The 115,343-nt window shown below is 42.0% G+C and carries 116 protein-coding genes (1 of these 116 running past the window's edge); 42 read left to right on the forward strand and 74 right to left on the reverse strand.

The features are described 5' to 3' along the window. Nucleotides 1-283 precede the first annotated feature (283 nt). The 18 genes from rplQ to PULV_RS00620 all read right to left on the reverse strand — a co-directional run bounded on the left by rplQ (nt 284) and on the right by PULV_RS00620 (nt 11,034). Nucleotides 284-685: a 50S ribosomal protein L17 gene (gene rplQ, locus PULV_RS00535; protein ID WP_086745976.1), complete on the reverse strand. Its 402-nt coding sequence runs from the start codon at nt 683-685 to the stop codon at nt 284-286. Nucleotides 686-725: 40 nt separating this feature from the next. Next, nucleotides 726-1,712 carry a DNA-directed RNA polymerase subunit alpha gene (locus tag PULV_RS00540; RefSeq protein ID WP_086745975.1) on the reverse strand — a complete coding sequence of 329 codons (987 nt, stop codon included), beginning with the start codon at nt 1,710-1,712 and terminating at the stop codon, nt 726-728. A 23-nt stretch (nt 1,713-1,735) separates the two neighbouring features. Next, nucleotides 1,736-2,356, reverse strand: a complete 621-nt coding sequence (gene rpsD / locus PULV_RS00545; RefSeq protein ID WP_086745974.1) for a 30S ribosomal protein S4 — start codon at nt 2,354-2,356, stop codon at nt 1,736-1,738. 23 nt (nt 2,357-2,379) lie between these two features. Then, nucleotides 2,380-2,766 carry a 30S ribosomal protein S11 gene (gene rpsK, locus PULV_RS00550; RefSeq protein WP_009839382.1) on the reverse strand — a complete coding sequence of 129 codons (387 nt, stop codon included), beginning with the start codon at nt 2,764-2,766 and terminating at the stop codon, nt 2,380-2,382. Nucleotides 2,767-2,777: 11 nt separating this feature from the next. Further along, complete coding sequence (gene rpsM, locus PULV_RS00555) at nt 2,778-3,134, reverse strand: 30S ribosomal protein S13 (RefSeq protein ID WP_086745973.1); 357 nt, start codon at nt 3,132-3,134, stop codon at nt 2,778-2,780. 129 nt (nt 3,135-3,263) lie between these two features. Then, complete coding sequence (gene rpmJ, locus PULV_RS00560) at nt 3,264-3,377, reverse strand: 50S ribosomal protein L36 (RefSeq protein ID WP_002959476.1); 114 nt, start codon at nt 3,375-3,377, stop codon at nt 3,264-3,266. A 22-nt stretch (nt 3,378-3,399) separates the two neighbouring features. Beyond that, nucleotides 3,400-4,728 carry a preprotein translocase subunit SecY gene (gene secY, locus PULV_RS00565; protein WP_086745972.1) on the reverse strand — a complete coding sequence of 443 codons (1,329 nt, stop codon included), beginning with the start codon at nt 4,726-4,728 and terminating at the stop codon, nt 3,400-3,402. A 13-nt stretch (nt 4,729-4,741) separates the two neighbouring features. After that, nucleotides 4,742-5,176, reverse strand: a complete 435-nt coding sequence (gene rplO / locus PULV_RS00570; RefSeq protein ID WP_086745971.1) for a 50S ribosomal protein L15 — start codon at nt 5,174-5,176, stop codon at nt 4,742-4,744. 3 nt (nt 5,177-5,179) lie between these two features. Then, a complete protein-coding gene (rpmD, locus tag PULV_RS00575; RefSeq protein WP_086745970.1) occupies nt 5,180-5,362 on the reverse strand; it encodes a 50S ribosomal protein L30 in 183 nt (60 codons plus the stop codon). A gap of 3 nt (nt 5,363-5,365) precedes the next feature. Next, nucleotides 5,366-5,872 (reverse strand): 30S ribosomal protein S5, encoded by a 507-nt coding sequence (gene rpsE / locus PULV_RS00580; RefSeq protein WP_086745969.1) that lies wholly within the window; start codon nt 5,870-5,872, stop codon nt 5,366-5,368. Between the two features lie 9 nt (nt 5,873-5,881). Further along, on the reverse strand, nt 5,882-6,232 hold the full coding sequence (rplR, locus tag PULV_RS00585; RefSeq protein ID WP_086745968.1) for a 50S ribosomal protein L18: 351 nt from the start codon (nt 6,230-6,232) through the stop codon (nt 5,882-5,884). A gap of 9 nt (nt 6,233-6,241) precedes the next feature. Then, nucleotides 6,242-6,775 (reverse strand): 50S ribosomal protein L6, encoded by a 534-nt coding sequence (gene rplF / locus PULV_RS00590; protein WP_086745967.1) that lies wholly within the window; start codon nt 6,773-6,775, stop codon nt 6,242-6,244. Nucleotides 6,776-6,787: 12 nt separating this feature from the next. Next, nucleotides 6,788-7,180 carry a 30S ribosomal protein S8 gene (gene rpsH, locus PULV_RS00595; RefSeq protein ID WP_086745966.1) on the reverse strand — a complete coding sequence of 131 codons (393 nt, stop codon included), beginning with the start codon at nt 7,178-7,180 and terminating at the stop codon, nt 6,788-6,790. 21 nt (nt 7,181-7,201) lie between these two features. Continuing rightward, nucleotides 7,202-7,507, reverse strand: a complete 306-nt coding sequence (gene rpsN, locus PULV_RS00600; protein ID WP_086745965.1) for a 30S ribosomal protein S14 — start codon at nt 7,505-7,507, stop codon at nt 7,202-7,204. 10 nt (nt 7,508-7,517) lie between these two features. Further along, nucleotides 7,518-8,057, reverse strand: coding sequence for a 50S ribosomal protein L5 (gene rplE, locus PULV_RS00605; RefSeq protein ID WP_086745964.1), 540 nt, complete (start codon nt 8,055-8,057; stop codon nt 7,518-7,520). Nucleotides 8,058-8,075: 18 nt separating this feature from the next. Next, a complete protein-coding gene (gene rplX, locus PULV_RS00610) occupies nt 8,076-8,390 on the reverse strand; it encodes a 50S ribosomal protein L24 (protein WP_086745963.1) in 315 nt (104 codons plus the stop codon). Nucleotides 8,391-8,400: 10 nt separating this feature from the next. Continuing rightward, nucleotides 8,401-8,769: a 50S ribosomal protein L14 gene (gene rplN / locus PULV_RS00615; RefSeq protein WP_086745962.1), complete on the reverse strand. Its 369-nt coding sequence runs from the start codon at nt 8,767-8,769 to the stop codon at nt 8,401-8,403. Between the two features lie 330 nt (nt 8,770-9,099). Further along, the gene (locus PULV_RS00620) at nt 9,100-11,034 is read right to left on the reverse strand and encodes an AsmA family protein (protein ID WP_193330603.1); all 1,935 of its coding nucleotides are present in this window, start codon (nt 11,032-11,034) and stop codon (nt 9,100-9,102) included. A 252-nt stretch (nt 11,035-11,286) separates the two neighbouring features. On the opposite strand from PULV_RS00620, the gene PULV_RS00625 reads away from it, so the two are divergent. Both PULV_RS00625 and PULV_RS00630 read left to right on the forward strand, forming a co-directional pair. Further along, on the forward strand, nt 11,287-12,459 hold the full coding sequence (locus PULV_RS00625; RefSeq protein WP_193330604.1) for a hypothetical protein: 1,173 nt from the start codon (nt 11,287-11,289) through the stop codon (nt 12,457-12,459). Between the two features lie 218 nt (nt 12,460-12,677). Further along, nucleotides 12,678-13,352: a TorF family putative porin gene (locus tag PULV_RS00630; RefSeq protein WP_086745959.1), complete on the forward strand. Its 675-nt coding sequence runs from the start codon at nt 12,678-12,680 to the stop codon at nt 13,350-13,352. A gap of 105 nt (nt 13,353-13,457) precedes the next feature. Here the strand turns inward: PULV_RS00630 and PULV_RS00635 are convergent, their stop codons facing one another. Both PULV_RS00635 and purT read right to left on the reverse strand, forming a co-directional pair. Next, entirely contained in the window at nt 13,458-14,357 is a 900-nt protein-coding gene (locus tag PULV_RS00635) for an aldo/keto reductase (protein WP_193330605.1), read from the reverse strand. After that, entirely contained in the window at nt 14,354-15,535 is a 1,182-nt protein-coding gene (purT, locus tag PULV_RS00640) for a formate-dependent phosphoribosylglycinamide formyltransferase (RefSeq protein WP_086745957.1), read from the reverse strand. The genes PULV_RS00635 and purT overlap by 4 nt, the downstream gene beginning before the upstream one ends. 132 nt (nt 15,536-15,667) lie before the next feature. Here purT and PULV_RS00645 point away from each other — a divergent pair, with 132 nt between their 5' ends. Genes PULV_RS00645 through PULV_RS00660 form a run of 4 tightly spaced genes read left to right on the forward strand, consistent with a single transcriptional unit; the run spans nt 15,668 to nt 19,524 of the window. Next, a complete protein-coding gene (locus PULV_RS00645; RefSeq protein WP_086745956.1) occupies nt 15,668-16,378 on the forward strand; it encodes a YIP1 family protein in 711 nt (236 codons plus the stop codon). Nucleotides 16,379-16,404: 26 nt separating this feature from the next. Further along, a complete protein-coding gene (locus PULV_RS00650) occupies nt 16,405-17,586 on the forward strand; it encodes an efflux RND transporter periplasmic adaptor subunit (RefSeq protein ID WP_086745955.1) in 1,182 nt (393 codons plus the stop codon). Then, nucleotides 17,586-18,293, forward strand: a complete 708-nt coding sequence (locus tag PULV_RS00655; protein WP_193330606.1) for an ABC transporter ATP-binding protein — start codon at nt 17,586-17,588, stop codon at nt 18,291-18,293. Before PULV_RS00650 ends, PULV_RS00655 begins: the two co-directional genes overlap by 1 nt. Continuing rightward, nucleotides 18,286-19,524 (forward strand): ABC transporter permease, encoded by a 1,239-nt coding sequence (locus PULV_RS00660; protein ID WP_193330607.1) that lies wholly within the window; start codon nt 18,286-18,288, stop codon nt 19,522-19,524. The genes PULV_RS00655 and PULV_RS00660 overlap by 8 nt, the downstream gene beginning before the upstream one ends. Nucleotides 19,525-19,851: 327 nt before the next feature. Here PULV_RS00660 and PULV_RS00665 read toward each other — a convergent pair whose 3' ends face one another. The 6 genes from PULV_RS00665 to PULV_RS00690 all read right to left on the reverse strand — a co-directional run bounded on the left by PULV_RS00665 (nt 19,852) and on the right by PULV_RS00690 (nt 26,628). After that, nucleotides 19,852-20,178, reverse strand: a complete 327-nt coding sequence (locus PULV_RS00665; RefSeq protein ID WP_086745952.1) for a Bor/Iss family lipoprotein — start codon at nt 20,176-20,178, stop codon at nt 19,852-19,854. Continuing rightward, the gene (locus PULV_RS00670) at nt 20,168-20,494 is read right to left on the reverse strand and encodes a Bor family protein (RefSeq protein ID WP_193330608.1); all 327 of its coding nucleotides are present in this window, start codon (nt 20,492-20,494) and stop codon (nt 20,168-20,170) included. Before PULV_RS00670 ends, PULV_RS00665 begins: the two co-directional genes overlap by 11 nt. A gap of 189 nt (nt 20,495-20,683) precedes the next feature. Further along, nucleotides 20,684-21,349: a fumarylacetoacetate hydrolase family protein gene (locus PULV_RS00675; RefSeq protein ID WP_086745950.1), complete on the reverse strand. Its 666-nt coding sequence runs from the start codon at nt 21,347-21,349 to the stop codon at nt 20,684-20,686. A gap of 132 nt (nt 21,350-21,481) precedes the next feature. Beyond that, complete coding sequence (locus PULV_RS00680; protein ID WP_086745949.1) at nt 21,482-25,063, reverse strand: ABC transporter permease/M1 family aminopeptidase; 3,582 nt, start codon at nt 25,061-25,063, stop codon at nt 21,482-21,484. A gap of 11 nt (nt 25,064-25,074) precedes the next feature. Continuing rightward, nucleotides 25,075-25,950 carry an ABC transporter ATP-binding protein gene (locus tag PULV_RS00685; RefSeq protein WP_086745948.1) on the reverse strand — a complete coding sequence of 292 codons (876 nt, stop codon included), beginning with the start codon at nt 25,948-25,950 and terminating at the stop codon, nt 25,075-25,077. Nucleotides 25,951-26,205: 255 nt separating this feature from the next. Next, nucleotides 26,206-26,628 carry a hypothetical protein gene (locus PULV_RS00690; protein WP_193330609.1) on the reverse strand — a complete coding sequence of 141 codons (423 nt, stop codon included), beginning with the start codon at nt 26,626-26,628 and terminating at the stop codon, nt 26,206-26,208. Between the two features lie 189 nt (nt 26,629-26,817). On the opposite strand from PULV_RS00690, the gene PULV_RS00695 reads away from it, so the two are divergent. Next, the gene (locus PULV_RS00695) at nt 26,818-27,495 is read left to right on the forward strand and encodes a nitroreductase family protein (protein WP_193330610.1); all 678 of its coding nucleotides are present in this window, start codon (nt 26,818-26,820) and stop codon (nt 27,493-27,495) included. A gap of 63 nt (nt 27,496-27,558) precedes the next feature. Here the strand turns inward: PULV_RS00695 and PULV_RS00700 are convergent, their stop codons facing one another. From PULV_RS00700 to PULV_RS00710, 3 genes are read right to left on the reverse strand one after another with little or no spacing between them, the layout of a single operon-like run. Then, nucleotides 27,559-28,614, reverse strand: a complete 1,056-nt coding sequence (locus PULV_RS00700) for an efflux RND transporter periplasmic adaptor subunit (RefSeq protein WP_193330611.1) — start codon at nt 28,612-28,614, stop codon at nt 27,559-27,561. A 4-nt stretch (nt 28,615-28,618) separates the two neighbouring features. Next, nucleotides 28,619-31,939, reverse strand: a complete 3,321-nt coding sequence (locus PULV_RS00705; protein WP_193330612.1) for an efflux RND transporter permease subunit — start codon at nt 31,937-31,939, stop codon at nt 28,619-28,621. A 2-nt stretch (nt 31,940-31,941) separates the two neighbouring features. Further along, nucleotides 31,942-32,247, reverse strand: a complete 306-nt coding sequence (locus PULV_RS00710; protein ID WP_086745943.1) for an ArsR/SmtB family transcription factor — start codon at nt 32,245-32,247, stop codon at nt 31,942-31,944. Nucleotides 32,248-32,379: 132 nt separating this feature from the next. Between PULV_RS00710 and PULV_RS00715 the strand changes: the two genes are divergently transcribed. Together PULV_RS00715 and PULV_RS00720 are read left to right on the forward strand one after the other, a co-directional pair. Then, the gene (locus tag PULV_RS00715; protein WP_086745942.1) at nt 32,380-32,568 is read left to right on the forward strand and encodes a YgaP family membrane protein; all 189 of its coding nucleotides are present in this window, start codon (nt 32,380-32,382) and stop codon (nt 32,566-32,568) included. Between the two features lie 5 nt (nt 32,569-32,573). Next, nucleotides 32,574-32,924, forward strand: coding sequence for a rhodanese-like domain-containing protein (locus PULV_RS00720; RefSeq protein WP_086745941.1), 351 nt, complete (start codon nt 32,574-32,576; stop codon nt 32,922-32,924). A 49-nt stretch (nt 32,925-32,973) separates the two neighbouring features. Here the strand turns inward: PULV_RS00720 and PULV_RS00725 are convergent, their stop codons facing one another. Together PULV_RS00725 and PULV_RS00730 are read right to left on the reverse strand one after the other, a co-directional pair. After that, nucleotides 32,974-33,603, reverse strand: coding sequence for an OmpA family protein (locus PULV_RS00725; RefSeq protein WP_193330613.1), 630 nt, complete (start codon nt 33,601-33,603; stop codon nt 32,974-32,976). Nucleotides 33,604-33,865: 262 nt separating this feature from the next. Continuing rightward, nucleotides 33,866-34,666: a substrate-binding periplasmic protein gene (locus PULV_RS00730; RefSeq protein ID WP_086745939.1), complete on the reverse strand. Its 801-nt coding sequence runs from the start codon at nt 34,664-34,666 to the stop codon at nt 33,866-33,868. A gap of 229 nt (nt 34,667-34,895) precedes the next feature. On the opposite strand from PULV_RS00730, the gene chrA reads away from it, so the two are divergent. From chrA to PULV_RS00745, 3 genes are read left to right on the forward strand one after another with little or no spacing between them, the layout of a single operon-like run. After that, nucleotides 34,896-36,032, forward strand: a complete 1,137-nt coding sequence (gene chrA / locus PULV_RS00735) for a chromate efflux transporter (RefSeq protein ID WP_193330614.1) — start codon at nt 34,896-34,898, stop codon at nt 36,030-36,032. Between the two features lie 31 nt (nt 36,033-36,063). After that, entirely contained in the window at nt 36,064-37,257 is a 1,194-nt protein-coding gene (locus PULV_RS00740) for a sensor histidine kinase (protein ID WP_193330615.1), read from the forward strand. Then, complete coding sequence (locus PULV_RS00745) at nt 37,250-38,173, forward strand: histidine kinase (protein WP_086745936.1); 924 nt, start codon at nt 37,250-37,252, stop codon at nt 38,171-38,173. Before PULV_RS00740 ends, PULV_RS00745 begins: the two co-directional genes overlap by 8 nt. 321 nt (nt 38,174-38,494) lie before the next feature. Here the strand turns inward: PULV_RS00745 and PULV_RS00750 are convergent, their stop codons facing one another. From PULV_RS00750 to speA, 4 genes are all read right to left on the reverse strand, one after another. Beyond that, nucleotides 38,495-39,688 (reverse strand): mechanosensitive ion channel family protein, encoded by a 1,194-nt coding sequence (locus tag PULV_RS00750; RefSeq protein WP_227009325.1) that lies wholly within the window; start codon nt 39,686-39,688, stop codon nt 38,495-38,497. A 9-nt stretch (nt 39,689-39,697) separates the two neighbouring features. Beyond that, nucleotides 39,698-40,615, reverse strand: a complete 918-nt coding sequence (locus tag PULV_RS00755) for an acetyltransferase (protein ID WP_193330616.1) — start codon at nt 40,613-40,615, stop codon at nt 39,698-39,700. After that, on the reverse strand, nt 40,615-41,508 hold the full coding sequence (locus PULV_RS00760; RefSeq protein WP_193330617.1) for an acyltransferase: 894 nt from the start codon (nt 41,506-41,508) through the stop codon (nt 40,615-40,617). Before PULV_RS00760 ends, PULV_RS00755 begins: the two co-directional genes overlap by 1 nt. A 213-nt stretch (nt 41,509-41,721) precedes the next feature. Next, the gene (gene speA, locus PULV_RS00765; protein WP_086745932.1) at nt 41,722-43,602 is read right to left on the reverse strand and encodes a biosynthetic arginine decarboxylase; all 1,881 of its coding nucleotides are present in this window, start codon (nt 43,600-43,602) and stop codon (nt 41,722-41,724) included. A gap of 219 nt (nt 43,603-43,821) precedes the next feature. Between speA and speE the strand changes: the two genes are divergently transcribed. Then, nucleotides 43,822-44,682, forward strand: a complete 861-nt coding sequence (gene speE, locus PULV_RS00770; protein ID WP_193330618.1) for a polyamine aminopropyltransferase — start codon at nt 43,822-43,824, stop codon at nt 44,680-44,682. A 45-nt stretch (nt 44,683-44,727) separates the two neighbouring features. On the opposite strand, the gene PULV_RS00775 is transcribed toward speE, so the two are convergent. The 7 genes from PULV_RS00775 to ylqF all read right to left on the reverse strand — a co-directional run bounded on the left by PULV_RS00775 (nt 44,728) and on the right by ylqF (nt 54,556). Then, nucleotides 44,728-45,951, reverse strand: a complete 1,224-nt coding sequence (locus PULV_RS00775; RefSeq protein ID WP_193330619.1) for a hypothetical protein — start codon at nt 45,949-45,951, stop codon at nt 44,728-44,730. A gap of 1 nt (nt 45,952) precedes the next feature. After that, complete coding sequence (locus PULV_RS00780; RefSeq protein ID WP_193330620.1) at nt 45,953-48,313, reverse strand: EAL domain-containing protein; 2,361 nt, start codon at nt 48,311-48,313, stop codon at nt 45,953-45,955. After that, nucleotides 48,306-48,959 carry a methylamine utilization protein gene (locus PULV_RS00785; protein ID WP_086745928.1) on the reverse strand — a complete coding sequence of 218 codons (654 nt, stop codon included), beginning with the start codon at nt 48,957-48,959 and terminating at the stop codon, nt 48,306-48,308. Before PULV_RS00785 ends, PULV_RS00780 begins: the two co-directional genes overlap by 8 nt. Nucleotides 48,960-49,193: 234 nt before the next feature. Then, nucleotides 49,194-50,921 (reverse strand): hypothetical protein, encoded by a 1,728-nt coding sequence (locus PULV_RS00790; protein ID WP_193330621.1) that lies wholly within the window; start codon nt 50,919-50,921, stop codon nt 49,194-49,196. A gap of 1,504 nt (nt 50,922-52,425) precedes the next feature. Next, entirely contained in the window at nt 52,426-53,163 is a 738-nt protein-coding gene (locus PULV_RS00795; protein WP_086745926.1) for an oxygen-binding di-iron domain-containing protein, read from the reverse strand. Nucleotides 53,164-53,173: 10 nt separating this feature from the next. Then, nucleotides 53,174-53,557 (reverse strand): DUF4124 domain-containing protein, encoded by a 384-nt coding sequence (locus PULV_RS00800; protein WP_193330622.1) that lies wholly within the window; start codon nt 53,555-53,557, stop codon nt 53,174-53,176. A 54-nt stretch (nt 53,558-53,611) separates the two neighbouring features. Next, nucleotides 53,612-54,556 (reverse strand): ribosome biogenesis GTPase YlqF, encoded by a 945-nt coding sequence (gene ylqF, locus PULV_RS00805; RefSeq protein ID WP_086745924.1) that lies wholly within the window; start codon nt 54,554-54,556, stop codon nt 53,612-53,614. Nucleotides 54,557-54,661: 105 nt separating this feature from the next. On the opposite strand from ylqF, the gene PULV_RS00810 reads away from it, so the two are divergent. Next, entirely contained in the window at nt 54,662-55,198 is a 537-nt protein-coding gene (locus PULV_RS00810; RefSeq protein ID WP_193330623.1) for a YaeQ family protein, read from the forward strand. Between the two features lie 63 nt (nt 55,199-55,261). Here PULV_RS00810 and PULV_RS00815 read toward each other — a convergent pair whose 3' ends face one another. Then, on the reverse strand, nt 55,262-56,452 hold the full coding sequence (locus PULV_RS00815; RefSeq protein ID WP_193330624.1) for a PepSY-associated TM helix domain-containing protein: 1,191 nt from the start codon (nt 56,450-56,452) through the stop codon (nt 55,262-55,264). Between the two features lie 219 nt (nt 56,453-56,671). Between PULV_RS00815 and PULV_RS00820 the strand changes: the two genes are divergently transcribed. From PULV_RS00820 to PULV_RS00830, 3 genes are all read left to right on the forward strand, one after another. Next, entirely contained in the window at nt 56,672-57,712 is a 1,041-nt protein-coding gene (locus PULV_RS00820) for a choice-of-anchor H family protein (protein ID WP_193330625.1), read from the forward strand. Between the two features lie 51 nt (nt 57,713-57,763). After that, complete coding sequence (locus PULV_RS00825; RefSeq protein WP_193330626.1) at nt 57,764-58,369, forward strand: DUF7379 domain-containing protein; 606 nt, start codon at nt 57,764-57,766, stop codon at nt 58,367-58,369. A gap of 113 nt (nt 58,370-58,482) precedes the next feature. After that, entirely contained in the window at nt 58,483-58,956 is a 474-nt protein-coding gene (locus tag PULV_RS00830) for a Dps family protein (protein WP_086745919.1), read from the forward strand. A gap of 117 nt (nt 58,957-59,073) precedes the next feature. On the opposite strand, the gene PULV_RS00835 is transcribed toward PULV_RS00830, so the two are convergent. From PULV_RS00835 to PULV_RS00845, 3 genes are all read right to left on the reverse strand, one after another. Beyond that, nucleotides 59,074-59,289, reverse strand: a complete 216-nt coding sequence (locus PULV_RS00835; RefSeq protein ID WP_193330627.1) for a hypothetical protein — start codon at nt 59,287-59,289, stop codon at nt 59,074-59,076. Nucleotides 59,290-59,491: 202 nt separating this feature from the next. Continuing rightward, complete coding sequence (locus PULV_RS00840; RefSeq protein ID WP_193330628.1) at nt 59,492-60,679, reverse strand: ABC transporter permease; 1,188 nt, start codon at nt 60,677-60,679, stop codon at nt 59,492-59,494. Further along, nucleotides 60,666-61,604, reverse strand: a complete 939-nt coding sequence (locus tag PULV_RS00845) for an ABC transporter ATP-binding protein (RefSeq protein ID WP_086745916.1) — start codon at nt 61,602-61,604, stop codon at nt 60,666-60,668. Before PULV_RS00845 ends, PULV_RS00840 begins: the two co-directional genes overlap by 14 nt. Nucleotides 61,605-61,752: 148 nt before the next feature. On the opposite strand from PULV_RS00845, the gene PULV_RS00850 reads away from it, so the two are divergent. After that, complete coding sequence (locus PULV_RS00850) at nt 61,753-63,189, forward strand: sigma-54 interaction domain-containing protein (protein ID WP_086745915.1); 1,437 nt, start codon at nt 61,753-61,755, stop codon at nt 63,187-63,189. A 131-nt stretch (nt 63,190-63,320) separates the two neighbouring features. Beyond that, nucleotides 63,321-64,814 (forward strand): sensor domain-containing diguanylate cyclase, encoded by a 1,494-nt coding sequence (locus PULV_RS00855; RefSeq protein WP_193330629.1) that lies wholly within the window; start codon nt 63,321-63,323, stop codon nt 64,812-64,814. 32 nt (nt 64,815-64,846) lie between these two features. On the opposite strand, the gene PULV_RS00860 is transcribed toward PULV_RS00855, so the two are convergent. Further along, nucleotides 64,847-65,434 carry a DNA-3-methyladenine glycosylase I gene (locus PULV_RS00860; RefSeq protein ID WP_405127477.1) on the reverse strand — a complete coding sequence of 196 codons (588 nt, stop codon included), beginning with the start codon at nt 65,432-65,434 and terminating at the stop codon, nt 64,847-64,849. Between the two features lie 384 nt (nt 65,435-65,818). Here PULV_RS00860 and ccoG point away from each other — a divergent pair, with 384 nt between their 5' ends. The 5 genes from ccoG (at nt 65,819) to PULV_RS00885 (ending at nt 72,318) form a co-directional block, all read left to right on the forward strand. After that, nucleotides 65,819-67,201: a cytochrome c oxidase accessory protein CcoG gene (gene ccoG / locus PULV_RS00865; RefSeq protein ID WP_193330630.1), complete on the forward strand. Its 1,383-nt coding sequence runs from the start codon at nt 65,819-65,821 to the stop codon at nt 67,199-67,201. 477 nt (nt 67,202-67,678) lie between these two features. Continuing rightward, nucleotides 67,679-69,175 carry a glycerol kinase GlpK gene (gene glpK, locus PULV_RS00870; RefSeq protein ID WP_193330631.1) on the forward strand — a complete coding sequence of 499 codons (1,497 nt, stop codon included), beginning with the start codon at nt 67,679-67,681 and terminating at the stop codon, nt 69,173-69,175. A 48-nt stretch (nt 69,176-69,223) separates the two neighbouring features. Next, nucleotides 69,224-70,237, forward strand: a complete 1,014-nt coding sequence (locus PULV_RS00875) for a DUF389 domain-containing protein (protein ID WP_193330632.1) — start codon at nt 69,224-69,226, stop codon at nt 70,235-70,237. A 231-nt stretch (nt 70,238-70,468) separates the two neighbouring features. Beyond that, nucleotides 70,469-71,767 (forward strand): hypothetical protein, encoded by a 1,299-nt coding sequence (locus tag PULV_RS00880; RefSeq protein ID WP_193330633.1) that lies wholly within the window; start codon nt 70,469-70,471, stop codon nt 71,765-71,767. Between the two features lie 170 nt (nt 71,768-71,937). Further along, nucleotides 71,938-72,318, forward strand: coding sequence for a hypothetical protein (locus PULV_RS00885; protein WP_193330634.1), 381 nt, complete (start codon nt 71,938-71,940; stop codon nt 72,316-72,318). A 6-nt stretch (nt 72,319-72,324) separates the two neighbouring features. On the opposite strand, the gene PULV_RS00890 is transcribed toward PULV_RS00885, so the two are convergent. From PULV_RS00890 to PULV_RS00900, 3 genes are all read right to left on the reverse strand, one after another. After that, a complete protein-coding gene (locus PULV_RS00890) occupies nt 72,325-73,050 on the reverse strand; it encodes a hypothetical protein (RefSeq protein ID WP_193330635.1) in 726 nt (241 codons plus the stop codon). A gap of 95 nt (nt 73,051-73,145) precedes the next feature. Beyond that, the gene (locus PULV_RS00895) at nt 73,146-74,966 is read right to left on the reverse strand and encodes an alkaline phosphatase (protein WP_193330636.1); all 1,821 of its coding nucleotides are present in this window, start codon (nt 74,964-74,966) and stop codon (nt 73,146-73,148) included. Between the two features lie 11 nt (nt 74,967-74,977). Then, entirely contained in the window at nt 74,978-76,564 is a 1,587-nt protein-coding gene (locus PULV_RS00900; protein WP_193330637.1) for an alkaline phosphatase, read from the reverse strand. A gap of 196 nt (nt 76,565-76,760) precedes the next feature. Here PULV_RS00900 and PULV_RS00905 point away from each other — a divergent pair, with 196 nt between their 5' ends. Then, nucleotides 76,761-77,621 (forward strand): PA4780 family RIO1-like protein kinase, encoded by an 861-nt coding sequence (locus PULV_RS00905; RefSeq protein WP_193330638.1) that lies wholly within the window; start codon nt 76,761-76,763, stop codon nt 77,619-77,621. Nucleotides 77,622-77,678: 57 nt separating this feature from the next. Here the strand turns inward: PULV_RS00905 and PULV_RS00910 are convergent, their stop codons facing one another. Both PULV_RS00910 and PULV_RS00915 read right to left on the reverse strand, forming a co-directional pair. Then, entirely contained in the window at nt 77,679-78,254 is a 576-nt protein-coding gene (locus PULV_RS00910) for a CBS domain-containing protein (RefSeq protein ID WP_193330639.1), read from the reverse strand. Nucleotides 78,255-78,290: 36 nt separating this feature from the next. After that, nucleotides 78,291-78,608, reverse strand: a complete 318-nt coding sequence (locus PULV_RS00915; RefSeq protein ID WP_193330640.1) for a hypothetical protein — start codon at nt 78,606-78,608, stop codon at nt 78,291-78,293. Between the two features lie 188 nt (nt 78,609-78,796). On the opposite strand from PULV_RS00915, the gene PULV_RS00920 reads away from it, so the two are divergent. Continuing rightward, complete coding sequence (locus PULV_RS00920) at nt 78,797-79,585, forward strand: substrate-binding periplasmic protein (RefSeq protein ID WP_193330641.1); 789 nt, start codon at nt 78,797-78,799, stop codon at nt 79,583-79,585. 54 nt (nt 79,586-79,639) lie between these two features. Here the strand turns inward: PULV_RS00920 and PULV_RS00925 are convergent, their stop codons facing one another. From PULV_RS00925 to PULV_RS00970, 10 genes are all read right to left on the reverse strand, one after another. Continuing rightward, nucleotides 79,640-79,885 carry a DUF6289 family protein gene (locus tag PULV_RS00925; protein ID WP_086745901.1) on the reverse strand — a complete coding sequence of 82 codons (246 nt, stop codon included), beginning with the start codon at nt 79,883-79,885 and terminating at the stop codon, nt 79,640-79,642. 133 nt (nt 79,886-80,018) lie between these two features. Beyond that, nucleotides 80,019-81,254, reverse strand: a complete 1,236-nt coding sequence (locus tag PULV_RS00930) for an ABC transporter permease (protein WP_086745900.1) — start codon at nt 81,252-81,254, stop codon at nt 80,019-80,021. Between the two features lie 4 nt (nt 81,255-81,258). Then, the gene (locus tag PULV_RS00935) at nt 81,259-82,449 is read right to left on the reverse strand and encodes an efflux RND transporter periplasmic adaptor subunit (RefSeq protein ID WP_193330642.1); all 1,191 of its coding nucleotides are present in this window, start codon (nt 82,447-82,449) and stop codon (nt 81,259-81,261) included. Then, nucleotides 82,446-83,459, reverse strand: coding sequence for an HlyD family secretion protein (locus PULV_RS00940; RefSeq protein ID WP_193330643.1), 1,014 nt, complete (start codon nt 83,457-83,459; stop codon nt 82,446-82,448). The genes PULV_RS00935 and PULV_RS00940 overlap by 4 nt, the downstream gene beginning before the upstream one ends. Next, the gene (locus PULV_RS00945) at nt 83,452-84,405 is read right to left on the reverse strand and encodes an HlyD family secretion protein (protein WP_086745897.1); all 954 of its coding nucleotides are present in this window, start codon (nt 84,403-84,405) and stop codon (nt 83,452-83,454) included. The genes PULV_RS00940 and PULV_RS00945 overlap by 8 nt, the downstream gene beginning before the upstream one ends. Beyond that, on the reverse strand, nt 84,393-85,073 hold the full coding sequence (locus PULV_RS00950) for an ABC transporter ATP-binding protein (RefSeq protein WP_086745896.1): 681 nt from the start codon (nt 85,071-85,073) through the stop codon (nt 84,393-84,395). Before PULV_RS00950 ends, PULV_RS00945 begins: the two co-directional genes overlap by 13 nt. 289 nt (nt 85,074-85,362) lie before the next feature. Next, the gene (locus tag PULV_RS00955; RefSeq protein ID WP_086745895.1) at nt 85,363-85,713 is read right to left on the reverse strand and encodes a hypothetical protein; all 351 of its coding nucleotides are present in this window, start codon (nt 85,711-85,713) and stop codon (nt 85,363-85,365) included. Nucleotides 85,714-85,725: 12 nt separating this feature from the next. Further along, nucleotides 85,726-86,526, reverse strand: coding sequence for a heme ABC transporter ATP-binding protein (locus tag PULV_RS00960; protein WP_086745894.1), 801 nt, complete (start codon nt 86,524-86,526; stop codon nt 85,726-85,728). Between the two features lies 1 nt (nt 86,527). Next, nucleotides 86,528-87,583, reverse strand: coding sequence for a FecCD family ABC transporter permease (locus PULV_RS00965; RefSeq protein ID WP_193330644.1), 1,056 nt, complete (start codon nt 87,581-87,583; stop codon nt 86,528-86,530). Nucleotides 87,584-87,585: 2 nt separating this feature from the next. Beyond that, nucleotides 87,586-88,479, reverse strand: coding sequence for a heme/hemin ABC transporter substrate-binding protein (locus PULV_RS00970; protein WP_086745892.1), 894 nt, complete (start codon nt 88,477-88,479; stop codon nt 87,586-87,588). Between the two features lie 187 nt (nt 88,480-88,666). On the opposite strand from PULV_RS00970, the gene PULV_RS00975 reads away from it, so the two are divergent. Together PULV_RS00975 and PULV_RS00980 are read left to right on the forward strand one after the other, a co-directional pair. Further along, nucleotides 88,667-90,754 carry a TonB-dependent receptor domain-containing protein gene (locus PULV_RS00975; protein ID WP_193330645.1) on the forward strand — a complete coding sequence of 696 codons (2,088 nt, stop codon included), beginning with the start codon at nt 88,667-88,669 and terminating at the stop codon, nt 90,752-90,754. Between the two features lie 9 nt (nt 90,755-90,763). Next, a complete protein-coding gene (locus PULV_RS00980; protein ID WP_193330646.1) occupies nt 90,764-91,834 on the forward strand; it encodes a hemin-degrading factor in 1,071 nt (356 codons plus the stop codon). 140 nt (nt 91,835-91,974) lie between these two features. Here the strand turns inward: PULV_RS00980 and PULV_RS00985 are convergent, their stop codons facing one another. Beyond that, nucleotides 91,975-92,895, reverse strand: coding sequence for a collagenase (locus tag PULV_RS00985; protein ID WP_193330647.1), 921 nt, complete (start codon nt 92,893-92,895; stop codon nt 91,975-91,977). Between the two features lie 134 nt (nt 92,896-93,029). On the opposite strand from PULV_RS00985, the gene PULV_RS00990 reads away from it, so the two are divergent. Together PULV_RS00990 and PULV_RS00995 are read left to right on the forward strand one after the other, a co-directional pair. Continuing rightward, complete coding sequence (locus tag PULV_RS00990; protein WP_086745889.1) at nt 93,030-93,869, forward strand: SDR family NAD(P)-dependent oxidoreductase; 840 nt, start codon at nt 93,030-93,032, stop codon at nt 93,867-93,869. Between the two features lie 49 nt (nt 93,870-93,918). Further along, on the forward strand, nt 93,919-95,385 hold the full coding sequence (locus PULV_RS00995; protein WP_086745888.1) for a cobyric acid synthase: 1,467 nt from the start codon (nt 93,919-93,921) through the stop codon (nt 95,383-95,385). 131 nt (nt 95,386-95,516) lie between these two features. On the opposite strand, the gene PULV_RS01000 is transcribed toward PULV_RS00995, so the two are convergent. The 5 genes from PULV_RS01000 to PULV_RS01020 all read right to left on the reverse strand — a co-directional run bounded on the left by PULV_RS01000 (nt 95,517) and on the right by PULV_RS01020 (nt 96,974). Then, nucleotides 95,517-95,660 carry a hypothetical protein gene (locus PULV_RS01000; RefSeq protein WP_176365262.1) on the reverse strand — a complete coding sequence of 48 codons (144 nt, stop codon included), beginning with the start codon at nt 95,658-95,660 and terminating at the stop codon, nt 95,517-95,519. A 34-nt stretch (nt 95,661-95,694) separates the two neighbouring features. Further along, nucleotides 95,695-95,838, reverse strand: a complete 144-nt coding sequence (locus tag PULV_RS01005) for a hypothetical protein (RefSeq protein WP_176365261.1) — start codon at nt 95,836-95,838, stop codon at nt 95,695-95,697. 200 nt (nt 95,839-96,038) lie between these two features. Beyond that, a complete protein-coding gene (locus PULV_RS01010) occupies nt 96,039-96,488 on the reverse strand; it encodes an SRPBCC family protein (protein WP_086745887.1) in 450 nt (149 codons plus the stop codon). 164 nt (nt 96,489-96,652) lie between these two features. Continuing rightward, nucleotides 96,653-96,796 carry a hypothetical protein gene (locus PULV_RS01015; protein WP_176365260.1) on the reverse strand — a complete coding sequence of 48 codons (144 nt, stop codon included), beginning with the start codon at nt 96,794-96,796 and terminating at the stop codon, nt 96,653-96,655. 34 nt (nt 96,797-96,830) lie between these two features. Continuing rightward, complete coding sequence (locus PULV_RS01020; RefSeq protein WP_176365259.1) at nt 96,831-96,974, reverse strand: hypothetical protein; 144 nt, start codon at nt 96,972-96,974, stop codon at nt 96,831-96,833. Nucleotides 96,975-97,275: 301 nt separating this feature from the next. Here PULV_RS01020 and PULV_RS01025 point away from each other — a divergent pair, with 301 nt between their 5' ends. After that, nucleotides 97,276-97,986, forward strand: coding sequence for a type 2 periplasmic-binding domain-containing protein (locus tag PULV_RS01025; protein WP_086745886.1), 711 nt, complete (start codon nt 97,276-97,278; stop codon nt 97,984-97,986). Here PULV_RS01025 and PULV_RS01030 read toward each other — a convergent pair. Beyond that, the gene (locus PULV_RS01030) at nt 97,983-98,504 is read right to left on the reverse strand and encodes a GNAT family N-acetyltransferase (RefSeq protein ID WP_086745885.1); all 522 of its coding nucleotides are present in this window, start codon (nt 98,502-98,504) and stop codon (nt 97,983-97,985) included. The genes PULV_RS01025 and PULV_RS01030 overlap by 4 nt on opposite strands. A gap of 112 nt (nt 98,505-98,616) precedes the next feature. Here PULV_RS01030 and PULV_RS01035 point away from each other — a divergent pair, with 112 nt between their 5' ends. The 9 genes from PULV_RS01035 to PULV_RS21860 all read left to right on the forward strand — a co-directional run bounded on the left by PULV_RS01035 (nt 98,617) and on the right by PULV_RS21860 (nt 107,392). Beyond that, the gene (locus PULV_RS01035; protein WP_086745884.1) at nt 98,617-99,009 is read left to right on the forward strand and encodes a VOC family protein; all 393 of its coding nucleotides are present in this window, start codon (nt 98,617-98,619) and stop codon (nt 99,007-99,009) included. A gap of 237 nt (nt 99,010-99,246) precedes the next feature. Then, complete coding sequence (gene cysG, locus PULV_RS01040) at nt 99,247-100,668, forward strand: siroheme synthase CysG (RefSeq protein WP_193330663.1); 1,422 nt, start codon at nt 99,247-99,249, stop codon at nt 100,666-100,668. A gap of 32 nt (nt 100,669-100,700) precedes the next feature. Continuing rightward, on the forward strand, nt 100,701-101,600 hold the full coding sequence (cysD, locus tag PULV_RS01045) for a sulfate adenylyltransferase subunit CysD (RefSeq protein ID WP_193330648.1): 900 nt from the start codon (nt 100,701-100,703) through the stop codon (nt 101,598-101,600). Beyond that, on the forward strand, nt 101,600-103,024 hold the full coding sequence (gene cysN / locus PULV_RS01050; protein WP_193330649.1) for a sulfate adenylyltransferase subunit CysN: 1,425 nt from the start codon (nt 101,600-101,602) through the stop codon (nt 103,022-103,024). Before cysD ends, cysN begins: the two co-directional genes overlap by 1 nt. Nucleotides 103,025-103,061: 37 nt before the next feature. After that, entirely contained in the window at nt 103,062-104,789 is a 1,728-nt protein-coding gene (locus PULV_RS01055) for an SLC13 family permease (RefSeq protein ID WP_193330650.1), read from the forward strand. Nucleotides 104,790-104,798: 9 nt separating this feature from the next. Further along, entirely contained in the window at nt 104,799-105,395 is a 597-nt protein-coding gene (gene cysC, locus PULV_RS01060) for an adenylyl-sulfate kinase (protein WP_193330651.1), read from the forward strand. A 5-nt stretch (nt 105,396-105,400) separates the two neighbouring features. Next, nucleotides 105,401-106,171, forward strand: coding sequence for a 3'(2'),5'-bisphosphate nucleotidase CysQ (gene cysQ, locus PULV_RS01065; protein ID WP_193330652.1), 771 nt, complete (start codon nt 105,401-105,403; stop codon nt 106,169-106,171). A gap of 317 nt (nt 106,172-106,488) precedes the next feature. Then, nucleotides 106,489-106,845, forward strand: coding sequence for a ribosome hibernation-promoting factor, HPF/YfiA family (gene hpf / locus PULV_RS01070; RefSeq protein WP_193330653.1), 357 nt, complete (start codon nt 106,489-106,491; stop codon nt 106,843-106,845). Nucleotides 106,846-107,218: 373 nt separating this feature from the next. Beyond that, nucleotides 107,219-107,392 (forward strand): hypothetical protein, encoded by a 174-nt coding sequence (locus tag PULV_RS21860; protein ID WP_227009326.1) that lies wholly within the window; start codon nt 107,219-107,221, stop codon nt 107,390-107,392. A 24-nt stretch (nt 107,393-107,416) separates the two neighbouring features. On the opposite strand, the gene PULV_RS01080 is transcribed toward PULV_RS21860, so the two are convergent. Then, a complete protein-coding gene (locus tag PULV_RS01080; RefSeq protein ID WP_193330654.1) occupies nt 107,417-107,650 on the reverse strand; it encodes a hypothetical protein in 234 nt (77 codons plus the stop codon). A 218-nt stretch (nt 107,651-107,868) separates the two neighbouring features. Here PULV_RS01080 and PULV_RS01085 point away from each other — a divergent pair, with 218 nt between their 5' ends. Next, nucleotides 107,869-109,707: a GGDEF domain-containing phosphodiesterase gene (locus PULV_RS01085; RefSeq protein WP_193330655.1), complete on the forward strand. Its 1,839-nt coding sequence runs from the start codon at nt 107,869-107,871 to the stop codon at nt 109,705-109,707. Here PULV_RS01085 and PULV_RS01090 read toward each other — a convergent pair. From PULV_RS01090 to PULV_RS01105, 4 genes are all read right to left on the reverse strand, one after another. Continuing rightward, nucleotides 109,693-110,814, reverse strand: a complete 1,122-nt coding sequence (locus tag PULV_RS01090; RefSeq protein WP_193330656.1) for an ABC transporter substrate-binding protein — start codon at nt 110,812-110,814, stop codon at nt 109,693-109,695. The two genes, PULV_RS01085 and PULV_RS01090, sit on opposite strands and share 15 nt — an antisense overlap. Before the next feature lie 114 nt (nt 110,815-110,928). Beyond that, nucleotides 110,929-112,113 carry an NO-inducible flavohemoprotein gene (hmpA, locus tag PULV_RS01095; protein WP_193330657.1) on the reverse strand — a complete coding sequence of 395 codons (1,185 nt, stop codon included), beginning with the start codon at nt 112,111-112,113 and terminating at the stop codon, nt 110,929-110,931. A 20-nt stretch (nt 112,114-112,133) separates the two neighbouring features. Then, on the reverse strand, nt 112,134-113,360 hold the full coding sequence (locus tag PULV_RS01100) for an NnrS family protein (RefSeq protein WP_193330658.1): 1,227 nt from the start codon (nt 113,358-113,360) through the stop codon (nt 112,134-112,136). Between the two features lies 1 nt (nt 113,361). Continuing rightward, nucleotides 113,362-113,631, reverse strand: a complete 270-nt coding sequence (locus tag PULV_RS01105; RefSeq protein WP_086745872.1) for a hypothetical protein — start codon at nt 113,629-113,631, stop codon at nt 113,362-113,364. A 213-nt stretch (nt 113,632-113,844) separates the two neighbouring features. Here PULV_RS01105 and norR point away from each other — a divergent pair, with 213 nt between their 5' ends. Next, a protein-coding gene (gene norR, locus PULV_RS01110) for a nitric oxide reductase transcriptional regulator NorR (RefSeq protein WP_193330659.1) crosses the window boundary here: on the forward strand, nt 113,845-115,343 show its 5' portion. 82 nt of this gene lie beyond the right edge of the window; 1,499 of the gene's 1,581 nt are visible here — the first part of the coding sequence; it begins with the start codon at nt 113,845-113,847; its stop codon lies off the right edge, out of view.

The raw sequence follows: 115,343 nt of genomic DNA on the forward strand, positions 1-115,343 counted from the left end.
ATTCGACCTTCGCCTCGCTAAGCGTTGCTGTCTGCCGTCTCAGTGGGGTCGCATTATAGGGAGATCCTTTTTTTGATCAAGCATTAATTTAAAAAAGTCATATAAAAAAGATTATTCGTTTATATTTCATCCAAAACGGTTACTGATCAAACTAACAGAGATAAATACGGGCTCGTTTCTTATATTCCGATAAACAGATAAACAGATAAACAGATAAACAGATTATAAAACTTTAGACATAAAAAAGCCGAGCTATTGCTCGGCTTTTTTTGTCATATCAGACTTACTCTGCAGACTGTGCGTCTTCTTGAACTTCTTCAGTCGTAGAAACACGACCTACTAGTTCAACATAAGCCATTGGAGCATTGTCACCAGCACGGAAGCCACACTTCAAAATACGAGTGTAACCACCAGGACGACCTTCAAAGCGAGGGCCTAGCTCGTTAAACAATTTACCAACAACTTCGTTATCACGCGTGCGAGCAAACGCTAAACGGCGATTTGCAACGCTATCAGTCTTAGCCAGTGTGATTAAAGGCTCAATTACACGACGCAACTCTTTAGCTTTTGGTAAAGTTGTTTTGATGATTTCGTGCTTCACCAAAGAACCTGCCATATTGCTAAACATCGCTTTACGATGGCTGCTATTGCGATTTAATTGACGACCACTCTTACGATGGCGCATTACCCTATCCTTCTAACTAAACTTAATTCAGTGAGTTATATTATTCAGCAAGGCTTGCTGGCGGCCAATTCTCAAGGCGCATGCCTAGAGATAGACCACGAGAAGCTAGCACGTCTTTAATTTCTGTTAGAGACTTCTTACCTAAATTAGGTGTTTTAAGAAGCTCAACTTCAGTGCGCTGAACTAAATCACCGATATATTGAATTTGCTCGGCTTTCAAACAGTTCGCTGAACGTACAGTTAATTCAAGATCATCGACAGGACGAAGTAGAATCGGATCGAATTCTGGCTTCTCTTCTTTCGCTTCTGGCTCTGAAACATCACGTAAATCTACGAATGCATCTAGCTGTTCAGCTAAGATTGTTGAGGCACGACGGATCGCTTCTTCAGGATCCAGTGTACCGTTAGTTTCCATGTCGATAATTAACTTATCTAAATCTGTACGTTGTTCAACACGAGCTGACTCAACCGAGTACGCAATACGCTCAACCGGGCTGAATGATGCATCAAGCAACAAACGGCCTATTGGGCGCTCATCGTCATCAGAGGATAAACGGTTAGATGCAGGAACATAACCACGACCACGTTCAACACGTATACGCATGCTGATATTGCTGCTATCTGTCGTTAAGTGACAAATAACGTGATCTGGATTACAGATCGTAACATCACCATCATGCTGAATGTCTGCCGCAGTTACAGGGCCTACGCCTGATTTTGTCAGGGTAAGGAAAACTTCATCTTTACCTTCTAGAGTAACCGCTAAACTTTTAAGGTTTAACAATATTTCAATGATGTCTTCTTGTACGCCTTCTTTCGCGCTGTACTCGTGCAATACGCCATCGATTTCGACTTCTGTCACTGCGCATCCTGGCATAGATGAAAGTAATATACGGCGTAAAGCGTTACCAAGAGTGTGACCAAAGCCACGCTCTAACGGCTCTAAAACAACTTTAGAGCGTGTTGGTGAGACTGCGTCGATTTCGACTAATCTTGGCTTTAGGAATTCGGTTACAGAACCCTGCATTTTATCCTCTCTTAACTCTTACTTTACTTAGAGTAAAGTTCGACGATTAGCTGTTCGTTAATATCTGCAGACAGATCAGAACGCTCTGGTAAACGTTTGAAAACGCCTTCCATTTTGCTACCGTCTACTTCAACCCAAGTTGGTTTTTCACGTTGTTCTGCTAACTCAAGAGCAGCAACAATACGTGCTTGCTTCTTAGCTTTCTCACGAATAACAACTACATCATCTGCAGTGATTCTGTAAGAAGGAATGTTAACAACAATACCGTTAACCATAACCGACTTGTGGCTTACAAGTTGACGTGCTTCAGCACGAGTACTTGCAAAACCCATACGGTATACAACATTATCTAGACGTTGTTCTAGAAGTTGTAAAAGGTTTTCGCCAGTGTTGCCTTTAATACGAGCAGCATCTTTATAGTAGTTGCGGAATTGCTTTTCTAATACACCGTAGATACGACGTACTTTTTGCTTTTCACGTAACTGCAAACCGTAATCAGATAAACGACCTTTACGGGCGCCATGCTGACCAGGTGCTGTCTCTAGTTTACATTTAGAGTCAATCGCTCTAACGCCGCTTTTAAGGAACAGGTCAGTACCTTCACGACGACTTAGCTTGAGCTTAGGGCCCAAATATCTAGCCATGTTCTTTCTCCACTAACCTATTGTTATACGCGACGTTTCTTCGGTGGACGACAACCATTATGAGGAATTGGCGTCACGTCAGTGATGTTTGTAATACGGTAACCTACAGCATTAAGAGCACGTACAGCAGACTCACGGCCTGGACCTGGACCCTTAATGAAAACTTCTAGGTTTTTCAAACCGTACTCTTGAGCAGCAGTACCTGCACGCTCAGCAGCAACCTGTGCAGCGAATGGAGTAGATTTACGTGAACCACGGAAACCTGAACCACCTGCAGTTGCCCAAGATAAAGCATTACCTTGGCGATCTGTAATCGTTACAATAGTGTTGTTGAAAGATGCATGGACATGAGCCATACCATCAGCAACTTGCTTTTTAACCTTCTTACGACGAATTGGTGCTTTTGCCATTGTCTTTACCCTTATCGCTTAATAGGCTTACGAGGACCCTTACGAGTACGCGCGTTAGTCTTAGTTCTTTGACCACGAAGTGGTAAAGAGCGACGATGACGAAGACCACGATAGCAACCAAGGTCCATAAGACGTTTGATATTTAATGTGATTTCACGACGAAGATCACCTTCAACGGTGTACTTGCCTACTTCTTCACGAAGTACATCAAGTAATTCTTCGTTTAATTCGCCGATTTTAGTTGTTTCAGCGATTCCTGTCGCAGCTAAGATAGCCTTAGAGCGAGTTTTACCAACACCATAAATAGCAGTTAATGCGATAACAGCATGTTTATGATCAGGGACGTTAATGCCAGCAATACGGGCCACTAACACATCTCCTATATTAGAATTTGATTATATTCTGTTGAAAAGCCCGTTAGGATACTCAACCAATAATCAAACTTCAACCAAGAACACAGGCTGAGCATTTTTATACTCAGCCTGTACGACTATTACTTAGCCTTGCCTTTGCTTGTGCTTAGGCTCACTGCAAATTACACGTACAACACCGGCACGTTTAATAACTTTACAGTTACGGCAAATTTTCTTAACGGAAGCACGAACTTTCATAACTCAACTCCGTAGACTGACCTTATCGACCGTAGCCTTTAAGGTTAGCTTTTTTCAGCACAGAATCATACTGATGTGACATCAGATGGGTCTGTACTTGTGCCATAAAGTCCATAATCACAACAACGATAATCAAAATTGATGTACCGCCGAAATAGAATGGCGTTTGCCATGCCATTGTCATGAACTCGGGCACCAGACAGATAAAGGTAATGTACAAAGCACCTGCCAATGTCAGGCGTGTCATCACTTTATCAATGTATTTCGATGTCTGCTCACCTGGACGAATACCTGGTATAAATGCACCAGACTTTTTCAGGTTATCTGCTGTTTCACGTGGATTAAATACCAACGCTGTATAGAAAAAGCAGAAGAAGATAATTGCTGCAGCCAATACCATCGCATATAGCGGCTGTCCTGGAGACAGAGCTAAAGAGATAGTTTGTAATGCATCAGCAACAGGACCTTCGCCCTGACCAAACCAGCTGGCAATTGTACCAGGGAACAGAATAATACTACTAGCAAAGATTGGTGGAATAACACCCGCCATATTTACTTTCAGTGGTAAATGCGTACTTTGTGCAGCAAACACCTGACGGCCTTGCTGACGTTTAGCGTAGTTCACAACAATACGTCGTTGACCACGTTCAAAGAACACCACTAAGTAAGTTACAGCAAATACAATAACAGCAATTACTAACAGCATTAAAACATTCAAATCACCTTGGCGCGCCATTTCGGCTGTCGAACCAATAGCAGACGGCAGGTTAGCAACAATACCAACAAATATTAGAACTGAGATACCGTTACCGATACCACGCTCAGTTATTTGTTCGCCCAACCACATCAAGAACATTGTACCAGTTACCAAGCTCACCACAGCGGTGAAATAAAATCCAAAACCTGGATTAACAACCAGACCTTGCATCATATTAGGTAAACCGGTTGCAATACCGATTGATTGTACAGTTGCTAGCACAAGCGTAGCATAACGAGTGTATTGACTGATCTTCTTACGACCTTGTTCACCTTCTTTCTTAAGCTCTATCATCGCAGGATGGATGTGCGTCAATAGCTGCATAATAATCGAAGCTGAGATGTAAGGCATGATACCTAATGCCAATACCGATGCTCGCTCAAGCGCACCACCGCTGAACATGTTAAACATTTCAACTATGGTGCCCTTTTGTTGCTCGAAGAATTCGGCTAGTACAGCGGCGTCAATACCAGGGATTGGCACAAAAGAACCTAAACGGTAAATGATTATAGCTCCGAGTACGAACAGTAAGCGACGCTTCAATTCCGCTAGACCACTTTGGGCACTTTGCATATCTAGACCTGGTTTAGCCATGGTACTTTCCTTATTATTCTTCTACCTTGCCTCCGGCAGCTTCAATTGCTTCGCGAGCGCCCTTGGTCACTTTAAGACCCTTGACAGTCACAGCGCGTGAAACTTCGCCAGATTTAACTACTTTAACGAACAGAACGTTCTTCTTAACCAGACCAGCTGCTTGTAGTGTACTAAGCTCTACCACATCGCCTTCAACTTTAGCGATTTCATAAAGGTTTACTTCAGCAGATACTAATGATTTGCGTGATGTGAAACCGAATTTTGGTAGACGACGTTGGATTGGCATTTGACCGCCTTCAAAACCAACGCGTACAGTACCGCCAGAACGAGATTTTTGACCTTTGTGACCACGGCCACCAGTCTTACCAAGACCAGAACCGATACCACGACCTAGGCGTTTTTTCTCTGTTTTTGCACCAGCAGCAGGTGAAAGTGTATTCAGACGCATGAATTACCCCTCAACCTTAACCATGTAATAAACCTGGTTGATCATACCGCGCACACATGGAGTATCTTCTAACTCAACAGTGTGGTTGATACGACGTAAACCAAGACCACGTAATGTAGCTTTATGCTTCGGTAAACGACCGATAGAGCTCTTTACTTGTGTTACTTTAACAGTTTGCTTAGCCATGGTTTACCCCTTGATCTGTTCTACGCTAAGACCACGCTTAGCTGCAACGCGTGCTGGAGAACTCATGTTCTCAAGCGCAGAAATAGTTGCGCGTACAACGTTGATCGGGTTAGTTGAACCGTAGCACTTTGATAATACGTTATGTACACCAGTAACTTCTAACACTGCGCGCATTGCACCACCAGCGATGATACCAGTACCTTCAGAGGCTGGTTTCATGAATACTAATGAACCTGCATGACGACCCTTTACAGGGTGTTGCAGTGTATTACCATTAAGGTCTACATTAATCATGTTACGGCGCGCTTTTTCCATTGCTTTTTGAATCGCAGCTGGAACTTCGCGTGCTTTACCGTAACCAAAACCTACTTTACCTGCGCCATCGCCAACAACCGTTAGTGCTGTGAAGCTAAAGATACGACCACCTTTAACAACTTTAGACACACGGTTTACAGCAACTAGCTTCTCAGCTAAATCAGGCTGTTGTTGCTTTGCTTCTACGTTAGCCATCGTCTACTCCTAGAATTGCAAACCGGCTTCACGCGCTGCATCTGCAAGCGCCTTCACACGGCCGTGATATTTAAAGCCACTACGATCAAAAGAAATCTTTTCGATACCTTTGTCAGCTGCACGTTGAGCAACAGTTTTACCCACAGCTTGCGCTGCTTCGATGTTACCTGTGCCTTTAACTGTTTCGCTAATAGCTTTTTCAACTGTAGAAGCAGCAGCCAGTACAGTACCCTCAGCAGTAACTACTTGAGCGTAAATGTGACGTGGCGTGCGGTGGATAACAAGACGCGTTACGCCTTGTTCAATATAATTTCTACGCGTACGTTTAGCACGACGTAGACGAGCAGTTCTTTTATCCATCGTCTTACCTTACTTCTTCTTGGCTTCTTTACGACGCACATTTTCATCAGCATAACGAACACCTTTACCTTTATAAGGCTCAGGTTTACGGTATGCGCGAATGTTAGCAGCTACTTGACCTACAAGCTGCTTATCTGCGCCTTTAACAAGAACTTCAGTTTGGCTAGGAGTTTCGATAGTGATCCCTTCAGGAACTTCGAAATTCACTGGGTGTGAGAAACCAAGAGTTAAGTCTAATACTTTACCTTTGGCTGCAGCACGATAACCAACACCAACTAACTGAAGTTTACGTTCGTAACCTGCATCAACACCAACTAACATGTTGTTGATTAGAGCGCGAGCAGTACCTGCTTGAGCCCATGCATTTACTACACCTTCACGAGGAAGAGTAGTGATTACGTTTTCGTTTACTACAACTTCAACTGCAGCATTGATTGTACGGCTTAACTCACCGTTTTTGCCTTTAACTTTGATGTCCTGGCCGTTTAGTGTAACTTCTACACCGGCAGGAACATTGATTGGTGCCTTAGCAACACGAGACATAGTTCCCTCCGATTAAGCTACAAAGCCGATGATTTCACCACCAACGCCAGCACCACGTGCAGCACGGTCAGTCATCAAGCCTTTAGAAGTTGAAACGATAGCAATGCCTAAACCGCCCATTACTGTTGGTAAATCACCACGTTTCTTATAAATACGTAGACCTGGACGGCTAACGCGTTGAATTGTTTCGATAACAGCTTTGCCTTCGAAATATTTTAATTCAACAGCTAGTTCAGGTTTAGCGTCGCCACTCACTGAAAAATCAGCGATGTAACCTTCGTCTTTAAGCACTTTTGCAACAGCAACTTTTAACTTTGAAGAAGGCATAGATACTGAAACCTTTTTCGCTGTTTGGCCGTTACGAACACGTGTAAACATATCCGCGATTGGATCTTGCAAGCTCATTGTCTTACTCCCGAGATTCTATTACCAGCTAGCCTTTTTAAGGCCAGGAATTTCACCGCGCATGGCTGCTTCGCGAGTTTTGATACGGCTTAAGCCGAACTTACGAAGGTAACCGTGTGGGCGGCCCGTAATGTTACAACGATTACGTTGACGTGCAGGGCTAGAATCACGCGGAAGGCTTTGTAGCTTTAATACCGCGTCCCAACGCTCTTCATCAGAAGTTTCAACACCGCTGATGATAGCTTTAAGAGCTGCGCGCTTTTCAGCGAACTTTACAACTAATTTAGCGCGTTTTTCTTCGCGCGCTTTCATTGAATTCTTTGCCATAACCCTACCCTTATTTCTTAAATGGGAAGTTAAACGCAGTTAGCAACGCGCGGCCTTCCTCATCATTCTTAGCAGAAGTAGTGATTGTGATATCCATACCGCGTACACGGTCGATTTTATCATAATCGATTTCTGGGAAGATAATTTGCTCACGTACGCCCATGCTGTAGTTACCACGTCCGTCAAAAGACTTAGCACTTACACCACGGAAATCGCGAATACGAGGCATGGCGATTGTTACCAAACGCTCAAGGAATTCCCACATACGCTCGCCACGTAGGGTTACTTTACAACCGATCGGATAGCCTTCACGAACTTTAAAACCAGCAACTGATTTACGAGCTTTAGTGATCAATGCTTTCTGACCAGAGATTGCTTCTAGATCTGCAACAGCATTTTCTAGAATCTTTTTATCTGCAAGGGCTTCGCCCACACCCATATTCAGGGTGATTTTCTCTATTCGAGGGACTTGCATGACAGAGCTGAAACCGAACTCTTTTTGAAGTTCAGCTACTACTTTGTCGTTATATACTTCATGCAGTTTCGCCATCGTCTACTCCAATAACTATTAGATAGTTTTACCAGTAGATTTGAAGATACGTAATTTCTTACCGTCTTCAATCTTGAAACCAACACGATCCGCTTTACCAGTTTCCTGGTTGAAGATCGCAACGTTTGATACGTCGATAGACGCTTCTTTCTCAACAATACCACCAGCTTGGTTCAATTGTGGAACCGGACGCTGATGCTTTTTGATAAGATTGATGCCTTCGACAAATACTCTGCTAGATTCAGTTACAACTGAAAGCACTTTACCTTGCTTTCCTTTGTCTTTACCTGCAAGTATGACTACTTCGTCACCACGACGGATTTTTGCTGCCATGATAGACTCCTTATAGTACTTCTGGGGCTAGTGAAACGATTTTCATGAACTTCTCTGTACGAAGTTCGCGAGTCACAGGACCGAAGATACGAGTACCTATAGGCTGTAGATTTGCGTTTAACATTACAGCTGCATTACCATCGAAACGGATCAAAGAACCGTCAGGACGACGAACGCCTTTACGTGTACGCACTACTACTGCGTTTAGTACATCACCTTTCTTCACTTTAGCGCGAGGAATTGCTTCTTTAACAGAAACTTTGATGATGTCGCCAATTGCAGCATAACGACGGTGCGAACCACCTAAGACTTTAATACACTGCACTTTGCGAGCGCCGCTGTTACAAGCAACGTCCAGCTGAGTTTGCATTTGGATCATCTAAATGTGCTCCTGTGTAGTTTAGGAAACGCCTTAACTTACTAAGAAATCAAGACATATTGTTCAATTTCCCCTCAATTTTATCACTGGGACATCTCAAGGGCGGGCAATTGTACCAGCAAACATTGGACAGTGGTAGGTTAAATTTTAATTAAATGGTGTATTTATGAATCAAAAATTAATCTACCTAGATCTTCTCTTTATCGGTCAAGTGTTTATTAAATGAACAGTCGTAAATCTTTTTACGATGTTACCTATATTGGGATAGTTATTTTCTTTTCAAGTATAAAAAAGCGCCTACTAAAGCGCCTGTTTATTGTGTTAGTACTGTTAACCAAACAATCCTTTTAGTTTATCTTTGATTTTATCTTTTGCTTTATTTTTAACTTCATCCTCAGCGGCTTTTCCCATATCTAGGTTAATCGACACATCATGGAATGGACCTTTAATTTTAACTGGAATCTTAAAACCTGTACTGGTGTCTTTTGTTCCTTGCCCCTCAATAGAATCAACAATCCCTGTCACTAGACGATACGAAAGTTGTGTCTTTGGTAAATCAACCGTTCCTGAGCCTGTAATACGAATAAGCGGGCTTGCTAAGTACAAATCTGTATTGTTACCTACACCATTGTTAAATTTCATGCTGCCAGTTAAAGCTGTAAAATCTGTTTGCTGCGACTTATCAAACCCAGCATTTAATCCATCTTTTACTGCGCTCAAATCACCTTTAAGCATTTCTTTAGCTTTACGAACGAGTGCCGCAATATTGGCGCCTTTTACAGCCCCATCATTAAAGCTAAATGATGCATCACCCGCCAATTGACTCATAAACGCTTTTTGACTCTTGCCTTGTGTCGTAAGTTGCCAGTTTAACTCCCCTTTCCCCATTAACTTATCAAAACCAGCCGCGTCACTCAGTAAAGGTTCTGCATCAATGCCTATGAGTTTAAAGTCTGTAGTGATTTTATACGGTGCTTGGTTTGCATTAACGATTACGCTACCTACACCTTTACCTGAATAAGCATTAAATTCAGTCATCGCTAATTTAGCGATGCCTTTATTAAGCTGCACCGAAAAGTCATTTTCACCTAAGGTAATCTTATTAGCGATTAATCCTGTTGATTTGACTTTAATGTCAGCATTTATCGCGTTTAACCCTGACAAATCCAGTTCTGTATCATCCCAAATTATAGGTTGAGCAACTTCAGATTGTTTTTCATTGTTATCTTCATGAGCCTGCTCGACTGGCAAGTACGGATTTAAATCGAGCATACCTAAATCCATATTGGCACTAATTGAAGGCACAGCTGTTGTAACAATCGATGCGCTCCCCTTCATTGCTAATTCATCAAGCGCCATTTTAAAACTCGACAAAGTCAGCGTTTGTTCATAGCCATGTATTTGAGCGTCTAATTCAAATTGATTCAAAGCATTCTCTTTTGCTTCAAGTGCAATATTTTGCCAACTCAAAATGTTTTTAACTGAGTTACCTTTGACATACATACTGCCTTTAAACTCTTTTCCCGCTTTTAAGATTTCACCACTAAAATTGGCACTTAATAAAGATGAGTTCATTTCACTTTTTACCGAAAAGTCATTACCTCTAATGACTTTCGCTGGCGTAGTTAATTGAGTATCAAGTTCGAAAGCTTCATTCAAGTAAGTGACTTGACCTTTAATTGTCAGGTCTTTAAAAAGAGATGGCAGTTCTATACTTACATTAACGGCGGTTAATTCGGTTTTGGTACCAGCTTGATGGTCAACATACTCTATTTCCCCATCGTATATCGCTACCTCACCGAGCATAATGTCAAAGCCTTCTGGAATATCAGCTGATTGTGGCGCTTCAGCTTTACTTGGTGTAGGGGTGGATGTTGGTTGGACTAATTGCCAATTAACCTGACCATCGCTCATTTTTTCCAATAAAATACGTGGCTGTTGAATCACAAATTTTTCTAGTTCTACATCACCTGATAGCACTGAGAGGTAAGGAATATGAATGGCCAACTGCTTCATAGACACCATATCGGACTCGTTGCTTGCTTTTAGATTTGCGAGGCGAACATCGTTGAGCTCTAATTTTAACGAAGGAAAGACAGACAGAGATTTTTCGCCTTTAATAGTAAGCGTACGCCCCGTTGTTTGTTCTACAGATGTTGAAACCTTTTCGAAAATATAATCGACAGGAAGTAAAAAAGGGATCGCGATAATTAACAACACCAGCGCAACCACGACTCCCGCGAAAATTTTTAGTAACGTTTTCATTTCATTCCCTTTTTACAATTTCACACAGCGTATCAATATTTTTTCTCAATTAAAGCTGCGCATTAGCCTATTAATTTTATTGATTATTTATATAAATAACCATTCCATAGTGTAACAAATATTAAGAATTTAAATTTGAAATAAATTTGACTATTTTATGTGTCAAGATTGAATCAAAAATAGAACTAGGTATGATGCACGACCCACTTTCAGTGGGCTTCCTATTAATTTTAGTCGAGTTGAATTTACTTAATGAAAAAACTGCTTATCTCTCCATCACAAATGAACCTATCTGACGCTGATAACTCGTTGTATCAAAATATCCTTAAATTAGTACCAGATATCAGCTTGAACTTGATGGCAGTGAAAGTAGAAAACCACCCCAAGGATTTCGCCGGTTGGTGTGAAGAATTACTCGATGTATGTCAAAACAGAATTAATTTCGCCCTTTTAGAAGATAAGCAGTTACCTATCGTAAAAAAAATGGCGCAGCAATTACAGCAAGCATTGACGATACAACAACTAAAAATGTTACGAATTGCACCTTGGCCTGTATTGGCGACATTCATTAATAACAAAGCCGAGCAATTGGGCTTAAACGAACAGCTTGCCTTAATACACTACGTAAGCTCAATCAAAGCACAACCTCTCGAAAAAATGATTGAAGAAGATAAGCTTGCCTATGCTGGTAAACACACCGCGAATCACGATCCATCGGTGTATCAATTTGATGTTGAGTGGTTCTGCTCAACTAAAGCAGCCAAAGCTTTTCATTTAGCCCTAACTGAATGCCCTCATAAACTTGATAGCGCTCTTAGCCACATTCCACTTGAAGGCGATATTAGTTATGAGCAATACGCGGCATTTATTAGCGAATATTTAGCTGCATTTGTTGATTTAGATGATGATAAAGCAACACTTGCGCCAGCAACACGCTTACTAGCCATGCGTCGCCCGGATTTTTTCATCACACTTAGTCAGGCAAAACTTGAGCTATTAAGCCAAGCATTGGGAGTGGTTAAACTAAACAATCGCGACTTTCAACGCTATTGGGATGATGTATTAATGACTGTGCACACTATGCCTTGGTTCCAAAGCAGCCTCCCTGAATCAGAACAAGAACAGACACTTTGGCACATCAAAGCTTTACTGCCGAGTCTATTTTTCTACAGTGACCTACAACAAGCTGAAAACTCGAATTATCTAAAGTTACTCAATAAGCCAAAAAGAGCCTCTGCTACAGGTAACTTAAATAAAGGGCAAAAACGCGGTAAGGATTCGGCTGAAATTTTAGTTGACCGCGCTTTAACTGCAGAGGACATTCCTGAGCATATTAAAAACATGCGTGATTCGATTGTTGCAGAAGTCGTTAAAGGACGTAGCGTTAATGAAACAATCGCATTAATGCGAACGATCTTCGGCTAACCTAAGTGATAACAATACGTTGCACGTTTATCATGCAACAAATCTAAAAAACGCACCTAGATGGTGCGTTTTTTATTACAGGCAACTTCAGAATTAATTGCAACCTCATGATTTTTATAGCTTAAAAGTCAACTTGCCAACAAAAATGCTATTGGCTTACCTCTTGCTACGTCAAAGATGAATAAATTTTGCGCTACTTAAAAAATAAAGGAAAAACTATGCAAATCAAACATCTCACAACAGCCATTGCATTATCTTGCCTCTCACTGACGACTACAGCAAGTTATGCCGAAGTCACTGCAAATATCGCAGCAAGCTCGAACTACTTTTGGCGTGGCATAACCCAAACAGCAGATCAAGCCGCCGTATCAGGTGGGATTGATTACAGCAACGAAAGCGGTTTTTATGCTGGCACCTGGGTGTCTAACATCGACTTTGGCACGCAGACTAGTGCAAGCTATGAAATGGACTTTTATGCTGGTTTTAGCCAGTCTATGGGCGACTTTAGCTATGACGTCGGTTATGTTTACTACGCCTATCCCGATGCCGCTAGCTCAATTGATTTTGGTGAGTTATATGGTGCAGTTGCTTGGCAATGGCTAGAAGGAAAAGTGAGTTATCTGACTCATGCACAAAATGACGCCAGTGCTGAAGAAGATATGCTTTACGTAGAGCTTAATGCCGCTTTTGAGATACTCAACGGTACTGAACTTGCTTTTCACTTAGGTCAGTCAAGCGGTGATACAGTACAAGAGTGGTATGGTGAAGACCGTTATATAGATTATGGCGTCACGTTAGCAAAGGATGGCTTTAGCTTAGGTCTATTACAAACAGACTTAGACGATGACGACTTTAAGGTTTTTGTCGGTTATAGCATCGACTTCACACTCTAATTTAAAAGGCGTGTGAATCAAAATTCACACGCCCAATCTCTGACTGAGACCTGCCGACTTAGCGGTTATGTGCATCCAACCTCGTATCACATCAATGATTTTACATTAAGGAACACTGTGGCCTGTTGACGCTTGCCAAATACGATACCACTGCTCTCTCGTTAACGATAATTGCCGAGAGTCAACAGCCGACGCAACTCGATCAATGTTACCTGTTCCTAAGACTACGGCTGGGCGACTAGGGTGTGTTAACAACCATGTATATACAACTTGATCTATTCCTTGCACGCCTAATTCATCTGCGATTTGAGTAAGCGTCGCACGCAAACGAATAGCCTTTTCGGTTTGCTCGTTAAACAAACGCCCACCAGCTAGAGGCGACCAACACATAGGTTTAATGTTTAAACGCTGGCATTGATCGAGCGAACCATCATCAAGTGCTTTCATTTCATAAGGTGAAAACTCAATTTGATTGGCAATTAAAGGAAAATCTAAGCGCGACTGTAATAGCTCAACCTGCGAAGGGGTAAAGTTAGAAACCCCAAATTGCAGCACATCACCATTTTTAGCTAGTTGCTGAAACGCTTCAGCCATTTCATCTGCACACATCAGATAATCAGGGCGGTGGATCAATAACACATCAAGACGATCTGTTTGAAAATGACGTAATGACTGCTGTGCACAATTAATAATATGCGACGCTGATGAATCATAATGATTCACTTGTCCCTTTCTTAATTCGAACTGGCTGGCAGGTCGAATACCACATTTAGTGATAATTTTGATTTTATCGCGCACACTCGGCTCAAGTTTTAAGGCCTCACCTAATTGCGCCTCACATTGATGACCACCATAAATATCAGCATGATCGGTCCAAGTCACACCTAATTCGATACTTTTATGTAAAAACGACAAACATTGCTGCGGTGTTAATTGCCAAGCTAGCAAGCGCCAAAAGCCCAAGACTAAATCATCCATCAGGTTTAAATCAGTGGCACTTTTCATAACGAGACCTCTACCGAACTAGAGACAAATTTTGCTGTTTCAATCGCAGTATTCACATTATCTGCACGTGCTAAGCCAACCCCCATGCGACGAGTACCTTGCACATCAGGTTTGCCAAATAAACGTAAGTCTGTATTTGGTAAGCTTAGTGCTTGACCTAAATTACCAAAGCGCACAGTTGAGGACTCGCCAGTGACCAATATGACACTTGACGCTGAAGGCCCATGAAAATGAATGTTAGGGATCGGCAACCCCAAAATAGCACGAGCATGCAAAGCAAACTCACTCAAATCTTGTGAAATCAGCGTCACCATTCCGGTATCGTGCGGCCGTGGCGATACTTCACTGAAATAAACATCATCACCTTTAATAAATAGCTCCACCCCAAACAATCCAAAACCACCGAGCGCTTGGGTCACTTTCATCGCAATATCTTGTGATTTTTGCAGTGCGGTTTCGCTCATCGCTTGAGGCTGCCAGCTTTGTTGATAATCACCATTCACTTGGACATGCCCAATTGGTTGACAAAAGCTGGTGCCATCGCGATGACGAACCGTTAAAAGGGTAATTTCATAATCAAAATCTACAAACCCCTCGACAATGACTCTCCCTTTACCAGCACGCCCACCTTCTTGGGCATACTGCCAAGCTGAGCTGACATCATTCACCGTTTTAACCACGCTTTGTCCTTTACCTGAAGAACTCATAATAGGTTTAACCACACAAGGAAAGCCAATGTGAGTAATAGCAGCAGCAAAATCAGCTTCATTGTCGACAAATTGATACTTGGAGGTAGGGATCGATAACGTTTCTGCAGCTAAGCGACGGATCCCTTCTCGGTTCATGGTCAATTGTGTCGCTTTGGCGCTAGGCACCACAGTAAACCCTTCAGCCTCAAGCGCAACAAGAGTATCTGTGGCTATCGCTTCAATTTCAGGAACAATTAAATCAGGTTTTTCACGCTCAATGATTGCACGCAGTGCGTCACCATCAAGCATAGACAAAACATGACTGCGGTCTGCTACCTGCATAGCAGGTGAATTTGCATAACGATCCAGTACTATCACTTCGCACCCAAGACGTTTGAGCTCAATGACCACTTCCTTGCCTAACTCACCTCCTCCACATAATAAAACACGCTTGGCTGTCTCTGAAAAAGGGGTGCCTAAAAATGTCATGTTATTTCCTATTGTTAGCAAATTTAAAAAAGGTAACCGTTCGCAACGGTATTTTACCGTTTATCATTTTTTTTTACAGTAAATGTAATCAGATGTTAATTTACCGCTACAAAAAAAAACAAGGGAAACATTATGCAATCTACAAATCAATTTTCTGCTGGCCTCGATATCTTCATAGCTCCGAGCAAAGCTTTTGCGGGCTTAAAAGAAGGTAAAGGCTGGTTCTTATTACCATTAGTGTTTGTTTGTGGCTTAATTGCGGCTTCAATGTACGCTTACTACAGCAATGTAGATACTAATTTTCTAATTGAGCAACAAGTCGCTCAAGCTGGCGCTGATTTAACAACTGGCGAACAAAAAATGATGCGAAACCAAATGGCAAGCACTGTAGACAGTCAATATCTGTTTGCCATGATTGGCGGTGTGATTGGTTTACTTATTATGAATGCAATTATCGCCGGTTATTATACCTTTGTAGCTAAGCAAGATATGACAACAGACTACAAATATGGTGATTGGTATAGCTTCAGTCTTTGGACATTAATGCCAGCAGGTATTTCTGCAATCGGCCTAATCGCCTTGGTTGCAACCGCGCAAACCGATCAACTACCACTGACAATGATGAGTTACGCTTCACTTAATCAACTGGTATTTGGTTTAGAAGCTGGACAACCTTTTGCAACATTACTTGAAAGCTTAAATATCTTCTCTTTTTGGAGCATTGCCCTCGCTGCAATTGGTTTGAAAACATGGACTAACTTCAGCATGAATAAAGCCATTGTTTTTGCAGCACTACCAACTGTCGTTATTTATGTAATTTGGGCCATTATAGCTGCACTTTAAGTGCAGCTTTTTTAAAAGAGTTTGTTATGAAAAAAGCCATTATTATCACCCTCGCCGTTGCTGGATTTATCGCTTTAATTGTCTCAAAACAAATTACAGGCAATAAAGAAGCAGTCGTGGTCGAAGTGCAATCCCCAAAAGTAGGTCAAATAGCAGACTCTATTCTTGCTTCGGGTAATTTAGTCTTTAACACCCAAGTGCAATTACGTTCTGAAGTCACTGGCCGAGTCGCTAAAGTGTTTGTCGAAGAAGGTCAAAGCGTACAAGAAAACGATATTTTAATGCAACTCGATACCCAAGCGTTCGAATCTGAAGTCGAACGTATTCAAGCGATTGTTCGCGCCAGTGAAATTGAAATAAAGCACGCAAAAACCCGCCTGATTAACTTTGAACGCCAGCTAAAACGTCAAAAAGAACTCTATGATGTGGGTTTGGCGCAACAAGAAACTTTTGAAAACATCCAAAGTGCCCGTGATTTGGCCAAAATTGATATCGAAGCCCGTTACGAGTCACTCAACCAAGCCAAAGCGTCACTGTCTATTGCAGAAGATCGCCTAAGTAAAAGTGTATTTCGTGCACCTATGAGTGGATTATTGGCTTCGGTCAATATTAAAGAAGGCGAAACCGTGATAGCGGGCACAACAAACATTATCGGTTCTGACTTAATGCTTGTTGCTGATCCAAGTGCCATTTTGGCAGAGCTTCGTGTAGATGAAACGGATATTGCTAGCATTAAAATAGGTCAGATTGCTGATATTTATGCCGCTGCATATCCAAACAAACCATTCAAAGGTAAAGTCATTAACATTGGTACCTCAGCCAAAAACCAAGCTGGTTCACAAGGATTATCATTTCGAGTCAAAGTATTACTCGACCCAACTGAGCGCCAACTTTATGCAGGTATGAGCTGTCGAGCAGAAATCGCATCTAGCATTGGTGAAAACATCCTAAAACTCCCTATTGAAGCGATTCAATCAGACGATGATGAAAAGTTTGTCTGGATTGTTAACAAAGACAATACCGTGAGTAAAAAAGTTGTCGAGTTAGGTATTTCATCTGATATTGAGCAGGCAATTAGTAGCGGAGTATCAGAACAAGATACAGTCGTGTTAGGCCCAGCTCGCCCTGTGAGCAAACTCAAAGAAGGCGATGTGATTACACGCAAGTCGGCCAACGATGACAAAGATGAAAATAAGGATGCCGCATAATGGCTGCGGTAATCAAACTACATAATATTGAAAAACACTACACCATGGGTGAGCAAGTCTTCAAAGCACTCGATGGCATCAATATCGAAATTGCAGAGAACGACTATGTAGCGATTATTGGCCCTTCAGGTTCAGGCAAATCAACCTTAATGAACTTAATTGGTTGCTTAGATATTCCGACCAATGGCGAGTACTTTTTGAAAGATAAGCTAGTCAAAAGCATGACCGAAACTGAGCTTGCACATCAACGCAATGAAAGTGTTGGTTTTATTTTTCAAAGTTTTAATTTACTGCCTCGAGCATCGGCTTTAGAAAATGTGATGCAACCACTCGTTTATCGCTTTATTCCAGCCAAAGAGCGTAAAGAAAAAGCCCTTGAAGCGCTCAAACGAGTTGGTTTGGCGGATAAAGTGAATCATTTATCGAGTCAGCTGTCTGGAGGACAACGCCAACGTGTAGCGATTGCACGTGCCTTGGTGACCAAACCACATATTTTGTTGGGTGATGAACCTACAGGAAATTTAGACAGCAAAACCACCAAAGAAATTATGGCCTTGTTTGATGAATTGCACCAAGAAGGTCACACCATTATTTTAGTCACCCATGAGCAAGAAATTGCCGACCATTGCCAACGAGTGATTCGCTTGGTCGATGGGCAAGTTGTTGCAGATACGCGCAATAACCATGAGGAGAAACTCAATGTTTAAATCTCTGATTGCAATTATGGAAGGCACAAAAGCTGCGCTTATGGCCATTAAGGCCAATGCCATGCGCAGTGCACTCACCTGTTTAGGCATTATTATCGGTGTGGCCGCCGTTATAACTGTGGTCGCTGTTATGCAAGGCTTTACCAAGCAAATTAACGATCAACTTGCTGATATGGCACCTGATGTCACCTCAATTAAGCCCTATACCAGTGTTGAACAAGAAATGGTCGGTGTGAAAAGTAAGCTCACCTACGATGATTTTCTGGTACTGAAAAGTAAAATAAAAGAAGCCGAGACCATGACAGCACTCATGTTTACATGGCGCTTTTCGGGAGGAGCTCAATATGGCAATAAAACCCATAACACCCGAGTAATGGGTACTGAACAAGATTATCAAAAAGCCTATCGTACTTACCCAGATAAAGGTCGTTTTATTCGCGCTGAAGATGATGAAAAGCGTCGCCGCGTCGCGTTTATCGGAGCATCAGTGATCGATAAACTGAACTTGCCTAAAAACCCTGTTGGTGAATATATTAAACTCGGTGGTGAATGGTTTCGCATCATTGGTGTGTCAGAAACCCAAGGGAGCTTTTTAGGATTCGACCAAGACGATTACATCAATATTCCTATTAGCACTATGAGTGCTCTTGAAGGTGCCAACAGCGCCAGTAATGTGCAAATCATGTTTCGCTTACAGCCCGAAGCAAATGAAGAACAAGTAATGGCACAAATAACCCGTATTTTACGCCAGCGCCATAAAATTAAAGACGGCCAAGAGAACGATTTTGAATTTGAAACCGCTGAAAAAGCGCGGGCGAATGTCGACAAGTTTACCGGAAGCGCCACAGCAATCACCGCTGGGATTGTTGGGATCAGCTTGATAGTAGGTGGAATTGGCGTCATGAACATTATGCTTGTTTCAGTGACCGAGCGTACTCGTGTTATTGGTACATTAAAAGCATTAGGTGCGACACCTGGTTTTATCATGCTGCAATTTTTAGTTGAGGCGGTGGTATTGTCATTGTTTGGTGGGTTAATCGGACTCGCACTGGGTTATGGCATGGCGGCAACCATTTCGGCCATATTACCTGGTATGCCAGATGCCTACATACCCGGCTGGGCAATCATGTTGTCATTTGGCTTTACTTCTATGATCGGAATTGTGTTTGGTTTAGCACCAGCGATTAAAGCTGCTCGCCTCAACCCAATCGACGCCCTGAGATACGAGTAAAAGACACAATTAAAGAAAAGGCAGCCTCGGGGCTGCTGATCTTTCGTGATGATTTTTGCAGCGAATTGTTGGGTATTTATACAAGGCAGTGCTTTTGTGGTGTAGCGAGCTACACGAAAAAGCGATAACGCAGTAGAAATACCCAACAAACGCTGCCCGAAGGGTTCGGCTAAAAGCGTATTTCTCTTTGTTGAGCAGTATTTGCTTAGAATGCTAGGCTACACACTACTCGCCGCGATAAATACGCTTTTATCTCGAACAAAATTTAATCATGAAAGATCAACAGCCCCTGACAATAGGCAGCCTTTTTTGTCACTTACAAAAACGTTATTCCACCGCTAAAGGTACGATTGTATCAGCACATTTAGTTTTAACTGTTTTAGGATACCAAATAGGTGCGATAACGTTCGCGGCACTGCCTGCTAAACCGTTAATAAAAGACAGTTGAGTTTCAACACTTTGCCACTGCCCACCATCACAGTTATCCTTTAAATTGACCGGCTCTGAACCTTCATATAATGCAAGTGCGAAGTTGTGATGCCATTGCTCTTTGGCTGCTTGATTGCTTTGTGCTGTGCCATTATCAAAGTGAATACTGGTGCAGCCAGTTGCTACACTCAAACACGCAGCTAACAAAACCGTTTTAGTTTGCATTGTTTGCCTCCATTACTACTGAGCTTTGACTGTCACACCATACTTTCACTGTGTGAGGCGAATAAATACCAAGAGTGATTAAGCTTAAAGCACCATCACCAAAAGTGGCTTGCGATTGCATTTGTAACACTTTACCAGCTCCACAAACCGATTTCACATCGACACGCTGCTCACCGACTAATCCCCACAAGAAAAAAGGACGACTCTCTTGATGGGTTGGTTTTTCTGTTATTTTAGCGATACGCTCAGGCTGTATCGTCACCGACGAACATCCAGCTAACGCCACAAACAAACTTGCTGTCATCAGCTTTTTCATCTTACTTACCCCACGAATGTTGATTGCTCGCAGTGTAATCGTTTCGTACCGATGCAACAGTAAGAAAGTGTTAGTGAATTGTAGTGTGTTGAATAAAAACAAAAATTTAACATGTATATACAAGAAAACATTGATCTTTTATGATGTAGCTGGCTAAACCAAAAGGCAATAGCGTAGCAAAGCACCCTTCTATATTAAATCGATCTCGCAAGTAGCCAGAAGCTGCCCTTGCAACAAGACCTGAAGTCGATCTCCTGACATTAACTGCCCGACGCCTTTCGGAGTTCCCGTTAACACGATATCACCTGGATGTAAGGTAAAATATTGGCTAATTTCCTTCAGCAAGAGTGGGATTGAAAAGACCATCAACGATGAACTTGCTTGTTGGCGAATGGCATCATTGATACTGAGCGAAAACATAAGCTCGTTGAAATGTGTTGTTGGAGCAACGGGAACAAATGGGCTGATAATACAGCTGTTATCATACGCCTTTGCTTTTTCCCATGGGTGGCCACTTTCCTTTAAGCGTGATTGCAACTCGCGTAGGGTTAAATCAAGCCCAACACCCACACCTGCAATCTGTTGATGTAGATTTATCTCTGTCTCTGATGTGATAGTCTGCCCGATTAATAACGCCAACTCAGCCTCGTAGTGATGCGCACCTAAACGATTTGGCAACTTAACGTTATTCTCCATCGACACTAAACTACTATTTGGCTTAATAAATAAGAGTGGTTCTGTAGGTATTTCATTATTAAGTTCTTGAGCATGCTCGACATAATTTCGCCCGACACACACCACCTTACCCGCTTTAAACGCTATATTTTGACCATTATCCCAATGTAAATTCATCATACTAACTCTCATTTGAAAACCAGAACATCAGTTTACAATACACTCCTTATCACGCTTAATTTAATTGCATGATAACCAGCATTTTTACAACGCATAAAAAAGCCGCTGATCATTCAGCGGCATTTTTCTCGCTTAAAGCTTTTTAATGTTATCGCCGCTATCACGATCAACCAGTTTGATAAACGGATCGACACCTGCGTAAAGTGGCTTTTCTTTCACCTTTAATTCAATAACATTAGTACCCGATTGGATTGCGTGCTTTTTCAAATACAAAACTGGATTATCAGCTGTTAAATCATCAGGATCGGCGCTAAACAAACCAATATCAATGCTATCACTGAATGGCACTTCTGTTTCCTGACCTTGTCCATCAGCACGCTGCAACTTAGCCTCAACAGTCATTGCGACATTATAATACCCATTTTCATCCGCTTGCTCAGCGATCACAACTTCTGTTGTTTTAAGATCGTATAACGTGATGTGTTCAAATAGATTGCTGACAAACTGCTGTTCTTGTTCATTCGTATCTTGATTGATGTAACGAACTAAGTCGACCGTCGTTGGGTATGGCGCACTCTGATATTTATATTCTTGTAGAAACCCTTGAAGTGCTTTATTTAAGCGGGCTTCACCTAAGCGATCTTTGAGTGACATCATCACCACTGAGCCTTTACGGTAATGGATATATTGCTGATTTTCGCTACGCATCAATGGCATTTCTTCCAAAAACTCCACTGTGCGGCCACGTAAATAACGATCCAGCTCATATTTTAAGAATTTACGAATTTTATCTTCGCCATATTTCTTTTCCATCACCATCAATGCACTGTACTGAGACAAGCTTTCTGAAATAATCGCACTGCCTTGGACATTAGCGGCTCCGACTTGATGTCCCCACCATTGGTGAGCAACTTCATGTGCGGTGACGTAATAAACCGGGTCAATATTTTCAGGGTCGCGTAAATCGGTGATAAAGCCAATTTTTTCTGAGTAAGGCACTGTATTAGCAAAGCTTTGTGCAAACGTTTGATAACCTGGAAACTCAATAATACGCATCTGTTTATGCTGGTAAGGGCCAAAGTTCAATGTAAAGTAGTCAATCGAATCACGTACAGACTCAATCATACGATCAATATTCATATGGTGGTCTTTGTGATAATACACTTCAATATCGATCCCCTGATATTGTTCATGTTTGCGTTCTAATTTTGCTGACATCACAGAGTAGAAGTTCACCATTGGCGCATCCATTTTATAATGGAAAGTCCGGCGACCCTCTTTAACCGTCTCTGACTGCAAATAGCCCGGCGCTATGGCAAATTGATCTTCAGCTGTAGTAACCGTCGCTTCAAACTCAATGAACCCCACTCCTTTACCAAAGAAGCTTTCATTATAATACGCTGTGTCTTCGAGTTTATTAGCACGCTGTAGAGGCTCTAGATCATGTTGACGACGCTTGTGGCGATCAGTCAGCTGATAACTATTTACGTAACCAAAATTAGGAAAAATCTCATAGTTATTTAGAAATGTGCCATTTTCGACTAATTTAACGTCCTCTCCTGCATCGGCAAATCCGTTATTTTCACGTTTGGAAATTAGCAAACCTTGGCGTTGCTCACCGGGTAATAACGGCTGTTCAAACTCAAACCATGCTAAGTTAAATTGCTCATCATGCTCAACGAGTTTACCGCCGTCAATTTGTACATCCCATTGCATTGTATTACTACTCGGGCGGGACACCAAAAAGCGCTCTATAACTTGCTCTGAGGTATTTTTAACGACGATTTTTGCCTCTGCAGATAACTTACGCTGATACGGATAGATATCAACATTTACATTAGTGGCAATAATTGTTGGGATCTGTGCATCTTTGTATTGCACATATTTTTTCTCATAATCGGCTTGCAGTTGCTCACGATCATCTTGCACCATAAACTCATTCAGTACCCGCGTGTTGTAATGAATGTAACTTCCCGAAGCAATAAATACAGCGACACTTGCAGCAACTGCTAACTTACCCGGTAAAGCTAATTGGTACCCTAGCTGACTAAAGCGTACTTTCAATGGTTGTGATGGACCTCGATGCCATAGCGCATAACCAAGTACGCCTAAAATCACCGTAAACGCTCCCCAGTACAATAAATACCAAGAATGAGCCGTTAAATAAGTACCAAAGCCATTAATATCAGAATATAAGACTGTCGGTGCCTGACCAAAATGGAACATATTATGACTAAAACCAAAATTACTCAGCACAATTGTGCTAATGATGTATAAGACAAATAACATCATGCCGACGTATTTATTTGGGCTGATAATCTGTAAGAAAAACGCCAATACAGCTGTCATAAATAATGGGAGTAAATAGACATAACCTAAACGTGCCACATATTGGCTGAGTTCGATATTGCTATATCCTTGAATAAATTGGTTACTGACCGTTACCAGCATGCCAAATACATATAACAGCACCATCACCAAGCAAATTGCCACTAATTTTGATAACCAAAATGTGATATTTTTTACTGGCATAGAATCAATAATATCGCCCATCCCAGAGCTGCGTTCACGCCAAACTATTTCAGCACTGTAGTACGCCAGCACTATCAGCATCAACATGCCTGTTGAGCCAGCAATATGTTCTACCATCATTTGTGTTAATGGCCAGTTTGGCGTACCAAACATGCCTGTCGGGTCAACTAAAGGGGCAACTAATAAAAAGACTGTTAGCGCACCAAGAATCAGAAATGGCGCACTAAATACAACTTGTCTCACTTCAAAACGAGTGCGGTGTAACAACTGGCTGAAAGTATTTTCGCCTTGACTACGATGCTTTAGATTATTACCAAGCAAGTGGGTAAAATCTGTTTGCACAGTTTTCACTTTTTTGGCTTTTTTCTGTTTTGGTAAGCGCTCTAAGTTTCTAAACCCACCAAATAACGCCATAATCACCACGCCTACGACAATCCAAAGCAAGCGGTTTTCAAGTAAAACACCTGACATTTCAATCACCGTATTGTTTTTATCAAACATGGTCCAATAACGGGTGATCTCCCCTAAGGTATTAAATGCAAATGGATCTGCAAGCGCTGCGATAGCACGATATTCTGGCTCTGATAAAAACTGCCCTGATATCGTATACAGAATGAATAAACCGACAGCGGAAAGATACACAGCCATCATTGAACGAAAGCGAATCGCTACCGCATAAAAAAAGCACGATAAAACAAACAATGTCGGTAATGATAAGTAAAAGAAAGCCGTCAGGTAATAGCTTAAATGTGTCTCACCTAAGCGCTCTACATCAACCCAGCCTGTGACACCGCCAATTAAGGTGCCCATTAAAATTCCTAAAGGCACAAAACTAAATACGGTCAATACCACAGCAAATGAGCCTAAAAAGCGACCAAGTTGATAGGTGGTTGGATTAATTGGCTTGCTATAAAGCAGCTCTGACATTTTAGAGGTATCGTTGCGAGTTGCAGTGCTGGCCACAAAGTTGACCACCAAAAACATCGCAAACAATCCCATAATGACTAAGGTTTGTGCGATTGAAAAAGGGCCGTTATAGAGAACGTTTCCGCCGCCACCTATTTGTACATTCTCACTGACCGTAGCAAAAAAAGTCAGAAAGAAAAAAATCAAACTAGTGACATAAAATGAAGGCTGACGCACAAAGTAACGCCATTCAAACATAAACATTTTAGTTAACATAATCCGCTCCCTTAAGCCGCACTACGGTGCTTATGAAGCGTTGAAAAATAGACGTCTTCTAAGTTGGCGGGTGCTTTTTCAAAGCCCGATGGCGCATCTTCGGCCATTACATGGATAATCGTTTTACCTGCAAATAAACGCTTTGAAATCACCGGCATCGCTGCTTCAATTTCTTGCACTTCTTGCTGAGACACCGTTTTGCGCCAAATCTGACCTTGTAACTTATCAGTCAATAAAATCGGGTTCCCTTCCAGAATAATTTGTCCCGAAGCTAAAACCGCCATATTAGGACAAAGCTCAGACACATCCTCAACAATATGTGTAGATAGAATAATGACTTTTTCTTCGCCCAAGCTTACCAGCAAATTATGAAAACGATTGCGCTCTTCAGGGTCGAGTCCTGCGGTTGGTTCATCAACAATTAATAAATCAGGATCTCCTAATAGAGCTTGAGCAATCCCAAAACGCTGGCGCATTCCTCCAGAAAAACCACTCACTGCATTTTTTCGATGCTGATATAAATTGGTATGGGCTAGCAACCCTTCTACGGCTTCTTTTCTCTGGGCTGCATTATGAAGGCCCTTAAGGATCGCCATATGGTCAAGTAGCTCATAAGCACTAATGCGTGGATACACACCAAAGTCTTGCGGTAAATAACCTAAGCGCTGGCGTAATGCCTGTGGGTCGTTCAATACATCAACGCCTGCAAAATCAATTTTCCCTTCATCGGCTTGCTGCAACGTCGAAATAGTACGCATCAGCGATGACTTGCCCGCACCATTTGGACCTAACAGCCCAAACATTCCTTTTGGAATATTTAAATTCACATTATTCAGTGCTTTAACACCGTTATCATAGGTTTTTGATAAACCTTCAATTTTTAACATAATTTCAGCCTCATAGTTTTATTATTGTAAATTTGATTGAGCATATTTCACTCTAGAGGTTAAAACGATTTTATAGCTAACACTAAGGGAAGGTGATTAACGGTAAATAAAAATGATGAATGGTACAAAGCGACTCTTAGGGGAATAATAAGGAAGAGAATGATAAGAGGGATATAAAAAAGCACATGTAATATTCAGAAAAACATGCACTTTTAATATATAAAGATGAACATAATACGAATATGATTCTTACAGCTACGCATAGAGATTCAACGTGCTTTCATGCCCACTTTTATATACTGCGATCAAGCTTTGTTGGTGTGCTTTATGCTCTTTAGCGACAAAAGCTTGGCGAACATCTTCATTATTTTTGAGGATATACGCTTCAGTTAATGATAATTTGCCATTGTTAAGATTACTCACCGCTTGATAAGTCGCGATAGATTTTTTGACCTCAACAAATTGCGCCAACTTTTCACCTTGATTAGGCAGACTAGGCTGATTGGGCTCCATCGGGTGCATAATATCATCAGCCCGAAGGTTCATTCGAGCTTGCGACGAAATATTAACCGTCTCACTCGATGCCATCGCCTTATTATTGACAGGCTGTGTCAGCTGACTAGGTGTTGATGAACCAATCATTGGCAAATTAGTTGTCATTGAATTGATATTTATCATTCGAGTCACTCCCGTTTCATTGATGTTGATAGCATATAAAAATCATCTGAATAGAAAGTGAACACCGCTCAAAATTCACTCTATTGAGCGCCTTGTTTAGAGTTATTCATCTAGATTTAATACTTGCGTGTGCTGATTAAGCTCGGTATAAAACGGCTAAACTCAATACAAATTAGAAGCGAAAAGCCAATGAAAGATCACCAAAATGTGCCACTGAACGACTTTATCGAATACCCAGTAAACGAAATGCAAACACGAGCGAATGACTTTCTCGCTAACAGCCAACGTCGCCATTCTATTCGTTCATTTTCCGACAGAGCAGTACCAAAAGAAGTCATCGAAGCATGTATAAAAGCGGCAGGCACTGCGCCAAGTGGTGCCAATCATCAACCTTGGCATTTTGTGGCAATTAATAGCCAAGATGTGAAACAGAAAATCCGCCAAGCAGCTGAAGATTTAGAGCGTTCTTTTTATGAAGGCCGAGCCGGCGAAGAATGGCTGGATGCACTCAAACCATTAGGCACAGATGCCAACAAACCTTACCTAGAGCACGCGCCGTGGTTGATTGCTATTTTCAGCCAAAAGAAAGGCGGCATTCACGCCGAAGATAAAAATACCAATTATTATGTCCATGAGAGCGTAGGTATTGCTACAGGATTTTTAATTCAAGCACTGCATCATGCTGGTCTAGTAACATTGACACATACACCTAAACCGATGAGCTTTTTAAGTGATATTTGTGGTCGTGACCGTGATAATGAGCGCCCTTATATGCTGTTAATTGCAGGCTACCCAGCAGCTGACGCCACAGTGCCAGAACATGCTTTGGTCAAAAAAGACATCGCGGAAATCGCTACTTTTTTATAAAAATCAACGTAAAAAGCTGTATATACAAGTAATCAACACATCAGTATTGATTACTTGCTACTTTTACTGGCGTGCAATTAAATCCCCTACAGCCAAGCCAGAAATAACCACAACATGTTGATTATCGACAGATTGCCCAGTACGAATATAACGGCGCTCTAACAAACCGTTATTAACTACCTGAACCATTTCTAATTGCCCATATGGGATCACTAATGACGAAGGGATGACTAACTGCTGTTCACGCTGCGCGGGCAACTTAACTTTGCTATACATGCCCGGCATTAATCGCCTATCTTGACTAATATCTAACTTGACTAAAAAGCTACGTGCGCTGCTATCAGCAACAGGCACAATTTCGGCAATCGTCGCTGTTGTCATCAATCCTATTGATGCAACCTCAACATCTAACGTTTGGCCAATGCCCAACTGCACCGCTTTTTGCTCACGAACAGAAGCTTCAATTTGCATTGAGGCCGGGTTATAAATAGATAATAACACTTGCCCAGGGCTTACCATGTCACCCGGCTCGGCCATTCTGTCGACTACTTTCCCATCAATCGGTGACACTATTTGGCTATAAGACAACATCACTTTCGCTTGCGCCAATCCTTGTTCAGCACGTGTTTTACTGGCACTTAATTGTTCAAAATCTGTTCGCGCTTCATCTAAATCGTTAACAGCAATGAGCCCTTCAGCTTGTAACTTCATCGCTCGGGTTAACTGCAAGTGAGCTTGTGTTAATTGTGTATTCACCACTGCTAACTGAGCTTGAGCTTGCGCCACTTGCGTTTGTAACTCGTTATCATCCAAGGTCATTAACATATCACCTTGGCGAACTATTTGCCCCGCTCTCACTTTTAAGTCACTGATGGGCGCTAAAATACGACTCGATACTAGTGTATTTTGCTGAGCAATAATGGTCGCGGGGACATTTTCTGATTCAGCAACTGGCTGAAAGGTAACCGAGTAGGTGTCTCCTGAAAATTCTGTTTTAGGTAGCAACACCTCAGGGGTTATTTTATGGTTAAACAGTCCGGCCATCGCTGCAATCATCACCAACAAGCCAGCTATTGCAATGAGTGGCATCAACCACTTTTTGTTTACTGAAACTGTCACACTCTCACTCCTTCACAACGTGATTGACCGATGAGTCAAAAACTAAAAAATACACCAAAGGCACAACAAATAATGAAAATAATGTAGACGCAATAATGCCAAAAATAATCGCCAAAGCGAGCCCACTAAATACAGGGTCCAGTGTGATCACTAAATTACCCAATAAAGTTGTGCCAGCAGTGAGTAAAACAGGCCTAATTCTGACCGCTCCAGCTTGCACAAGGGCTTCTTTAATCGCCATACCTTGATTACGCGCCAAAGAAATAAACTCAACTAGAATTAATGAATTACGCACCACAATTCCCGCCAAAGCAATCATGCCGATCATCGCCGTTGCGGTAAATAATACCGGCTCTGGGGCGCCCACTATGACCCGATCGCCAAATTGATTCATCAACCAAAAACCAGGCATGATACCGATAATAGTCAATGGAATAGCCGACATAATAATCAACGACAATGCCACCGACTGAGTCTGTAACCTAAGCAAAATAAAAATAGCCGTCAGCGCAAATGCAAACGCAATCCCCATATCACGAAAAACACGAATCGTGATCCGCCATTCACCTTCCCCACTAAAACTCAAATGTGTACCTTTGGGCAATTGCCACCAATCATTCGCGCCAGCATTGAGGTAATGCCGATTTTGCCAGTCAAGATTAACTGACTCTGATTGCAAAGGTGGTGCAGTGACTAAATCATGACTGAGGTCGCTAATTACTTCTGCGGGGGTGCGTCCGTTGAGTTCAGCCATTACATAAATCACTTTTTTAAGATCTTTGCGCATAATCACTTGCTCACTTTGATACACTTCAAACTGCCCAAGTTCTGATAACGCAACAAGCGGCTGAGGAGCTGTTTCTAAGCCAAGCCCTTGCTGCGTATAACTCATGCCCGCACGGCCTTTTACTTGCAAACTCAATAAGGTGGCCAGTTGATTGCGTTCGCTATAAGGCAATTGAAGATTGATTGTTAAGGGTTCGCTCTCGGTAGGTACATAAATAATTCCGCCAGTTACTCCACCACTGGCCAACTGCAAGGTTTGCTTGATATCTTGCTTTGACACCCCAGATAACGCGGCTTTTTCTTGATCAGTGACAAAGCGGTAAATAGCTTGCTCTGCCGTTAATGTTGAGTCCACTTCGACAACATGTGGCTCACGTTTGAATCGGGCCATGACTTGCTGAGCAGCTTGACGGTGTAAATCAGCTCCAACAAATGGATCTGCATATATTTCTGCTACCAGCGTGCTCAGTACAGGTGGGCCGGGCGGAACTTCAACCACCTTAATCACCACTCCGTTTTGATTTAGGTCAGCCAGTAAAGCACGCATCCGCAAGACTACAGCATGAGATTGATGCTCACGCTCGCTTTTATCAACTAACAACACCCGCACCTCAGCTAAATGAGCGGCTTGGCGTTGATAATAACGCCTAACCATTCCGTTAAAATCAATCGGTGAGGGCTCACCAACATAAGCTGCTAGCGTTGTCACCTCAGGGAATGCTTTCAGGCGCTGAACAACTGTTTGCGCCAAGGCTGCACTTTGCTCTAACGTGGCAGATTCGGGCAAATCAATTAACACCTGCACTTCATTTTTGTTGTCATATGGTAATAATTTTAATGGTACCGCTCTAAAAATAGGTAATGCCGCACTCACTATAAATAAAACCAGTACTAACCAGAGCCCGAGCTTTGCACGTCGTTTATTTACAAGTAACGGCATCAGCAAGCGACCATACAAGCCACCACCAGACACTTGTTCATCGTTGCTTAACACCTCGCCCGGTTTAAGCAATTTAGCCGCTAACCACGGCGTGACTAAAAAAGCGACTAAGGTCGAAACAAGCACACTAACAGGAACATTAAATGCCATGGGTGCCATATAAGGCCCCATCATTCCGGTGATATAAGCCAGTGGAATAAAAGCCAACATAATGGTCAGCGTCGACATTACCAACGCCCCCCGAATTTCAGACATCGCAGCAACGATATTGGACGTCTTATCGCCTTTTTTGTTTAAAAATCGCGAGATATTATCAATGCCCGTAATTGGATCATCAACCAAGAGTCCAAGTGACAAAATCAATGCAAACAGCGTGACTCGATTGATGGTGTATCCCAGCGCCATATCCAAAAATAGCGTGATGCCGTAACAAATTGGCACAGCTAAACCAACCACTATCGCAGGGCGCCAACCTAAGAACACGCCAACAAAAATCACCACGGTCAAAACCGCAAATGCCAAGCTTGAGGCTAAATTATTGACTTTCTCGTCCGCTGTTTGACCATAATCTCTTAAAATCTGATACTGCACTTCGGGCGGTAAAAAAGTGCGCTTTAACTCAGCCATTTGCGCAATAACAGTTTCAGTCAAGGCAACTGCATTACTGCCTGCTTGCTTGGCAACACTAATCGTCACCATAGGGTATTGTTGGTCAAATTGAGCAAGCGATTGATGATGGGTGTTGAAGCTTAACCATTGATACTGAGCAGGCTCAGCGGGGCCATCGATGATTGTTGCCAACTCATTAAGATAAACCGCTTTCCCATTGATAACATTGACTACTAGCTGACCTAGCTGCTCAGCGGTTCGCAGCACATCACCCGCTTCTACCACAACAGAGTGCGTGCCTGTGACCTGTTGACCAACCTGCGCTAATTGATTTGAGACACTCAGAGCATTGAGGATATCGGCCATCGTGGTATTGCGCGCAGCCAAAGCTGTGGTGTCTATTTGCACTTGCACCTGACGCTTTCGTCCACCAACCACGTTGACTTCACTGCTATCGGCAATGGCTTGTAAATCGAGCGCGATTTCATCTGCAAAGCGGCGCAATTCAAAATCACTATAAAGCTGTGGCGCATCACTCCACAGCCCAAGCATCATCACAGGCACATCATCCACTTCAATCGGCTTGACTTGCCAATTGCTGACAATGCTAGGCATCGAGTCTTGGTTGGCATGGAGCTTATTGTAAGTATTTAAAATAGCATTTTCACGATTCTCACCGACATAAAACCTAAGAGTGACTGCAGCCCTCCCTTGCGATGTGCTTGAGTAAACATGCTCAACACCAGGGATCTGCGCAAGTAGTTTTTCAAGCGGGATCGTGACTTGTCTTTCAACTTGAGTGGCACTGACATTCGGAACTTTAACCAAAATATCCAGCATAGGGACGACAATTTGTGGCTCTTCTTCACGCGCTGTGAAATTAAGTGCCAAAGCTCCTAAAATCAACGCAGCTATGAAGATTAAAAGCGGCAATCCACCTTGCAGAGACTTAGCTATCGCTTTATCAAACGGATTATTAAACTTCGCCACCGCTAGTTTCCTTGGCAAAAAATCTGATAAAGCTGCGATAAAATTGCCACTACCCGCGGATCATCAACACGATAATAGATTGTTTGAGCTTCACGACGAGTCGAAACAAGCCCTGATTTTCGTAAACTCGCAAGATGCTGAGATAAGGCTGATTGCGCTAAAGGCACTCGACTGTTCAATTGAGAAACACTCAACTCACCTTGTTGTAACGTGCATAAAATCATCAGCCGATTTTTGTTTGCCAATAATTTTAAAAACGCCTCAGCTTGTTCTGCATTTTGCGTTAGCTGCGCCATATCTAGTTGCATTTTACCCCTCCACTAATCAAGTGATGTGAGTATAGATAGATACATTAGAAAAGTCTAATATTAGTAATTGCTAAATTAATAAAAACTAATATACTGAAAATAACATCGATTCTTACACATGAGGATTTAGTTATGACAGTTAACGATGCGTTACGACTGATTGCAGGTATGATGATTATTGTTTCTGTATTACTCAGCTATTTTATCCACCCATACTGGGTCTTTTTCACTTTGTTTATTGCCCTAAACTTAATCCAGTCGGCATTTTCAAAGTGGTGCCCTATGATTAGCTTTCTTCGCTCTCTTGGATTTAAGGATTAGCAACTATGCTCAAAACAATACCTGATTTAATCACTGAAGTAGCGGCCACGACTCGCCGTATTACCGCTGCACAAGCTAAAACTGAAATGGCTGATAATAACGGCTTACTGATCGATGTGCGTGAACCAGCCGAGCATGCTGCCATGCCTGCCTATGGCGCGATAAATATCCCGCGCGGTTTATTAGAAATGAAGTTGATGGAAATCGAAAAAGATCCAGCAAAACCTATATACCTTCACTGTGCAACCGCAGCTCGTGCGACGTTAAGTGCTGAGCAACTAACACGTATTGGCTATGAAAATGTTACTGTGATTACCTGTAAAGCACCTGACATTCAAGCAACTTACCAACCATAAAAAAAGCCAATGTACCTGTGTACATTGGCTATTTTCAATGATCGAATAATTAAGCTTTATTAGGCACTATTTGAATTTCAACTCGACGATTTAACGCTCGACCTGAGGCCGATTGATTACTCGCTATTGGGCGAGACTCACCTAATCCCATTGTCGCAATTCGCGCAGCTAAAATTTGTTGATTCAATAAATAGTTTTTAACACTCAAGGCACGTTGCTCTGAAAGAGCTTGGTTATACTCTGTTTTACCTGTGCTATCGGTATGCCCTTCAATGCTCAAATACGTTTTTTCATATTTGTTCATCACTTTAGCAATCGCATCTAATGTGCCATGAAAGCCGCTAGAAATATAAGACTGATCCGTCGCAAACGTAATATTCGATGGCATAACAAGACGAAGGTTATCACCCTCTCGAATCACTTCTACACCAGAGCCCGCGAGCTCATCACGAAAAGCTTGCTCTTGCTGATCCATATAGCTACCAATAGCAGCTCCAGCAATCGCCCCAATTGCAGCACCATACACTAAACGCTTATCTTTATGATTACTGGTTGATTTTCCGAGGATAGCCCCAGTCACGGCACCGATTGCGGCCCCTTTTTCTGCATTTGTTGACGCACAGCCGCTCAAAATTAATGGCAAAATTATTGCTGGGAGGAGTAGAGTTGCTTGTTTCATATGTTTTTTCTCATGTATATACAAGTGTGATGACCTATTATGCCGTAATTTGATTTGGCAAACAGGTAATTTAATGTCACTGAGTGTAATCAATTAAGCTGAATAGAAAATGAAAGGGAAATGATATTCTGAACAACAAGTACTCGAAAAGTAAATCACTGCAGTTTAAAATAGGCTCTAGTGAACTTGCACACTCGCCACGCGTAATTTGTATTTATCTCGAACAAGATTCAACCAGTAAAGATCAACATCCCTAAAAAGGTTAATTTACACTTTGCGAAGCATCGGGCGTAGCAATAATTGGCAAGTTATATCGAGCTAAGATCTCATCAAAACGCCCTTGCTGTGCAAATCGTTGATAAGTTATTTTAAATTTGTCCGCTAATGGACTCGCAGCAAACTTTTTAGACATCACTGCATGACCTAAAATCTCATCTTTATAGCGATATTCCAGTTTCTTTAGGCGTTGAGAAGGTTGATTTAACACTCCCATACTTTGATCTGCGGTTGCTTCAACTGAAATCGCCAAGTCAACCCGCCCTTTAAGTAGCATTTCGACGACAATCCGCTCTGTATCTAAAGGCACTTTTTGCAAAGCCTTATCTTGATCAAATTTGGGGAAATAAGCGGCACCTCGCATCACAGCGATGCGTTTATTACTCAGTTGTTGATAATTATCGACTTTTATATCGCTGTTATGCAGGGCGTAAAAAACAAACGATGAATGCAAGACCATATAAGCCGGATAAACATATTCAAGCTCTTGCGCTCGATCTTCTGTATAAATGAGCTCACCCAGTAAGTCGATCTCGCCCTCTTTCACCATCTTTAAACATCTTGGGAATGGACAAGGGATAATCTGCAAAGAAAAATCCAACTCTTTTGCAAGTACATCTAATATATCAATAATTAAGCCAGAAGGCCTAGCTTGGTTGTCTGCATACGACAAAGGCGGCGCGTGATGAATACCGATAGAAATTCGCTGAGGAAAGTTTTGCTGAGCATACGTAGCCCCGCAAAAAAATAACAAGATTACAAAAAGTCGAATAAAGGTGTTTATCACTTAATCATTATCCTCTAGATAAATGCCAACATCCTTTTACTACTCGCTGTGGTCAATTTTGATTTTAATACACTTACCTGTGTTTGTCTTTATCTGGATCTGGTTAATGAGGAACAATTTAGCGCCTGCCTATGCTGACTCTTTTTATGACAATTAACGTTTACGACTTTTCATTAAAAGCAAATAAAGTAAGATGTTACCTACACAACATTGAGCGAAAAGAGCATTCATGAATACGCTTAAAATTTTTGGGTTATTTTTAAAACTGGGTTGCGCAAGCTTTGGTGGCCCTGCAGCACATTTAGGTTTTTTTCAACAAGTGTTTGTGGAACAAAAACGTTGGCTAACCACCGAACAATACGCCCAACTCATCGCGTTATCGCAGTTTTTGCCCGGGCCTAGCTCAAGCCAGGTCGGATTTGCGATTGGCTTACATAAAGGCGGCATACTGGGCGCTTGCGCTGCATTTGTAGGGTTCACGCTTCCTTCATTTTTACTCTTGTATTTTTTAGCCACAGTACCAAATAGCGATAACGCCTATTTACTGGCCGCAACAACGGGGTTAAAGCTTTTTGCTGTAGCCGTTGTGCTCGATGCAGTGATCACTATGGGTAAAAATTTTTGCACCACTCAAACTTCAGTGCTTGTATGCCTACTAACCACCGTTATGATTCTGGTCATCCCCCATCCACAAACGCAGCTACTAGCCCTATGTTGTGCAGCCGTATTTGGTTATGTGACTTGCAAAGAGCAATCCGCGTCTCCTATTAGCCTAAAAGCCCTACGCCCCAACAAAGTCCCTCTTTTATTATTTATAATATTGAGCGCTGCGGCCTTGTTCGCTTGGGATGATTTAAGCCAATTAATTGCCTCTTTTTATTATGCAGGCTTATTTGTATTTGGTGGCGGCCATGTCGTTTTGCCTCTTTTACAAGCGGCTGTACCGCACGTCTCTGAGGACAGTTTTTTAGTTGCCTACTCTGCTGCGCAGGCTGTACCGGGCCCAATGTTCAGTATCGCAACATATTTAGGTGCCATTGCCGAGCCCACGAATGCGCTATTGGTCGCGACACTTGCCACGTTAGCTATTTTCTTACCTGGCTTTTTATTGCTATTAATTGTACGTGAAAGTTGGCACACACTGAGTCAGCACCCTCGATTTGCTCATGCGATGTCACTGGTCAATGCGTCCGTTGTTGGGTTATTGTTAGCCGCGCTTTACCAGCCAATATTTACTTCTTCAGTTCAGCAACCACTAGATTTAGCGATTGTTTTAATTGGTTTTATTTGTTTACGATTTTTAAAAGTTAAAATACTGTTTTTGGTACTCGCCTTTGTTACACTGGGCTTTGTATTGCACCAATAAAAAGCGATAAACGCAGTCATCAGGAAAAGTCGTGTTTGAACTAATTCGCCAGCATCGGGTATTAATCTGTGTTCAAGTGTCTTTAACACTTTTACTCGCATTGAGTACTATAGGTATTCCTGAGTCGCTCAAAGATATAAATACCAGTGCATGCGTTAGTTTTCTACACCACTTTGTACAAGTTGTGGCTATACCATGTTTGCTAATTTATTTGCCGCTCAACCTTTTATTGTACAGAAAAAAGAATAGTCGAAAGCGCATTTACTTATTATCTCTTGTGTTTGGCTTTCTAGCTGGGTTTGGTAGCGCGACATATACTCATACAATCAGCTCCCCAGGTTCATTTTTATTAAAGTTACACGCAGAAAAATCCACCAAAGACACCTCACCCACTGCAGCTCAAGATTTAGAAACCACAACATCCAGCCAGCACTTAGTTAATCAAGAAGACGACGAGGAAACATCGGTCTCCTTTGGTATTCATTTAAATGGTTCAGCAGCAGGCTATGAAACCTCTACAGGTGTCGGGATATTTTTTGCTGAAATGTTTGTCCATGGTCTCTTTTATTGTTTATTGGCTCTTATTTTACTGCAGTACCAAGCACTTAGGCACAAGCATCAACTTAAAAAGCAATTAAAAAAGCAGCAGCTGGATATCTTAACCTATCAATTAAATCCCCATTTCTTATTTAACTCGCTCAATAGCATTCGCGGCATGCTTTATGAAGATACCGAAGAAGCCAAAACGCTTTTGAGGCAATTTAGAGCACTGTTTAAACACCACTTTGAAAATAAACAACATCTACAAACACTCGAAAAGGAAATTGAGCTGTGCCAGCTGTATTTAGAGTTGGAAAAAGTGCGTTTCGAAGAGCGTTTAGTGCTGGTTTGGCTCGTTGATCAAAAAGCATTAAACGCCATTTTACCAACAATGAGTTTGTTTACCTTTATCGAAAATGCGATAAAACATGGCATTACACCGCTTATCTATGGTGGTAAAATCACCATACGAGCTCGAGTTTATCGCGGAAAATTAACCGTCGAAGTAATAAACCCGATTAAACCAGGCCATCAAGCAGATGGAACTAAAACCGGACTTGCCAATTTATCCCAACGACTCGACCTTATTTATGGAAAAAACAGTAAATTGTCTTCGCAGATTATTGATGAAGCCTGTTACAAAGTCTCGTTAGTAATTCCTTTCTCGGTGAAAAAACATGACTAGAATGACCGACTACTGGCTAGCACAAGCCGTGATTTTTTTGCTGGTGTGTACGTTCCCGCTCATCTCATTGGCGGTGGTCGAGCCAAGTAAGATTTTTATCTACACCCATGATTGGGTTATCTATGTATCGATTTGTTTAGCCTGTTGGCATTTTGTTGCAAGGACCATAATAAAAAAAATCGCTCACCGACATATAGTGTCATTTTTTGTCGCATTGACATTAACCTCATTGGCTGCAACGGCGCCTCTTTATCTATTAAGCCTGATTTGGGAAACAGACAACAAATCGCAAAGTAGTTTATTTGGCAGCTTGTTTGGGTTGAATATTTTACTTAATATAATTTGGGTTATTGGCTATCGGCTCGCTTTAAGTGCCCGAGAACGCGGCCGCCTAGAATCACAATACCAAGAAATGAATCTCAAATTACTCACCCAGCAAATCCAACCGCAGTTGCTCTACCAAAGCTTAGATAAAATAGAACAGCTGATGGATACCGATCGCGATGCAGCTTGTGATTCAATTACCGACTTAGCTGAGCTATTACGCTATAAACTCAAAGCAAGCAAACAAGACGAAGTTCATTTAAAGGATGAGCTTAATGCCGTGCACTTTATGCAACATTTAGCCGATGCTGGTGATATTTTTATTGAAGAAATTGATGAGCAATTAATTGCAGATATTGAAGTGCCGCCTCTGTGCATTTACCATTTATGTTACCTGCTGAATCGGAAAATCGACCAACCCCTGCATGTGAAATTTGCGCGCGACCAGCATCAGTGGAGCCTTTCAATTAGTGGGGTGTACAGTTACCCCCGAGTCATTAAACGCAAACTCAGTAAGCAATACCCACAGTTTTTTAATCAGCATGCGCTGCTAGATTACTCAGACAATACAGTCGTACTGACGGTTCGTTAAATAATCTGGATACAGAATAAATTAGCCAACAAACTCTAGGGGCTGTTGATCTTTCGTGATGATTTTTGCAGCGAATTGTTGGGTATTTATACAAGACAGCGCTTTTGTGGTGTAGCGAGCTACACGAAAAAGCGATAACGCAGTAGAAAGACCCAACAAACGCTGCCCGAAGGGTTCGGCTAAAAGCGTATTTCTCTTTGTTGAGCAGTATTTGCTTAGAATGACTAGGCTACACACTTCTCGCCGTGATAAAAACGCTTTTATCTCGAACAAAATTTAACCACGAAAGATCAACAGCCCCTAGCAACACACATTTAGACATTAACTGTCAGACTGAGCAAGACCGCCCGTTAGATGCTGAAAAGGCCGTAAGCCAAACAAAGGCAGCACAGCTAAATAATGGTCGATTATGGCCGCTTGAAGATGCTCATAGGGTATCCAACGCTGATCATCACTAAAGCAATAAAACTCAACGGGTAAACCCATCGCAGTTGGCTGAAGCTCACGAACCATTAATGTCATAGTGTGATTCAACGCACTATGCTGCTTCAAATAGAACTCTGCATACTGACGAAAGAGGGTGACATTGGTCAGTCCTACCGAACTGACATCAGTTTGTGCTAAAAAATCAGCAAATACTGGCTGTTGCTGTAATCGTTCCATCACCACATTATCAACCAAACCAATCGTATGCATATCAATATTGAGTGAACGCTTAATTCTTCGGCCACCTGATTCTTGCATGCCGCGCCAATTTTTGAACGAATGGGCAATTAACGCATAGGTTGGAATACTGGTGATGGTTTTATCCCAATTACGGACCTTAACAGTGTTAAGGCCTAAACTTTCGACTTCACCATCGGCGCCATATTGGTCAAACTGAATCCAATCACCGTGAGTCACCAATCTATTTGCTGCAATTTGAATACTCGCCACAAAGCCTAAAATAGTGTCTTTAAACACCAGTAGCAACACAGCTGCAAGCGCACCAAACCCAGATAAAATATAAGTAGGTGACTTATCCATAACCAAGCTAACAGATAAAACAGCGACGACAATAAAAGTCATCAGCTTAATAAGCTGTATAACCCCTTGAATAGGAACATCTTTAGCGAAATCTAACTGGTTGTATATACCACCCAAAATATTAATGAGTGCACTAAAAATCAACCCGCCATAAATCAACATCACTAACTGGCCAGCAAAGCGCATTAAATCAATCACAAACTCAGAAAAAGGAAAAACCAGCGTAAGAGTACTTAAATAAATCACACAGCAGAGCATCACCGCAAGCCGACCATTAAATTTATCGAGTAACGGCCGAAGGCTGCCTGCCTTGTTAGGCGACAGATAAATAACAACACGTTGAATACTCGGTAAAAATAAGCGCTTAGCAAATAAATAAATAACCACTAGGCTCATCAAACCAATACAGGTTGCTGCAACATCAGTGATTACTGACGCATGACTCACTGGCTCAATCCAATCTGACAGCGTTGCTTTTAATTGACTCACTCCATTCTCCTAAGTCGCACTTTCGTCCATTTTACTGTGGAACTGTGGCTGCGGTTGTCGCTTCATTTGAGCAATATGCTGATCTTTTGCATGCCATATTTGATTCAGCTTGTCTTGAAACTCCATACGAAATTGTCGATCGCTTTGATAATCGCCAATCAAACTCGTATCTATCGGCATCACGTCAATATCAACCTGAATCGATGACAATTTACCCGTAAAAAAATCATTCAAAATCGAACCAGATACACCTGTATATACAACTGAAGTGTTGAGCATAGCATCAAATTGTGACCCCAATACTTCTAACGCAAACGCAATACCGCCTGCTTTAGGGCGCAGTAAATGGGTAAACTCACTTTGCTGTTGCGCATGTTTTTGTGCAGAGAAACGAGAACCTTCGACAAAATTAATGATGGTGGTGGGATGCGTGCGAAAGTAACGACAACTTTGTTTGGTCCGTTCAACATCCATGCCTTTTAGTTTTGGGTTTTTCGCCAGCTTTTCTTTACTGACGCGTTTCATAAATGGCATGTCCATCGCCCACGCCCCCATGCCTACAAAAGGCACAAACTTCAGCTCATCTTTTAAAAAAAACTTCGGTGCAGGCAATTGACCTAACGCCGTTAATAACACAATATCTAAACTAGACTGATGATTGGCGATTAACAGATACCAAGCATCTGCTTTTAAAGTCCCTTTTACATTCACATGCAACTCTGTACAGGCCGCTTTTATTGCCCACGCATTGCCAATACACCAACCTTTATACGCCAAGTGCAATAACACACTAACAGGTCGCACGCGAAACACCAGCTTGATTAACCCGAGTGTGAAAACAATTAACCCCCACACCACCAAGTTCATCAATAAGCCCAAAAAAACAACACAAGCCAGTAAAGGAGCTGGTAACCAACGCGCCAGCATTAAGCTTGTTCCTTATGAGCCAAACGGTTGATTTGCTGATCTTTCTCTTGCCAAATCTGATTTAACTCTTGCTGAAATTTAACTCTGAATTCATTGTCATTGATGTAATCACCAATAAAATGCTCTGAGACAGGCATGACATTAACGGCCACTTGCACTTCTTTCACTCGGCCAGCCAAAAAATCAACAAAAGTAGGAATGCCTTGCGGATAATGAATCGTAATATTAACCACTTGCGCTAATTGCTCCCCCATTGCCTGCATCACAAATGCCACACCGCCAGCTTTGGGTTTTAGTAAGTAGTTGAATGGACTGTTTTGCCTTTGATGTTTTTTCTTTGTAAAGCGAGTGCCTTCGACAAAATTCACTATACTGACTGGCGTTTCTTTAAATTTTTCACAGGCTTTACGGGTAGTTTCCATGTCTTTGCCACGTAAGGCTGGGTTTTTCTTCAATTGTGCTTTGCTGGTGCGTTTCATAAATGGAAAATCGAGCGCCCACCACGCCAAACCAAGAAACGGCACATAGATTAATTCTTGCTTCAAAAAGAAGTTCAAAAATGGGATCCGCTTGTGTAATAACCGCTGCATGACCAAAATATCAACCCAGCTTTGATGATTAGCAATCACTAAATACCAATCTTTCTTTTTTAGACTCTCAAGCCCGCTCACTGATAACGTAAAGGGAGTGAAAATATTTTGGATAACACTATTACAGCCAACCCAAAAACTCGCGCAGCTTTTAGCGAGCCAACTCATGGCTTTTTGCCACGGCTTAATTGGAATTAACTTTAAGAGTCCACATAAAAAAATGGGGCCGACCCAGACTAAGGTATTAAGGCAATAAAACATGCCTGCAATGATGATTCTGAAACTGGAGAGCACAACAGCCACTACTCGCTCCTTGATGAAATAACTAAATAATAGCGCCTAAAAAAACAGCTTATTATACCCATTTAAAGGTAAATTGCGAATAAACAACCCTAATAAGAATGCGGTTAAACACACAGCAAACTCGCCGATTTAAAAAAGGGCTAACGACTCAATGCCAGTTAACCCTTATTGGTATCTATAAAACCCATGTCGACTTTCTAAATAGTATCAACATCAATCCTCAAAATAGGTGTAACCGCTCAAGCCCAGTTTTAATTCATCTAAATACTGCTGCTTAATGGACGAACTAATTGCAAGTTTATCAATTTGCTTGGCATAGGCTGTTTCGAGTTTCTTGGCATCAAAGTGAACAAACTTCAACACATCTGCCACACTGTCGCCTTTAATCGCCGAAGTCAGCTGATAACCTTGCTCTGTTAACTCAACATGCACCGAATCTGTATCACCAAACAAATTATGTAAATCACCTAAAATTTCTTGATATGCCCCGACCATAAACATACCAATATGGTACTGCTGACCCGGAGTGTATTGCGGCATAGGTAAGCTCGACTCAATACCCGCACCATCAACATACTCTCTGATTTGCCCATCAGAATCACAGGTTATATCTTGTAAGATTGCACGCTGAGTCAGAGGCTGATCTAAGTTTTCGATAGGCATAATAGGGAACAATTGCTCAATCCCCCACACATCAGGCATTGATTGGAACAACGAGAAGTTCACAAATAGTTTATCTGCGAGCTTTTCGTTTAAATCATCGAGTACTTCTCGGTGCGAGCGAGAATTGACATCTAATTGAGCTCTGACTTTATGTAACGTACTGAAATACAGCAACTCTACTTGTGCCCAATCATTCAAACTTAATAGGCCGTGCACATACTGCCCATGAGCCTCACTGAACAAGTGCATCACATCATGGTAGGTTTCAATCGCCATACGTGGGCTAATTTGATTAAAGCTATGCCAAATTTCTGTCAAAATCGCCGCAGCATCTGCTGCAGGAGGCGTTGGAGCCATCTCTTTAGGTGCTTTTTCGATATCAATCACATCCGTGATCAACACAGCATGATGTGCAGTCAGCGCACGGCCAGACTCAGTAATAATATTTGGATGAGGCAAATTATTTTGTTCACACACATCTGCAAATGCCCCGACCACATTACGCGCATACTCCGCAACACTGTAATTCATTGAGCACGCACTGCGAGAGCTAGACCCTTCGTAGTCAACCCCTAGTCCGCCACCGACATCGACGATTGTCAAAGGAACGCCCATTTGCGACAGCTCAGCAAAATGACGAGCACATTCTCGAAGCGCGCGATGAATATCGCGAATATTAGCCACTTGAGAACCAATATGAAAATGCACTAGCTGCATAAGATGCAGCTTACCCGCCGCTTTTAATGTGTTAACAGCCGACAAAACTTGCCCTGCAGTTAAACCAAACTTGCCTTTTTCGCCGCCGGTATTTTGCCATTTCCCTTTTCCGACGGAATTTAGCTTAATGCGAATACCAATCGAAGGTTCGACCCCTAAGTCATCAATTTCACTCAATAAAGTGGTTAATTCTGATAATTTTTCCACCACAATATTGACCTGATGGCCCATCGCTTGCCCAATACATGCAAGGCGTAAGAATTCGCTATCTTTATAACCATTACACACAATTGTTAACGGGCGCTGCGCAACGCCTAAAATGGCCATTAGTTCTGGTTTTGACCCAGCCTCTAATCCGACTTTGTTACTTGGGTGGTCAATCAGCTTTTTAACTACTGAATACTGCTGATTCACCTTAATCGGATACACTGCCGTATACACACCTTGGTAATCACGCGCCGCTTTGGCTTGATCAAAGGCGCCAACTAAGTTATCGACCCGATTTTGTAAGATGTCAGTAAAACGTACCAATACCGGTAATGTAAGACCTTGCTCTTTGAATTGTTCAGTTAAGGTATGAAATGAAATCCCATTTTTACTTTGATCTCGGTCAGGATAAGCAACTAAGTGCCCCGATGCATCAACGTCAAAATATCCTTCACTCCAATGAGCAACATTGTACGTTGCTTTTGCTTTTTCTGAACCCCAAGTCATGGCAGTCTCTATCGTTAAATTCGTTATCGAGGCATTTTAAGCGGATAACAAAAATCACGCCAATGAAAATCCCCTCTAATTTATTCCTAATCTCTACAAATCGAATCTTTTACACAATAAATTACGACTAATTTCAATTTTGACTAAAATTTGATTGAGCTCATTGGCAAGCACTGGCAAAATTGCCGCAATTTTTACCACCACCATAGTGATAACGACATGGCTAACTTAGACCAAGATAAATGGTTCACTGAAATCAGTGACCGTGATGGCAGCGCATTTTCTTTGCGTATCAACAAAAAGCTCGATGAAAAGCAATCTCCATTTCAAAAAGTAGAAATGTATGACACCACAGACTTCGGTAATTTAATGATTATTGATGGCTGCACTATGGTCACAACTCGCGAAAACTTTTTTTATCACGAAATGATCAGCCATCCTGCATTGTATAGCCATCCGAATCCTAAAAATGTCGTGATCATTGGTGGCGGCGACTGCGGTACATTACGCGAAGTCCTTAAACACCCAAGTATTGAAACTGCTCATCAAATTGATATTGATGAAGTCGTGACTGAAATGTCACTTAAGTACTTTCCTGAGTTGTGCGAATCAAATGCTGATCCACGTGCAGAAGTGATGTTCGACGACGGTATTAAATACATGGCAGAAGCCGCGCCAGAATCAATTGATGTAATTATTGTCGATGGAACGGATCCAGTTGGGCCAGGTGAAGGTTTGTTTAACCATGCCTTTTATACCAGCTGTTTAAAAGCATTGCGTTCAGGCGGAATATTAGTACAACAAAGTGAATCTCCTTTGATGCACATGCCTTTATTAGTTGAGATGCGCCAAGCAATGCTGGATGTTGGGTTTGTTGATTTGCAAACTCTGCCATTCCCACAGCCAATCTACCCATCCGGTCTCTGGTCTGTCACTTTGGCTCGTAAAGATGAAAAGTTCGCAAGCTTTCGTGAAGGTGATGCCCAACAAGCACCATTTGAAACTGAGTATTATAATGCCGGTATTCACCACGGAGCTCTCTCCACACCAGGCTTTATGAAGCGCGCGTTTAATAAATAACCTAAGTGCATTATAAAAAACGCAGCTGATGCTGCGTTTTTTATTTTAAAAGCGGTATTGAATATTACCTTGCCATTGCTGTTGTGATTCGTTTTGTGGCCACGCCCATAAATTGCGGTTTTCAACAAACGTATCTAATACGCTAATTTCCAATCCTACCTGCCAATTTTCTTTTAGATTATATCGCCAAGCAAGCGTCCAAGATTGCCCATCACTGTCATTTGGATCCCACGGCCAATGATCTCGCTCAGTCACCGAAAAATCATCGAAGCGCGCACTGACTCGATGTGCATTATGTTGATAACTCATTAACACATAGTAAGCGCTAAAATCTGTATCCACCCCGCGATTTTTTCCCATCGCGGTATTGCCTATCATGGCTTGGGTGATCAGCCGCCATTGCTGATTAAACTTATATTGCCAAGCCACTGAGGTAAATTTGGTATCCCACGAATATTGACCTGTACGTGTATTAACCACACTAGGATCGCCGTTATTATCGTAATAATACACACGTAATTGCGACTGCTTAAAATAGTCCCAATGTACGCCAACATATGCACCAAATCGACCATCGATTTCTTCAAATGGCCTGACATTGCTTGCTTGTAAATGCAATGGCGAATCTTTAAAACTCGGTAGTTCTGCAAATGGAATGACTTCATTTAAACTGGTTTGACGGTCATGAATCGCAAATCCTCGCCAAGCCAGTAAAGTACCAGCCGGATCGTTGCCTTTAAACACTGAAGCAACAAAATTAAAACTATGTGCACTGGCAAATTGCCTGCCCGGACGACTGATTTCAAGCTCTGCACCAATCGTTTTTATTTCCTCACCTAACCACGAGTTTATCGCCGAGTTGCTGTAGGTATAAGGTGATAACCAAGCAATATCAGGATTTTCTAATGACATTCTCGGATAAAATAACCCTGTTTGTAGCTGCCATTTGTAGCGTGTGTTGCTGAGCGGCTTATATTTAAAATACGCTTGTGTGAACCCAATGCTAGCTTTAGGATCATCGTTATAATTAACAACAGCATGACCTGTCAGCCCACCATCAAAATCCTGCTCAATATTTAATAACGCTTGGCCAATACTGACCCCACTGCGTTTATCATCATAACGATACCCGCCAGTCCCTTGATACAACCAAGACTTTGGATTATCGGTTTGGTTATATCGAACTTGCATTAAACCTGATATATCGGCAGCAATACAATTGACGCTTAATGCCAATAAACCCCCATAGCTAAGCTTTCGTAATCGCACCTTACTCTCCTTGAGAAATTTGCTTAATTAACTCAATAGGATCCCACCAATCATTAAAACTCTGAACTGTCATCGGTTTAGCAATAAAATACCCTTGTGCAGTATCACAACCAAATGCAGACAATTTATTCAAGGTCGCTAAATCTTCAACCCCTTCAGCGACAACCGACAACGACAGGTTATGCGCCAATTCAATGGTTGATTTCACAATCACTTCATCGTCTTCGTCATGATTGAGGTCTAAAACAAATGATTTATCTATTTTAAGCTCATCCAATGGCATTTTTTTGAGCTGCGCCATTGAAGAAAACCCTGTGCCGAAATCATCTATCGATAACTTAATGCCCATTTGATTTAACATACATAACGCACGCAATGCCTGTTCTGGCTCGGCCATGACTGCACTTTCGGTCACTTCGAGCTTTAAGGCATTGGGCTGTAACCCATAACGTGTCATCAATTGCGCCACATATGCGGGCAGTTTTAAGTCGATTAAATCAACGGCGGAGATATTCACTGCCATCTGCACATCAATATCTTGCTTTAACCATAATTTTTTTTGCTTTAATGCTGTGTCTATGGCCCATTCTGTCAATGCCCGTATATGGCCACTTTGCTCCGCTAATGGAATAAAATCATCGGGTTGAATAAAGCCATGCTCTGGGTGATGCCAACGAACTAAACATTCAACACTGACGATTTTTTGCTGGATAAGGTCAAGCTTTGGTTGATAAAACAATTCCAATTGATCATCGTTAATAGCGCTGCGTAACTCAGACATCAAGCTCAAACGTAACAAGGAATGTTTGTTTAATTGCGGATAGTACACCACATGATGAACATGTTTGCCTTTGCATGCATGCATCGCAATATCTGTGCACTGCAACAATTTACCCGATGTATCGCCGTGTTCAGGGTAAAGAGACACCCCAAAACTCGCGTCGATATCCAACGCCACATCATCAACACTAAATGACCATGTAAATAACTTTTCAAACTGCCCAATAACACTATCTAATTGATGAACATCGATATCAGGCAAAATTAGACCAAATTCATCAGCAGCAAAATGTGCAATGAAAGCGTGTGGGTACACAAAGGTTTGCAGCCTTTTTGCCACAACTTTGAGTAACGCATCCCCAAAGGCATGGCCTAACGTATCATTCACTTCTTTAAACCGATCAAGGTCTAGCTGCAACACAGCAAGGGTCAATCCTTGTTGTTGGTGCTCTGCAATAACTTTATTTAAGTGCGATACAAAATGGTTACGATTTGGAAGCTCAGTTAATTTATCAAAATACGCTAATTGGTTAATTTCCACTTCACGCTCTTCAATACTGTGCTGCATGGTATTAAGTGCCAACGATAATGAGTCAACCTCACGGGTTGATGACTCTGGCAACGAGTTGCTGTAATCGCCTTTTTGAATATTCTCCGCGATTTTCATTAAAGAAGTGAGAGGCTTAGTCACACTTTTAGAGACAAAAAATGCAGCTATAAACGCCAGTATCACAGAAAAAATAATCAGTACTGATAATTGCACAATCAAAGTGTTAAACGAAACAAATGCATGAGCCTTGTCTGTCGTTAACAACATGTAGAGCCTTTGATCTTTCACAAACCCCAGTTCAAATAGGCCTGCAACAAACTTTTGCTCTGCCAAGTCAAATGACGCTACCTCATCATTAAAGCTCAAGCCGCTCTCAATTAAGTTTTGATAATTATCTTTCGCCATCGTAGAAGCTAAATAATTTGCCTTTTGAGGCGCTAAAACCACACTGACGTTAAATCCTGCAAGCTCAACAATGCGCTCATTAACAAGGCTATCAATATTGATCCCCATCACCATCCACGCATTAACGCCACTGGCACTTTCAACAAACTTTACTGGGGCTATTTTTGTCAGGTAGTAGTGATTTGCCAGCTCAATCAATCTGATCTGATGATCACTGTAGTTAGATAAATCAAAATCAAAATCAGCATCTTGTGTAAATTCTGTCGTCCCTGCTATGATTTTTTGATCTTGGTTTAGCACCAGTGCAAAATCCGCTTTTAAGCGCCGTTTATGATTACTAAGTGCTGACTCTAAAGAAGCTGGATCATCAGCACCACTTGCTATTAACTGCTTAACTGAAAAATCTTTAACCAATGTATTTAAAGATCGTAGTAAAACATCCGCATCAGCAACAAACTTAAACCGTACAACATTAGCCGACGTCGCCATGCGTTGCTCAAGTTGCTGTTGAGAGTGTTGATAGGTCTGTCCAAGCACTGTCGCCATCGCAACAGCAAGCACTGAGATCAGTAAAAATACAAACAGAGTTAATATTTTTACCTGTAAAGATTGGCTACGTTTATTCATAGGCATCAAATTTGTCAGTCTGTCTATATTGGCGTAAGTCTGGCAGCAAAGGCTGCGTAATTGTGATTATTTGCTCTGTTTTTGAGTTATCAATAGTATAAGTGAGCGGCAGTTGCTTATTTTCAAATCTTGGATGCCATACCTTCAACTCAGTTGCGTTATTCGTTTGTTCAAGTGTGACTAAGCCATTTTGGTCTGATGTAGCCAAAATATGACTTTGCACCACTAAAATATAACCCAGCATCCAGTCATGGATATTACAACCTAGCTCCACAACGCCAGATTTATTGAACACTAACGGTTGATGATTCGACCCTTTATACAATTTTAATTCAAAAGGTTTCGCCGCAGAAAAGGAATACACATGGTGCTTGATTGAATCTGAATTTGGAAACATCACATCGCTGTTCATAGGCACAGCTAACACATAAGGGTCAAACTGCTTATTTATCTGATCCATAATAAAAGGTTGTAACTTTGCAGGTTGAGATGCAATGAACTCCTCTTCACTTTGTTCAACCCAAATAACTGCATTTTCTAGTGGTTGTTTGTCTTGGTCTTGAACTTGTATAGACAAGGTTTTAGCGCCAGCCAGTAATGGAAATAAGCTCACAATCGTAATGGCAAATAAAACACTCTTGTACATAAGATTCCCTTAACTTAACCAAACAGCTAGTAGCAATTTTTCATCTAATAAACAATTAAATACAGCCTTAATTAATAGCCTAAAATGATTATTTAACAAGCCAAATTAATTGTCCTTGAACGTAGCAGACCTTCCTTTTTTAAATTTACTTTCACTCTGTGTTTCATATATTAAAAAAGGCCTGTTAGTAAGCTAACAGGCCTTTTTTAATATATGAAACACAGAAATCAACAGTTATAGGCTATTTGTTCGTAGTTCACTGCTGAACTCAATGCCCTTAGTGCTAAAGTCCGTATTAAAATAAAGCTGCATATTGGCTTCTTTTAGCATTTCCAATTCAGGCGGAATGGTTTCACCCGTTGTTTCTAAAAACTGGAATACAGGATTAAAGAATGCCTGATAATCAACAGCCAAATTACTAAATCCATTCGTATCGAGCGCTTGATTCGTTAATGAATCAGCCAATGTTTGAGCTTGCTGACCACGATACAACACTAAGTGTTCGCCCTTTACAGCTAATTCAAGCGACTGGCTCAACTGTAATGGTAAGTCGATGTATTGTTCCAATTTAATACTCGAACCATCTGCGGGTAATTTAACGTCCATCAAAGGTGGATAGAAACTTTTCACACTATTAAATAGCGCGACCGGATTAGCCGCAGAAATAGTCACGATACCATCGAGCTTATCAATATTTGGCTGGCCTTGTTGCTCACTTAAGGCAAAATCAAGTAATGACAAACTGACACCTTTGACTCCTGTTGCCATACTGGTTGCCATCGTCAACATCATTGGGTTTGTTTGTTTGATCTGCTGCTGTGCCGAAACAAGTGGTTCGCACTGATAAGTAGCCTCAGTAAAATCGGTCCATATCGACGTCACTGCAGGAGATAGTTTTGCAGCATCAATACCAAACGCAATACTGGCAATTTTGTTTTGTGCGCTAGTGGTAAAATCAGGTAAAAACCCACGCATGCTCGCAAGCGCTTTTAAAACAGTGCTATTGCTTTCGATTACCATTTTCGCGTTCAACTCAACACTTTCATTGGTGATAACCATTTTCTGTGTGCCGAACGCCGTACGTGGCCAGTGATTGGCAATATCTGCAAAATCATTTTGGCACGCCTCAGTACGCAGCTCTGCCATTTCAACGTCAATTTCATTGCCGCCTAGTTGGTTAAGCATTTGACTAAATTGATTATCATCTTTGCCTGTTAAACCATTAATAAGCGCGACATGGTTCACAAAACCAAGATATTTAGCATCAAACTGATGCTGAGTTGTCATGGTCTGCAAAGTATCTGTTTGCGCTAAAGACTGTACTGGCTTTTCAATCGCAAGTGCTTGTAATAAATCAGCCGGCTGGTTGAAGTTCGTATTCGCCGTAATCGTTGCCCAACCATTATTAACGGAAACAACTAACTCTAACTCAGCGTCATTTTCTGCTATAAGAGTATATTTAGTGACATCCACGCCTTTTAACTGCTCTTTTTTCGCAACCAAACCTGATTCTTGCTCAGCTTTTTCAAGCATTTTCCACAGAGCGTCAGGTTGAGCAATTTCATAGCGAAGCACCGGCAGCAGTCCAACCATATAAAACAAACCTTTCATTTGATCTGCTAAACCAAATGTCTCGACAAACTGGTCAGGTGATGCGACAGCTTGTGCATATTGACGAGATAAACTAGCAATAAAGCGAGCTGCAGGTTCCTTCGACTGACCTAACTCGAGCTCTAACTCAGCAGATAAATCGTCAGGATAACTTGGTGAAAAATACGTTAAGTACTGTTTGACCGGAAAACGGGTCAACTGACCAGCAAAAAACAAAGTATCAGCAGGAACATAAGCAAGCTCTGATACTTGCGGCACTTGTGCATGATTTGATGATGTTGAATCTTGTTGGTATAGGTAAGCCGTTACGCCTGCGGCAATAACAGCGGTTGCAATCAGGGCTTTTTTCATAGTGCCAAACTCCATTTTAAATGTGCTTGAACTATAAACAAATTTTGTTCGGATGTCCCACTATCTGATAAATTGTTACATAAAAGATGTCGCTACAATTAAGACAAACTATCCCTTTTTTTCCCAAACATCCACCTTAGTTTTACCAAAATAAGTTTCACTAAAATAAGGTTCAATAGAAAATGGCATAAAAAAAGCCAGCAAGATGCTGGCTAAATTACTTAAGGGTCATTCAGGGGTATATCTGCAAACTGAGTGAGTAAAACGTGAAGTCGACTCGCTTTGTTTGAGAGTACTTTACCGAGTGAGTGTTAAACATTTATGACGAACTAAACAGAGTTGTACTATTTTTCACTCAAAAGATCTAAATGATAATTATTATCAAAAAAGTATTGACCTCTGATTTAATCTAATTAATAATCAATCTCATTAAAGCACGAGATGCTTCACTTATTTAAATCTCTTTCTCGACCCTGGAAGACGTTTCGCAGTACGTTAACTGCCTGGCGACTGTTACGAAGAATTCTAACGCCCCTGAACCATTCGTAACAGGAGTCGACCCATTTACTTGCTACATTGCTCATATCGGTGACGGTAGATATGAAACCAAAAAGCCCTAACGGGCTTTTTTTATGTCTAAAAAATGACTCTTCAACCAAGTAGAAGCTGAAAAGATACTGTCTCACCCAATTACCCAGTTTTGTTGGTATTAAAACAATTCACATTACTGCCTCAACCTTACCTAAAATAAAACCACAAAAAAAAATGAGAATTATTATCAAAAAGGTATTGACCTGAATAAGTTTCTAATTGATAATCAATCTCAACAAGACAGTTAACGACGTAACACAACTGACTAAACCAACTTCTCGACCCTAGAAGACGTCCAACAGTACGTTAACTGATTAGGCCACTGTAGCCTTTGTCTCTATCGCCCCTGAGCCATAAATTACGGTGGCCAACCTATTTACTTGCTACATTGCTCATATCGGTGACGGTAGATATGAAACCAAAAAGCCCTAACGGGCTTTTTTTATGTCTAAAAAATGACTCTTCAACCAAGTAGAAGCTGAAAAGATACTGTCTCACCCAATTACCCAGTTTTGTTGGTATTAAAACAATTCACATTACTGCCTCAACCTTACCTAAAATAAAACCACAAAAAAAAATGAGAATTATTATCAAAAAGGTATTGACCTGAATAAGTTTCTAATTGATAATCAATCTCAACAAGACAGTTAACGACGTAACACAACTGACTAAACCAACTTCTCGACCCTAGAAGACGTCCAACAGTACGTTAACTGATTAGGCCACTGTAGCCTTTGTCTCTATCGCCCCTGAGCCATAAATTACGGTGGCCAACCTATTTACTTGCTACATTGCTCATATCGGTGACGGTAGATATGAAACCAAAAAGCCCTAACGGGCTTTTTTTATGCCTATCAAATAATCACTTTTCATTTTTGTCTGTAGATAAAGATTTTTGAGTGGACGGGTTATTTTACAAATAAGTGATTGCTTTAAGTTCTGCCTGCCCTCTGTCGAGCCAAGCATTATGAAGGCTGCGTAATAATTGATTGCACGCTCCTCCTTGAGTCGCAGGTCCATGCATAGTGGCAATTAAAGAGACTGGAAGTTGCGCTAATTGCTGAGTAACTTTACTCACACTGCCACCATGGGCAATAAAACCACCTTGCTGCATAAATGTGAGCATCTCATCAGCTAATGGTTCTTCAACCACAGCTGGGTGGATGCCACCTAAACTACAATAATCAGAACTAAACAACCATTGCTGCTGTGTTTCATACCACAAATGGCCATCCCAATTATGGGGAAAATGAGGTGTGTTAATTAAACGAAGTTGATAAGCACCCAAATTCAACGTTTGTTGATCATCAAGAATAAGAGGAGGTTGGTGCAACATCTCTTTCAACGAGATCGCTGCGACTTTATTACATACCACCTGACATTGCGGATAAGCCTGCAGCAAAGCAGCGAGCGCACCACATTCATCCGCCTCAACATGAGAAAACAACACATAATCCAGTGTTTTACCGGCTAATATCTCTTTAAGCAATGAAAGAGTCGCCGAAAATTGAGACGGCTTTCCAGTGTGGATCAAGGCTGTTTTTTGTGCGGCAATCACATAACAATTAAACGCGAAATGGGATGTCTCTGCGGTAGTAATTTGCCATAAATCTTGACGTAATTGAGTGCTGCGCTCCAAACATAATGCCATCTGGCACTCCTTAACAACCAAGTTCTTTGAGCTTTTTCTTTAATTGCTCATTAAACAGCGTTTTAACACTATCAAATTCCGCTTGTTTATTTTGCGCCAACTGCGTCATTTTTTGTTGAATTGACTGGCATTGCTGACTCACAGTTTCGGCCCCTGCAGGTGATTTAGTTGCTTGGCTCACATCGCTAAGCCCGAGTGATTCTGTTGAATTTGATTTAGAGACATTGGCCACTTTTAATTCAACTTTCACCGCTTTGCTGTCGTGAGGACGATCAGAGAAATGCACTACGCCTTTCTCATCTGTCCATTTAAAAATATCACCGGCAGTTACTTGACCACTTATCCCTAAACTTGCCATTAAAACACACATCACAACACCCGTTGCTCTGCTCATGTGCCGTTCCTTCATCATAATAAAAACGAATGCCAGCAGTGGCTGGCTAAACATTTAGCGTCGATTTTTACGTGCTCGAGCACGACGCTCCTTTTTCTCTTGTTCTTTTGCTGCTTTTTTTGCCTCTGCTGCTGCTCGCAACTGCGCGACCATCACTTCTTCTTCGTCACGCATCGCCGGCGTTTCCATAGTGATACGGCCAATAATGCCATCTCGCAATTCATTAATCAGAATTTCAGACATTTTATGTGTATCAACTTGGTTACCTTGACGGATACAACCGCGCTTTTTACCTGCCATTTCAACAAACTGCCAATCTTGCTCTGGCAACTCATCAATTTTATAACGCTGTTTTAATAGCTCAGGATAAGTAACAAGCAAATATTCAGCGGTGTAACTTGCTACGTCTTCGTACTCAATGGCCGTATCACGAATGGCACCTGTTGCTGCTAATCGGTAGCCAGAATTTTCGTTTTCTACTTTTGGCCATAACATCCCTGGTGTGTCATACAACATGATGCCATCTTCAAGCTTTATACGTTGCTGCGCTTTTGTCACCGCAGGTTCATTACCTGTTTTTGCAACAATACGCCCAGCAAGGGTATTAATCAATGTCGATTTCCCAACATTGGGGATCCCCATAATCATGGCTTTTATTTGCTTATCTGCACCCACTTTATGCGGAACTAACTTTTTACAGATTTCGTTTATTTTGTGTACTTCAGCAGCTTTGTCATGGCCAAAAGCAATCGCTTTGACGCCATTTTCTTGCTCAAAGTAAGTCATCCAAGCTTGAGTAAGCTTAGGATCAGCAAGATCTGCTTTATTTAATATTTTAATCACTGGTTTATCAGCACGTAGTGCTGTCACCATTGGATTTTCACTACTGTAAGGAATACGCGCATCGAGAACTTCGATAATCACATCCATTTGCGGCATGATTTCTTTAATTTCGTTGCGGGCCTTATTCATGTGGCCAGGGAACCATTGGATCGCCATTGTTTACTCCTCAGTATAAATTCGCTGCTATTTTAGCTGGCCAAAGCAAGCCCCGTCACCTTTATTCAGGTATACTTGGCAAAATTTTTAAAATAACCAGCAATCATGGCTCTAAAAGCAACCATAATCAAAGCACATGTCACCTTAAGTGATATGGATACCCACAACTACCAAGATCTCAGCCTTACACTCGCGCAGCATCCATCAGAAACAGAGCAACGCTTGATGATTCGAGTGCTCGCTTATGCACTCAATGCATGTGAAAATTTAGAGTTCACTAAAGGCCTATGTGCTGATGATGAGCCTGAGATTTGGCATAAAAACTACTCAGGTGAAATCGAATTATGGATTGAGCTAGGTTTGCCTGATGAAAAGCGTCTCAAAAAAGCGCTCGGTCGCGCCAAAAAGGTCATCGTGTACGCCTACGGAGAAGGCGCTCAAGATATCTGGTGGCAAAAAAACGCACCAAAACTCAATCAGCAAAGAAATTTATCTGTTATTTCACTGCCTTCGCAAGCAACTCAACAATTGGCCAATATGGCCAAACGCAATATGCAGCTTAACATCACAGTACAAGATGGTGATGTTTGGCTCTCAGACGAGCAAAGCAGCCTCGAAATAAAACCAATAGTGTTACTTTAAACTGTGATTGTATGTGAGGTTGCCCTATGCGCCTCACATAACAGCTAACAGCACATAACTAGGTTATAAAACAGGCGACACTACGGGCCAACCGCGATAAGGCATATCTTCACTGAGCTGGTATAACCCATATACTGCAAGCCCAAAGACAACCCCATTTAAGCTGATGACTGTCAAAAATACGGCCACACCCGCTTGGCGCTTGATTTTGCTTAGGTATCGCCATGATGCAAAACAAATAGCCATCGCCAACACTACACCGCTCAATGCAAACATCCACATCAACCAAGGGGTTTCACCATAATGAATAAAACGCATTAAATCAGCCCACCAAGCTAATCCCTCAACATCATCAGGTAAAACAACATGAATGAGCTCACCAGTAAAGGCATTAAAGTGCAGCTGATGCGCCCGATAGTATACCCAAGGTTGTGAGGATTGGAGCAACACTGAAAATGTACCTGTTGGGCTTGAAGGGTAACCCGCAAAACGAATATTCGCATCCGGTGCGACTTGCTCAACACGGGCCATTAAGTCACTCAGCGGTAACGCTACGTCGCTCACTGTGCCATCCGATTTTGGTAAATTAGGGTAGACGGCAACATTTTGTTGCCACAAGATCCGCTCAGCGAAAAACCAACTGGCACTAAGCGCAATCATTAAACTAAGAGGCAGTAACCAAGCCATTAGCCATGCATGAGTTTTACTTACATGCTGATTATTTACTCGCCATAACCTTGTTAATCGATGTCTGTACTGATACACGCTCATTATGATTACGGCTAACCACAGAGGCGCAGACACTAACACCCACGTTGAGAGTGATCTCTGCATCGTCACGTTGCGATGAAAACGACTCACCTTATCTAGCCAATTTTCCTGATGTTGCTTATCTAAAAGAGCGGCTGTAGCGCGATCGAAGAATACCTCAACTTTGCGAGCAGGCTGATGCTCAGTCTTGGCCTGCATCAAAGCGACCTTAGCAGCCAAATATGGCTCTTTAGGTAAAGTCACTGCGTAAATTTGTAAGCGAGGATAGTGTTTTGCGAGTTCTGATTCTAAGCGTGTCCACGGCACTTTTTTTTCGCTCGGAGTCTGTATTTGAGTAGGCATAAATACCGCAGTCAATGGCGCTTTAAGCACAGCAACAACCCCACTCAATAAAAATAACACCAGTAAGACACTTAGCTGAAACCCCAACCAATGATGTATCAACCATTTTTTATTCTGTCGTGCCACTTCGCATTCACCCACGTTTAGATTCCTTTTCAAATAGCGGGCAATTGTACCTTTGGGAGCATAATTTGCAGCGATTTTTATCATCAACACTATTTTATTGGATATTTAACAAGCCCAATACTGATGATACAAAAGAAAATCACATTCCCAGTGTGTAATTATTTCTGTCCAATTCAGTTTCGATTCAGTGGTAAAGCGCTTTTATTAATACATGCCAATAATGAGATCGTCACTATGAAACAACTTCTAGCTATTTATTTACTCATAATCAGCCCTTTATTGTGCGCCAATGCTTTTGCGGAGCAATCAGGGCAATCAACAACACGTAAAGCAATTAAAACATCGCAAATAAACGCAGAGCTAACCGCCCTATCTGCCGAGCAACAAACCCAAAAAATACACACAGCCAGTAAAGCTCAAGGTGACATTTGGGTGTATCAATTAGAGACCGATCTTCAGCAAGATCATGACCAGGATGGTTTTTATCAAAATTTAACCTTAAGGCTTGATCTCGATACACGCTATCAAGACCAGCAGGTCGCAGTGCTGTTTTATCTAACCCATCCTTCGGGTCAAATAAGCCCCCTTCTCCAGAGCAATTATTTTTCTTTATCGGGCAATCTCAGCGACGATAGTCAAATATTTGAATTTCAATTCTTATCACCTCTAGACAGCGGTTATTATCAGGTCTCATTTGATGTCGTTGATAGACAAGGTCATACTTTATTACACGCAGCAAACGATCAATTTAGTGCTTTACAAGATTTAGCATTTGAGAGCCGACAGTTCGACCAAGATACATCACTCTCTATCTATTCGATTCAATTAGATCTCGAAAGAGACAGAGATATTGATGGCTATTATGAAACATTTACCTTGCACCTTGATGCCGATAGCCAATATCAAAGCCAACGCGTCATCGCAGAGTTAGTCATTGATAATCAACTTGTGTATACAAGCAACCCATTTACCCTGTATGGCCACTCTAGCCAAGATAAGCAACATTTTTCTGTCGCGCTAAAACAAGGATTCTATCCTGCGCACTATGACGTTGAACTACTGATCCGCGATGCATCATATGGGAATCAAATTCACTATTTAAATGCCAGTGCATGGGCAAGTTTAGGCCATATCCCCTTAGAATCAGAGAGTTACGTCACTACTCACAACGATGTTTACATTGAAGTTGAACACAGCGCGGGCTCACTGACTTGGCTTATCGTGATCTTACTTTTTGGGTTAGGTTTCAAACGCCTCAATCAACAAGGGCGATGACAGTTCAATCATCTATGGTTACACTGCAACAGTGAAATAAGAGAGGGACTCATGGCAGTTAAACGAATAATTGTATTGCATGGTTTATACATGTCAGGGTTTGTGATGCGCCCGTTATGTTATCAGCTCAAAAAAGCGGGCTATGATATTTTAAACCTCACCTACAACAGCTTATCTCCAGATAAAGGAGAGATTTTCCAACAAATCGATGCCTTTATTGATGGACAAAGCGCCGCGTTAGTGTGTCACTCTCTTGGTGGCTTAATTGCCCGTGCTTATCTTGAACACCAAAGCGAACAATCAGCTCATATCGAAAAGGTCATCACACTAGGCACTCCCCATAAGGGCAGTCACATTGCCCAGCACATGCACGACAAAGGATTCGAGCGCTTACTAAAGAACAGTGTGGAGTTTTTATTATCAAATAATGCCGACTGGCCTTTTAAAGCAAAGCTCTTTAGTGTTGCTGGCGACTTACCTTTAGGCCTAATGCCTATCCTTAGAAAAGGCAGTGAGTCTGATGGCACTGTGTTACTCGATGAAACACGTTTACATGGCATGGCTGAACATCAAGTTTTTCATCTAAGCCACACCAGTATGATTTATTCTCGCCAAGTACTTGAGTATATTCTCAACACCTTAGCAACCAAGCACTAACCAATCTATTTTACCGAACAGTGCAATCAAAATTAATCAATTTATTAATTCAATCATTCTCGGCATTATAGCGTTAACAGCAAAACATTTACCGATAACAAGAGGGAAGAATAATGACACAACTTACATCAATTGGATTAAACATCACACAAAGTGAAGCATTAACAAAACAACTCAATACGTTATTAAGTAGCTACCAAATTCAATACATGAATGCTCGCGGCTTTCATTGGAATATTAAAGGACGACAATTCTTCGAGTTACATTTAAAATTTGAAGAAATTTACAACGACTTATTGCTCAAAGTAGATGAAGTGGCAGAGCGAATTTTAACCTTAGGTGGTCAACCCAAACACGCTTATTCTGAATATATGTCACTGAGCAATATCAGCGAAGCGCAAGGTATTTCAGACGGTGCAACAGCGGTGAATAATTTACTTGCAGGCTTTGAACAATTGATCAGCCATCAGCGCATCATTTTAGCTCAAGCAAGTGAAGCGTCTGATGAAGGTACCGCCTCGTTAATGAGTGACTACATCAAAGAACAAGAAAAGCTTATTTGGATGTTAAAAGCATACTTAGCATAAGCTTCAATCGCAAAGGGCTTCAGACCCTTAGCGCACTAAAATCACATGCCGCCAAAACCAAGGCGGCATGTGAAAATCCACGAAATGGCTCATTTGATGATATCTTTTTAGTTAAGTTTAATGATCAGATGAGCTTTTGCGTTCAGCAGCTTGCGCGTATTTATACGCAACAAAGGCAACAAGGCCAACAATTAAAGGAGTGGGCGCGGCAATATAACCAAACGCATTAGAATTGGCGTAACTTGCCGCGGCTAAATGGCCAACCACACCCACTACAAATACCAGCACTGCAATCACCAACACAACTATTTCACTTTTTTTAACCGTATTCATAATAATCCCTCATGATGTTTTATTACTTTAACGTCTGAAGTATTAATCAATTTCACCAACGAAAATTGACCTATATCAAACTAGGCAACTGCTCATTATTTCAACGATTAAAAATTTGTTTTAAAACAAGTTAGCGGGCTATTTTTGTTTTTGCATAAAAAAATGGCGCAATTTATGCGCCATTTTTGAAGTACCGAAGCTGTTACGAAAAAGCCCACTTAAACATTTGTTTGTAACTGGGCTCTTTGCCATACATCACCATGCCCATTTTGAACATGCGACCCGCTACGCGGCGCACGAACCAGCAAGTACAAACGGTGATGGCAATTGACAATAATGGCTGCCAAAGGCTGACTTCAACTAAAGCCATTTTTACGGGCATGGCAGCAAATGCAGTCAATGGCAGATAACTTAATACCGTTAATGCCAAACCGCTTGGGCTATCCATTACAATAAAAGTTAATATCATGGGCACCAATGGCAACAGCATAAATGAAGATTTACCACTGTGATTAGGGTCATCAATGGCCGCAGCGACAGCCGCCATAAACGCAGTAGCTAAATAAAGACCCAAGCTTGCAAACACCAACACCCAAGGGAGCAATGACCAATCAATAATGCTTAAATCCAAGCTTTGGCCGCGAATAACAACTTGAGTAAAGCTATAAAATAAAACCATCGAAATCAACGTGCCTGCCATCGCTTTGAGTGCTAACAACATTTGACCAATTATTTTTCCGTCTATCCAAGTTTGCGCATTCATGCACGCATAAAGCTGCTCAGTCACTCGCTGTTGCTTTTCGCCGGTGATAGAGACAAAAATTTGTGCAAATGACACAAAAATACCAATCGCCATTAATGCCAACACACCAATGGCTGTCAAACTCGACGTTTTTGCCTCCGTTTTAATTTGGTTATCAAGATACTGATTAAATATTTGAACCGGACTTTGCAATTGCTGTAATTGCGCCGGTGTTAAACCCAATTGCTGAGTGACCTGTTGTGCATAATGCTGCTCAATAATTGCGGCTAAGTCATTTTGCCAGCCATGTTTACCTTGGCTATAGACATCTAACGCCGTGGCATCTGAGCCTTCGTTTTTAGCAACGATTAACGCGTCTATGTCGCCCGCTTGCAGCATCGTCATTAATGTTTCTTGATTGGTTTGTGCCCGAGTAAAGATAAAGTCACCGATTTGACCATCAGGTGCATTTTTCGCTATGACACTAACCTTATAATCAGTTGCGACAAACTCTTGGCTCGAATGCCAAAAAAACACCACTGCAGCAATGGCCAGCATCACTAATTTACTTATTAGCTCTTGTTTCCACTTAAAGAAATGCATGAACTCCCACTTAGCAACAAGCCATGTTTTATTAAGCTGCGACATAATCGGGTGCTCCTTGATGATCTGAAATAGCTTTAAGATACAGCTGATGTAAGTCCATTTTTTTACTTTCTAGTTTGGTGATATGACCAAGGGTCAACAACTGGGTTAACGCTTCATTGACTTGTGATGCGCTGGCTAAATTCACCTCCAACAGATGATGCTCATTGAAGCTGAATTCAAAATTTTGCAGAGCCATCGCAATGGTTTCAACTTTAGGTAACTCCTCAAACTCCACCAACAGTTGCGCCCCAACTCCGATTTGTTGTTGGATGTCATTTAAACTGCCGTACAACACGACTTCACCATGGTTCATCAATAACATACGATCAGCCAGTTTTTCGACCATCGACATTTGGTGTGCACTTAAAATAACTGTCATGCCTTGTTGTTTTAGCTCAGCTAAAAACACCACCACTTTCTCTTGATTAATTGGGTCTAAACCCGAAAAAGGCTCATCTAAAATAACAATTTTAGGTTGATGCAATACCGCATTCACTAATTGCACCTTTTGCTGATTCCCTTTTGAGAGGGACTTAAGTGGCTGATCTTTTCTGTCTAATAATTCAAATCGCTCTAGCCAATAGTCCATTCTTTCTTTTGCTGTAGACTTATCTAATCCATGAAGCGCAGCAAAATACAGTAAGTTTTGACTCACGGTTTTTTCTGCATATAACCCTCTGTCTTCTGGTAAATAACCCAGCTCATCATTGGGTATCGCCCCATATTCTTGATCGTTAAGATGAACCGCTATGCGCCCCTCATCGGCATGTGTAAAGCCAACCAGCATTCGTACTAATGATGATTTTCCCGCACCATTAGGGCCCAACAACGCAAAAATTTCACCTTCGTTGACAATAAAGCTCATTCCTTTGACTGCTTTTACATGGGCGTAACTTTTGACCACTCCTTCGACAGAAATCTGCATTATCACTCCTTACTCTTTTTAGTAGTGCAATAATAACGCTATGATAATAAAAATTTTTACCAACAATCATTTTATATTGCCGTTTATCACTTTCTTTTCATGCATAAACACGCAACAATGAACGCACGATATTTCGTGGTCTATTTTTATGCACTCTTTAAAAGATTTACTCGCCGATTCAGATTTATTACTCAATGCCGCAGGTGAAGGTATTTATGGTTTTGATTTAGAAGGCAATGCCGTCTTTATTAATCCTGCTGCAGAGCGAATGACAGGCTGGAAAAGTCAGGAGTTACTCGGTAAAAAAATCCACCAATATCATCACCACAGCCACAAAAATGGTCAATGTTACCCTGCCCATGAATGCCAAATTTACGCTACCCTGCAAGATGGCCAACCTCGCCATGTCAACAATGAGGTATTTTGGCGTAAAGATGGCAGCTACTTTGATGTCGAATACACCTCAACACCCGTTTATCATCAAGGTGAAATTGTCGGTGCAGTGGCACTTTTTCGCGATGTCAGCCAGCAAAAACAAACAGAGCAAGCGTTGCGAGATGCCCTTAAAGAAATACAAGCCCTCAGTGAAAAGCTGCAAGCCGAAAACGTTTATTTACAAAGAGAGCTTTCTGAGAATTGGCCTGATTCAGGGCTGGTTGGCCAAAGCCAGATTTTTCAAACAATGCTCAATCAGTTAGCGTTGGTCAGTAAAACAGACAGCACAGTGCTGATATTGGGCGAAAATGGCACAGGAAAAGAACTCGTCGCCCGCAATGTTCACCAGCTGAGCCAACGAAAGCACGCCCCCCTCGTTAAAGTTAATTGCGCAGCCTTCAGCGACAACCTCTTAGAATCTGAGTTATTTGGCCATGAAAAGGGCTCATTTACCGGCGCCAATGAGCGACGTAAAGGCCGTTTTGAACTAGCCAATAAAGGGACTTTATTTCTGGATGAAATTGGCGAGTTATCATTAGCGGCACAAAGCAAATTACTTCGTGTACTTCAAGAGCAAGAATTTGAACGCGTTGGCGGTAACCAGACTATCCACGTCGACATTCGCATCATTGCTGCGACCAATCGAAATTTACTCGAAATGGTTGAGCAAGGTCGGTTTCGCATGGATTTGTATTACCGGTTAAACGTCTTTCCGATTCAAGTTCCAGCACTGCGTGAACGCAAGGAAGATATTCCAATGCTTTGTTTGAATATTTTGCAAAGCCTCAACAAAAAGCTCGGTAAACATATAGACAGTATCAGCCAGCAAAGCTTAACAAAGCTCAGCGGCTATTCGTGGCCAGGAAACATCCGTGAACTGCAAAACATTCTTGAGCGTGAAGCTATTTTATCCCAACGCAGCACATTGAATATTAGTCAGAAATTACACCATGTTCACTCCTCTACAGATCCTCACTTCATCTCTTTAGACGAAGTACAAAAAAACTATATTGTACAAGTTCTTAACCATTGCAATTGGGTCATTGGTGGCGAAAAAGGCGCAGCCAAACAACTTAATTTAGCAGACAGCACACTGCGCTCAAAAATGCAGAAACTAGATATTAAACGTTCAAAAACAAGACATTCGTAAAGATCCAAAAAACTGTTCTATTATTGTTCAATATTATGCGAATATGTGACTCATAATAAAATTCGCGTGCAACAGCTAATCTGTAATACTTACAGTATGCGTGCCACAAAAAGTGATAATGTCAGCCTTATATGAATATAAAAAAACGGACCTTTTTAGCTGTTATTTTTTGCGCTCTGAGCATTTTCAGTGTTATATCACTCGCCTATATTCTCAATAACCATGTACAAAAAACAGAATCAATCTGGACAGAATTCGTTTCTTTAGAAATAGAAAAAGCACAAATAATGCAAGAGATTGGCTATGGATTTGGCTATGGCGGGTTTATTCACAATTTCAAAAACTATGTGTTAAGACAAGAAAAAAAGACGTATTTAGCTGCAAAAAGCAATGCCTTACTCACGCTTAATGCCATTGAGCAATACAAAGCACTCAACACCCAGTCCGATACCTTAGAGCAACTCAAAATATTAGAAACGACGGTGCTAAATTACCAAAAAAACTTAGAGATTGCGCACCGTCTAATTTCCAAAGGCGCTTCAGCTAATGACATCGACAAACAAGTCAAAATTGACGATAGAGCCACCATTGCGGCCATTGCGAAACTGCGGTTGACCATCCAAAATAGCGCGGCCTATACAGTAAGCTTAGCCAAAACAAACCTTAACAGCACACAAGCGACATTGGTATTTGGCTTTGCCTTTATTGTCACTTTACTTTTAATTTCATGTACTTACATTGTTTACAACTTATATTTGATGCAAATAAAATTTAAAGAAGTCGATACCTTATTTGATTCCTCTCCCTATGCCATATTAAGTGTGAATCACTTAGGGTTGATCAAAAAAGCCAATGCAATGGCGTCAGTAATTTTTGGGTATTCAGCTAAGCAACTATTAACGATGAACATCGACTCGTTAGTGCCTGATCAGTTTGCCTCAGCACATCGTCAGCACCGCACGAAATTTATGACTTCAGAGCAACACCTAGCCATGCAAGGCCGTAAAGAGCAGCTTTACGGTAAAAATCAATTTGGCCAATTAATCCCGGTAAGCATTGCCGTCGCCTCTTATTACACAGGTAAAACTAAGCAAGCGATTGCAATCATTAAAGATGATTCTCTCGAACTCAAGCTAAAAAAAGAAAGCCGTCAAGACTGCTTAACTAAAATCGGCAATCGTACTGCATGCAATGAATTAATTAATCAATCCATTGCTCATGCCAAACGTCATAACCAGCCGTTATCGGTCATCATGATTGATATTGATAACTTTAAAGTGATTAACGACAACTTTGGTCATCTGGTCGGAGACAGTGTACTTGAAAAAATAGCAGGATTATTAAGTGCACACATCAGAGAAACAGACCATTTGTTTCGCTGGGGTGGTGAAGAGTTTATCGTTTTAACACCCGGTTGTAATGAATCTCAAGCTCACGAATTGGCCGAGAAATTACGTATGAAAGCTGTCTACCACCATTTTGATGAGCATTTTTCAGTCTCCATTAGTTTGGGCGTCACAGGGTTTCACATCGACCAAGATAACCATAAGACTTTTATACAACGAGCCGACCAAGCCTTGTACAAAGCTAAAAACAATGGTCGAAACCAAAGTTACTGTCTCTAGAGGTTTAGCTTTAGATTTGAATACAAGCTCACTTAACGCTGTGTAAAATCACTATTATATTTAAAGCAATCAAGACTGTGATCAATAATCAAACCACAGGCTTGCAAATGTGCATAACAAATTGTCGAACCAAAAAATTTAAAGCCTCGCTTTTTTAAATCTCGGCTAATACGGTCTGATAGCTCAGAGTTAGCCAAATAATCTTCTTTGCATTGCGGTGCATTAACAATGGGCTGGTGATCGACGTACCGCCATAAATACTCAGAAAAAGAACCAAACTCCTGCTGAATACGCATAAACACCTGCGCATTGGTAATTGCAGCGTTAATTTTACCTCGATGACGAATAATGCCTTCATCTTGTAATAAAGCTTCCACTTTTTGCTGGCTAAACTGCGCAACCTGCTCAACATCAAATTGTGCAAAAGCTGCGCGGTACTGCTCTCGACGCTTTAAAATGGTATACCAACTCAACCCTGCTTGCGCAGACTCAAGCACGATAAACTCAAACATTTTAACGTCATCATAAACCGGCACTCCCCATTCTTCGTCATGGTATTTCACATAATCAGGCTTAGTTAAATCAACCCACGGACAACGACAAATTGAATTAGGCATCATTTTACCCCCTCATTTATTTCAAAATACGCCAACAGCACAGTAAGCATGATATTAGCTCAGCCAAAGAGGCCTACCAATTTAGCGATCCCGATACTTTTAAAGTATCGATGCCTTTGGGTATCTAACCAACCTTAACAATACTGCATATAAAACATTCAATTAAAGCAGTAATTTAGCTTATTTAAATCTAAATAGCATCGCCTCCATAGCTTGTTCCATTCTCTAATATTATAAAAATAACACGATATATCGCGCCAGCCACGAAATAGCGCGCCAAAATGGTTTCAATTAATATTTTTATTCAATATTTTCAGCAACATAAGGTATTATCGCATTGGCATAATCCTTGAAGTACCTCGTTATCACCGTTAGCGAGAATCTATTATGAAGTTTGATATTAAAGAAGAAGATTTGATCATTAAGCCGTACAAGCAAGATCAAAATATTTATGTGCGAGAGCAAAAAGGACGCTTTCAGCAGTACCGCCGTGTACTCAATTGGGTATTAATGCTCACTTTTATTTTAGTGCCCTTTATTCCTTATCATGGCCAACAAGCCGTCTTATTTGATGTTGCGAATCAGCAGTTTCGACTCTTTTCACTGACCTTATGGCCACAAGATTTCATGCTGGTTGCTGGTTTGTTTATGGCTGGAGCTTTTGCGTTATTTTTTGTCACTAACTGGCTGGGGCGAGTCTGGTGTGGCTATGTGTGCCCACAAACAGTCTGGACGCTGATGTTTATTTGGGTTGAGCATAAAATTGAAGGGACGCGCAATCAAAGAATCAAGCTCGATAATTCAGCGCTCAGTAACAAAAAAGCCCTCAAAAAAACCATCAAGCACACAATTTGGCTCATTATGTCTATTCTGACAGCCACCACATTTATGAGCTATTTCATCCCTGTTTATCAACTTTATGGGGATTTAATCCTTTGGCAAAGTAGTGGCTTAATTGTCTTTTGGGTTTTTCTATTTGCACTGTGTACTTATGGTAATGCTGGCTGGCTGAGAGAAAAAATGTGCATTTATATGTGTCCTTATTCTCGTTTTCAATCAGTAATGTTCGACAAAGATACTTTATTAGTCACTTACGATAGTCAACGCGGCGAAAACCGTGGCCCTCGCAAGCGCAGTGACGACCCAAAGAGTAAAAATTTAGGTGACTGCGTTGATTGTAATTTATGTGTTGAAGTGTGTCCTGCAGGAATTGATATTCGAAATGGCTTGCAATATGAGTGCATTAACTGCGGTTTATGTATCGATGCCTGCAATCAAACAATGACCAAGTTTGGTTATGCTAAAAATCTTATTCAATACACCAGTGAAAATAACACCAATGGACAACCAACCAATCCTTGGCGATTAAAGCTTGTTGGCTACGCGGTTTTCACTTTAGCTATTTTTATCATAATGGCTATTTGGTTAGCGGTTCGCGTTCCTCTTGAAATCTCGGTGCTTCGAGATAGAAACACCCTTTACAGAATGAATTTTGAAGGCTTAATCGAAAACCCTTACACCCTCACGATTAGTAACAAAACTCAGCAATTACAGCGCTTTTCTATAGAGGCATCAGGGATAAAGCAAGCGCAATTACATGGGCCAAAAACGGTTTCTGTGTTACCTGGCGTGATGCAAAAAGTCCCTGTGACCCTAGTTGCTGATGGTTATGATTTATCTCAAAAAGTAACGGATATCACCTTTACTGTGACAGCACTTGATGATGCAAGTCTCTCATTAAGTAAAACATCGAAATTTTATAAAAATTAACGAAAAGCAACAGTCCCCAACCGCATCCTCCATGCTTGTATAAACAAGTTTGGAGGATGCTTCTTCATCACTACACCCCAAAGGAATAAAAAGAATGAGCGAACATCCATGTTTCACTCATTAACTATGCTCGCGCTTCATGAAACTCGCACCTTTAAAGTTACTAAGCGATATTTTGCCTTAGTGTGATGTTGAGGAACCAACTAACCACTTACTTTTGTCACTACGGTTGTCATGTAAAAATTGACCACATCTTTACCTTAAATCGACGTGTACTTATTGCCTTTAATGACCCAGATAGGTAATTTTTTCATAGTCAGCGCCTCGTCGCCTCGTTATGATGAAGTAAAATCAAGATTCAGACCACAAGCCAACTTATTGAATGACAATGACTTTGCTACATTTGATTGCTAAATGCGACACAAAGTGACACGTTTGGCTCTAGTTGGTCGCGATTTGGCAAAAGGTGAACACTGAATGACTCACACGAATAACAAACAATACATTATCGCACTCGATCAAGGCACCACGAGTTCGCGAACCATTATTTTTAATCGCAATGCAGAGGTTGTCAGTTGTAAGCAACGTGAGTTTACGCAACATTACCCACAAGCAGGTTGGGTGGAACATGATCCGATGGAGATTTGGGCCAGTCAAAGCTCAACGCTCATCGAGGCCCTCGCCAGTGCTGGTATCCACAGTGATGAAGTTGCCGCTCTTGGTATCACTAACCAACGTGAAACGACCGTTATTTGGGATAAACACACAGGTAAGCCCATTCATAATGCCATCGTTTGGCAATGCCGACGCAGCAACGATATTTGCCAAGAGCTCAAGCGCCAAGGTCATCAAGAAACGATTGGTAACGCAACAGGTTTAGTTCTCGATCCCTACTTTTCGGCCAGTAAAATAAAATGGTTACTCGATACGGTGCCTAATGCCCGAGAACAGGCTGAGCGTGGTCAATTGCTATTTGGCACAATCGATACTTGGTTGCTGTGGAAACTCACCGAAGGAAAAGTCCACGCCACCGATCCAACCAATGCATCACGCACTATGCTTTATAACATCCACCAGCAAGCTTGGGATCCGCAGTTACTGACACTATTTGATATTCCGGCTTGTTTGTTACCACAAGTACTCCCCTCTTCGGCCATTTATGGCACAACCCGCATTGCAGGTGAAGGCAGCGAAATTAAAATCGCTGGGATTGCTGGCGATCAACAAGCTGCTTTATTTGGCCATGGCTGCACCACGCCAGGGAGTGCTAAAAATACTTATGGCACTGGCTGCTTTTTATTAATGAACACTGGCACCCAAGCCGTTAAATCGAACCATGGTTTACTCACGACAATCGCCATTGGAGCGCAAGGGGAAATTAACTACGCCCTCGAAGGCGCTGTGTTTATGGGTGGGGCCACGATTCAATGGTTGAGAGATGAGCTGGGTTTAATTCGCGATGCCAAAGATACTGAGTACTTTGCAAGCCAAGTTGAGGATACCCAAGGTGTTTATCTCATCCCTGCTTTTGTTGGTTTAGGTGCACCCCATTGGGATCCTGATGCCCGCGGCGCGTTAATTGGCCTCACCCGAGGCACAAACCGCAATCATATTATTCGGGCTGCATTAGAAGCGATTGCCTATCAAAGCCAAGATTTACTTCAGGCAATGTGCCAAGATAGTCAGTTACAACTTCACGAACTAAGCGTGGATGGCGGCGCGGTGAATAATCATTTTTTGATGCAGTTTCAAGCCGATATCAGCGAAGTAAAAGTACTCAAACCAAGCCAAACAGAAACCACCGCATTAGGTGCGGCGTTTCTTGCGGGTTTAGCTGTGGGGTTTTGGTCAGATATGACAGAGATAATGCAAAAAGTAGATACTAAAATAACTTTTGACGCTAATATGAGCGCTCAACAGCGTCATATCTTCAAGCAAGGCTGGCGTGATGCATTATCTCGTGTAACAACGTAAACACCCTTCACCTCAGAATAACAGACGCCCAATACAGCTAGGTTAACCATGGATATAATTAAATTTAAAGAGCAGACAAGAGAAACAATACAGCTCAATGCTAAAATTGACATTGCCTTCGTAATTATGAATGCACTGGCTGCAATCATTGCCACTTATGGTTTACTTGCTAACAGCCCTGCGGTGGTGATTGGTGCTATGATTGTCGCTACATTATATTCCCCAATACTTGGCTTAGCCCTCAGTGTTGTTGAAAATGACAAAAAGCTTTTAAATGATGCTCTTAAATCCATAGTATTAGGTTCAATACTGGTCTTTTCTGTTGCATTTTTAATTGGCCTTATACACCAAGATATCCCTATAACTCCAGAAATCATGGCTCGAACTTCACCTAACTTCATCGATTTAATGATTGCTCTAGCCGGTGGTGCTGCTGGAGCCTACGCCACAATATCACCTAGGTTAAGTACCTCATTTGTTGGAGTCGCTATCGCAACCGCCCTTGTACCACCACTGTGCGCTGCAAGTATCTTATTGAGCAAAGGGGAGCTCTTATTAGCGCAAGGAGCGCTACTATTAACCCTAACGAATATTTTAGCTATCCAATTTATTTCATCAATTGTACTTTGGGTAAATGGGTTTCACGGTTTTTCTGCGTGGCAAGACACCAGCTTACTCGCAGTGATTAAGCGAAATTTTGTCTCTGTTATTTTGCTCATAATGATTAGTGGTGCTCTAGTAATCAATTTTCAAACCATAGTTAAAAAGCAGTTAGTCGAGAGCAAGGTGAGACGGATTATCACGCAAGAGCTTAGTCACTCTGACGGAATGAATGTTGTCAAAATTTCTTTAGAAGAAGCCAATAAAAGTTGGTTGGTGAAAATCGTTCTGCGTGCACCAGTAAAACCTCAAAAGACTGTTGTTCAACAGTTAGAATCACGATTAGCTGACTCTGGAATACAACGCAGTATCGAGGTTAGGATCCGTTACATTCACATCGACGTGATTGATAGAAATGGTGATATTAGCGACTTTGGCTTACCTGATTTAGCAAACTTTTAAATTATATAGTTATAAACATTATTCAATTCACTTTCGTTACTGCTCTTTATCATTACAACAAGCAATAAAACCAGCGCAAGCTGGTTTTATTATCAAATATAAAAATACTGGCACCTAAACAAACAGACAATTATAAATTTTTGAAAATGAATTCAAAAAGCACTTCACAGTAAAAACGTTATAATATATCATTTCGTTATATTATAACAAAACATAGGTTTTATTCCGCGCATGCGTTCTCATCGTTTTAAACTTGCCGCAGTATTTTGTGCACTTGTTAGCTTAACAGCGTGTAATAGTGAAATTGATAAAATGGTCGCTGAGCAAAATCAGCAAAAATCAACTGACAAAGGTGATGGCCATGACCACGGTACTATCAAATCAAATGGTCGCTTAGTGATCACTGATAAAGATAATGCGGCTGTATCTGTGTTTGAGCTAGACGACAATCAATTACTTGAGACTTTTAACACCACCAATGTAGTAAGCGGCTTATATGCTAGCCCAGGTCTTAGATACGGGGTGCTGGTTCAGCGTAACCACGACCTTGTTGAGTTTGTCGATGGTGGCCTTTATCAAGAAAACCACGGTGACCACCTTCACCCGTATCAAGTAGAACCCAATTTAAGTAGTTTTCAAATTTCAGCGGCTAAACCGACTCATTTTGATGTTACAGAAGAGCGTGCAGCGTTATTTTTAGATGGTAACGATGAGCTGAATATTCCTGCAGGATTTATCGTACTCGACGATGAAGGCATTGAACAAGGCAGCCAATTAGCGAGCCACACTTTAGAGCGTGCCATGCACGGTACTGCACAGCTACGTGACGACATCGTGCTCGCAACCTATCGTAGCGAGGCAGCTACAAATGTGTTGCCAGATTTTGTTGATGTGTTTCATCAGCATGACGATCACTTCCATCAAGAGCAGCGCATCGAGCCAAACTGCCCCGGATTGCATGGCAGCGCACAAAATCATGATTCTATCGCCTTTGGTTGTACAGACGGTGTATTAGTCGTTACTCAAGCGGGTGAAACCTTTACGGCAAGCAAAATCGGCAATCTTGAATCCATGCCTGAAGGTGCGCGTATTGGTAGCTTAAAAGCAACCCACGGCTCAGATCTTTACATCGCAAATGCCAAGCGCAATTATTTTTATTTAATTGATAGTAACGCACTCACTATGAGCGAAATTAACTGGCGTGATGATGAAAGCATCACCGTCGTTGCTTATAACTTTAGTGATGCACATGGCTTCATGGCCGTACTTGATAGCCAAGGGTTTATTAATATTTTTGAAGAGTCGTCACAATGGCAAGTTAGCGCTCGCTTTAAAGTGACAGATGAAATCAATGGTACTTACACCTTAACCACTTCTTCTGCCAGTGACACTGTCTACATTGCCGCACAAGAGACGAAGCAAGTTATCGCTGTTGATTTAGAGCAACAAAGCGCACAAACAATCTTAACGCTTGATTTTGTGCCGAATAAACTGATTTGGTTAGGGATCCCTGAAGAGCACGATCACTAACATACTGAGTCTGTAGGCCCTGCCCCCGAGGTTTACGACACCCCTGAAAAGAGTTGTTGTTCCCGTAGCCCACTTCGCGCCCCTGCGCTTGGTGGGCTTTTTTCTTTACTTGCTATCAAATCAAACATCACGTCTAATGGTTTAAAATAAAAAGCTTTTTTGGAGTCCTCTTGGCTATTCACTTGCAACAAACCACAGAGTTATTAACTGAGCTACAATGCCGCTCTAATTTTAATATTAAAAATCTCACCGAATACATGTTGCCTAATAGCAAAGAAGCCTTTTATCTACATGTAGACAATCAGATCCCACAACTGATTATTCGCCCCGCGTATGAAGTTTTTCTGCCTGATTTAAGCGCTTTGGCGGGCGTTAAACATAAACAAGGATATTTCCACAGCGCAGAAATGACCCGTTTCCCGACCCGTATTTTTAAAAGTGCGAAACCCATACATTACGGATTAGCATTTAAATTTACCGACTTAGCAGCGGTGACTTTGTTTATTAACAGTTTAGTGAAAATAATCAATGGTGAAGCGATAAACAGCTAACCCCTTTTAATGGTGATGGCCGCTGTGAATTGCTGTGCCATCAGCATTGTAAAACCCTGACGCTCCGTGCTCGATAAACCCTTGTTTAATCATTTTAGCCAATAACGGGTTTGATTCGTTGTCACCGATATCTGCATAATCGGTTGTTTGAAAGTTATCCCAACGATTAAATTGCGCTTTTACCTGTTCAGTTGCGACTATTAGCTGCTCTAACTGCCACTGCTCAGTATGTTGCGCTCTCACAGCCTGCAAAGATTTAACCAAATGTAACTGTGGCAACCACTCAATCGTGAGCTGAATGGCCTCATTATTCAAGACAAATCGCTGCACCTGCTGGCACCCTTCCCCTTGTTGGTCTTTCATGGTCATATTGTTGAGCTGAGCTTGCGTGATAAGTTGATATTTATCTTGCCATGCCGGCACACTCCCTTGCCCGGTTAAATCAATCGGCTGATATTCAATGCCATGTTGATAATCTTCGAAATAACGAATTGGCCTGATTTGGTCATTGCTAAGTTTTTGCCACACCTCAGTAATGTTATTTTTTCCAGCATGCGCCACTTGTTGATGACTTCGCCACAATTCAAATGTCTCGATCTGGCTTTGGCCATTTTGCGTATATTCAATACTGTATTTCGCACCGAGTTGCTGCTCATGAGTTGGGCATTGCCACGTCATTGCGGTACTGGAAAAACAAGCAATCAGGGATAAGCTGCAAAAAAGGGGTTTCATAGTTACATCTCAATAAAAAAAGGGCCTTAATTGGCCCTTACTCTAATACCGTTTATTGACAGTTTTATGTGTTAATTATGTCAATTTCACTGAGCTTATTGCACTGCTGCATCAGCTTTTTTAACTAAATCGGCGGCATAATCCATCACATGGAAAATATAACTTTGCTCATTCGTTCCTGTGACCAAATGCGCGCCTGGGCCCGATGCATAAATGCCCACATCTTCACCTGCATGTGTTTCTGATGATAATGGCACCATCGCCTCTTGGAAAAAGCCTGGAGCAGTGGTGTCCACAGCGGTTAAATCAACGCGGCCCGCAACCACTGAGTGATAATAACCTTCATCAGCATCAGCTTCGCTTCCTAAGTCCTTAAATCCACCGCCATTACTATAACCTACGGTTGTGTAAGGCATGCCATCGGCAGCAAGGCTAGGTTGATCTTTGCCAATGCCCACGACTTTCCCCAATATTGGATTACCACGCTTTGGATAACCCGCAATCGTAAATACATGGCTATGATCGGCAGTAACAATAATTAACGTGTCTTCGTCACTGGTTGCATTCATTGCTGCCTGCACCGCTTTTGAAAACTCAATGGTATCCGTTAACGCTGCGTGCGCATTTCCAGCATGGTGACCGTGATCGATTCGGCCTGCTTCAACGGTTAAGAAAAACCCTTTGTCATTGTTATCTAAAATATCAATGGCCTTGGCGGTCATCTCACTTAACGAAGGCTCACCTGCAATGTCGTTTTTACGATCGGCCTCATATTGCATATGCGATTCGTTAAACAAGGCAAATACCTTATTTGTGACACTTGGATTAATGGCATCAAAACCTGTCTGGTCCATTACATATTGGCCCATCGGGTACTTTGCTTGCCACTCTGCGGTTAAATCACGCCCATCGGTGCGATCGCCCTCTACCGCACTGGCAGCATCTGTCGAATTAAACGCGGCATCTTTAGGTAAAAAATGACGACGACCACCGCCCATGACCACATCTAAACCATCCACATCAACACCCATAAAACGTGCTTCAAGATTTTGCTCAAAATTTACTAATTGTGAGGCGATATCTTCACAGTTGGCCGCTTCACTTTCTGGCATGTCAGAGACATCTTCCCAGTTACGATCTGCTGATTTTGCGTACGCAGAAGCAGGAGTTGCATGGGTGATACGCGCAGTCGAAATAATACCTGTTGATTTACCCGCTAACTCAGCCAATTCTGCGGCACTCACAAGCTCTTGCCCTTTGGTGGATAAACAACTTCCACGCTCAGCGCCTTCAGCCACCCCGACAACACCGATATCGGTTTTCACACCCGCAATCATTGCCGTCATGGTTCCTGCAGAATCTGGTGTTTGCGCGTCAACATTATAGGTTTTAGAAAAACCAGAAAACGGCATAGTATCGAAACTCAGTGAGTGCTCTTCGCCTAATTTACCTTTGCTTTGCCCCTCTAAAATACGCGCTGCAGTGACTGTGGAAATACCCATGCCGTCGCCCACAAATAAAATCACGTTTTTAGCTTTACCTGACTCTTTAGCTATTTTTGCAGCTAACGATTTGGCCGCTGCAACTTGATTTTCACCTTCAGTGAACCACGTATTGTTGGCAGTCACAGCCACATCGTTCGAGCTTAAACTTGTGATAGTCGGTGCACAAACATGCTCAGTGCTGCTCACTTCATCAGTGCTTAGCGCGCCATTACTATCAGCATCAAGTCCTGAATCAATTTTCACGCCGCCATTACGACAGACCGTATCACCAACAGCTAACTGCGTTTGCAATACTAAGCTCGACAATCCATTTGCGCCATCGATGCCGTTTTGGCCATTATTACCATCATCACCAGAACAACCAGAAAGTGCCGCTGTCACTGCGACGAAAAGAAGTGTTAATTTTTTCATTGTGATACCTACTATTGTTCGATTAAGCCAAGCGACTGATTAATAAGATGGAAAATGACACTTTGTTCGATAATCCCTTGTGCAAACTGAGCGCCAGGCCCTTGTGCATGCAATGAAATATCTTCGCCTGCGTGCGTTTCTGAACTAAGGGGAACCAATGCTTCTTGGTGAAAGCCTGATGTCGTTGTATCCACGCTGGTTAAATCTTGGCGACCAGTGGTCACCGCCGGCTTGTTATAAGATGCATCGGCATCGGTTTCATTGCCTAAGTCTCGAAACCCTAAGCCATTGCTATAACCTAATGTGGTGTAAGGCATGCCATCTTGTGCCAGTGTCGGCTCTGTGCGACCCACACTGACCACTTTGCCTAAAATCGGATTTCCGCGTTTTGGATAGCCAGCAATAGTAAATACATGACTGTGATCGGCAGTCACTAAGATAAGCGTTTCTTCAGGATTGGTTGCATCGACTGCTGCTTGCACCGCTTTACTCAATTCAATTGCATCGGTGAGCGCGTTGTAAGCACTGCCTGCATGATGGCCATGATCAATTCGCCCTGATTCAACGGTCAAAAAGAACCCTTTATCTGAGTTATCTAAAATGTCGATGGCTTTTGTTGTCATTTGCGTTAGCGAAGGTTCGCCTGCAATGTCATTGCCACGATCCGCCTCATATTGCATATGCGACTCATTGAACAAAGCAAACACATGGGACGCTGTATCTGGATTAATAGCATCAAAGCCTGTTTGATCCATCACATATTGGCCTGTTGGGTACTGCGCTTGCCACTCTGCCGTTAAATCACGACCATCAGTACGATCGCCTTCTACAGCACTCCTTGCATCAGCGGAGTTAAATGACGCATCTTTTGGTAAAAAGTGACGACGGCCTCCACCCATAACCACTTCAAGGCCATCGACATCGACACCTAAGTAACGCGCTTCAAGATTCTTTTCGAAATTCACTAACTGTGACGCAATATCTTCACAACCTGCTGTGACGGCGGCCTCTGGCATATCCGACACATCTTCCCAATTACGATCAGCTGATTTTGCATAAGTTGCAGCGGGTGTCGCATGGGTAATACGGGCGGTGGAAATCACGCCGGTTGCCAATCCTTTGATTTCTGCCAATTCAATAGCAGTCACCAGCTCGTTGCCCGCAACAGTGCTGCAATTACCGCGTTCAATATCTGCATCCACACCAATAACGCCTGCATCTGTCTTTACACCGGAGATCATAGCGGTCATCGTTCCCGCTGAGTCTGGGGTTTGTGCATCGACATTATACGTTTTGACTTGCGCAGAATAAGGGAATTGCTCAAAGCTCAACAGGCCCTCTTCGCCAGATTGCCCTTTGTTTTGACCATCTAAAATGCGTGCAGCGGTTAGAGTTGAGACCCCCATCCCATCACCAACAAACAAAATGACATTTTTTGCTTTTGCCATTTTTAACATCGTTTGTTTATCAACGATTTTATCTTGCGCAGCACTGTACCAAAGTGAGTTTTTTTGAATATCTGGTAACACACTGGCCATTGCACTACCTGAAGCCATCGAAAGCGCAGCAATAGCCAGCGCAAGCTTGTTAAATTTCATGTTGTTTCCCGTGTTTTTAGAATGTGCGAATGAATCTGTAAGCGTGATTACTGTAGTGGGTGAGTGTTGCTGTTTAATAAAATTTAAATGACTGAGCTGTGACTCTAAAGCGGCTTTTTTATGACAATCATCAATAATCAGTAATTATTTTTTGTGCAATGATTACATCTTCCTTTAAGTGCGGTATAAGTGCGCTATGAAAACACCAAAACAAATTTTACCGTTAATCGAAGACGGTTTGGTTGATGAAGTCATTAGCCAGTTAATGAGCGGCAAAGAAGCCAGTGTGTACGTAGTCAGATGCGGAGCGGATATCCGCTGCGCGAAGGTTTACAAAGATGCCGCTCAGCGCAGCTTTAAACAAGCGGTGCAATATCAAGAAGGCCGAAAAGTACGCAATAGCCGCCGCGCTAGAGCAATGGAAAAAGGCTCTAAATTTGGCCGCTCAGAACAAGAAAGTGCATGGCAACATGCTGAAGTCGATGCCCTTTTTACACTCGCAAAAGCAGGAGTGCGCGTACCGCAACCTTATGGTTGCTACGATGGGGTGCTGCTTATGGATTTAATTACCGATGAAGACGGAGATGTTGCTCCGCGCCTCAACGATGTCAGCATGACCGCCGAGCAAGCGATTGAAGATCATGCCATCATGATCCATTACATCCGATTAATGTTATGTGCAGGCATAGTACATGGTGATTTATCTGAATTTAATGTGCTCGTCGATGAAGAGGGCCCAATCGTAATCGATTTGCCTCAAGCCGTTAATGCTGCTGCCAATAATAATGCTGAACGTATGTTCTTACGTGATGTCCACAACATGCGTCATTATTACGGCCAGTATGCCCCTGAGCTACTTGAGACACAATTTGGTGAAGAAATGTGGGCCTTATATGAAACCGGTGATTTAAGCCCTGAAACAGAGCTTTTTGGCATAATAGAACAAGACAATCACAGTGCAGATGTCGACTCAGTGCTCGATGAAATTAAAGCCGCCTTTGAGCTAATGCAAGAAAACCAAGCACGACTTGAAGCTGCAGATCAACCAGGCGAATAATCACAACATAAAAAAGCCCATATTCAAATGGGCTTTTCTCACCTGTCAAATTAGGTATTAATGCGGATGGTCCACCGACAACATCACTTCGTGAAAACCATTGGCAATGGGTGTAATGTGCAATGGAATATTCAACCGACGTGAAATTTCTCTGGCTGAAATTAAACCACACACTTGATTATCCGATGATAATACCATCAAAAACATAACCCCTTGCTTTTGCATGGTGTGTAACGTATCTCCTATGGTTGCCGTTTCCAAGTAGCGCAAACTGACTCCTTGCGCTTTTTTGATCGGAGTCATCATATCTTCAATCGTGAGATCTTTACGGGTTAACCCTAATTGCGTTGCCAAACTGAGCACTTTAGCAGACTGCAAATCTGCCGCTGTAATCACACCAGTAAAATGCCCATGTTCATCAAGCACCAAAATAAATGACGTTGCAGCATCACGCAGCGCTGCCAACGCTTCATCAATACTGGTTGTGCCCAATAATCGTAACGGATTATAACTAGCAAAATCAGTCACAATTGTTTTAACAGGATCGCTTAGTGTCAGTACAGCTTGCTCGGTAGGTTGAGGAAGCCCGCAATTATCTAGAGTTTTTGTATTAAGCGCTTTAAATGTATTCATATTGATCACCATAAAATTTATTAATATTGAATTGTTTTAACTAATAAATTCAGAAGGTGGTGCACGACCTACGGCAACGCTATATCGCTTTGGAAAAACAAAAAATGACAATAACTCACTGGAAGGTTCGCAGCAAAGACCATTACTAGGAGTCAGTAAAAATTGATGAGCAGCATCGTCGTCACTTTCAAATTGAGGATCCTCAGCGAGAGCATCATCAACATTGCTAACCAACTCGACAGAATGACTATGCAAGGAAATATCAGTGTGACTAAACCATGATGTAAAACACATAAAAACGACTGCGCAGATAAGCGAAATCCCGTGTTTTATTATTGATACATGATGTGCCATGACATTACCTCATACTACAGCCATACTTAACAAATAAAGCATTTTTGCGATATTTACAACTTATAAAATAGTTTCATCGTGTCTATTTTTTAGTAGGATAAAAACCAGCCTTTGTTGCAAAAAGCACATTTACTGCATAACGTTTACATTCATCCCCGTATTGCACACAAGAAGCGGTGTTTATTTGTATGCTAAAAATGGTCAAACAACTGAAGATTTTAATTGTTTTTTTCACACTGACGCTGTGCTTCAATGCTTTTGCCGAAAAAATAAAAGTCGTTGCTGAACACTTGCCGCCTTATCAGATAGCAAACAGTACACGTCTAGATGGGTTTGCCATTGATGTCACGCAAGCCTTATTCTCCACGCAACCTCAACAACCTGATATTGAAATCATGCCTTGGGCAAGAGCGTACTTAACTGCGCTGCACAATAAAAACACCCTTATTTTGTCGATTGCACGCATGCAATCTCGCGAAACGTTATTTCACTGGATTGGCACACTTAATACTGAAACATTGTATGTGTGGTCTTTGGCCAGCAATACAGAGCTCACGCCTTACAGTCTCATGCAGCTTAAAACAGCCCATATCGCTGTCTCACAAAACTCATACGTCGATCAATTTTTAACACAGCAGTTATTCACTAATCTCGAACGATTAGCTACACCAGAGCAATACATTGGTATGCTGTTTAAATCTAGGGTCGATTATATAATCAGTACCGAAGCAACGCTGAAAAAACAACTCGAACAACTCAATCTCGACTTTAAACAGCTAAAAAAAGTACTCGCCCTGACTGAATTACAAGAAAACCTCAGCATTGCTATCAATTTAAACAGCAACCCCGAACTTATCAGACAATTTCAAACAGAGTTTAAGCAGTTAGAAGAAAATGGCGTATTGCAACAATTAAGGCACAAGTGGCAAATTGATGTGGATATGAGTAAAAAAGAAACAAGCCTAAATATCATGTGAAATTTGAATGATGTCCTTACTATCGAGCAAGGACATCATTCATTTATTACTGTATTACCAACCAAAGCCTCTACAAGGCTCTGCACCGACTAATCTTTTATAAGGTGTTGTCTGACCTGTAGTATAAATTCGACCGTCACAGTTTTGAATTGACTCACCAACAACCGTGCTGTAGGTTGAATCTGCGTAGTACACATATTCAATAATTCTTGCATTTGAGCCTGCAATCGCGAAAGAGCCACCCAATAAAGCCAAAGCAGAGCCAGCAACAACTAATGATTTTTTCATTTTGTTTTTCATAGTATTTTTCCTGTTGTTATCGTTTTATTGTAAACAACACGTACCTTAATTAAAAACAATATAGCTGTAAACAAAAAAATTCCTTTTCCTTAATCTCGAAAATTCAAATAATTTCATTAGCTATCCTAACAAGCTAATCACTTTGCAGTGCTGTGATCGGGTCCAATTGTGAAGCTTTTATCGCGGGATACACCCCAAATATCAAACCAATCGATGCACAAATACTAAATGATAATAAAATCGCACTGATTGACCATGAAACAGCCCATTGTGAATACAATGAAATGGCTTCAGAGAGCAAGATACCAAAGACTACGCCAAGCAAGCCCCCCAAAATTGAAATCGTAAAACTTTCAGCAATAAACTGAATACGAATGTCTTTTTCCGTGGCACCAATGGCGCGCAATAAGCCTATTTCTTTTGTCCGCTCCAAGACGGTGGCAAGCATAATATTCATAATGCCAATGCCGCCCACCAATAAAGAAATACCCGCAACACACGACATGACAATATTAAAAATCTGCTGAGTTTGTTTTTGTTGTGCTAATAAAGCTGCAGGAATAACCAGTTCATAATCTTCTACATCATTATGACGACGCTTAAACAATTGCTCGATAGCCTGCGCAGCGACCACAGAATCAATCGACTGATCTAAGCCCAATGTCAGGCTACTTATTTCACTGGCGAGTTCGATATCAGCAAAACGATGAATGGCCGTTTTTAAAGGAATAAAGACTTGATCTTGCTCGGTACCCAGTTTAACTCCTTGAAACTCATTTTTACCAAGATAAGGGTCAGCCAACACACCAATCACTTCAAACCATAAGTGATTAATTTTAACCGTTTGACCTAGCGCATCGTGTGCAGGAAACAGACTTTTCGCAGTATTAGCCCCCAATAACACCACTTGTTTAAAGCGCTGATCATCTGCTGAGCTAATTAAACGCCCTTGCGCGAGTTTGAAATGTGCCAACTCAAAATAATTGGCACTGACACCAACCGCTTGCCCCTCGCTTTTGCCATGCTCACTAAAAATATGATAAGTATCTATCTCTTTTTTGGCGCTAAAGTCGTTCACAAAAGGTAATGAAGCAACACTGATTTCTCCATCTCGAATAGATAACCCTGCCGAATGTTTACGCTGCTCTGCTAGCTCCTTTTTATCAAACTCTTTGGCGTTAATAATGACGTTATACAACCCCATCGAATCAATCATTTTCAGTGCTTCTTGCTCCGCTCCTTTACCAATATTAAGCATGGCAATGACCGCGCCGACGCCAAAAATCATCCCCAACAAAGTCAAAAAAGTGCGTAGCTTGTGCTGCGCGAGTTCTGCTGCAGTATCGTAAAATAAGGTAATATACTTCATCAGGTTAACCCTCCACTCGCGCAATCAATGACACCACTTGATCGCTATCAATACCGCTGATCACTTCGACTAAACTAGCACTGCGCTGGCCTATCTCGACTTGCTGTTTTATATATTTCCCTTGCTGATAAAGGAAAACAAAATCAGCATTTTCTTCTTTAAAAACCGCATGACTTGGCACTGTGATAGCCTGTGACACTTGCGCAACTAAAATAGAGGCTGTCAGTTTTAAGCCCGGAAAAAATCCAGCTTGGGTGGCATCTAAAGCCGCTTTCACTTGGTAAAATTTTTGTGGATCGCCTCGTTTTATACTCTGTGGGAACGGACTCACTTCACTGATCGTCGCCGTAAATGTGTGCTGAGCCTGCGCATTCAGTGTAAAACTCACTGTCTGCCCAACCGCTAAATCAAACGCCTCGCGTTCAGCCACAAACAGTTTGAGCGCCATCACACTGGTATCGGGTAATTCTGCTATCTTCTGCCCTGGCCACAATGTTTGCCCTTCTTTAGGTTTTTCACCGCGCCAATTAGCCTCATACGTCAATAACCCATCATGGGGCGCGACCACTTCAAGGGATGAAAGATTGCTATCAATCATGCTCATACGCTGCTTAAACTGCGATTCTTTCATCGCAATCAAAGCCATCTCTCCCGCAGAGCTGTGTGAAAACCGTTGATCATTCCACGCTAAGAATTGCTCTTTTGCCTGCAAAAATTCGGTATTTTGTGCAGCATCAATAATATCGAGCTTCGAACGAATGCGAATATCGTCAATATTGTAATCTTGCGAAAACTGCTTTTCATGACCAACCGCTGCTAAATCGAACTGTAAAATCGCCTTTTCGCTATCCAGTTGTGCTTTTTTACCTTGGCTTTCTTCACTGGTTAGCGCCAAATCACTGCTCAACTGTGAACGCTCGTCTTGCAAGCGCTCCCCTTCAAAGCGTGCAACTACTTCGCCTTTTTTCACCACCGAATACTCTGGCGCGAGCCACGCTAATGTTTGCGGCCCTCGAGAGCCTACTGGCGAATTCACTGGGGTCGCTGTTACTGCTTCTAAATATCCTTTTGCAGGCACCATGGTTTTGAAATCTTGCTTGACTACCCGGTAATGCAAAGGATCCATGGCGACATCATCTTGACTACAGCCAACCATGCAAACACTCAATAATAAACACGGAATCAACTTGCTCATAATGCGCCTCCTTGCGTCTGAGAATGTGCCGCCACTTCTATTTCGATACGAGCAGACATACCTGGGCGCATCACACTGGTTTCTATTTCATCTAAGGAAATTTGCGCATCGATAATACGCCGTTTGTCTTGCCAAGATTTTTCGCGAAACACCCCACCCAGATTCAGTACATTGCCACTGACCACGCGCTCAGAACTGCCATCTAAAATGACTTTAACACGCTGACCAGGCAGCACTTTTCCACTATCTGGTTCATCTATTTGGGCCTTCACTTGCATTTTATCGAGCTTCACGACTTCGACCACAGCTTGGCCAAACTGAGCAGTTTCTCCAACGGAGAGTTTTTCATCATCAAAATTGGTTTTGTATATCACAAAGCCATCTATTGGCGACTTCACTTTGAGTTTGTCTATTTCGCCTTGCAACTCGTTTACGTCCGCGCTCAGCCGATCGACCTTTCCTTGCGCCATTTTCAGATTTAATTCCGTTGTCTGGTAGTGATAGTCGAGTTTCTTTTTGGCTAAAAACAAATCATTTTGCGCAATGGTAAAATCTATTTGAGATTTTTTGCGCTCAATATCAGAACGAGAGTGATCAATGATCTGCGCCTTACGCTCAGCTTTGTCATAATTCATTTGCTGCTCAGCCACAGCAAGAATCAATTCTTGCTCATTTTCCTTTTCGCTCGACGCTTCGTTTTCAAGGGTTTTCTTAGCTTGCTCAAGTTCTCCAGTCTTTTCTATTAACCGGTCTTGCACTTGTTTATCATCAAATTTAATCACAACCTGACCTTGCTTAACCGCGCTATTTTCAGGGGCTAAAAACTTAATTTGATACTGCCACATACGTTTGATCGAGGGCGGTGCTAACAAGTGACTTTCAGCAGACTCTAATTCTCCACTGGCATAAACAACCGTACTTTGTTGCGCTGGCTTTGCTGTGATGCTGTTATCTTGCTGGCAACCGCTGAGCAATCCTACTGCCATTAACATGATCAATCCTTTATTCATTATCGGCTCCTGCTAGTGCTAATTGCACGCTCATTCCGGGAATGAGTTTAAAAGTGGGTTTAGATGAAAAGCTAAATTCAGCTCTAAAATAAGCATCGCCTCCCCAGGGTTTCTTTTCTTCTGGTTGTGTCGAAATATCGGTAATGGTCGCGCTGAATTCTTGTCCTGAGTAAGCATCGAGCTTAAACGACGCGTTTTTGCCTAACGATAATTGATGAAAATCCACCTCGTGGATCCATGCTTCAATATACAACCCAGCTAACGAAGGAATTTCAGCAATGCTCCAACCGGGTTGAGCCGTCATGCCAACAAAGTTTTTTTCACCATTCCAAGGATGTTTGCCATAAATCAATGGTCCAGCTTGGGCGGCAGTTAAACTCATTTGCGCTAGCTGTTTTTCGTTTCGGGCTAAATCCGCTGTGGTTTTTTCTATCAGCAGTTGTTGTTTAGCGATATTAACCTGACTGGTAATTTTGCTCTCGCGCAATTTTTCTTGCGATTTATTCAGCTCTATTAGCGCTTTTTCTAACTCAAGTTGGTTTTTTTCATAATCGTAAGCACTCAAGTTTGCTTTTGGGATCTCGGCATCTATTCGAGCTTTTTCGAGCAATAGCTGATGACGCTTCACCGCAAACTCAGCTTCTAACATCGCTTGCTCTGCGTTACTTTTCACTCGTTGCAATTCTTCTTGACCAGTAAAGAGTGTGACTTTCGCTTGCTCTATTTGCGAGGCGATACTGCCGCTGTCAAACACCACTACCACTTCTCCTTGCTGAGCCACCTCTCCTTCAGGCTTCATCCATTGCACTTCAACTCGCCAACTATCTGTTTTAGGAGCAAAAAACTCTTGATTCTCCCGAGCTTTAATTTCACCACTGATCAACAAATCAGCAATGGCTACGCTGCTTGTAAGCAAGAGCAAACTGGCCAATATTAGGCTGCGCATGCGCTATCCTCCACAATATTGCCATCTTTCATCCGAATGACTCTTTGTGCGTATTGCGCAATGTCTTCTTCGTGGGTCACCATCACTATGGTTTGCCCTTGCTGATGTAATTCAGTTAGTAATGTCATGATTTCATGTGATGTTTTGCTATCTAGATTACCGGTCGGCTCATCAGCAAAAATGACCGCAGGACGATTAATAAGTGCGCGCGCTATTGCCACTCGCTGACGCTGCCCCCCAGACATCTCATTAGGACGGTGATGCGCGCGATGATCGAGCCCCACTTTCGCTAGCATCTCTAACCCTCTTTGCATTGCTTCATCAGATGGAGTTGAGCTATAACGCAAAGGTAAAATGACATTTTGCAAAGCGGATAATCGGCTTAATAAATGAAATGTTTGAAACACAAAACCGATTTTTTGATTGCGTATTTGCGAGAGGGAGGCATCATCAATTTCCTTAATGCTCTCCCCTGATAAAAGATATTCACCTTCATTGGGCGTATCTAGGCAGCCGAGTATATTCATTAAAGTCGACTTGCCTGACCCTGAAGAACCCATAATCGCAACAAACTCATTTTCTTTAATATTTAAAGAAACCTTGTTCAGTGCCACCACCTGTGACTCGCCTTCCCCATAGCTTCGTTTTAGATTCTCAACCCTAATCATCTAAATTCCTTATTATTTTTTTGATTAGCTACGGTATATTAAGACGCTGTTTCGCGCAAGAATTTGAGTTTTGCTAACTGTGACAGCCGTGACATGCATCCGCCAACCCTTTAGGCGCGGCATGTTAGGTTTGGGAGAGTTTTTGATAAAACGGATACGGCAAAGAGGAATGAGTCTTGAATTAGGCAACAATGGTTTATCAATCGCTGCCTAACTGTTCTAATATTTTTTGGCGAGGGTCTGATTTACGCTTAATTTTGTTGGTTAATTGTAGGGGCGACTACCTGATTTAAAACACCATAACATGATCGCACAAGTAGCGGCCGTTTTGCTTAACCAGCACCATCTCAGCGACAAAATCACCATCCTGCTGAGTGAAATTTTGTCGCCAAATCAACACTGCTGAATCTGGGCGCTTAAACACCGCCACTAGATTACGCTGCGCAAAGAGACCTTTTTCCTTTTGATATTGCTCGACCACCTTTTCGAAATATTCTGGGGTCACTATGCCTCGCATACGCGCGGTAAAATCGACAACATGGCTATCAAAGTTTCGTTGCGTCGAAGCAAGCATCAGGTTATCCATAATTGGGGTCGCAATGTTGATAATTTGCGCTTCACTTAGGGTGGTAAAATTCATACTCGTTCCTTACTAACTTAGTGCAATCTGTAAATGGGGGTGAAAATTGTTTTGCTCAAACAAGTGCGCTTTCATGTGATACACCTGCTCGAGGTTCGCTGTTTGCAACACAGTTTTTGGATCGCCCTGCGCCACCACGCAGCCATCTTGCATAATGTAAATATAATCCGCAAAACTGGCTGCTAACGATAAGTCATGCAGTACGGCAACAACACCAGCACCTTGGTTGGCAACCTGTTTAGCCGTTTCCATCACTTGGTACTGATGAAATAAATCTAAGCTTGCGGTGGGCTCATCGATTAATAAATACGGGGTGCCATTGCGTTGCTGCTGCGCAGTATGTAAAGCAGGTAAAAGCTGTAAAAGCACCCGCGCAAGCTGAACGCGCTGCTGCTCGCCACCAGATAACAACGTAAAGGTGCGATCTAACAAGGCTGTGACTCCAACCATTTCAATCGCTTGTTTAAACATCGCCTGATGATCAAGCTCATTGCTTTGCTCGGCAAAAGCAAATGCTCCCATTTCAATTACTTCACTGACTTTAAATGGAAATTGCATCTCATAGCACTGACTCAACACTGCTCGCAGCTGAGCAAGTTGAGCATAACTAAACTGCTTTAGTGGTTGCCCATTTAAACTCACTCGACCAAAGCTTGGTTGGTAATCCCCTGCCATTATCTTTAAAGCACTCGATTTACCTGCCCCATTAGGACCGATAATGACCACCAACTTCCCGGCCGGGATCGTCATACTGACATGGCTTAAAATGTGTTTATTCCCTTTTTCAAGGCTGACATTATCAAGTTGGAGCATACTAACCTCGTTGTGAGCCAAATGTTTTAAATAACATAATCAAAAAGAATGGCCCGCCTATCGCACTTGTGAGTAACCCAATGGGCAGCTCGGCAGGCAAAATGAGTGTCCGGGCAAATAAATCTGCAACACTCAGCAAAATGGCACCTAACAGCATACTTGCTGGCATTAAATAACGATGATCGGGGCCAATCAGCAATCGCACCAAGTGCGGTACAATAAAGCCAACAAAACCAATTACCCCGGTGATAGACACCGCTGCGCCAAGGCATAACGCGGTGCATAAAAAGACCTGTTTTTTTAGCTTAACGACATCAAGCCCTAAATGCCTAGCTTGATGCTCACCAAGCAAATACAAATTAAGCGCTTGAGAGGATTTCAACAAGACACAGCACGATAAAACAATAATCACTGCAACAGGAAAAATCATTTTCCAGCTATTACCCGCAAGCGATCCCATGCTCCAAAATGTCAAATCACGCAATTGTTGATCAGTGCTAATCAAAGTCAAAAAACCTATCAAAGATTCCACGATTGCATTAACGGCAATTCCCGCCAATAACAAACTCACTATGGTGAATTCACCACCATGACTGCTAAGCCGATAAATAAAACTACAAACGATTAATGCCCCGATAAATGCCCCCACTGGCACTGCATAAATAGCCAGTACTTCACTAAAATCGGTAAATAAACTCGAACCTAAAACGATCATGCTCACAGCACCAAGTGCTGCACCACCTGAGACACCAATTAGACTAGGATCTGCCAAAGGGTTACGAAAAATCGCCTGCATCGCCGCACCACATGCTCCGAGCCCAGCGCCAACCAACACACACAACACAAGTCGCGGTAAACGAATTTGCCAAATAACAGCATCGGCTAAGCTCGTATGGTCACTGTTAATAAAAACCGAGAACAACTGTGACCACGACAAGTCAATCGCACCGCTTTGTAGCCCGATTAAGGCTACAAAAACCGTCAGCACACATAGCGCCGGAATGAATAATTGCCGCGGACGAGTATGACGACTCAGTAAAGACTGCTCGACCCACATAACTATAAACTCACAGGCTGCGCGGTTTTAGCGTGGCTAAATTGATAACCTTGTGGCAATTGTCCATTCAAATAAAATAAACTGGCCAGCTCAACCACAGCTTGTGGCGTGCGTGGCCCCATACCGAGTAAGTAGCCGCCATCAAAGGTATAAACACGTTGATTTTTAACTGCATTTGAAAATTGAAAATGAGGGAGTTTGGCTAGTTTTTCTGTATTATTACCGCCGTGTGTTCCCATCATCAAAATCACATCAGGATTGAGCTCTGCAGCAGCCTCAACAGATAACGGCTTCCACCCTTCAAACGTGGCGGTTAAATTCACCCCACCGGCAGCGGTAATAACCTGATCGGCACTGGTGCCAGCACCTGCGGCTAAGGGTTGGCCACTGCGCGCTGCTAAAACAAACAGTACCTTAGGTGCAGGCTCTGAACGCTGAGCTAAAATACTGCGCAGCGCTGCTTTATGGTGAGCGATATCAGCTAAAATAACCTCTGCTTGCGTTTGCGCACCAAGTAGCTCGGCCACTTTTTTGACTTTGTCTTCAATGCGATGAAAATCATCTTCTTGAGAAAAAATAACCGTTTTCAGCCCCATATCTTGAAGCTGTTTGAGGGATTTGTCTGGGCCGGTATCTGCTTCGCCTAGCAATAAATCGGGCTGTAGAGCCAGCACACCTTCGACAGCAATACGCCTTACATAACCTATTTGTGGTTTTTCGGTCGCTATGGCTGGAAAAGTACTGGTGCTATCGAGGCCAACAATTTTATCTTGCTGCCCTAATGCATACACAATTTCGGTGATGGAGCCACCCGATACCACGATACGTTCAACATCCGCATGTGAAAAAAAACTGAGCACACTCAGCAGTAAGAATAAAAAAGCTTTTTTAATCATTGCATTAAATCCAGTTTGTTCGCATTAATCTTGCTAAATGAAGCCTATTAATATCGGCTTTGGTGCTGCATTGTAGCAACTCTTGACTATATGTAAATAATAATACTTCTCATTTTTATTAATGTTTGATAGCTTATAAATAGACAACTAGCAAACAACTTGTTTAATTAAATTTTCGGAGAGTGTTATGTTGCGTTCTAAACTCGCAATTTGTATTTCCCTTTCGTTGCTACCTGCTTTGCAAAACGTGTATGCCAGCAGCGCGATTACCACATTAGATAAAACGACAGTCACGGCCACCCGGACTGAGAAATCAACACTTTCAACTTCCCAAGCTGTTAATGTGCTTGAGATCAATGATATTGAGCGCAAGTTAAGCGGATCTATTTTTGATTCTCTTGATTTAATTCCTAACACCTCAGGTGTCGGTGGGCCGTTTGCCAATGGCTATAAGTTTGATATTCGTGGATTTAGTGACGCAGAAGATGTCATGGTAACGTTAAACGGTGCCGTACAAACGTTCGAAAAATATCGTATGGGCAGTGTATTTATTGATGCCGACCTCTATCGTAGTGTCAGCATCAAACGTGGCCCAAGTACCGTTTTACACGGTGGTGGCGCATTGGGTGGACTTGTTCAATTTGAACTTAAAGACGCCAATGATTTCTTACGTGACGATCAAACTGTCGGCGCCAAGGTTAAACTTGGTCACCACAGTAATAATAACCAAAAAAATGCCGCTGTTTTTGCCTATGGCACGCCGACAGAGCAACTGGATTTACTGTTTGCTTATGTCACTCGTGATTCGGATGACTTCAAATTGTCAAATGATGAGACATTAGCAGACTCCGCCATTAAAAGTGATTCTTGGCTTGCAAAAGCCACGTATGATTTAAGCGACTTTCAAGCGCTTTCCTTTAATGCGAGCCAAACACAAGACGCTCAACGCGCTGAATTTAACACAACCGATAAAGGCGCTTGGGGTACGGTGTACCGCGATGTAAACCAAACGACCTATAATTTAGAATACACACAGCATGATGCGAATAACCCGTGGATCGACCTCAGTATCAAACTAGGTCAAAGTCAAAGTCATGTTACGGAAAGTGATGCCAGCCCTGCATTGGCTGATTTTATTGGTGTTGAATCTGACTACCAATACAATATCAATACGCTTGATGTGAGTAATACCTCGCGCTTTTCTAACCACGCCCTGACTTATGGTGCGCAATACTCTAGTCAAGAAAGAGTGGGCAATAAAACTGCTTTTCCATGTTTAAACTTTAATCGTCAAACATATCAGTGTGAGCAATATGGTGATACTGCCAGCACCTCACAAATCAGCTCGCAACCTGCTGGTGAACAAAACAGATTTGCATTGTATATACAAGATGAATATTACTGGCAGGCTTTTACTCTGACCGCCGGTTTACGTTATGAGAAATACCAATCAACTCCTACCGCTGAGTTTTTAGCAAAATTACCCACGCCATCGACTGGTGAAGTAGATCATGACCATGTCGTTCCTGCGGTATCGATCAATTACCAAGCAACGGATAATATTAATGTCTTTTATTCTTACCAAGAAGGCTTCCGCGCTCCACTAATTGATGAGCTTTATGACCGTTATGGCGGTCGTTTACCTAACTTTAATCTCGATATCGAAACCAGTAATAGTCATGAATTAGGTGCAACAGCCAGCTTTGATGATGTACTCATTAACAATGACAGTCTACGTGCGCGTTTAGTGTACTTTGATACTTCAGTTGATGATGAAATATTAAGTCAAACTAGCTCAGTGACCAACCCTGCACCTGCCCCAAGATACAATAATGCTGGCAGCAATGATCGTGATGGTTACGAGTTTGAACTCAGCTACGCCAACCGCTTTATGTACAGCAATATTGTCTACAGCGAAGTCGCCGGTCAAGATCATAACCATGAACCTTTATGGCAGTTACCTGCTGATAACCTGGTATTCGATACTGGATTATTATTTGATGATGCGTCTGTCGGGATGACGTTTAAACACGTGCAAAACCGCGATGTACAAACCTTCAATATGCATACCCGTCAAACAGAACAAGTCCAACATGCAGGTTATAGCCTCATCAATGCTTACGCTAACTGGCAAGTGAACCAACAAATAAATGTCAAATTGGCGCTCGATAATCTACTCGATACTGAATATCAAGTGGTTGCTGGCACCGGTGGTGCAATTGGTAACTATGGGGTAGGCCGCAATGCCAAAGTACAAATCAGCTATCAATTTTAAGGATTCATAATGACTTCACTTCTCGCACAATATCAAGCCTTACAAGCTGAAAACCCGGCGATTCGATCTCGAGATGCGGCCACTAAACTAGGTATTTCTGAAGCGCAATTGCTCGATATTCAAACTGGTGACACTATTTTTCGCTTACAACCTCGTTTTGCCGAGTTATTGAAAAAGCTAAAAAATGTCGGCCCAGTGATGGCACTTACGCGCAACCAAGCGGTCGTTCACGAGCTAACTGGCCACTATGAGAAACTGTATGTAAATAATCACGGCGACAAAGAAGTCGCCATCGCCATCAATCCTGGCGGTATTGATTTACGGTTATTTTTATATAAATGGCACAGTGGTTATGCGCAAATCACGGATAAACATGTCAGCTTCCAATTTTTTGACCGCTTTGGTGATGCAGTCCAAAAAATCTACTCGACCAAAGAGACGGATATCGATGCATTCCACCAGCTGATCTGTGATTTCAAAACCGCCACGGATGAACCATTACAATTAGATTTACAACCAGAACCGAACGCAGTGACGCTGAGCGATGATGAGGTTGATGTCTTAGCACTCAAAGCAGATTGGCAACAATTAAAAGATGTGCACGACTTTCCTAAAATGTTGGAAAAACATCAGGTCACTCGTTTACAAGCGCTTAATTTAGCAGGAAAAGAATGGGCTCAACCGATTTCAGCTTCAGCACTTGAAGTAATATTGAATCAAGTGCGTGAAGATCAAGTTGAAATCATGGTGTTCGTTGGCAATGCAGGTGCCGTGCAAATTTTCTCTGGCTTTATTGAAAACCTAAAATGGTTCAAAGATTGGTTTAATGTTCTTGACCGTGATTTCAATTTACATGTTGATACTAAACAGTTAGCTCAGGCGTGGCTGGTGCATAAACCAACCGATAAAGGGCAAAACATCATCAGTTCAGTTGAGTTTTTTGATGCGCAAGGCGACACCATTTTAACGTTATTTGGTCGTCGTGATGAAGGCAATAGCGTCAATCAAGATTGGCAACAGCTGGTGCAAAATATGGCTACCCGTTACGCCAATGCAGACGAGCAAACGCAAGTTGCATAATGAGCTCAATACAAACGCTGACAAAAATGGTAAGCCTTGCTATTAGTGAATACTCACCATCTTTTGAAAAACCCGCGTTTTAAATTCCAATAACCTCAGGCAAAGCCAACTTATACTTGTCATAAGCTGGCTTTTTTCTCTTAACCGTTTTCGGCATCAAGCTCTGTAGCACGCTCTGTTAGCCACGTTGCAAACTCAGCATCATATTGCGTGCCCCATTGTTTAACTAACGCCTGATAGCGGCTATAGAAACCTCGTCGAGTTAAGCTGAGCATCACATCAACCTGCTCGCGATGTTGCTCCATCATAAACCGAACCGCTAAATAACCCCAATCGTACACTCGCTCTGAGCCACCGTTTTGCTCGTAACTGGTGTTGAATAATTCACTGAGTTTATAATCCTGCTTGGCCCCATTTTTTATCGCACGAGGATTGTGTTGTTGATGCGCGATATACTCAGCAACTCCTTCACTCCACCACACTAAATGCGGCAATAAAGGTGCAGGCTGTGGGCAATATTCTGGCGCCGAATGCGAATCATGCAGCGATGCACAAAAATCACCGTACATGTTAAAACGCCCATCTAAATAATGAATGTATTCGTGACGTAGATTCCAAATCTCACCATTACGCTCATATGCGACAAATTCAGCATGATTATCAGCTAAATGAGGCAACCCTTCGAGATACATGCCACCATTGTCGCTCGGCACATCAAAATGATCAGTCACATACTGCACATACGCCTCGCGATCGGCATAAATATTGGCTCGCATATTATCGTTATTATCATTGGCTACCGGTTGACCTAACGTATTAAACGTTCGATGAAATAGCGCTTCTTGCTCGGCAAGCATGGCACAAGCCTGTGTCACCTGTGCTCGCTCAAGTGCTTGTGAGCGCAGCGTAATACTTGCACTACAATCATACACTTGCTTAAGCACTGCCTCTAAACTGCCCTCTTGTATCACGACTGGAGTTTGACTACACGCTACCAATCCCAACACCGACAGCGTGACACCAATATTTTTATAACTCATACTGAACCAATTAAATTGCATACAATATCCACATTTAATCACTGACAATGACGAAAGTAAAGTCAGCGCGATTGGTTTGACATTATTAAGCACCGCAGTAAGCTCAAGTTTCAATAATAACGACCTAAGCTCTGGTTAAAAAAACAGGATCCATTATGAATCAAACAGTGGTTATTACCGGAGCGTCGAAAGGCGTTGGTGCAGCTTGTGCAAAACTCTATGCCGCACAAGGCGCGAATTTAGTGCTAGTTGCCAGAGGATTAGCTGCCTTAGAGCTACAAGCTCAAGAACTCACACTGCAATTTCCACACAGCCAAATTCTGACTCTTAGTGCCGATATTGCAAAACTGGGTGACTGCCAAACCATTATTGCATCAGCTGTAAAACGTTTTGGTGGCATAAATGTGCTTATCAACAATGCTGGATTACATCACCGAGGAGAGTTTAGCGACCAAACCGCACATGAAATGGCGGCCATGGTCGATGTGAACTTGCGTGCACCAATTTACTTATGCGCCTTAGCGTTGCCTCACATGCTCCCCTCAACTGCCGATCATCAAAACGCCATTGTGATGGTTGGTTCTTTAGCTGGTCGCGCCCCACTACAAGGTGCGGCCACTTACTGTGCAACCAAAGCGGGACTGCGCGCATTTACCTACGCCTTACATGATGAGCTCATCAATAAAAATATTAATGTGGCGGTGGTGTCACCAGGACCCATCGATACCAGTTTTATCATGGAAGAAATTGATGTAGTTGAAGACATTGTTTACTCTCAACCTATGTCGACCCCAGAACAGGTGGCTGAGAATGTTTGCAAGCTCAGTCAAAGCTCACACACTGAAATCGCCATGCCTTGGTTCAGTGGTAAGCTCACCACCCTTGGTTATTTATTGCCGAGCTTTCGCCGTGCAACACGAGGCCTACTGTATAAAATTGGTAAGAAAAACAAACAAAAATATCGCAATCGAGCCAATAAACCCTCTGCGAGCTAAGCCATTTAACGATACAATCGGGACATTCGCTATTTAATCGATAAGCATAATGAAAAGCCCCAATACACTGATGGTGCAAGGCACCACCTCCGATGCAGGGAAAAGCGTCCTTGTTGCCGCCTTATGTCGTATTTTAGTGCGCCACGGTATTGATGTGGCACCTTTTAAGCCCCAGAATATGGCGCTCAATAGCGCAGTGACTGCTGAAGGTGGAGAAATTGGCCGCGCTCAAGCAGTGCAAGCAGAAGCGGCAAAAATTCCACCCCATGTTGATATGAATCCTGTTTTGCTTAAACCCAACTCAGATATTGGCGCGCAAGTGATTTTGCTCGGTCAATCAATTGGAAACATTGACGCGTTTGACTACCACCAATACAAACCTAAAATGCTCGGCCACGTACTCGCCGCCCACCAGCGATTGACAGAACGATATCAAGCAGTGATCGTAGAAGGAGCCGGCAGCCCAGCCGAAATTAACCTTCGCGATCGCGATATCGCTAATATGGGCTTTGCCGAAGAAGCCGACTGCCCAGTCATTATTGTGGCAGACATCGACAAAGGTGGAGTATTTGCCCATTTAGTAGGAACCTATGACTTATTAAGTCAAAGCGAACAACAAAGAGTAAAAGGCTTTATTATCAATAAATTTCGTGGTGACATTAGTTTACTGCAACCCGGTATTGATTGGCTTGAAGCCCGCTTGGGGATTCCGGTACTAGCAACCATTCCATATATTCAAAATTTACACATTGAAGCCGAAGATGCGATTGATTTTAGCCAAACACTTGACCAAAAAAATCACATTAAAGTGACTGTGATTGTCTACCCGCGAATTTCTAACCACACAGATTTTGACGTGTTGAGGTTGCACCCTAATGTTGAACTGACATTTGCGCGCACCCCAAACGAAGCACCTCACAGCGACTTAATTATTTTACCCGGAAGTAAAAATGTGCAAGCCGATTTGGTTTGGCTCAAACAGCAGGGTTGGCCAAGTGTGATTAATCAGCATTTACGCTATGGCGGAAAAGTACTTGGAATTTGTGGCGGCTATCAAATGTTAGGTCAAAGCATTAGTGATCCCCATGCAATCGAATCCGCCCAAGCAACGCAATCGGTTGGATTAGGCTTACTCGCCATGACTACAGAGTTACACAGTAAAAAAACGCTCACTAATGTCAGCGGTATTTGCCTAAACACTAAAGCACCAATTCAAGGTTACGAAATCCATTTAGGTGTCTCACAAGGGGAAGCCTTAACCCGCCCGTTATTTTCTCTAGGCCACGCTCAACCAGAAGGCGCACAAAGCGACGATGATCAAATAAAAGGTACCTATTTACATGGTATTTTAGACAATCAGGCTTTGCTCGAAAGCTGGCTCTCATGGGCGGGCCTGAAACAAATCACGCCATTCGACTATCCCGCCTTTCGCAATCAACAACTCGATTACCTCGCCGATGAAGTAGAAAAAGTCTGGCCAATTGAAAAGATAAAGCGGTTGTTGAGTTTAGAATGAGACACAGGCACAGTCCCTTGAAAAAGATTTTCAAACGCAACAAAAAAGCACTGACCTTGAGGGTTCAGTGCTTTTTATTCGCGCTTTGGGATTAACTGCATAGGCAGTCTCCTTATTTATTTCATGATTGTTTATCGTGTAGCAACTATATAACCACCTGCTATCACAGTTCCTGCGACAACTGCTGAGGCCATACCCGCTGTGGCTAAAAACGCGATGCCTGCCACTGCTAAGACTGATGTTGCCATTGATTCAATTATTGATGATGTGTTCATTGTACGTTTCCCTTTAAATGTTGAATTAAGTAAATTAACGAGTTGCTAAGATATAACCGCCAGCTAATACAGTACCTGTCACCACTGCTGAAGCCATACCCGCTGTGGCTAAAAATGCGATACCTGCCACTGCTAATACTGATGTCATTGTAAATTCGATGATGTTTGAAGAAGTCATAATAATTACCTACTAAGTTTTGAATTAAGTGGCTGTTTGCCGTGTCGTTGAGGTAATAGTAGGCAAGATCCTGCGCTCTGTTTGCGACTATGTGATGAGTGGTGAAGTAAGGTGATAAAGGGTCAATTCAAGGTATAAACTTAACGCTAGAAAGTGAGTGAATTAGTACTGGCATTGCAAAGAGCTTGGATCAAACCCATTTAACTCTGTTCAACAAAGGCCTTGATATCTTGCAAGTCTTTTTCGATCAGTTTGAGCATTGATTTTTTGATAAAAAAGCCCATGATGGCGGTCATGCACTTCATAACCATCCCATCTGCACTTCCCTGGAAAGACATGGTGAGTTGAGTGTTTCCTGCCACTTCATCGAGTGAAATTCGAGTGGTGTAGATTGCCCCACAGTTTTCTGCGCGAGTACAATAATATTCTTGCTCTTTGGCTTGGGTGATCCACATTGTTTCGGTGGATTCTTTACCAAATACTTGACGTGTCTCCGCCCATTTTAAACCAATTAATCCCTCTGCCGGCTGATGAATTACATTCAAGTCAAGGATACCGTCAATCATCGTTTGCCATTGCGAAATATCCGTTATTGCAGCCCAGACATCAGCTCTTGGGCTGTTAATTTCTATTGATGAGACGATATTCATACTTAATTTCCATTATTTATAAGACAGTTAGATTTTATTTACTAAGAGCATAGTCAATAAATACTGATAATCACAAAAAAGCACTGACCTTGAGGGTTCAGTGCTTTTTATTCGCGCTTTGGGATTAACTGCATAGGCAGCCTCCTTATTTATTTCATGATTGTTTATCGTGTAGCGACTATATAACCACCTGCTATTACTGTTCCTGCGACAACTGCTGAGGCCATACCCGCTGTAGCTAAGAATACGATGCCTGCCACTGCGACGACTGATGTTGTTATTGATTCGACCATTGATGATGTGTTCATTGTACGTTTCCCTTAAAATGTTGAGTTAAGTAAATTAACGAGTTGCTAAGATATAACCGCCAGCTAATACAGTACCGGTTACCACTGCTGAAGCCATACCTGCTGTGGCTAAAAATGCGATACCTGCGATTGCTAATACTGATGTCATTGTAAATTCGATGATGTTTGAAGAAGTCATAATAATTACCTACTAAGTTTTGAATTAAGTGGCTGTTTGCCGTGTCGTTGAGGTAATAGTAGGTAAGATTCTGCACCCTGTTTGCGACTATGTGATGAGTGGTGAAGTAAGGTGATAAAGGGTGAAATCAGCGGATAAAAAATCAACGAACATTAATTCAGATCACATAAGGCTGAAATGACCCTGAAAAAGCCCTATAGATTGCTGTTTGTCTCTTTAATTGCTGCTATAATAAGCAGCTGTAAACTCTTCATTTTTACTCATTGATAATACAATGATTTATTTCATCATCAGGTACTCAGTGGCGCGCACTACTTTCTCTTTTACTCTGCCCCTTCTATTATTGCTTGGCTGTCTTTTTCCTGCTTATGGACAAACCCAACTCACATTTGGTCTTTATCCATTTCCGCCCGATATCACACAAAATCAACATGGCGAATGCGAAGGACCTGCTGTCGCGCAGCTCAAAAAGCTATTTCTTTTTAGTGAGCAACCATTGAAAATACTCTGTGTCACGCCCGCTCGGTTATATAAGTTATTTGCCAATGGAAAAGTTGACATGTTGCTCAACATCGCATCGACAAAAGCACTGCAAGGGCAATCTGTTATTGTTAAACCGCAATTTCACTACATCAATCTCGCATTTGCGACGAATAAAGCGATGGCTGAACAAAAAACAGTCTCAGCGATTCGAGGGTATAATTACGAAGGGCAAAGAGAAGTGCTCGAGCAGCGAGGTTATGAATTTGTCGAGCTTAAAAATGGTGTGGATGCTTTAGAATTGTTTGCGTTAGGCCGTGTTGCCCACCATATCGGTTATATTCAGCACAAAGAGATGCTTAATTTCCATGACACTAAGCACCTCAAGTTAGATCAAATTGAATTTAACTCTCTTGAATTGATCCCTACTTATATTCATATATCCAAAAAATCCCCTCACCTAGAGACTATTAATGCGTATTTAACACAACTTATTTCACAAAAACACTGTCAAAACCTCTACAACTGTTAAGACGGCCAATACGCAAACACTAAGTCATTACACCACTGGTTATGAATTCGAAAATTATCTTTTAAGCGCCCTTCAAGTTCAAAACCTGCTTTTGTTAACAATGCAACTGAGCCCTCATTGCCTTCAGTGACCGTCGCGGTTATTTTATGAAACCCACACCCTGCAGCAGCAAAATGCAATACACTGAGTAACGATTCATACCCGTATCCAGCACCTTGGGCATCTGGATGAATCATAAAGCCCACCTCGGCCTGTTGATATGGATGCCAACGCGATAAGAAGCCTGTTAAGCCAACTGCTCTGTTTGACTCCTTTTCAATTATCAATAGCGTTAACCAACCTTGGTTTTCTTTCGACCACGGGGCTGAACGCTCATTAAATCGAGCCAAAATTTGCGGCTCTTGTTCAATATCCGCCACAAACTTCATCACAGATGGTAACTGATGTAATGCCAGAAAAAACGGCCAGTCATCTTCACAAAGCGACCGCAGGATTAAACGAGTTGTCTCTAGTTGCATCTTCATTCCCTTCTTTTTAATAATGTTAATAACTTTTACCAGCCAATTAATCAAGATTTGAGTACACTAGGTTTTTATCCACAATCGCATATTCGAGATAACAGAGGTAACAATGCACCAACAATCAATTGCAAACGTGAGTTTGCTCGTGACGGATTACGATCAAGCCATTGATTTTTACACTCAAAAAATGGGATTTGCGCTACTTGAAGATACTGACTTAGGTGCTGGTAAACGCTGGGTACAAGTTGCACCAAAAAATAATACAGGCACTGCGTTATTGTTAGCAAAAGCAAGCTCTGCAGAACAATGCGCCGCTGTAGGCAATCAAAGTGGTGGTCGCGTCTTTTTATTTTTACAAACCGACGACTTTTGGGCCGACTATAACGCGATGAAAGACGCTGGGGTAGAATTTTGCGAACAACCCAGAGAAGAAAGCTATGCAACCGTTGTGGTACTTCAGGATTTGTATGGCAATAAATGGGATTTAATCGAACGCAAATAAACCCGAATTGCATATCTCATAACCAAACACTCTAGCCGCCCATTCAAACAAAACAACCATGTAAGAAAACGCTTAAGCGCTTAAAAAATGGCGCTTAAACCAAAATCAAAGTCACTATATAACTTTTTAGAATATAGATGCATTATTAATTATTTTTTACTTGTCTCTGCCCAGCATATTCTGCCAAGGTCATAGCCGAATTGAATGGCTAGTTCAGTGTTAGTTGAGGAACGTTCAGTGCAGTATTTACCTATTTTTACCAAATTAGATAATAAACCGGTGTTGATCATCGGCGGTGGTGAAGTTGCACTACGAAAGTGCCGTGCGTTTTTACAAGCACGCGGCCGCGTGACCTTAGTTGCACCTGAGTTTTGCCATGAACTTCTAGAAATGGCACAAGAAAAGACAGTGACACTGGTACATGACTATTTTAGCCCTGAGCAGCTTGATGGCCAAATGTTGGTCATTGCAGCGACAGATCTAAATGCTGTTAACGAAGCGGTATTTAATGCCGCCAATGAGCGTAATATTTTCGTTAATGTGGTTGACGATCAACCTAAATGTAGCTTTATTTTTCCTTCTATTGTTGATCGTAATCCTATCACTATTGCGATCTCAAGTGCTGGCACTGCGCCAGTGCTTGCCAGACGCTTACGCGAAAAACTCGAAACCTTAATTCCACAGCACATCGGCCCTTTAGCAGAGTTAGTCGGTAGTTTTCGCCATAAAGTTAAACAACGTTTTAAACAGTTTTCAGATCGCCGCCAATTTTGGGAAAGCGTGTTTGATTCTCAAGTCGTCAGCAAAGTACAAACCGGCGATATAGACGCGGCTTCTGCACAGCTTGATGCAATGCTCAACAACACGGTAGAACCTGAAGGCGAAGTGTATGTTATTGGCGCAGGTCCGGGCGACCCTGAGTTACTGACGCTCAAAGCACTACAACTGATGCAGCAAGCCGACGTCGTTGTATACGACTATTTAGTGTCAGATGAAATTATGGAACTGGTTCGCCGTGATGCTGACCTCATTTGTGTTGGCAAACGAATGGGAAATCACAGTGTTGAGCAACACGACACCAATCAATTATTAGTCCGCTTAGCTAAAGAAGGTAAAAAAGTATGCCGCATTAAAGGTGGCGATCCATTTATTTATGGCCGAGGCGGTGAAGAAGTCCAAGTACTGGTTGCCAATCACGTTAGTTATCAAATTGTCCCGGGCATTACCGCTGCCGCTGGTTGTGCTGCTTATGCAGGCATTCCATTGACTCATCGCGATCATGCGCAAGCAATTCAGTTTGTCACAGGTCACTGTAAAAAAGATGGTCAAGATTTAGATTGGCGCTCATTAGCTCAACCTCATCAAACCCTCGCAGTGTATATGGGCGTGGTAAAGTCACCCCATATACAAGCGCAGTTGTTAGAGCATGGCCGTGCAGCCACAACACCTGTTGCTATCGTTGAAAATGGCACACGTAAAAACCAACGAGTTGTAACCGGCCAATTAGGCTCGTTAGCTGAGTTGATTGAACACAATAATATTCAGTCACCTGCACTTTTAATCATTGGTGAAGTTGCGCAACTTCATCATGAACTTGCTTGGTTTGGCAAACAATCACAAACCAGCAGTTTTGCGCAACCGCTAACAGATATAGCATAAATAAATTTTAATTATTGTTAGGAAGGTCAACCATGGCTTTAACACACCTTCAGCAACTCGAAGCTGAAAGTATCAAAATAATGCGAGAAGTCGCCGCTGAGTTTGAAAACCCAGTGATGCTTTATTCAATCGGTAAAGACTCTTCTGTGCTACTACATTTAGCACGTAAAGCCTTTTACCCAGCGAAAATTCCTTTCCCTTTACTTCATGTCGACACTGACTGGAAGTTCAAGGAAATGATCGAATTTCGTGACCGTTTAGCTAAAGAATACGACTTTGACTTAATCGTGCACAAAAACCCTGAAGGGATTGAGATGGGCATAGGTCCATTTACTCATGGTTCAGCTAAGCATACTGACGTTATGAAAACGCAGGGCTTGAAACAAGCGCTCAATAAATACGGCTTTGATGCTGCCTTTGGTGGCGCACGCCGCGACGAAGAAAAATCTCGCGCGAAAGAACGTGTTTACTCATTCCGTGATAAACATCACCGTTGGGATCCTAAAAATCAGCGCCCTGAGCTTTGGAGCACCTATAACAGTCAAGTGAACTCTGGTGAGAGCATCCGTGTATTCCCATTATCAAATTGGACTGAGCTGGATATCTGGCAATACATTTATCAAGAAAACATCGATATGGTGCCTTTGTATTTAGCTAAAGAGCGCCCAGTTGTTGAGCGTAACGGTACCCTAATCATGGTTGACGACGAGCGCATGCCCCTTGATGAAGGTGAAGTGCCACAAATGAAGTCAGTACGCTTTCGTACTCTTGGTTGTTACCCACTCACCGGTGCAGTCGAATCAACAGCTGATACATTAGCTGGAATTATTGAAGAAATGCTGCTTTCAACCTCATCAGAGCGTGAAGGCCGCGTCATTGATCATGATTCAGCAGGATCAATGGAGAAGAAAAAACGTGAGGGGTATTTCTAATGTCTAAAACAAACGACACTATTAACGAAGTCAAAGAGTTAGGCGTAGAAGCATATCTTGCTCGCCAACAAGACAAAAGCTTACTGCGTTTATTAACCTGTGGCAGCGTCGACGACGGTAAATCAACCTTGATTGGTCGCTTATTACACGACAGCCACCAAATTTATGAAGATCAACTTGCCGCATTACATAAAGATAATGAAAAAGTGGGTAACGCTGGTGAAGAACTCGATTTAGCGTTATTAGTAGATGGCCTGCAAGCTGAGCGCGAGCAAGGCATCACAATTGATGTCGCGTACCGCTATTTTTCAACAGCAAAACGTAAGTTCATCATTGCAGATACGCCTGGACACGAGCAATACACTCGAAACATGGTGACAGGTGCATCAAACAGCGACTTGGCAATTATTTTGGTCGATGCACGTTATGGCGTGCAAGTTCAAACTAAACGCCATAGTTTCATTTGTGATTCATTAGGTATTGAGCAATTTGTTGTTGCGATCAATAAGATGGATATCGTCGATTTTGATGAAGCTGTGTATGAAAAAATTAAGACTGACTATTTAAAATTCGCTGAGCAATTAAATGTCAGCAACATCAAGTTTGTGCCAATGTCAGCCCTTCGTGGTGACAACGTAGTAACGCGCTCTGAACATACACCGTATTACACAGACAAACCATTGCTTGAATTACTGGAAGATTCGCCGGCGACATTGGCAAACCACAACTCAGAAGCGCGTTTACCGGTGCAGTATGTGATTCGCCCAAATCTTAACTTCCGAGGCTTTCAAGGTACGATTACTTCAGGTGAGTTTAAAGCCGGTGATGCAGTCAAAGTATTACCATCGGGTAAAACATCAACGATTAAAGAAATCGTCACCTTTGATGGCAACCTACCGCGCGCAGAAGTGGGCCAAGCGGTCACTTTGACCTTAACTTCTGAAATCGACATTAGTCGTGGCGATGTAATTGTTCCTGCTAGCTCTCAAGCGCAAGTGAGCAATCGCTTCCAAACTAAGCTTGTTTGGATGCATGAAGAGCCGTTGGTATTAGGTAAAAGCTACAACATCAAAATTAGCAGTAAAAATACCACCGCGACTGTGACACGTATCGATCACACCATTGATGTCAATACACTTAAGCATGGGCAAGCTGATTCATTGCAACTCAATGAAATCGCGATTGTGACACTAGAACTAACAGAAAGCGTGTTAGCGGATAAGTATCACGATAACCACGAAACCGGTGCATTCATTTTAATCGACCGTTTAAGTAACTTAACCGTTGCTGCGGGTATGATTGAGCAAGTGCTGGCCAGTGAAGTCCATGACAGTCGCTTTAGTCAACAAGAGCTTGAACTTAATGCCTTTATTCGAAAGCATTATCCTCATTGGCAAGCCATTGACATTGCAAAGCTTAAATAGTCAACTGGGCTTCGGCCCAGTTTGGAAATAACTCATAATGTATCAGCAACTTGTATTAACCGGGATCATGCTTACGCTTGTTGGGTGCCTTTTTGGCACCAAGCTTAGGCCTGCCTGGTTATTTGCAGCCGCAATTGGTGCCTGCTTTTTAACTGGGCTGATCGAGCTTGAGCAGATGCTGGTGAATTTTGCCAATCCTTCTTTGATCACTCTGATTTTACTTGTGGTGGTCTCTATCGGCATTGAAAAAACCACGCTTGTTCAAAAGCTTTCCCGCTCACTGGCCAACGGTAGTTTACTCAAAACGGTGGCAAAGCTGGGAATTTCGACCGGCTTTTTATCCTCATTTACCAACAATACTGCGGTTGTCGCCACATTGATTTCTGCGGTTAAAGATAACCCAACCCATGCCCCTTCAAAGTTATTACTTCCTTTGAGTTATACGGCTATTTTGGGCGGGACACTGACGTTAATTGGTACCTCAACTAACTTGATAGTCAACGGCTTTGCCATTGAAGCAGGTATGGAACCACTGGGCTTTTTTGATTTTACCTTAGTTGGATTAGCTGCTTTTTCTGTTGGCTTAATCAGCCTGCTCTTTTTAGTGCGATTTTTGCCTGACAATGGCCGTGCCGATCAAGAAGTGGTGCCCTTCTATGTTGAAGGAAAAATTCAAGCGGACTCGAAGCTCATTGGCCAAAGTGTCGAAGAAAATGGCCTGCGTGATTTAAAAGATTTGTTTTTAGCTGAAATAATTCGCGCCGAGCAACGCATCGTGGCCGTTTCGCCCAAAGAAATACTGCAGCAAGGCGATATCTTGTTGTTTGTAGGGGATATTAAATCTGTGCCTCTGCTTACGCAATTTGATGGTTTAAAAGTGCTCCATGATAAGCATGATATGCGCATTGAGCACTTAGTTGAGGTAGTTGTCAGCCACTCCTCTAAAAACATAGGGAAAACCCTCAAAGAAGCACGCTTTAGAGAGCAATTCAACGCCGCGGTTATTGCTATTCGACGTGGTCATGATCGCCTTCAAGGCGGCCTTGGGCAAATTCGCTTACAAGCTGGGGATTCGCTTATTTTAGCGCCTAGCGCTAAGTTTTATGACACCACAGATTTGAAGCGAGAGTTTGTTTATATTTCAGGTCTTGACCTACAAACGCATCTCAATGATAAAAAATCCTTTGCTGTATTGGCCACATTCATTGCAACCTTAGGGTTAGGCATTACAGGTGTCGTGCCCTTAGTCAAAGGTCTATTAGTGCTGCTGATTGCTTATATGCTCACAGGTATGGTGCGCGTCAACGAAGTGAAGCGCCGCTTTCCGTTAGAGTTACTTGTGGTTGTAGGCAGTGCAATTGGCTTAGCTAAATTGATGATCGGCACAGGTGTCGCGTCGGAGATTTCAAATGCCATGTTGTATGTGTTGGGTGACTTTGGCCCATACGGCGCATTTATTGCCATTTTTATCATGACGGTCATATTCACCGAGTTAATCACCAATAACGCTGCAGCGGCGCTGTCTTTTCCGGTCGCCTATGCCTTAGCAATTGGTTTTGATGTCAATCCATTGCCATATATCATGGCGGTCGCATTTGGCGCATCTGCTAGCTTTATTTCGCCATTTGGTTATCAAACAAACTTAATGGTTTACAGTGCGGGTAATTATCGCCTGCGAGATTATTTTACCATTGGTGTGCCGATGTCTCTGATTTACTCGATCACAGTGCTGACGGTCATTCCTATGGTTTTTCCATTTAAATAAGGGTTTAAAGTGGATAACAATATTGTTTGGCAACACTATGCCGTTTCAAAGCAAGATAGATCATCACAAAAACAGCATCGCCCTTGCATTATTTGGTTTACTGGTTTTTCTGGTTCAGGCAAAAGTACGGTAGCAGGCGCGCTTGAACACGCTCTGCACCAAGCAGGTGTGCATACCTATTTGCTCGATGGCGATAATGTCCGCCATGGTCTGTGTAAAGATCTTGCCTTTAGTGATGCAGATCGCCAAGAGAACATCCGCCGGGTGGGTGAAGTCGCTAAACTGATGCTGGATGCGGGCCTAGTTGTACTGACGGCGTTTATTTCTCCATTTAGTGCAGAGCGTCAAATGGTGCGTGAATTAGTCGACGAAGGTGAATTCATTGAAGTCTTCCTCGATACCCCATTAGCAGTCTGTGAAGAACGGGATCCAAAAGGTTTGTATGTTAAAGCCCGTGCAGGTGAAATTAAACATTTCACTGGGATAGATTCTGAATATCAAATCCCAAACAACCCTGAAGTGGTGCTCGATACCAGCCAAAACCAGTTAGCTGACTCCGTAGCACAACTGATTGATTATCTTAAAACGCAGCAAATTATTAAGTGATAACTATGAATCAGTCTGATTTATTAGAACAAATCGTGGCCATTGCTCGTCAAGCAGGGCAAGCTGCGATGGTGATTTACGACAAAGACTTCAACATCGAATACAAAGGCGATGATAGCCCAGTGACTGACGCTGATTTAGCGGCCCATGCAGTGATTGTAAAAGGCTTAAAAGCACTCACTCCAGACTTGCCTATTTTGAGTGAAGAAAGCGCCAACATCAGCTGGGATGAGCGCCAAACTTGGCAACAATATTGGCTCGTCGATCCGATTGATGGCACAAAAGAGTTCATCAAAAAGAATGGTGAATTCACTGTGAACATCGCTTTAATCGACCATGGTAAGCCAATCCTCGCCGCTGTTGATGCACCTGCGCTAGGTGTCACTTATTGTGCTGCAACAGAGTTAGGCGCATTTAAAGATGATGGCCAGAGCCGCATCCAGCTCAGTGTCACTAAAAAAGCTAACTCAGGATTAATTCGAGTCGTCGGGAGTCGTTCACATCCATCACCTGACCTAGCCCAATACTTGACGCAATTTGATGAAGTTGAGATGGTGCCAACTGGCAGCTCACTCAAGTTATGCTTGGTTGCCGAAGGCAAAGCTGATATTTACCCACGTTTAGGCCTGACATCCGAGTGGGATACCGGCGCAGGTCATGCCGTAGCAGAAATAGCTGGCGCCTCAGTCACGCAAGTCGATGGTTCACCGCTTCGTTACAACACCAAAGCAGAGTATTTGAATCCCTACTTTATTGTTTCAGCACTGCAGCCATAAGATTTGAACCGTAAAAATAAGGCTGTTCACTAAAACTTTGACAGCGACAAGTAATGCGATGAGATCAATTGATGTCATCGCATTACTTGTTTAATTCCTACCATAAACATCAAAACTGACAACTTATAAAGCAGATTTAAAGAATTTATAGATATAAAACAAGCCGCTAACTGAGTAAAAAAACAACGAACCTGCTGCTATTTTGCACAAAAAATCATTTCTTTGTGATACACATCAAATATTATTCGTTATTACCTTGTGTTTTAGCCAACATACCCCAAACTCTAATAGTGAAGTAACAATAAAAAGGAAAACCTATGAAAATAAATGTTTCAGGTCATCATGTCGACGTTACTGCTTCAGTTAGAGAACATGTCGAAGAAAAGTTTTCGAAAATTGCGAGCCACTTTCCATCTTTAATTGCATTAGACATTATTATTTCGAAGGAACACAATCAGCATCAGGTTGAAATCAGTACTATTTATGAAGGCGCACGTATCTCAGCGACCGGTGAGAATGATGTAATGTATCCAGCGATTTCTGCAGCTGCGAAAAAATTAGATGCGGCATTGAAGCATCGAAAAGGCCAACTCAAAGCGAACTTACATGAAAAACCAGTAAGTACCACGCCTGAGATTGCACACGAGATTATTCAAGAGATGGAATTAAATTAAGTCTTCCGTCTTTTTTAACTGGGCCTAACGGCCCTTTTTCATCAATGATGACCCCCCCTAAACTACCTGTAAAAACTTATACCTTTGCTTTATAAAGTTTTTAATTTACAGACCTATTTACACTATGACTTTTTGTCAGCCCTAACATTCATGCTGAAGCAGTTTTTGCGGTCAAAGCAGATATCTATCAACTTGAAAATAACATCACCATAGATAGCAAAATCGAACGCACTCTTGAGTCTAAAACACCTATCCACCAGCCTCGCTTCTAGCTCAACTAGGTAAAAGTGCCTTAATCGAAATCGGAGATAATGATCAGCTCACTGCTTTAGAGGTGCTCAGTACAAAAGATGGTGAGTCGTTTAATGCGTCAATGAAATTAAAAGATAGAGTTGAAGGTGAATGGCAAACGATTACGTCGTTTATGCCACATATTCCCAACGGACAAACGGTATATTTTAGCCGCAATTTTAACGATAGCGTTTCGCTCATTAAACTCAAAGGGACGCGATATGAGTCTGAGCAATTAGGTAGACAAAGCTTTTAAGTTACTAACAACACAGCAGTGCACTTAGTGGCTGCTGTGTTCTTGCTCATTTTTCATCAGTAAAATTGTTAAATAAATCTTTGTCGGTAAAGACATGATTAACCCGATTGCAATGCATGCGGCTATGATCATAATGCCTGTAACACCCATAGTCTCATGTAGTTTCATTCCCGATAACAAATAATGCCCGACTAATATCAAACCAATACCAAAAAACATCACCCCTTTTAATGCTCTGATTACGTTTTTATTTCTCATAATTCCTCGCTAATAATTGGCTAAATGAGCGTACAAATTAGTCCAATTAATCACTATCAATTTCACCCTTTTGTATATAAAACATAGCTCAGTATCAGAGACTCTCTTTGATCGAAATCATCAATTGAATAAACAAGTTCAAACTTTAAAACTAAGCATTTTGAGCTAAAGTTAAAAATAGCCTTTTGATTTTAACCTTTTATTCTTAGGACAATTTCTTGGATAATATCGCCATCAGACTTGTTTACGCGAGTGTGTATCTACTCACTGCGCTGATCATTTTCTTTCAGCTAAAAAACCGTAAAGATCGCAACTTGCTTTTTGTGCTTGCCTGTAGCTTCTTAGCTCTTTATTGGTACGTCATTTCATTTATGCTGATAGTGCCGATACACTCTTCGTACTTACCCCAATTCGGACGGGTTATTTTTCATATCGGTTTATTCAGTTTTGTCTGGGCCTCTTTATTAAGAAATTACTCGCCAAAATGGCTCAAGGCTTTAGCTGTTCTGGATTTATTTATTTATTTCATTGATGTGCTGAGTTTAGGGCCTACTTTATCTTTTGTTTATTATGTCGCCAGCAGCCAACTTATTATTGCCATTAGCTTTTTTCTACGATCAGCCAAGCGAAACTCGGCCGACATCGTACTTGTCTTTTTATTTGTGCTATCTGCTATGATGGTCACTTTTCGCCAGCCACTCGAACAGCTATCACCTTTAATTAATTTATCAGGCGTCGCATTGATTAATGTCTCTGTGTGTTTTGCATTATTTGGTAGCTCACTGTTAGATTATCAACAGGAAATTTCCAAACTCATTAACAGCGACACCATCTCTAATCTGCCAAATAGACGCGCCCTTTTTAAAGAGTTAAAAAAACGAGATGGGCAAGGCAGCTCTTATCACTTGCTGATTGTAGAGTGGCAAGGGCTAAAAGAAATAACCCATGATTTTGGTTATAGCATCACAGATAAAACCCTTGGTCTGCTCAGTAAAAAAACGCAACAACTAACCCTACCAATTCAGTGGTATAATTTGAGCCTGACTCAATGGGTTATTTTATTTGAGAACAATGAAGATCAAGTTAACATCATCACAGAACAAGTTACTCTCTTAGTTCGCCAAGCCTTTAAAATTGAGCAACACGAAGTGCGGTTAAAAACACTTTTCGGGTTTGCTCCTGCAAGCTTAACGAATTCTTTTAGTGATAAAATTCAGCTAGCTCAGCTGCATTTGAGCCAAGCAGACAAAACCAATCATATCAATGCGCTCTTTCCTGTTTCAAACAACCTGCTCTCTCACTCTAAGCAGGAACAAGCGCTGGAGCAAAAGCTCAAATTAGCCATTCAGAATGAAGATATCAGCATTGCTTATCAGCCCAAATTTTCAGCATCAAATACCGAGTTGATGGTGGGATGTGAAGCGCTCGCACGCTGGCAAAGTGACGGGCAATGGATCTCTCCCGGTATCTTCATTCCTTTAGCTGAACGATTTAATTTAATTAGTCAAATCGACTTAATTGTTCTCAAAAAAGCATGGCAATTTGCGGCAAGCTTAAAGCGTGAGGACTTTCGAGTCGCAGTTAACTTTTCATCTGTGAATTTTAATTATGAGGTTGATTTATTCTCAATTGTTAAAAACCTAGCTGAACGCTACCAACTGCCTTATCAAGTATTAGAAATCGAAATTACTGAAGCTGCGATGGCGAATTCCGACTATGTCGTAGCACAATTAACACAGCTGCAAAGCTTAGGGATAACGGTCGCGATTGATGACTTTGGTACGGGTTTTTCGAGCCTGTCACAAGTAAATAAACTCCCTTTTGATACCCTCAAAATCGACCGAGCATTTATTCAGGCTCTTCCTGACCATAATGCCATCGCACGTTTTGTATTGCAGCTTGCACAAGAATTAAAAGTCAACGTAGTTGCCGAAGGCGTCGAAACGCATCAACAATTAGATTGGCTCATCGCAGAGCACTGTGATGTTATTCAAGGATTTTTATTAAGTAAGCCCATCTCTGAACAAGCTCTTAAAGAGCTGTTATTTTGCAAGTGAAGTGTTTGAAGGTTTTAAATTACTCACTATTTTTTCAACACTAAACTGATAACCAGCATTAGCCTGGTTTTGTAAACTAAATTGCCTAAAGTCAAAATCAATCCATGCATTTTGATTCTGTTTCATTAAGGGAAGTAAAGAAGCAACATTATCTTGATTAACAAGTTCAAGCTCAAAAATAAGCTGTTTGCTTTTTGAGTGTGACCAATATGGAATACCCTGCATGTGATCAGCAATACTTATCAATGCCCAAGCGCCCATCATAAAATGCCCGCCAACGGATGCTGACATCTCACCTTGAATGATTTTCTCTAAAGATGGATTGAGCCAATCAAAGCCACCGATAAACACATCTTTATTGACTATTAGCCCTAGCTCTTTACTCGCTCTAATTGCACCATACCCCATCAAATCGGAAGCACTCCAGATCATTGCTGTTTTAGGGTAACGTTTTAATAACTTGAGGGTATTTTGATAGGCTAATTGTTCAGACCAACTTGCGTAGACAATTTGCCCCAAACTGACAGCCTCAGATTGAGCAACACTCTCTAATAACCCTTGGTTACGCGCCAGCGACTCCTGTCCATGGTGCCCACTTAACCCAATCACAGTTGCGGACTCAGTGTGATGTTTCTGATATTGACGAATCAAATCACTCGCCAATAATTTACCCGCCTGTTGATGATCGTAAAAAATCTCTCCTAGCCAGTAGGTAAAATTTTCACCTGGCAGCCCTACTTGTGTGCGCTCTTCATCTAAGATATTGTTTTCTAGAGTAATAAAAGGCACTTTATATTCCTCAAGCAGCGACATCATAGGTTTAGCCCCGCCAGGGTAGTTCATGAAAATCACATAATCTGGTTTTTTCTGATATTGCAAATACCGCCTTACTTCATCAAACTGAATTAAACGATTGCCACCACCATAAACAATATCAAGTTGAATATCTAAATCAGCCGCAGCAGCTTGGGTGATCATTTCCGTTTTGAGCCAAAAAGGTTCGTTAATTATTGAGGGATTCACAAATAATACGGTAGGTTTAGCTAAAGCAGCAGTAGAAGCAGCAAAGCTTATAAAAACAAACCAAACGATGAATTTTCTAAACACGTGCAAGCCATTTTGAACGGAGAGTAATTTTTATCTAACTACCATCCGTTACAAAAGTAAAGTTGTACGCCATAAAAAGCCGCCAAAATACGATTGATGGCGGCTATTTATCGACTAATGGTCAAATATATTTGCGTGCGGGCCGAACACTTCATAATGAATACGAGAAGCTGCGACCCCAAGCTCTCTAAGTTGCTGATAAGCAAACTGCATAAATCCTATTGGCCCACAAATATAAAAGTCACCCAGCTCAATTGGTAACGGCACTGCATTTAACTGCATAGTGCCATGGCGTGCATTTTCAACATGTTCATGCTGATGCCATATATAATGGGCTGCATTTAATTGCTGACATAAGGCTTGAGTATTTTGAGCAAAGCTCTGCTGCGCCAATGAATTACAAGCATGTAAAAAAGAGACTGGAAGCTTATACTCTTGCTTGGCAAGCGTATCTAACATCGCCATCATTGGTGTAATTCCGACTCCCGCAGAGATTAAAACCACAGGCGCATCACGGTCCACCAAAAAGAACTCACCCGATGGCGGATATAATGTGACTTCATCGCCTAACATCAGCTCATTATGTAAGTAATTAGAAACCACACCTATAAATGGCGTGTTTTCACGTTTTACTGAAATGCGATAACTCTCGCCATTACTCGCTTGAGATAACGAATACTGTCTGATCTCCTTAAATTCTGCCGTTGGAATTTTCACCTCAATCCCAATATATTGACCACTGACATAATCCAATACCGGCAATCCATCTAACGGGGAAAAAGTAAAGCTTGTCACCAGTTCAGACTCAACCTCTTTGGCTATTAATTTGAAAGCTCTAGGGCCTCGCCAACCACCAGCAGCATTGCTTCGCTCTTGATACAACTGAGCCTCACGCTCTATAAAAATACCGGCTAAGACTTGGTACGCACTTTGCCATGCCGCTAATACGTTTTTAGGGAAACTCTCTGGTGCTAACTCATCAAGGGTTGCCAGTAAATGCTCACCTACAATCGCGTAATGTTCAGCTTGAATATTTAAGCTAGTATGCTTTTGTGCGATGCGTTCGACAGCACCTATTAGCACACTCACATTTTCAATATTTTTAGCATACGCAGCAATAGCCTCAAACAAAGCCAGTTGCTGACGGCCACTTTTCTGATTGCTCATATTAAATATGTGCTGCAATTGTGGATGATGAGAAAATAAACGTTGGTAAAAATGCGCAGTTAACGCTGGGCCTGCACTTTCCAGTACTGGTATCGTGGTTTTAATAAGCCCCAATTGCTGTTCGCTTAACACAAATAAACTCCTTAACTCAATTATGACTGACGTGGTTGCGTCAAAATAGGTAAATAAACAACACAGAACATCGTAAATGCGACACCCCATAAACACGCACTGACAACCCAAGCTGCGGGGTGTAAATTCAGTACGCTCAAAAAGAATCGGCTCAAAGTGGCCATTAGCATCCACATGAACCCTAAGCTAATCGCCCCTCGGACAACGAGCGCTCGGCCGGTGTGCCCTAAAGAGACACGGCTCATCATGGATAAAATCATCAATCCGATTGACCCTAACGTAATCACATGTAGGCCAGTGCTAAAAGAAAAGTACGAATGGAAATAGCTACTACCAAGCAAGATAAGCCCCACAGCGAGTAGCAAATACGCCAAATGCAAAGACCACAATAAAGGAATCGACATCACCTTATGAGGATACCAAAACACCATACGCGCCAAATGCAGGCAACCGACTAACAGTAACCACACGCCAGCACTCACTGTTAACGTAAAAAAATAACTCATAAAAAAGCTCACGGTCCCTGCCAATGCAACCCAAGGCAACAATCGCTCTAACCATTTAGGGGCACTTTTATCCTCCAATACAATCCCTTCTCGAGCACAGCCACTGCGGGTGAAAAAGGGGATCACTCGCCCACCTAATAACGCAATTAAAATAGTGAATAGCAGCACGCAGGTGCGCATAATATGAAGTGCAAAACCGACATACCCCGAAACATCTGCAATCAGCGCAGCTAAATTCGCCAACATCAGGACAGTTAGCAAACCAATAAAGACATAATTACGACGATTTTTGGTTTCAATAATCGGTCGTGCAAACTGGACAATGACCCAACCCCACCATAGCACCTGTAAAATAATCACCAAAAACGCCTGCTCAGCCTCAACACTCCAAAAGCTAATGCGAATGATGCACCACAAGAAAATCAGGCCAAGTAAATGAGGAGCTGCAAGTGTTTTTTGCCCTGTCCATGTCTGCACTGCAGTCAATAAAAATCCTGCTGCGACGGTTGCAGCAAAGGCAAAAATCATCTCATGACCGTGCCAGACTACCGGTGTGAGTAGCAACCTTGCGTGTGACACACCTCCAAATAGCACACCTAACCAAACAGCTAAGGCCGCAATTGAGCCAAAACTGGCCATTAAAAACAGTGGCCTAAACGCCATGCTCAACAATGGATGATCCCAACCAGTTTGCGCGACGTGCAGATTCTCTGCCCCATTGGGCATCACCAACTTACTCATATCAGAATTCTCTGCTGCCAAGGTTATACAAAGCAAAACAACGTAAAACGTATGCCAATTTAAAAACACCAGCAAAAACAATGGTCAGTAAATGCGCGGCAATTTGGCTATACAATGAAAAAAACTCTGCGTAGCCATAGCTAATCACTAAGCACAAAACAGTGAGCGATAAATTGATGATCATTGCCCAATTAGCCCACACTAAACAACGAGAAAGGAAAGCTGGCTGAATACTGCCAGGCTGCTCATGAATATGAATCTGCGATATCATTACGACGCTCCTAAATAAATATACCTAGCTATAGCAATCACAATGCCAATCTCGAAATAAAAATCAAATCGTTAAAAAACAATAAGTTAAATGCAAATCAAAAACTAGAAGAGTCATTTTGACCTCGCCAAAAAAGAGTCAAAGTGACTCTTATGTTTATTTTTGCAAAAACTGCTACACTTGGACCACACTCTTTGCTCCTTGAATAGCGCTATGACTTCTCTTTCGCACAATGCTTTAATCGAACTTGCACTGGATTTGACGCAATCACTCAATAGCGCAGATCGCTTTGACCGCCTGCTCGATACTATTCGTAAAACTATTCATTGCGACGCGATTGCGTTACTGCTTTATCAAGATTCATTACTCAAACCTCTTGCGATGCAAGGGTTGAGTAAAGAGACACTCGGACGACGCTTTATCCTTAACGAACACCCAAGATTTGAGCGGATTTGCCAATCAGAGTCACCAACTCGTTTTAGTAGTGACTGCTCTCTACCAGATCCATATGACGGCCTTTTACGAGACAGTGAAGATGATTTGCCTGTGCATGCTTGTATGGGATTACCTTTACACGCGAATAATCAGCTGATCGGTGTCCTCACGTTAGATAGCCTCAGCCCTGGCATATTTGACCAAATACCAGAACGTGTCCTTGCTATTATTTCGGCCATGGCCTCCGCCACTCTCAATACAGCAATTCATTTAGAGCAGCTGGAGCTGCAAGCGCAACATAACAAAAATGTTGTCGCCGAGCTGACCCAAGAAGCGTGGCAAAAAGATGGTGGCGAAATCATCGGACAAAGTCCGGTGATCACAGCACTCAAAAATGATATCCAAGTGGCAGCGTCCTCCGATCTCACCATTCTTATTACAGGCGAAACTGGCGTTGGCAAAGAGTTGGTTGCCCGCACGCTCCATCAAGCATCTCATCGCCACCATGCGCCACTGGTTTACGTCAATTGTGCAGCCCTACCTGAAAACCTGATTGAGAGTGAGTTATTTGGCCATGTAAAAGGAGCATTCACCGGCGCGTTAAAAAACCGTGCGGGTAAATTTAATTTAGCTGATGGCGGGACGTTATTTTTAGATGAAATCGGCGAACTACCACTACTGGCGCAAAGTAAGCTGTTAAGAGCATTACAAAATCAGGAAATTCAACCAGTTGGTCAAGACCATATTCACAAAGTCAATGTGCGAGTCATAACCGCAACCAATCGTGATTTGAATGTCGAAGTACAAGCAGGACGATTTAGAGCCGATCTCTTTCATCGTTTAAGTGTTTACCCGATTGACGTGCCACCGCTGAGAGAGCGTGTCGGTGATATCCCCATCCTTGCTGGTTTTTTTGTTGAACTAGCCAGACGCAAATTTGCAGTTAGCCAATTTAAACTCTCACCTCAAGTAATTATTAACTTAAGTCAATATTCTTGGCCTGGTAATGTCAGAGAACTCGAACATGTCATTAACCGTGCGGCGTTAAAAGCGCGCGCCCGTAATCCTCAACAACCGATCATCACTTTGCAACCCGAAGATTGCACCGACTTGCCTGCCGATTTATCAACGCACTCATCAGAATTGGACACTCCGACTTCCCCTGAGCTCAGTTATACCTTGGGTCACTCTTTGAAAGAAGCAACTGAGCACTTTCAACGGCAAACCATCTTAAATGCATTAGTAAAACACCATGGCAATATTGCAGCGACGGCACG

Source organism: Pseudoalteromonas ulvae UL12, assembly GCF_014925405.1.
Taxonomy (GTDB): Bacteria; Pseudomonadota; Gammaproteobacteria; order Enterobacterales; family Alteromonadaceae; genus Pseudoalteromonas; species Pseudoalteromonas ulvae.

What these genes read in the sequence shown, in the direction of transcription:
- rplQ (WP_086745976.1), bottom strand. Translation starts at nt 685, where the DNA reads ATGCGCCATCGTAAGAGTGGTCGTCAATTAAATCGCAATAGCAGCCAT.
- PULV_RS00540 (WP_086745975.1), bottom strand. Translation starts at nt 1,712, where the DNA reads ATGCAGGGTTCTGTAACCGAATTCCTAAAGCCAAGATTAGTCGAAATC.
- rpsD (WP_086745974.1), bottom strand. Translation starts at nt 2,356, where the DNA reads ATGGCTAGATATTTGGGCCCTAAGCTCAAGCTAAGTCGTCGTGAAGGT.
- rpsK (WP_009839382.1), bottom strand. Translation starts at nt 2,766, where the DNA reads ATGGCAAAAGCACCAATTCGTCGTAAGAAGGTTAAAAAGCAAGTTGCT.
- rpmJ (WP_002959476.1), bottom strand. Translation starts at nt 3,377, where the DNA reads ATGAAAGTTCGTGCTTCCGTTAAGAAAATTTGCCGTAACTGTAAAGTT.
- secY (WP_086745972.1), bottom strand. Translation starts at nt 4,728, where the DNA reads ATGGCTAAACCAGGTCTAGATATGCAAAGTGCCCAAAGTGGTCTAGCG.
- rplO (WP_086745971.1), bottom strand. Translation starts at nt 5,176, where the DNA reads ATGCGTCTGAATACACTTTCACCTGCTGCTGGTGCAAAAACAGAGAAA.
- rpmD (WP_086745970.1), bottom strand. Translation starts at nt 5,362, where the DNA reads ATGGCTAAGCAAACTGTTAAAGTAACACAAGTAAAGAGCTCTATCGGT.
- rpsE (WP_086745969.1), bottom strand. Translation starts at nt 5,872, where the DNA reads ATGGCTAACGTAGAAGCAAAGCAACAACAGCCTGATTTAGCTGAGAAG.
- rplR (WP_086745968.1), bottom strand. Translation starts at nt 6,232, where the DNA reads ATGGATAAAAGAACTGCTCGTCTACGTCGTGCTAAACGTACGCGTAGA.
- rplF (WP_086745967.1), bottom strand. Translation starts at nt 6,775, where the DNA reads ATGTCTCGTGTTGCTAAGGCACCAATCAATGTTCCTGCCGGTGTAGAA.
- rpsH (WP_086745966.1), bottom strand. Translation starts at nt 7,180, where the DNA reads ATGAGCTTGCAAGATCCAATCGCGGATATGTTTACACGTGTTCGTAAC.
- rpsN (WP_086745965.1), bottom strand. Translation starts at nt 7,507, where the DNA reads ATGGCAAAGAATTCAATGAAAGCGCGCGAAGAAAAACGCGCTAAATTA.
- rplE (WP_086745964.1), bottom strand. Translation starts at nt 8,057, where the DNA reads ATGGCGAAACTGCATGAAGTATATAACGACAAAGTAGTAGCTGAACTT.
- rplX (WP_086745963.1), bottom strand. Translation starts at nt 8,390, where the DNA reads ATGGCAGCAAAAATCCGTCGTGGTGACGAAGTAGTCATACTTGCAGGT.
- rplN (WP_086745962.1), bottom strand. Translation starts at nt 8,769, where the DNA reads ATGATCCAAATGCAAACTCAGCTGGACGTTGCTTGTAACAGCGGCGCT.
- PULV_RS00620 (WP_193330603.1), bottom strand. Translation starts at nt 11,034, where the DNA reads ATGAAAACGTTACTAAAAATTTTCGCGGGAGTCGTGGTTGCGCTGGTG.
- PULV_RS00625 (WP_193330604.1), top strand. Translation starts at nt 11,287, where the DNA reads ATGAAAAAACTGCTTATCTCTCCATCACAAATGAACCTATCTGACGCT.
- PULV_RS00630 (WP_086745959.1), top strand. Translation starts at nt 12,678, where the DNA reads ATGCAAATCAAACATCTCACAACAGCCATTGCATTATCTTGCCTCTCA.
- PULV_RS00635 (WP_193330605.1), bottom strand. Translation starts at nt 14,357, where the DNA reads ATGAAAAGTGCCACTGATTTAAACCTGATGGATGATTTAGTCTTGGGC.
- purT (WP_086745957.1), bottom strand. Translation starts at nt 15,535, where the DNA reads ATGACATTTTTAGGCACCCCTTTTTCAGAGACAGCCAAGCGTGTTTTA.
- PULV_RS00645 (WP_086745956.1), top strand. Translation starts at nt 15,668, where the DNA reads ATGCAATCTACAAATCAATTTTCTGCTGGCCTCGATATCTTCATAGCT.
- PULV_RS00650 (WP_086745955.1), top strand. Translation starts at nt 16,405, where the DNA reads ATGAAAAAAGCCATTATTATCACCCTCGCCGTTGCTGGATTTATCGCT.
- PULV_RS00655 (WP_193330606.1), top strand. Translation starts at nt 17,586, where the DNA reads ATGGCTGCGGTAATCAAACTACATAATATTGAAAAACACTACACCATG.
- PULV_RS00660 (WP_193330607.1), top strand. Translation starts at nt 18,286, where the DNA reads ATGTTTAAATCTCTGATTGCAATTATGGAAGGCACAAAAGCTGCGCTT.
- PULV_RS00665 (WP_086745952.1), bottom strand. Translation starts at nt 20,178, where the DNA reads ATGCAAACTAAAACGGTTTTGTTAGCTGCGTGTTTGAGTGTAGCAACT.
- PULV_RS00670 (WP_193330608.1), bottom strand. Translation starts at nt 20,494, where the DNA reads ATGAAAAAGCTGATGACAGCAAGTTTGTTTGTGGCGTTAGCTGGATGT.
- PULV_RS00675 (WP_086745950.1), bottom strand. Translation starts at nt 21,349, where the DNA reads ATGATGAATTTACATTGGGATAATGGTCAAAATATAGCGTTTAAAGCG.
- PULV_RS00680 (WP_086745949.1), bottom strand. Translation starts at nt 25,063, where the DNA reads ATGTTAACTAAAATGTTTATGTTTGAATGGCGTTACTTTGTGCGTCAG.
- PULV_RS00685 (WP_086745948.1), bottom strand. Translation starts at nt 25,950, where the DNA reads ATGTTAAAAATTGAAGGTTTATCAAAAACCTATGATAACGGTGTTAAA.
- PULV_RS00690 (WP_193330609.1), bottom strand. Translation starts at nt 26,628, where the DNA reads ATGATAAATATCAATTCAATGACAACTAATTTGCCAATGATTGGTTCA.
- PULV_RS00695 (WP_193330610.1), top strand. Translation starts at nt 26,818, where the DNA reads ATGAAAGATCACCAAAATGTGCCACTGAACGACTTTATCGAATACCCA.
- PULV_RS00710 (WP_086745943.1), bottom strand. Translation starts at nt 32,247, where the DNA reads ATGCAACTAGATATGGCGCAGCTAACGCAAAATGCAGAACAAGCTGAG.
- PULV_RS00715 (WP_086745942.1), top strand. Translation starts at nt 32,380, where the DNA reads ATGACAGTTAACGATGCGTTACGACTGATTGCAGGTATGATGATTATT.
- PULV_RS00720 (WP_086745941.1), top strand. Translation starts at nt 32,574, where the DNA reads ATGCTCAAAACAATACCTGATTTAATCACTGAAGTAGCGGCCACGACT.
- PULV_RS00725 (WP_193330613.1), bottom strand. Translation starts at nt 33,603, where the DNA reads ATGAAACAAGCAACTCTACTCCTCCCAGCAATAATTTTGCCATTAATT.
- chrA (WP_193330614.1), top strand. Translation starts at nt 34,896, where the DNA reads ATGAATACGCTTAAAATTTTTGGGTTATTTTTAAAACTGGGTTGCGCA.
- PULV_RS00745 (WP_086745936.1), top strand. Translation starts at nt 37,250, where the DNA reads ATGACTAGAATGACCGACTACTGGCTAGCACAAGCCGTGATTTTTTTG.
- PULV_RS00755 (WP_193330616.1), bottom strand. Translation starts at nt 40,615, where the DNA reads ATGCTGGCGCGTTGGTTACCAGCTCCTTTACTGGCTTGTGTTGTTTTT.
- speA (WP_086745932.1), bottom strand. Translation starts at nt 43,602, where the DNA reads ATGACTTGGGGTTCAGAAAAAGCAAAAGCAACGTACAATGTTGCTCAT.
- speE (WP_193330618.1), top strand. Translation starts at nt 43,822, where the DNA reads ATGGCTAACTTAGACCAAGATAAATGGTTCACTGAAATCAGTGACCGT.
- PULV_RS00780 (WP_193330620.1), bottom strand. Translation starts at nt 48,313, where the DNA reads ATGAATAAACGTAGCCAATCTTTACAGGTAAAAATATTAACTCTGTTT.
- PULV_RS00785 (WP_086745928.1), bottom strand. Translation starts at nt 48,959, where the DNA reads ATGTACAAGAGTGTTTTATTTGCCATTACGATTGTGAGCTTATTTCCA.
- PULV_RS00790 (WP_193330621.1), bottom strand. Translation starts at nt 50,921, where the DNA reads ATGAAAAAAGCCCTGATTGCAACCGCTGTTATTGCCGCAGGCGTAACG.
- PULV_RS00795 (WP_086745926.1), bottom strand. Translation starts at nt 53,163, where the DNA reads ATGGCATTATGTTTGGAGCGCAGCACTCAATTACGTCAAGATTTATGG.
- PULV_RS00800 (WP_193330622.1), bottom strand. Translation starts at nt 53,557, where the DNA reads ATGAGCAGAGCAACGGGTGTTGTGATGTGTGTTTTAATGGCAAGTTTA.
- ylqF (WP_086745924.1), bottom strand. Translation starts at nt 54,556, where the DNA reads ATGGCGATCCAATGGTTCCCTGGCCACATGAATAAGGCCCGCAACGAA.
- PULV_RS00810 (WP_193330623.1), top strand. Translation starts at nt 54,662, where the DNA reads ATGGCTCTAAAAGCAACCATAATCAAAGCACATGTCACCTTAAGTGAT.
- PULV_RS00820 (WP_193330625.1), top strand. Translation starts at nt 56,672, where the DNA reads ATGAAACAACTTCTAGCTATTTATTTACTCATAATCAGCCCTTTATTG.
- PULV_RS00825 (WP_193330626.1), top strand. Translation starts at nt 57,764, where the DNA reads ATGGCAGTTAAACGAATAATTGTATTGCATGGTTTATACATGTCAGGG.
- PULV_RS00830 (WP_086745919.1), top strand. Translation starts at nt 58,483, where the DNA reads ATGACACAACTTACATCAATTGGATTAAACATCACACAAAGTGAAGCA.
- PULV_RS00835 (WP_193330627.1), bottom strand. Translation starts at nt 59,289, where the DNA reads ATGAATACGGTTAAAAAAAGTGAAATAGTTGTGTTGGTGATTGCAGTG.
- PULV_RS00840 (WP_193330628.1), bottom strand. Translation starts at nt 60,679, where the DNA reads ATGTCGCAGCTTAATAAAACATGGCTTGTTGCTAAGTGGGAGTTCATG.
- PULV_RS00845 (WP_086745916.1), bottom strand. Translation starts at nt 61,604, where the DNA reads ATGCAGATTTCTGTCGAAGGAGTGGTCAAAAGTTACGCCCATGTAAAA.
- PULV_RS00850 (WP_086745915.1), top strand. Translation starts at nt 61,753, where the DNA reads ATGCACTCTTTAAAAGATTTACTCGCCGATTCAGATTTATTACTCAAT.
- PULV_RS00855 (WP_193330629.1), top strand. Translation starts at nt 63,321, where the DNA reads ATGAATATAAAAAAACGGACCTTTTTAGCTGTTATTTTTTGCGCTCTG.
- PULV_RS00860 (WP_405127477.1), bottom strand. Translation starts at nt 65,434, where the DNA reads ATGATGCCTAATTCAATTTGTCGTTGTCCGTGGGTTGATTTAACTAAG.
- ccoG (WP_193330630.1), top strand. Translation starts at nt 65,819, where the DNA reads ATGAAGTTTGATATTAAAGAAGAAGATTTGATCATTAAGCCGTACAAG.
- glpK (WP_193330631.1), top strand. Translation starts at nt 67,679, where the DNA reads ATGACTCACACGAATAACAAACAATACATTATCGCACTCGATCAAGGC.
- PULV_RS00875 (WP_193330632.1), top strand. Translation starts at nt 69,224, where the DNA reads ATGGATATAATTAAATTTAAAGAGCAGACAAGAGAAACAATACAGCTC.
- PULV_RS00880 (WP_193330633.1), top strand. Translation starts at nt 70,469, where the DNA reads ATGCGTTCTCATCGTTTTAAACTTGCCGCAGTATTTTGTGCACTTGTT.
- PULV_RS00890 (WP_193330635.1), bottom strand. Translation starts at nt 73,050, where the DNA reads ATGAAACCCCTTTTTTGCAGCTTATCCCTGATTGCTTGTTTTTCCAGT.
- PULV_RS00895 (WP_193330636.1), bottom strand. Translation starts at nt 74,966, where the DNA reads ATGAAAAAATTAACACTTCTTTTCGTCGCAGTGACAGCGGCACTTTCT.
- PULV_RS00900 (WP_193330637.1), bottom strand. Translation starts at nt 76,564, where the DNA reads ATGAAATTTAACAAGCTTGCGCTGGCTATTGCTGCGCTTTCGATGGCT.
- PULV_RS00905 (WP_193330638.1), top strand. Translation starts at nt 76,761, where the DNA reads ATGAAAACACCAAAACAAATTTTACCGTTAATCGAAGACGGTTTGGTT.
- PULV_RS00910 (WP_193330639.1), bottom strand. Translation starts at nt 78,254, where the DNA reads ATGAATACATTTAAAGCGCTTAATACAAAAACTCTAGATAATTGCGGG.
- PULV_RS00915 (WP_193330640.1), bottom strand. Translation starts at nt 78,608, where the DNA reads ATGGCACATCATGTATCAATAATAAAACACGGGATTTCGCTTATCTGC.
- PULV_RS00920 (WP_193330641.1), top strand. Translation starts at nt 78,797, where the DNA reads ATGCTAAAAATGGTCAAACAACTGAAGATTTTAATTGTTTTTTTCACA.
- PULV_RS00925 (WP_086745901.1), bottom strand. Translation starts at nt 79,885, where the DNA reads ATGAAAAACAAAATGAAAAAATCATTAGTTGTTGCTGGCTCTGCTTTG.
- PULV_RS00930 (WP_086745900.1), bottom strand. Translation starts at nt 81,254, where the DNA reads ATGAAGTATATTACCTTATTTTACGATACTGCAGCAGAACTCGCGCAG.
- PULV_RS00935 (WP_193330642.1), bottom strand. Translation starts at nt 82,449, where the DNA reads ATGAGCAAGTTGATTCCGTGTTTATTATTGAGTGTTTGCATGGTTGGC.
- PULV_RS00940 (WP_193330643.1), bottom strand. Translation starts at nt 83,459, where the DNA reads ATGAATAAAGGATTGATCATGTTAATGGCAGTAGGATTGCTCAGCGGT.
- PULV_RS00945 (WP_086745897.1), bottom strand. Translation starts at nt 84,405, where the DNA reads ATGCGCAGCCTAATATTGGCCAGTTTGCTCTTGCTTACAAGCAGCGTA.
- PULV_RS00950 (WP_086745896.1), bottom strand. Translation starts at nt 85,073, where the DNA reads ATGATTAGGGTTGAGAATCTAAAACGAAGCTATGGGGAAGGCGAGTCA.
- PULV_RS00955 (WP_086745895.1), bottom strand. Translation starts at nt 85,713, where the DNA reads ATGAATTTTACCACCCTAAGTGAAGCGCAAATTATCAACATTGCGACC.
- PULV_RS00960 (WP_086745894.1), bottom strand. Translation starts at nt 86,526, where the DNA reads ATGCTCCAACTTGATAATGTCAGCCTTGAAAAAGGGAATAAACACATT.
- PULV_RS00965 (WP_193330644.1), bottom strand. Translation starts at nt 87,583, where the DNA reads ATGTGGGTCGAGCAGTCTTTACTGAGTCGTCATACTCGTCCGCGGCAA.
- PULV_RS00970 (WP_086745892.1), bottom strand. Translation starts at nt 88,479, where the DNA reads ATGATTAAAAAAGCTTTTTTATTCTTACTGCTGAGTGTGCTCAGTTTT.
- PULV_RS00975 (WP_193330645.1), top strand. Translation starts at nt 88,667, where the DNA reads ATGTTGCGTTCTAAACTCGCAATTTGTATTTCCCTTTCGTTGCTACCT.
- PULV_RS00980 (WP_193330646.1), top strand. Translation starts at nt 90,764, where the DNA reads ATGACTTCACTTCTCGCACAATATCAAGCCTTACAAGCTGAAAACCCG.
- PULV_RS00985 (WP_193330647.1), bottom strand. Translation starts at nt 92,895, where the DNA reads ATGCAATTTAATTGGTTCAGTATGAGTTATAAAAATATTGGTGTCACG.
- PULV_RS00990 (WP_086745889.1), top strand. Translation starts at nt 93,030, where the DNA reads ATGAATCAAACAGTGGTTATTACCGGAGCGTCGAAAGGCGTTGGTGCA.
- PULV_RS00995 (WP_086745888.1), top strand. Translation starts at nt 93,919, where the DNA reads ATGAAAAGCCCCAATACACTGATGGTGCAAGGCACCACCTCCGATGCA.
- PULV_RS01000 (WP_176365262.1), bottom strand. Translation starts at nt 95,660, where the DNA reads ATGAACACATCATCAATAATTGAATCAATGGCAACATCAGTCTTAGCA.
- PULV_RS01005 (WP_176365261.1), bottom strand. Translation starts at nt 95,838, where the DNA reads ATGACTTCTTCAAACATCATCGAATTTACAATGACATCAGTATTAGCA.
- PULV_RS01010 (WP_086745887.1), bottom strand. Translation starts at nt 96,488, where the DNA reads ATGAATATCGTCTCATCAATAGAAATTAACAGCCCAAGAGCTGATGTC.
- PULV_RS01015 (WP_176365260.1), bottom strand. Translation starts at nt 96,796, where the DNA reads ATGAACACATCATCAATGGTCGAATCAATAACAACATCAGTCGTCGCA.
- PULV_RS01020 (WP_176365259.1), bottom strand. Translation starts at nt 96,974, where the DNA reads ATGACTTCTTCAAACATCATCGAATTTACAATGACATCAGTATTAGCA.
- PULV_RS01030 (WP_086745885.1), bottom strand. Translation starts at nt 98,504, where the DNA reads ATGCAACTAGAGACAACTCGTTTAATCCTGCGGTCGCTTTGTGAAGAT.
- PULV_RS01035 (WP_086745884.1), top strand. Translation starts at nt 98,617, where the DNA reads ATGCACCAACAATCAATTGCAAACGTGAGTTTGCTCGTGACGGATTAC.
- cysD (WP_193330648.1), top strand. Translation starts at nt 100,701, where the DNA reads ATGGCTTTAACACACCTTCAGCAACTCGAAGCTGAAAGTATCAAAATA.
- cysN (WP_193330649.1), top strand. Translation starts at nt 101,600, where the DNA reads ATGTCTAAAACAAACGACACTATTAACGAAGTCAAAGAGTTAGGCGTA.
- PULV_RS01055 (WP_193330650.1), top strand. Translation starts at nt 103,062, where the DNA reads ATGTATCAGCAACTTGTATTAACCGGGATCATGCTTACGCTTGTTGGG.
- cysQ (WP_193330652.1), top strand. Translation starts at nt 105,401, where the DNA reads ATGAATCAGTCTGATTTATTAGAACAAATCGTGGCCATTGCTCGTCAA.
- hpf (WP_193330653.1), top strand. Translation starts at nt 106,489, where the DNA reads ATGAAAATAAATGTTTCAGGTCATCATGTCGACGTTACTGCTTCAGTT.
- PULV_RS21860 (WP_227009326.1), top strand. Translation starts at nt 107,219, where the DNA reads ATGAAATTAAAAGATAGAGTTGAAGGTGAATGGCAAACGATTACGTCG.
- PULV_RS01080 (WP_193330654.1), bottom strand. Translation starts at nt 107,650, where the DNA reads ATGAGAAATAAAAACGTAATCAGAGCATTAAAAGGGGTGATGTTTTTT.
- PULV_RS01100 (WP_193330658.1), bottom strand. Translation starts at nt 113,360, where the DNA reads ATGAGTAAGTTGGTGATGCCCAATGGGGCAGAGAATCTGCACGTCGCG.
- PULV_RS01105 (WP_086745872.1), bottom strand. Translation starts at nt 113,631, where the DNA reads ATGATATCGCAGATTCATATTCATGAGCAGCCTGGCAGTATTCAGCCA.